The sequence below is a fragment of the Shewanella sp. KT0246 genome (assembly GCF_019654955.1).
Classification (GTDB): Bacteria; Pseudomonadota; Gammaproteobacteria; order Enterobacterales; family Shewanellaceae; genus Shewanella; species Shewanella goraebulensis.
In genome coordinates, this window is record NZ_BPEV01000023.1 from 1 (window position 1) to 90,181 (window position 90,181).

Here is a 90,181-nt window from a genome sequence, read left to right on the forward strand (position 1 = left end):
AAACATATAATGACACCAGATTATTACAGGAAACGGACTCTTCATGGGCTTATCAAAATCATTCCAATTAGTTCTGTTTGTGATTTTTGGACTTCTTCTTTATCGGATTTATGATCTAGAAAATAAGGAAATGCAACTCCAAGGTTCATTGGCTATTCAAAATTATAGTCAGCATCTTAATCAAATGACCGAATGGAATGAAGACGGCGAAGCCTTATATAAAGAATTATCGAAAACATTCACCTTTAAATTTTTTCAATACATTCACTCAAATGACAGTGAGCTCAATTACACTTTTGGCAGTTTAGCGAAAAGTGATGACGAATTTGAAGATAAAATTTTTAAGATAGAATTAAGTGATACCAAGTCTTTCCCTGATGGTCGATTGCAAGTTCGATTAAGCACCCAGTCTGTTATTTCAACTAGTTTTGTTAATTTGGAAAAAGCGGCAACCCTGACGATCTTTGCTTATTTAATCATAATGATAAGTTTCGCTGTTTTAATGGCTATTCACCGCAGAGGAATTAAATATGCCTGTGATTATATTGAGCAAGTTCCCAACTTAAGCTTTCAAGCTGTTGAGACCTCTCGTCTTAGAGGATCTTTAAAACCTATCGGTTTAGCTTTAGAAAAAAGTCGTATGGAATTAAAAACCAGCATCGATAATTTTCATAAAGAAAATAACTTACTCGCAAAAGCAGCCAACCAAGACCCTGTAACAGGCTTTTCCACTCGCCGCCGCTTTAATGAACACATTAAGAAAATTAGCCAATCAGATAAACAACAATTTGGCGTATTGGCGATTATCAAGGCTGCAGAATTATCTAGTATTAATCAATTACAAGGTCGTGAGGCTGGCGATGAATATTTAAGCCAAATAGCAGCATGCATTCGCCGTGCAGCTGCAAAATTCGGTGTTAATGAATATTACCGCGTATCTAGCAGTGACTTTGCCCTTTTCATTCAAGACATCACGGTCAAAGAAGCCGAAAAATTTTTAATACTTTTAAAAGGCTATTTAGATGAATACGCTCAAACAATTGAACCAGACAGTATTGCCCATAGTGGCATGGTGCCATTTGAAAGTAACAGTGACACCCATGCATTATTAACATTGGCAGATACCGCTGTAAGTATCGCCCAAACCTCTGGCCCAAATCGTTATCATATTCTCGAAAAATTCTCTGGTAATGAACAATTAGGGGACGATCACTGGAAAGTCACTATCAATGAATTAATTAACCGCAAAGGGCTTAAATTTTTTCAGCAGCCTATTCTACCGTGCAACAATCATGTGGATGTATATCGTGAGCTCTATGCGCGTTTCTTTAATACAGAAGGCTCAAACCTACCCACAGCTAGTGTAATAGCAATGTCGGAACGTCACGGATTAAACGTTGATTTAGACAAAATGATTGTTGTTCACACATTGCAGTTACTCAATGCAAATCCAAGCTTAACCGGCAATTTTGGTGTCAACATAAGCGCATCTTCAGCTCTGCAAGAAGTCTTTGTTTCATGGCTTAGAGATATTTTGTCTAGCCACCGCACTACTTCTGCAAGACTTATATTTGAAGTAAATGAATCTGGAATGCAAAAAAACGTCACCGCAAGTCGCCGTTTTGTTCATGAAATGCATAAAGTAGGGGCTAAAGTTGCCATACAGCAGTTTGGTTTAGGTTTTTCCTCGTTTAAATTTTTCCGCGAAGTTAAACCTGATGTCATAAAACTAGACAGCAGCTACAGTGAAGGGATTGACCAAGACAATAACAACAAGTTCTTTGTCAGAATGATTGTTGATATTTCACGTCGTATTGGCATAAAAGTCATCGCTACCGGTGTTGAAAGACAAGATGAAAAACTCACATTGGAGAAAATGTTGGTGGATGGACTCCAAGGTTATTATATTGCTAGACCTGAAATTATCGCTAAAACAGATAAATAAATAATCAATGTAAGATCAATCTTCCAAAATAGGGTTATTATTTACATAACCCTTTTTTTTATCCGTTGTTTCTCAAGCCTAAACCTTAGATAATATAGCTAATCTCAAATAGAAAAGTGTAGTAATGACAGACTATCTCTTGCTGTTAATCGGCACAGTACTGGTTAACAATTTCGTTTTAGTAAAATTTCTTGGCTTATGCCCTTTTATGGGGGTATCTAGCAAACTTGCCTCCGCTATCGGAATGTCGATGGCTACCACGTTTGTATTGACCCTTGCGTCTATTTTAAGTTACCTCACTAACGAGTTTATACTCCAGCCTTTCAATTTAACTTACTTGCGGACAATGAGCTTTATTCTTGTTATTGCAGTAGTCGTACAATTCACTGAAATGCTAGTACAAAAAACCAGTGCTTCTTTGCACAGAGCATTAGGCATCTATCTGCCTTTGATCACCACAAACTGTGCCGTGTTAGGTGTCGCGTTATTAAACGTCAATGAAGACCACAACTTTATTCAATCTGCGGTATATGGCTTCGGCGCTGCTGTAGGTTTTTCTTTAGTATTAGTATTGTTCTCCGCTATGCGTGAAAGACTCGCCGCAGCTGATGTACCAGTACCTTTTAAAGGTGGCGCCATTGCGATGATAACTGCCGGTTTAATGTCTTTAGCCTTCATGGGCTTTGCGGGGCTGGTTAAATAGTCATGTCGAGTATTGCAATTGCTGTCATAGTGCTGACAATCCTAGCACTCATTTTTGGCTTAATTCTTGGCTACGCTTCAATTAAATTTAAAGTTGAAGGCAACCCTATTATTGATCAAGTCGAAGCATTATTACCTCAAACTCAATGCGGTCAATGTGGTTATCCTGGTTGCAGACCATACGCTGAAGCTATTGCTAATGGCGATAATATTAATAAATGTCCACCTGGTGGCACAGCCACAATGGAAAAGCTTGCAGGCCTGATGGGCGTTGACCCTGAGCCATTAAATGAAGTCGCGCAGGAGAGCGTTAAAAAAGTCGCCTACATTCGTGAAGATGAATGTATCGGTTGTACTAAATGTATTCAAGCATGCCCTGTCGATGCCATTTTAGGTGCCGGCAAACTCATGCACACCGTTATTACCAAGGACTGTACAGGTTGTGACTTATGCGTAGAGCCATGTCCAGTTGACTGTATCGATATGATCCCTGTAGCGCAAAATCTTAAAAATTGGGATTGGAAATTGGCCAGTATTCCTGTGACAGTCGTAGAAGATAAAAAAGTCACAATTAACGTGAGCAAAAAAGATATTGAAGTAAAAGAGGATTCTCAGTGCTAACTTTATTAGAACAAATTGATAAAGGGACTTTATGGCACTCTCCTGGAGGGATCCATCCGCCGCAATTAAAATCATTATCAAATCAGACATCGACGGCCCATATTGCGCCTGCCAAGCAATATCGTATTCCGTTACCACAAGTAGGTGACTGCGCAAGGCTGAGTATTAACGTCGGAGATAAAGTCGCTAAAGGCCAGAAGTTAACTGATGGCGAAGGCTTTATGTATTTACCAGTGCACTCACCTGTTTCAGGGGTAGTGAATGAAATCAGTTTACAAGCAAGTAACCACGCATCTGGTTTACCTACCCTGACCTGCGTTATTGATAATGACGAATTAGATGCGCAAATTGAGTATCAAACATCAACTTTAGAAGAGTTATCTAATCAGCAAATATTAGAAAAAATAAAACAAGCGGGTATTGCTGGCATGGGCGGAGCAACCTTTCCAAGCCACATTAAACTGAATCCTGCCAGTGAAATTGATTTAGTCATTATCAATGGCGTTGAATGTGAGCCTTACATCACATCTGATGATGTATTAATGCGTGAAAATGCATTAGAAATCTTTAAAGGCATTCAGGTCATTAATCAATTGCTTACACCGCAACGCATAATTGTCGCCATTGAAGACAATAAACCAGAAGCTTGCGCATCAATGCAGCAATGTTTAAATCAGTTTGATGACTTACAAAACATTGTAAAAATTACTGTTATTCCGACCAAATACCCTTCTGGCGGTGAAAAACAGCTAATACAAATCATTACTGGACGTGAAGTACCAACGGGTAGTATTCCAGCTCAGCAAGGCATTGTCGTGCACAATGTAGGCACGGCTTATGCTATTCAAGATGCTGTGCTGCAGGGTAAACCGCTTATAGAACGTTTAGTAACATTAACGGGCGAACAAATAAAACAACCAGGCAATTATTGGTTGCCTATAGGCACCAGCGTTGAACACGCCCTGTCTCAAGTTGGCTTTTCTGCCGATGATAATCAGAAAGTCATCATCGGTGGCCCTATGATGGGTTATGCCCTGCCAGATAATAATGTACCAGTATTAAAAGGCACTAACTGCATTCTTGCACCTAGTGCTCATGAAATAGCGCCTGAAGTTGATGAGAAAGCATGTATACGATGTGGTGAATGTGCGGTTGCTTGCCCTGCCTTGTTATTGCCTCAGCAATTATTTTGGCATGCAAAAGCTGAAGAATACGACAAAGCAGCTAGCTTTAACTTAAAGGACTGCATTGAATGTGGTTGTTGTAGTTTTGTCTGCCCAAGTGACATTCCACTAGTAGAGTATTACAGAATAGCGAAGTCCGCGTTAAAGAATGAAGCAGAAGAGAAACAACAAGCTGAACAAGCCAAAGTACGTTTCGAAGCACGCTTAAAACGTTTAGATGATGAAAAACGTGCACGCGAAGAAAAATCCAAATTAGCAGCAGAAAAACGTAAAGCCGCAGCCAATGCTAGTAGCAATAAAAATACCGTTGCTGAAGCCATGGCACGTGTTGCAGCCAAAAAACAAGCAGCCGAGCAAGCTAAACAACAAGAACCTGCAAACGGAAAATCAGCAGCTGTTAAAGCTGCCATTGAGCGTGCAAAAGCTAAAAAGCTTGCCAATCAATCAAGCGAAACTGCTGATTCTGTTGAAGACAAGTCGACGTCTGACAATCAAGTTCAACCAGCTGCAAATGATAAAAAAGCTCAAATAGCCGCTGCTGTTGCACGGGCAAAAGCTAAGAAATTAGCTCAGAAAAATACTGATTCAAATATCAATGAAAATGTTGGTAACTCTACTGAGGCTGATATTGATACAAGCTCCGATGCTCCTAGCACTGAACCCGTTGATGATAAAAAGGCGAAAATTGCCGCTGCTGTAGCACGGGCTAAAGCTAAGAAATTAGCTCAGAAAAATACTGATTCAAATATCAATGAAAATGTTAGTAACACTGTTGCTGATGCGAATATTAATACAAGCACTGATGCTCCTAGCACTGAACCCGTTGATGATAAAAAGGCGAAAATTGCCGCTGCTGTTGCGCGCGCGAAAGCTAAGAAATTAGCACAACAGAATGCTGAGACTGATTTAGAAAGCGAAAATGCAACAATCATTGCTCCTGTTGATGAAAAAAAAGCTAAAATCGCTGCCGCTGTCGCTCGAGCTAAAGCGAAAAAATTAGCTCAGCTAAATGCTGAAAACGAAACAGTTGCTGAAATAGCACAAGACAATCTAGTAGAAAATAATCTAGTTAAAGAAAGCCAAGCGACAAAAACAATAGAAACACCTGACATCACTCAATCAGTTGATGACAAGAAAGCAAGAATTGCTGCAGCTGTTGCCAAAGCAAAAGCGAAAAAATTGGCAAATCAACAAAAGTTGAGTGAAAAGGAATAATCATGGCATTTAAAATTGCATCATCTCCACATGTCAGCACTAGCTTACAAACTAATAAAGTTATGCAACGTGTCGCTTTATGCCTTATTCCTGGTATTTTAGCGCAAGTCTACTTTTTTGGTATGGGTACTTTAGTTCAAATACTCATCGCAGTAGTTACGTGTTTAGTCGCTGAAGCTGCAATTATGAAGCTTCGCAATAAATCGATTAAAAATGCCTTATCTGATAACAGCGCCCTCGTCACTGGATTATTAATTGCAGTTGCCATTCCCCCACTTACCCCTTGGTGGATGACAGTCATTGGTTGCAGCTTTGCTATCGTGATCGTAAAACACTTATATGGCGGTTTGGGCAACAATATATTTAATCCCGCCATGGCGGCTTATGTTTTATTGCTAGTATCATTCCCACTGCAAATGACTAACTGGGTTGCTCCTATTGAGCTAGCCGCTAATCATGTTGGCATAGTGGCAGCTTTTGCCCATATTTTTGAATTTAGTTCTGCTGGTTTAGATCATTTCAGAATCGCTATTGATGGTCACACCATGGCGACTCCGCTTGATACTTTTAAAACAGATTTATCCATGGGAATGACCAGTAGCGAGAGCTTACAGCGAAATGTATTTGATGGCATGACCGGTGTTGGGTGGTTATGGGTGAATTTAGCCTACCTTGCTGGCGGCTTAATTATGCTTAAACTCAAGGTGATCCGCTGGCATATCAGTACCGGTATATTACTGGCCATATTTGTCTGCGCCGGTATCGGTTTCTTACTCAACCCAGATACTCATGCCAGTCCTATGTTGCACTTATTTTCTGGTGGCACCATGTTGTGCGCATTCTTTATCGCAACCGATCCTGTCACAGCGGCGACCAGTACCCGTGGAAGGTTATTATTCGGTGCGATTATCGGTGTGCTCATTTTTGTGATTAGAACTTACGGTGGTTACCCTGATGCTGTCGCTTTTGCAGTGTTACTGGCCAATATGTGCGCGCCATTTATTGATTATTATATCCGCCCACGTTCATACGGTCATCGTGCGGGTAATTAAGCCCAAAAGTATTGGTTTCAAACAGGATTAAACATGTTCAATATTATTACTAGAAACGGCCTCATTCTCGCCCTGTTTGCACTGTGTTGCACTGGCTTGGTCGCTTCAGTGAACTTTTTTACTCAAGATCGCATTATCGAGCAACAACGAAAGCAACTCGCAGGAGTATTAGAACAAATCATTCCCACTGATTTGCATGATAATGAATTAACCGAAGACTGCATTCTTGTCACCAATAAAGAGTTTTTGGGGACAGATGAAGCCCTACCTGTATATATTGCAAAAATGCAGCAACAACCTGTTGCTATTGCGATTGAAGCGATTGCACCAGATGGATACAACGGCGATATAAAAATTATTTTGGGTGTCAATAATGATAATGAGTTATTGGGTGTGAGAACGTTAACCCATCAAGAAACACCGGGCTTGGGTGATAAAATTGAATTACGCAAATCAGATTGGGTATTAGGTTTTAGCGGATTATCATTTGATGTAGACGCTAAACCTTTCGCCGTAAAAAAAGACGGTGGAGATATCGATCAGTTTACAGGTGCAACCATCACCCCACGCGCCTATGTTAAAGCGATTAATAATGCGCTTACTTTTGTCAGCCAAAACCGTGAAACGCTTTATAACACCGTTAACCATTGTGGACGTGAACATGACTAATTATCGCGAAATTGCATGGCAAGGACTTTGGAAAAATAACCCTGGCTTAGTACAACTCCTTGGTTTGTGCCCACTTCTTGCCGTAACGGCAACAGTAACTAATGCCTTAGGTTTAGGTTTAGCGACCTTAATTGTCTTGGTTGGTTCCAATGTATTGGTTTCTTTAGTACGTGAATTTGTACCAAAAGAAATTCGAATTCCCGTTTTTGTCATGATCATTGCAGCCCTAGTGACGTGCGTACAATTACTCATTAACGCCTATGCTTACGGACTGTATTTATCATTAGGTATCTTTTTGCCACTTATCGTGACTAACTGTGTCATTATTGGCCGAGCTGAAGCATTTGCATCACGCAATAATGTCACCAGCGCTGCCTATGACGGATTAATGATGGGTATCGGTTTTACTGCTGTTCTAGTTGTTTTAGGCGGCATGCGTGAATTACTGGGTCAAGGCACATTATTTGATGGTGCCGAGTTGTTACTCGGTGATTGGGCAAGTTCGCTAACGATTCAAGTATTCAATGTCGACACCCCCTTCTTACTCGCCATGTTACCCCCAGGTGCATTTATAGCGATGGGGTTACTTATTGCGCTTAAGAATGTAATCGATACAAAAATTGAACAACGTAAACCTCAGCAAGCGGTAGAAACTATTGCCCGCGCTAGGATCACCAAAGTTAGCTAATGTTTAATTTAAAAAATAACGAATAAATAAAATGAATAAACAAAAACGCTATGAAATGCTGACAAGGCTTAGGGATAATAACCCTAAGCCGGAAACAGAACTTAACTTTGCATCGCCGTTCGAGCTACTCGTTGCAGTGACACTATCAGCACAAGCAACCGATGTCAGTGTTAACAAAGCGACCGACAAGTTGTTTCCTGTAGCCAATACACCTCAACAGATATTTGATTTAGGTGTTGAAGGACTTAAAACCTACATTAAAACCATAGGTTTATATAACAACAAAGCCATTAACGTCATTAAAGCCTGTGAAATGCTGATTAACCTTCATGATGGCGAAGTCCCAGAAAATAGAGAAGCATTAGAAGCATTACCTGGAGTTGGTCGCAAAACCGCAAATGTGGTATTAAATACCGCGTTTGGCTGGCCAACTATTGCAGTCGATACCCATATTTTCAGAATGGCAAACCGCACTAAGTTTGCAATGGGTAAAAATGTCGATCAAGTTGAAGAAAAAATGCTTAAAGTGACACCTGCTGAATTTAAAGTGGATGTACATCATTGGTTTATTTTACACGGACGCTATACCTGTATTGCTCGAAAACCGCGTTGTGGTAGCTGCATCATTGAAGACTTGTGCGAGTTTAAGGATAAAATAGACTAGTTTTATATCGAACTTAATTTGTACCATAAAAGCGCCTTTGAATCAGCAGCTACTCCCAGTAGTCTTCAGAGGCGTTTACCCCTCGTTAGGTAAACCCTCCTAAATAAAAATCTTTAGTCTATCTTCAATAAAACTTGACCAATTACAAAACTTCGTGTGTAAATTAGTTATTGTTTATTTAGGCAGCAATTAACTAAAACTGTAATTATTTCAAACTAAATACCAACTTTAAATGGCATTAACCGAACACTGAGGTTAACTAATGACACTTCTCAAACTATCAAAAAGCAACCTACCAACTATTGGGTCATTATTAATTTTAGCATTATCCCCTAAGTCAGTTATCAGTAATGAGCTTGAGAATACGGTTAATCAACTTTGTTCGACTTGCCACAGGGTGAGTAATCTTGAGCGAAGTTCTGGTTACAGTAAACAAGATTGGAATTCTCTTGTTAGTTACATGGTCGATGTTGATGCTTCAAACAAAGAATTAAATCAAATTAGTGAATATCTCGCTGAAAAATACCCTATCAACGATAAACGTGCATCAAAGGTCATTGAAGGCGATATGAAGCTGCAGTTTAAATACTGGCAGGTTCCTACATTGGGTCAAAGAGCGCGAGATCCTGTTCAAGGCAAAGATGGGATTATATGGTGGGTAGGACAATGGGGTAATATTCTAGGTCGACTTGATCCAATAAGCGGCGATTTGAAAGAGTATACGCTACCAGATGGTACCTACCCTCACAGTGTCTCGTTAGATAAAGATCTCAGACCATGGTTTTTGGGTAATAAGAACGGAACAGTTGGTTATTTAGATCTGAACACTGAAACATTCAAAGTGTTCAAGATGCCAGATAAAAATGCGCGAGATCCTCACACTGGTGTGTTCGATAATAAAGGTTTATTTTGGTTTACATTACAACACAGTAATATGATAGGTAAGTTAGACCCAAGCACTGGTGATATTCAATTAGTCTCTTTACCCACGCCAAACTCTCGCCCCTATGGGATTAAACTGGACTCAAATGGCACACCTTGGGTGTCATGCAATGGCTCTAACTGTCTCATTAAAGTTAATAAACAAACTATGGCATTAGATGAAATTACGCTACCAGGAAAGGAAACTCATACTCGCCGTCTCGCCATTACATCTGATGACATGGTGTATTATGTAAATTCTGGCATGGGTAAATTAGGTAAGTACAATCCAAAAACAGGCGAAATTTCGGAGTGGAATACTCCAAGTGGAAAAGATAGCCACCCTTATGCTATCGAATATGCTGACGGCGCAATTTGGTTTAATGAGTCAGCTAAAAGACCAGAAACCTTAGTGAGATTTAATTTAAAAACACAGAAGATGCAGAGCTGGCAAATTCCAAGTAAAGAAGGCGTTTATTCAGGGCTAATTAGACATATGAGAATGGGCAAAAACGGCTTAATTATTCATCAAACGGCTACTAATCAATTAGCTGAAGTAACTTGGTCAAAATAACAGTTTTGATTATGGAACAGGCAGTTTTTAATGACTAAAATTAAGACACAAAAAAACCGCGTTAAGCGGTTTTTTTATGGCTATTTGGTCAACGTTATTAAAACAAAGATACAAAAAAAGCACTGAAACAAATTGCGATCACGACTGAGGTACCAAGAGCCATTTTTAATTCTGTTGTCATTGTTATAGTCTCCAAATGAATACAATTTAATTTTAGCGAGTATCGATAATTTTCCCAGTGTTAAGCCACAATTATGTGAACTGAAACCATAATTTTCTAGTTAAAATCAATTTTTTAACTGTAATAGAAATTTGCTATGCTAACAAAAATTACCCTAGTAATAATTAAAGAGCACCTTATGTCGCAATTACTTCATACAATGATCCGTGTTGGAAACCTTGACCGCAGCATTGAGTTTTATACTCAAGTGATGGGAATGAAATTACTCAGAAAATCTGAGAATGCCGAATATAAATATACCCTCGCCTTTGTTGGCTTTGGCGAAGAATCTACAGGTCAAGCTGTGATCGAATTAACTTATAATTGGGGCACTGATAGCTATGATTTAGGTAATGGCTTTGGTCACCTTGCTATTGGTGAAGAAGATATTTATCAGCGTTGTGATGCCATTGCCGCTGCTGGCGGTAAAGTTACACGCGCACCTGGCCCTGTTGCTGGCGGTAGTACTGAAATCGCTTTTGTTGAAGATCCTGACGGCTATAAAATCGAACTAATCCAAAAGAAAGCCATGAGCGAAGGCTTAGGTTAATTAGCTTTTAATGAATAAAACACAATAAAAAAGCCAGCATACGCTGGCTTTTTTGCTCTAAAGCTCGATTAGAACTTCATTGTTACACCAGCAAAGTAAGTACGACCGATTGTGTCGTAAACTTCTGGTACTGTACCACCGTCACTACCGTTAGAAACTCTTGATGGCTCTTCATCAGTTAAGTTCTTAACACCAGCACTTAGCATCCAGCTATCATTGATAAAGTAACTAGCTGAAACGTTGTGATAAAGAATTGAATCTACTTTATTGCCAGCACTTAAGTCATCCATTTCACCGATATAACGGTTGAAGTACATTACACTCCAATCGTCTTGACCTGCTTTAATACTAAAGTTGTTACGAACTTGGGCGTACGCGCCGAAGTTACCGTCGATAGTATTAGTGTAGTCAATGCCATCTTGTTCAAAGTTCAACAAGTAAGTCGTATCGTTGCTGATAGTCCAATCTAAGTTAAGCGCATCGAAAGTATAAGCTAAGTTGAAATCAATACCGCTTGTATCTTGATAACCTACGTTAGTTAACGAGTTTGTTAGGTTAGATAAATCGCCATTCGGTCCGATATTAAATAATTCACAAGTTGCTTGGTCGCCACCATAACATGCATCAAGACCTGCTTGAGTATCTAGACGTGTAATTGCGTTTTTAACTTTAAAGCGCCAGTAATCAAGAGTTAATGACATTCCATCTACGTAGCTAGGTGAGTAAACTAAACCAGCTGTGTAAGACTCTGACTCTTCTGGTTGTAGATCTTCGTCAGATGTGTAGTTAACCAAGATTTGTGGATCTTGCTCATTACCCCAAGGATCATTTAAGTAATCGAATGAACCTGAATTACCACCGTATAGCTCACTAACACTTGGTGCACGGAAACCAGTCGCAGCTACAGTTCGAATCATTAAGTCATCTGTTGCTTCGTACGTTAAACCAATTTTCCAAGTTGATGCATTACCGAATGTAGAGTAATCATCAAAACGTAATGCGAATTCACCGGTTAGTTTTTCAGTAAACGGTACACTCACTTCTTGGAAAATAGAGATAACGCTGTAATCACCATCCGTTGGATCCTGCTGTGCGGCTGTACTATCGCCGGCAACAACAATTGGGTCAGGATTGTAGTAACCACTTTCGTAGCGGTATTCAGCACCGATTGCAAAAGCAACTGCACCAGCATCTAAGTCAAACAATTCACCAGTTAGACCTGCTGAGAAAACATGTTGTTCGTTACCACCATCAGCCTCTTCAGTGTAAGCAACGCTATCTAGTAACGCTTGGTCAGTCATAGGCTGACCAGTTAACCAAGGATCTTGATCTGCATAAATTGCATCTGTCATGATTGATGCATTAATCGAGTTTTCAACGGCTGTTTTAGCTTTGTTTTTACCGTAAGTGTATGAAATATCCCAATCCATACCAGTATTAACATCAACATAACCAGCTAAACCAGCAGATACACGTAGAGTGTCAGTATCTTGAGTATAAACACGTGGGCCGACGTCATTCATACGTTTTCTGTAATTAACTTGGCCTTTATCATCTGCAGTGATACCTGCATCAATCATATTTTGATCAAGTTCGAAACATGTTGCTGGATCATCACCTGCTTCACATACATCAAGAGTTAAGTTGGCAGGTTGTGGTGCTAATTGCTGATTAGACTTACGTTTGGTATAAAGAATATCACCTGTAAGGATTAAGTCATTGCCCAGCTCTTGGGTCATATTAGCGAATAAACTGTAACGCTTACTTGGCGTTTGATAAAAACTATCTTGAGTGTAGTCATATCCTTCACCGCGCTCTACCCAGTTACCATTTTCATCTTTAACCATTCCGCCTAAAGAACCATCTGGGATGAATGAGCTATCACCTGGAGTTGTCCAGTCACGGTCTGATTGCACAACACCTTTACGTTCAGAGTAAGCTGCACCAATGGTGTAGTTACCACGTTCAGTGTTAAAACCATATAGAGCACTGATTTCGCCGTTTTCACCGTCGCTCTTATCAGTCATGCCGCCTTGAACGTCTACTTGGAAACCTTCAAAGTCTTTCTTAGTGATAATGTTCACAACACCAGCAATCGCATCCGAACCATATACTGCTGAAGCGCCATCTTTTAGAATTTCTACTCGTGCAATCATTGCAACTGGGATAGCGTTTAAATCCACAGCACTATCAGCACCAGAGCCGGAGTTAACCATACGACGGCCGTTAAGCAATACTAATGTACGTTGTGAACCCATACCACGAAGGTCAACCTGAGCCACACCGTCAGAACCGTTGTTGGTACTTGAACCAACTGCAGCACCAGCCATAGATGTTTGAGCTTGTAGTAATTCATCTACCGTTGTAAAACCTTCTGAACGAATCGCAGCAGCATCAATAACAGTCACTGGCGAAGCAGTTTCCATGTCTTGACGTTGAATACGGGAGCCTGTAACTGCAATTCTTTCTACATTTGCAGATTCTTCTTCAGCATAAGCGCTTACTGAAACAGCTGAAGCAGCAGAAACTGAGGCTAATAACGCCACATTTATGCTGTTTGATATTTTAGATCTTTTAATCATTTGTTGCTCCCTGGTGATATCTTTTCTTATTCTGTTTACGCAATTAAATAAGTATTTAAATTTGCGTTGGACTAGATACTGAATAACCAGAGATATTTCGTCAAACCACTAACTTGTAACTTTTGAGTCGTTTTTTGTTAATAACTATGCGGTAGGTTTGTAAAGCAAATTAAGTGACGGGTGTCTCAAAACATTATTACTTTAGTATTTCAGTTGAATAAACTAGAGAAACACCTTTAAAGCAGAATTATTATCTAGGTCACAAATAACATTTTTAAAACTTACCCAAAGCTAAAAGTGTGATATGGATCACACAAATATATTGAACCTTGATGATGTTAATCCAAATTTCTTCAGTTTTGATTCAGGTTTTAAGCTTTTCACCATTTGAAACACTGAAACCTAGGCCTGCACTGAGACAGAGTGATTTGGCCTTTATTGATGTTTAATTGGTCAATTAAAATAGCAACAATGAACGGTGATTATTTTACGGTAGTTGTTTTATTTGCCTGGCTTTATAAAGCACATTAACCAATAAATTTTCACATAGCTTGAACAAGTAAGCTCTCGATTACAAAATACTAACATCTGACCTTTTTTAGGAACTTTCTTAATAAAGATTAATTAGACTGAAATGTTAATATTCTGGTTAACCTTACTTTGAATAGTTATTCATTTTATTTAGGCAATAAAAAAGGAAAGACTACGCTTTCCTTATTCATATCATTAACAATTTATTCTGCGGGTTTCATAATATCAAAGTGTTGATAGGCCCTATCTGTTGCAATACGCCCTCTTGGAGTCCGCTGTATAAACCCTTGTTGAATTAGAAAAGGCTCTAAAACATCTTCAATAGTTTCTCTATCCTCACCAATGGCAGCAGCTAAGTTATCTAACCCAACTGGCCCGCCCATAAATTTATCAATAATCGCCAGTAACAGTTTTCTATCTAAGTAATCAAAACCTTCTAGGTCGACATCTAATAAATCCAATGCCTTTTGTGCGACGTCTTCGGTCACAAAGCCATCATGCTTCACTTCAGCGTAATCTCGAACACGTCTAAGAAGACGGTTGGCTATTCTTGGAGTGCCTCGCGAACGTTTTGCAATTTCAAACGCTCCTGCTTCATCAATAGGTAATTCCATCACTTTAGCTGAGCGTTTGACAATAGTGCAAAGGTCTTTGACGTTATAAAACTCTAAGCGCAGAGGTATACCAAATCTTGCTCGTAGTGGTGATGTTAACGCACCAGCGCGAGTGGTAGCACCAATCAAAGAGAATGGCGGCAAGTCGAGCTTAATAGAACGCGCTGCAGGCCCTTCACCAATCATGATATCTAACTGGTAATCTTCCATAGCAGGATAAAGAATCTCTTCAACCACAGGACTCAGTCGATGAATTTCATCAATAAAAAGTACATCACCGTGTTCAAGGTTCGTTAATAACGCTGCTAAATCCCCTGCTTTTTCAAGTACGGGCCCAGATGTGGATTTAATGTTTACGCCCATTTCATTAGCCACAATCATGGCTAATGTTGTTTTACCGAGTCCTGGAGGGCCAAAAATTAGCATATGATCGAGTGCTTCTTCACGCTTTAGCGCTGCCTCAATAAACACCTTCAACTGAGCACGAGTATCATCCTGCCCAGTATAATCCTCCAACATTTTAGGGCGCATGGCTCTATCAATATGAACTTCTTGTTCAAATTCTTGTGGTTGGATTAAACGATCCGCTTCTATCATTGTGGCCTCTTTATAACATCGACTTCAATGAGGCTTTAATTAACACCTCACTTGTCATTCCTTCGCTATAAGCACTTAAAACAGCTTTACTTGCTTGAGCAGGTTTATAACCTAATGCAATTAACGCAGCAATGGCGTCTTCTTCTGCGTTATTTTCAACAGCAGCCGGCTTATAATTACTTTGTAGAGCAAACTCACGCTCAGAACCTACTGAGGCTTCTAGTAAACTTTTCAACTTATCACGCATTTCAACGACTAAGCGCTCAGCAGTTTTTTTACCAACGCCAGGCAATTTGACGAGAGTCACTATGTCATCACGCTCGACACAATTCACAAACTCGCTGGCAGTCATACCCGATAAAATGGTTAACGCAAGTTTAGGGCCCACACCGTTAGTTTTGATTAGAAGACGAAACAGTGCTCGTTCTTGCTTGGTGATAAACCCATAAAGTAGCTGCGCATCCTCACGCACCACAAAGTGGGTATAGAGCATTGCTGATTGATTGAGTTCTGGGAGCTCATAAAAACTGGTCATAGGCACTTGTAGCTCGTAACCAACACCGTTTACATCTAAAACAATTTCAGGTGCTTGTTTTTCAACAACCAACCCGCTTAATCTTCCTATCATTTATATCGTCCATATGTGCGGCTTTGGGCTTTTCCGCCCATCGCAATTAAACTTTGGAAAGTATGATTATGACAAACTGCGACACCTAAAGCATCGGCAGCATCGGCTTGCGGTGCTGCTGGTAATTTAAATATTTGTTGGATCATATGCTGAACTTGGGTCTTCTGCGCGCGACCTGTACCAACTACTGCGCTTTTGATTTGGGTTGCACTATATTCAGCTACAGGTAACCCCGCATTCATCGCAGCAACGATTGCTACGCCTCTCGCTTGCCCTAATTTAAGCGCAGAATCCGCATTTTTTGCCATAAAAACCCGTTCAATGGCAAATTGGTCAGGTTGATACTGCTTGATGATTTCAGTAACGCCATCAAAAACCTGTTTCAATCTAGTAGGTAAATCATCTGCTGACGTGCGTATACAGCCACTTCCAAGGTATCTTTGTTGTCTACCTTGACATTGAATAACACCATAACCTGTGATCCGCGAACCTGGGTCAATCCCCAAAATGATCGTCATCGATTTACGCTTCCTTGGAACAATTATTCAAGGCTTTCCATCACTTCATCTGAAATTTCAGCATTATGATAAACTTCTTGAACATCATCATGATCTTCAAGGTTATCAATCAAACGCATAAACTTAGCAGCAGTATCGGCATCTAACTCTGCTTTAGTGCCTGCAATCATAGTAACTTCTGCATTTATTGCTTCAAAACCGCCGGCATCCAGTGCATCTTTTACAGTACCGAAAGCATCTGGTGTGGTAAACACATCAAATGCGCCATTTTCATGAGTAATAACATCTTCTGCGCCCGCTTCAAGCGCAGCATCCATTAGTTCGTCTTCATCAACGTCAGCATTGTAAGAAATTACACCCGATTTGGTGAACATATAAGCCACTGAGCCATCTGTACCTAAATTGCCACCTGACTTACTGAAAGCATTACGTACACCTGATACGGTACGGTTTTTATTATCTGTCATGGTTTCAACCATCACCGCGGTTCCGCCTGGGCCATAACCTTCATAAATAATGGTGTCTAATTGCTGGCCATCAAGCTCACCAGCGCCGCGTTTAACAGCACGTTCTACCGTGTCGCGGGTCATGTTATTTGATAATGCTTTATCAATTGCGGCACGTAAACGTGGATTTGCATCAGGGTCTGAACCACCTTCACGGGCAGAAACCGTTAGCTCGCGAATAAATTTACTGAATAGCTTACCTCGTTTTGCATCTTGAGCAGCTTTACGATGTTTAATGTTGTCCCATTTACTGTGGCCAGCCATGGCAACTCCTTGGATATGTATTTCAGTTTTTTAGGCTACATAAAAACAGACCGAGGCAAAAGCCTCGGTTTGTGGATTAACGCTTAATGTACAAACCAATTAAGTTTGTAAGTTGACTAATTAACATTACTCGTCAGCGGCAGGCTTTTCTTGCTCAATAACGCTAATCCCCAAATCAACTAATTGTTGAGGGTTAGCAAAACCTGGTGCATTCGTTAATGGACAAGCTGCCGTCGTCGTTTTCGGGAATGCCATCACATCACGAATAGAGCTAGCACCTGTCATCAACATGATAATACGGTCTAAACCGAATGCTAAACCTGCGTGTGGCGGTGTACCGTAACGTAATGCTTCTAATAAGAAGCCAAACTTCTCGTTTGCTTCTTTATCATCAATACCAAGAATACGGAATACAGCACTTTGCATATCGGCATTATGGATACGAACAGAACCACCACCTAACTCACAGCCGTTTAATACCATGTCGTAAGCATCTGAGATTGCCGCGCCAGGATTTGCTTCAAGTTCTTCAGCGGTTACACCACGAGGAGCCGTAAATGGATGATGAACTGCGTGGTATCCACCGTTGATTTTCTCAAACATTGGGAAGTCTACGACCCACATTGGGCGCCACTCACCTTCAAGTAATTCGAAATCTTCGCCAGCTTTTAGACGCAATGCTCCCATCGCTTCAGCAACGACATTTGCTTTGTCAGCGCCAAATAAGATGATGTCACCAGTTTGTGCATTAGTACGTGCAACTATTTGATTAACGATATCTTCGTTTAAGAATTTAAGTACTGGAGATTGTATACCTTCAATACCTGCACTTAAATCATTAATCTTCATCCACGCTAAGCCTTTAGCGCCGTATATGCCAGCGTACTTAGTGTAGTTATCAATTTGCTTACGAGACAGTGATGCACCTGTTGGGATGCGAAGCGCAGCAACACGACCTTCTTCATCGTTAGCAGGACCACTAAACACTGCAAATTCAACATCTTTCACCAAATCCGCAACGTCCACTAACTCAAGTGGATTACGTAAATCAGGTTTGTCTGAACCATAACGCGCCATCGCTTCTGCATATGACATACGAGGAAACTCGCCTAATTCAACATTCATTAAATCGCTGAACAAGCCACGAACCATAGTCTCAGTTTTTTCCATTACCTGCTCAGCAGACATGAAAGAAGTTTCGATATCAATTTGAGTAAATTCTGGTTGGCGATCTGCACGCAAATCTTCATCACGGAAACATTTAACGATTTGGTAATAGCGATCAAAACCAGACATCATCAATAACTGTTTAAACAGCTGTGGAGATTGTGGCAAAGCAAAGAATTGACCTTTATAAGTACGACTTGGTACTAAATAATCACGAGCACCTTCTGGAGTCGCTTTAGTCAAAATAGGTGTTTCGATATCTAAGAACCCACTATCGTCTAAGAAACGACGCACAGCGCTAGTAACTTTCGAGCGGAATACTAAACGGTCAGCCATTTCAGGACGACGTAAGTCAAGGTAGCGATATTTTAACCGCTGCTCTTCACTGTTGTTTTGATGATTGTCCATGCTTAAAGGCAGTGGCGCAGAAGCATTGATAATGGTTAGGCCTTGGCCTAATACTTCAATTTCGCCAGTTTTCATTTGTGCATTGATTTGACTGTCAGGTCTTGCACGTACTAAACCTTTAACTTGTACGCAGAACTCACCACGTAAGCTGCTCGCTATTTTGAAAACGTCTTCCAAGTCTGGATCGTAAACAACTTGAACAATCCCTTCTCTGTCACGAAGATCTAAAAATATAACACCACCTAAATCGCGGCTACGGTTAACCCAACCGACTAAGGTGACTTCTTGACCAAGATGAGACTTATTAACGTCTCCACAATAATGACTGCGCATTTAACTCTACCCTTTGTTCGGAAATAGGTGTCTAAAAAACAATTTATTTTGGCATTATATTAAAATAATGCAGGCAACTATAGCACTTATAATACGTCAAAAACGTGATTATTAAACGTGTGCTACATTTTTGCATGGAAGTATCAATTAGTTTACTGCAATTGAACAGACTTTAGGGAAAGTTCCCTTTGTAACCGAGTAAAAAAACAGCAAATACTATGATTTATTGTATTTAACTGCTTAAAACCTATTAGTTAGTTAAAAGCTGTGCTTATCACCGCCTTGCTTTTTGACCTTATACATTTTCTTATCTGCAGTTTGCAGTAAAGCAATAGCGTCATCTCCATCATCAGGGTACACGGCAATGCCTATACTAGCTGATGCGGTTAAAGTGATTCCATCGACTAAAAAAGGATCAGATAAGACCTTGATGATATTGTCAGCAACTTTAGCTGCGCACTCAGCGCTTTCGACTTTATTTAGCAAGATAACAAACTCATCACCACCAAAACGCGAAACCGTATCAGATTTACGTACAACCGACTTTAATGCCGAAGCTATGTGTATCAGCAAACTATCACCGATATGATGTCCGTATTGATCGTTTACATTTTTAAATTTATCTAAATCAATAAACAATAGAGCAAATTTAACTTGTTCACGTTCATGGGCCTTGACTGCACACGCCAATCTGTCATCCAGTAAACCACGGTTTGGTAATTGAGTAACTGGATCATGCTCTGCAACAAATTTAATTTTTTGCTCTGCATTTTTTCTAAGTGCTATTTCTAATTTAAGACGTTTGTTAGCTAAAAAGACCGCAAAGGTAATCACGCTAATAAACAGTAGACCCAGTAAAACAATGTTGAACCATTTTTGATATTTATCAGCTTCTGAACGTAGGTCTACTGCAACCCATTTTTGGTACATTTGTTGCTGTTTCGTCTCATCGATAGTTTCGATTGCTCGATTAAGTAATGGAATTAACTCTTTTAGTTTTGGATAAACCCCAATATGACTTCTTTGTTCAGTTAAATCAGCTACTAATGCCATTTTCAAATCAGGAAACTCACCTTCATTTAATGCATAGGCAAGCGTGACGACTTGTTCAATGAACAAATCAACATTACCAGATGAAACGGCTTTTAATCCGTGTTGTGTGCTGTCAACTAGAACAATTTCAAGCCCAGGGAATTGTTGTTGCAACAGATTTATTAAGTTATAACCCTTAACCACTGCAATCCGTTTACCATTATACTGGCTTAAATTAAATAACGGTTGTTGAGTTAAACTAGTGGCAATCGCCCACGGTGATGGCCAATAACCTTCTGTAAACTCGAGTGCAGGTTCGCGATTTTTATTCTTCGCCATGCTGCCTACTAAATGAATACTACCGTTTTTTAAATCTTTATTGAGCCTGTCCCAGTTCTGATAAGCAACAGGGATGATATCAATATCTAATTGGTCAGTGATTATTTCGATGACTTCTTTATTAATGCCAGAAAACTCACCTAATTCATTTTGATATTCCATTGGCGCCCATTGTGTTAAGTAACCCAACTTGATCGCACCTAAAGAATCTATGTATTTCTTCTCTTTATTACTGATGTAAATTTGCTTATCTACTATAGAGAATGTTCTATCAGCCTTATTTAATAACCACTTCTGTTCAAGTTTAGCCATTTCAAAGTCACTGATTAATTTAAAACCATTTGCAATACGTTCAGCCAGTTCAGCGTCTTCAACCCTTGTCAGGTTATAGATTTGGGTATTGAAATCTAAGTCATTAAATTGGTAGAAGTCGGACCAAGACTTGTGATGCAACAAGTAATGTGCTGTATAGGCACTGGATGCAACAAAACCAGCAATGTCGCCATCACGACTTGCCTTAATCAATTGCTCAACAGATTCGTAATATCGAATTTGCGCGTTAGGAAGGACTTTTCTTAATTCGATAATGTATGGTGATGTTGCGAATAAACCTATACGTTGACCATCAAGTTCGCTGATGTCTTTAATTTCTTTGTTATAGCTAAAAAAGCGACTTTTAACTGAGTAGAAATGATTCGCTCGATTAAGTCCTGTATTAATTTCATCACTTTCAGGGTATCCAATATGCACATCAGCATGGCCATCTTTAATAAGCTCAATACTGCCATTCATATCACTGGGTATAAAGTCAATTGCGATTCCTGTTTTCTCAGACCAAAGGTGCCATAAATCGACAAATAATCCATGTGGGAAGCCATCTAAACCAATATCAACAAAAGGCTCGACTTTCATTTGCATAGCGATAAGTATGCCGTTTGATTCACGGCGATATCCAAACCAACGTTTTTCAACTTCATCAATATGACTCGTGGAGATTTGTTTGAAGCCTTCATTAATCAACGGCAACCAAGATTTATTGGAGATTAATACGGCGGGTGCTAAATCTATTTCATTGATCAAAATTCGTGATGATATATGAAAGTTATTAGCTAACTCGAAGTTAATCGGAATTCCTTGGTTATAACCTTGAATCGTCGCGAATGCGTACAGCTCTCCAGCAACAACTGCATCATATAAAGCTTTTTTAGTTTTAAAGTTTTTGAATGTCAGGCTGGGTTCTATTGCCAGTAAGTCATCTTTGTGGGACGTACCTTCAATAATGCCAATTTTAAATGGCCTAATATCCTCAACAGTTTTTTTGTCTGCGATGTCTTTATGAAGATATAAATAAGAATTAAGTGAGGAAACTTTTTCGCCATATGAAAATTGTTGTTGTCTTTCGTCGGTAATCGCCATTCCAATATGAATGTCGACATCACTATCAGCTAATTTTTGTAAAGATTCTTTCCACTGCATAGGCTTAAAATGCACTTTAATGCCTGTTACAGAGGACCATTCACGCCATATATCAACCATTACTCCTGCAGCGTTACCATTGTCATCAACAAATTGATAAGGATAAGCATCCTCACTCATTGAAATAGTCATCGATTGGGGCATCGATGATACAGTGGTTATTGTATTGATCTCATCTGCCACCACAGGCAACGTCATCAAAATAAACAGTAAATAAGTAAAAATAGTGCTAATTAACTTCAAGCCCGTTCCTTTGTGCTAAGTTTTGAATGAAAAATCATTCTATTAGTCGTTATTTGTTTAATTTGTTCTTAACTACACACCTTTAAACAGTTGTCACTTTGTTAACTGGACATAGGTTTGTTTGTAAATGATTTTAATTTTTTGTTTATCATACCGATTTATATCGGCCATTTAACCAACTAGATTAAATTTTTACCCTAATTTAAGTAAATAAACAAAATAAAACAAAAAATACCAATAGGATACTTGCTGCTATTTGCTAGGATTGGCTAAAATGAAGCTATTATTTTTTCAAGTTACCTCAGATGAACTCTCAACTAGATACAATATACGCAGCAGCAACTGACAAAATATCCGATTTTCAGTTCGATAATCGTGTTGCAGGTGTATTTAATGACATGATTAGACGGTCGGTGCCAGGTTACACCCAAATCATTAATACTATTGGTGACTTCGCTGACCGCTATGTTACACCTAAATCTAATGTTTACGACTTAGGTAGCTCTTTAGGCTCAGCAACACTAAGCATTCGTCGTCAAATAGAGCAGCGTCAATGCAGAATTATTGCTGTCGATAATAGTGAGTCAATGGTATCTCGTTGCCAAGAGAATTTATCTGCCTATGTCAGCGATACGGAAGTAGAACTAATTTGTGGTGACATTCGAGATATCGACATTACCAATGCCTCAATGGTCGTGCTTAATTTCACGCTACAATTTCTTCCCGTAACCGATAGAGACGAATTAATTGCTAAAATTTATCAAGGTTTACTCCCTGGCGGCATATTAGTGATATCAGAAAAATTACGGTTTGAAGACAATGTGATTCAGACCTTATTAGATGAACAGCATTTAGATTTCAAACGCGCAAATGGATACAGCGAATTAGAGATTAGCCAAAAACGCAGTGCACTTGAAAATGTTATGCGTCCAGATAGTTTATCCATGCACCAACAACGCTTCACTGACAATGGTTTTAGCCATTCAACAGTGTGGTTTCAATGTTTTAATTTTGCATCAATGGTGGCCATCAAGTGATTAGTTTTAGTTCCTTTTACCAACAAATTGCCGACTCTAGCTTACAACATTGGCTTGAAGAACTTCCTGCAATTCTTGGGAAATGGCAAAGAGAGCACAAACATGGCAACTTGCCAAAATGGGAAAAAGTACTTAATAAACTGCATTACCCAGCTCCGACCCATATTGACTTGTTTAATGGTGTGAAAATTGGTGACGGAAGTCAGCTAACCGCTGGTCAAACTGAAAAGTTACAAAACCTATTAGGCTTATTCCAACCTTGGCGTAAAGGCCCTTTTTATATCCATGGTATTGAAATTGATACAGAGTGGCGCAGTGATTGGAAGTGGGACCGTGTAAAAGAACACATTTCACCTCTGGACAACCGCACTGTATTAGATGTGGGTTGTGGCAGTGGCTATCATATGTGGCGAATGCTAGGTGCTGGCGCAAAACGTGTTGTAGGTATTGACCCTTCACCATTATTTTTATGCCAATTTGAAGCGGTTAAACGTTTAGCAGGTAATGAGCAACCGGTGCATTTATTGCCTTTGGGTATTGAAGAATTACCGCCATTAGATGCATTCGACACTGTGTTTTCAATGGGCGTGCTATATCATCGACGCTCCCCTATTGATCATATTCTACAATTACGTGACCAACTTAGAATGGGCGGCGAACTTGTATTAGAAACCTTGGTCATAGATGGTGACGAAAATGCGGTTCTAGTGCCTGAAGATCGCTATGGAAAAATGAACAATGTTTGGTTCTTGCCATCAGTAGACGCGCTCATGTTATGGTTGAAAAAATGCGATTTCACCGATATTCGCTGTGTAGATGTCGATATCACCTCAATGGCAGAACAAAGGTCAACTCAATGGATGAAGAATGAATCATTAGTTGATTATCTTGACCCAAATGATGTTAGTTTAACGGTCGAAGGTTATCCGGCTCCAAAGCGTGCAACTATTATTGCCATAAAAAACCAACCAAATCACGACCTAGTTTGATGTTGTAACCCTATAAAATAGCCCATTAAAGCAATAAATTAGAAAGATTAGCTTAGATTATAAAAACAGGAATTGTCATGTTAAAGCAGGTAATTATTTTATCCGTCACCGCCGCGTTAATATCAGGCTGTGCATCAACTGAGAAAGTTACTCCAGTTGGAAGTGAAGAACTGAGTGCTAATCTTGCCACTTCACAAACAGCGATTATCGATGCGATAAACGCTCAATGTGAAAGTTCTTCATCTGAAATGCAAAACCTAAGCGCTGAAGTAAACGATTTAAAATTACAAATCACTGACGCATTAGCCAAGCAATCCAAAAAAATGAATGACGATGCGGCTGCTCTCGCTCAATTAAGTGAGCCGCCACAATGTCCTGAATCTGTTGTTTCAGACAAAATTGTTTTAGGCGAAGTTGAGCATGTATTTGTTGACGAGCTTAAAGCCTCTTTTGAAACGCGTATTGATACGGGTGCAGAGTCTTCTTCATTAGATGCTAGAAATATCGTGTTGTTTGAACGAAACGGTGTTCAATGGGTACGATTTGATGTCATGACCAATGGAGCAGATCAGCCTGGTAACACCTTTGAGCATAAAGTTGAGCGTTTTGTTCGCATCAAACAAGACTCGGATATGCCAGATGACCGCCGTCCAGTCATCCACGCACATTTAAAAATTGGTCAGTATGCTGCTGAAACTGACTTGAACTTAACAGATCGTAGCCACTTAGAGTTCCCGTTATTACTTGGTCGTAAATTTATGAAAGACATTGCTGTTGTAGATGTTGGCCAAATATACGTTCATGGCAAAAAACCACAAACAGAATCGACTAAAGAAGCTAAATAGGAATTCAAATGCATTCTCGTAAGCCGTTTTTTATCTTTGTTGCCCTACTTTTCATTTCAGGGATAACTGCGAGTATTTACCGCAGTATTGAACATAACGTTCCATTTTTTCCAGGCGAGCAAGTTCAAAGCTGGTCCGTTGAAGCTAAAGTCATGTTTAATGGCATTAATAAACCTGCTGAAGCCTCACTTTCACTACCTCAAGACCCAGCCTTTGATGTGTTGGCCGAAAACGCAACATCTGCGGGGTATGGTTTAAATATATCTGAAGGTGATGATCGACGAGCTGTTTGGTCAATTCGTGAAGCTTCTGGTGGTCAGTCTTTATACTATCGCGTAACTCTGGTACCTACTGGTCAACTTAAAGTCGATGCCGATGAAGAGCCTGCGACCCCAGAACCATACTTATGGCAAGTGACCGAGCGCGGTGCAGCTGAACAAATCATTAATCAAGTTTGGGAACGAAGTGCCAGTAACATTTCTTACGCCCAACAGCTAATGGATGTGATTAACAACAGCAATCAATCACAAAACTTGGCTTTATTACTTTCAGTTAATTCTCGTACTCAACTATTTTTGCAAATGCTGCAATCTAAAGGTGTACCAGCAAAGCAAGTTAGTGGCTTGATGCTAGAAGATCAACGTCGCCGACAACAGCTCAATCCGTACGTACAAGTTTATCAAGACGGTGAATGGATCTTATTTGATGTTGAGAACAACAAACAAGGTCGCCCAGACAACTTAGTACTATGGCAACACAATGGTATGTCAGTACTTGACGTTATTGGCGGTAGTAATTCACAAGTCAATTTCTCAATGTTACAAGAAACGCGTTCTGCATTAGCCACATCAATCGATATGATGATGAATACAGATTCGCTGGACTTTTCTCTGTATCAATTACCGCTTGAAGAGCAAAGCACGTTTAAAGGGATTTTGTTGATTCCTATCGGTGTCTTAGTCGTGGTTTTTTTGCGCGTTATTATCGGCATTAAAACTTCAGGTACCTTCATGCCAGTGCTTATTGCACTGGCATTTATTCAAACTACCTTACTGACAGGTTTGATTGGATTCTTACTCATTGTCGCGTTTGGCTTAATGATCCGTTCCTATTTATCACAACTCAATCTCTTGCTCATATCCCGAATATCCGCGGTGATTATTGTGGTGATATTTATTATTGGGTTATTTACTTTAATTTCATACAAGCTTGGTTTGAGCGAAGGACTAACTATTACATTCTTCCCAATGATCATTCTTGCGTGGACCATCGAGCGGATGTCTATCTTATGGGAAGAAGAAGGGCCTAAATCAGTATTTATGTCTGGTGGCGGTAGCTTATTTGTGGCGACATTAGCTTATTTAGCAATGAGCAACTCTTGGATCCAACATTGGGTGTTTAACTTCTTAGGTATTCATTTAGTCATTCTGGCATTGGTATTGGTAATGGGTCAGTACACTGGTTACCGCCTAACAGAACTAAAACGCTTTAAGCCTTTGGCTGAGGAAAAGTAATGAAAAATTACGCTTGGCCTTGGGAATTACGCCGAAACGGCGTTTTGAATATGAATAAGCGCAATATCGATTACATTGGCAAGTATAATCAACGTAAATTTTATAAGCGCGTCGATGATAAGCTCATTACTAAGCAATTAGCTTTAGCCAATGATATTGCAGTACCAGACTTAATCGGTGTTGTTGAAGAACAACATAAAATTAATGAAATACCGCAAATGGTACTGGGCAGAACAGGTTTTGTTATTAAGCCGGCTAAAGGTTCTGGTGGTAAAGGTATTTTAGTCATAACACACGTTGAAAACGGCCGTTATTACAAACCAAATGGCGATGAAGTCACACCAAATGAAGTATATCGTCATGTCTCGAATATCTTAAGTGGCCTATTTTCACTTGGTGGTATTCCTGATGTCGGCTTAGTCGAAGGCTTAATCGAATTTGATCCTGTGTTCGATGGCTTTAGTTACGAAGGTGTACCAGACATTCGCCTTATCGTATTTAAAGGCTATCCGGTCATGGGGATGCTTCGCTGCTCCACTGCTGCATCTGATGGTAAAGCGAACTTACACCAAGGTGCTGTTGGTGTTGGCTTGGATATAGCGACGGGTAAAAGCTTATATGCAGTTCAATTTGATAAGCCTGTGTTAACTCATCCAGATACCAATTATGAACTGTCACAAATCCAAGTGCCTAACTGGGATGTGCTATTACATACTGCATCAAGTGCCTATGAAATGTGTGAGTTAGGTTATTTGGGCACTGATATGGTATTGGACAAAGTACGCGGCCCGCTACTATTAGAGCTGAATGCTAGACCAGGATTGGCGATTCAAACAGCTAATGGTAAAGGGATTTTAGGTAGACTAAAACATGTAGAAGGTCTTAAAGGACCGACGTTATCAGTGGAAGAGCGCGTCGCATATGCAAAAAAACATTTTTGTAGTAATCCTAACTTTTAGTTTATTGGCAACTGCTCCGGCAGTTGCCAACCCGCTAAACCTTTTCATTCAACAATGTCTGCGTTATCAGCCGTCTCTGGTTGAATTAGATTTAAATCAGCCTGTTGCTAAACAGGCTGTTCAATTTGAACAACTCACCTTAGGTTTCAACAATTTTAATGACCGATTAAATTATTATCGTGACTTAGCCGCTAACAGCCAACGCGAAAGCATTTTGATGTGTCAGCTGCATTTAGCCGATGAGCTTCAAGTTTTACTGAAAGACCCTACACTTGAACATTTCATTGATAACCTGTCACAAGCACAGCCACCCTATTCGTCTTTAGCTGCAAAACTTAAATCAATTCAAAGTAGGCAGTTAGACATTACCTCTAAATCCAAACTGCATAATGCTCAAGCCACTATAAGAAGAAACCTTAGCAATAATCATGTCGAATTAGTATTTAACGACAAAAAATGTCAGTTAACATCTCCTGCATTCGAGCATTCTCAGGAAGATACGACCCGTAATAATGACAATCATGATAACAACAACTCAGTCAACACCACTGCAAAATATAACCTCGATGTTAGCCTTGCTAAATATCTTATTTTACAACCAAATGAGCAATGTCGAAAAAGTGCTTGGCTTGCTTATCAATCGCGAGCCAAATACAAAAATGCAGTCTCGTTAGACATCATCAAGCAAATTAAACAACCAACTGCAGCGCAACATCTCGACACTCACTTTTTAGATAGTGATGCTCTAATTAATTATTTGCAGCAAATCACTACCAATATCAACATTGCACCGTGGAATATTGGGCAACATCTTGCGAGTTTACCTCACGAAAAATACACAGGTTTCACCTCAGCAAATGACATAATCGCGCAAGCGTTCCAACAATTAGAAGAGGTTGGAATTCGTTTTGAAATTTTATCTGTAGCTGCAATAACTCAGCAACAAGATCGCTTTGAACAAAAACGCGAAGAAACTCAGCTGTCATCAGAAAAAACGATTAATCAACTTGCCGAAAACCAAATCTATCGGGTGTGGCATCAACAACGTTTACTCGGCGAACTGTTTGTAACACCAGCAATGAAAACTTCTGCACACATTATTCGTTACCCCGTAATCGGGCATCAATTTGCACAAGCCAGTATCAGTTACGTAAAAAAAATCTCTAACCGAAGGCAAGCCAATCAATTAATCGATGCAGTAACAGAAACTATCGCAGGTTTAGCTCGAGGAAATAAATTTTATTTAAATAACAAACAGGGTCTGGCAGACAATCACTCACTAGGACAGCTTTGGTTAGCACAATATTTACGTCAACACCTCAAGTTAGACCTATCAGAGCGAGAACAAGCCGCAATTGATTATCGACAGCAATTACGTGTTTTTCGCTCTAAAGTGATTTTGGACTTCTATCTTAATGAACATATTAACCAACAGCCGCTAGCAATATCGTTTGAGCAAAGTTTTAATCAAGAGTGGCAAGGTGCTCAAGAACTAGCATTTAGCTTTAATGGCATTGCTAATGAGGGGATAGACTATTATTTACCTCTCTGGCATCAAAGCCTTGTTAGGATCATTTTTGAAGCAAGTAAACCTACAGTAACAAAACGTCAAGTTTTTGATATTTTTGTAGTTAATGAAGAAAATTTAACCCTAAATGAGCAAATGATCATTATACTTACCCCACCCAATGATCCATCATCAATCATCAGGAGAGCCTTCAATGTTGGCCATTCGCAAATTTAAATCCTTATCGTGCCTTGTAGGTTCAAGCATCGTCGGCTTGTCACTTGTGGTCGCTTCAACGGGAAGTTTCGCTGAAACAAAACCATCCTCAGCAACGCTAACACATCAACAAGTTCGAAGTGCGATTCAGCTAAACCTTGAACAAAATATGTATACTCTCCCACCGCGCATTCAGGGCCATTACGGCCTAAGAATGTACCGTATGACAGGTGATGAAAAATACACTAATGCTGCACTTATCGATTTAATTACTATTACTGAACGCCAAAATTACTTTGCTTGCAATATTGATACACCTAAATTTATTGAACAGCAAGCAGAGCAAGCTATCAGTGTATTGGGTAAAGGGCCTCGTGCTAAAGCACGCAAGAAAGCGTTAAAACCTTTTCCTGAGTTTATTTTTTATAGCGATATTTTATTACGGTACGCCAGCCGGATTAATGAGTTAGGTTTTAATGGTCCATGCCATCAACAGATGGTCGAGGCTCTAAAGGCTTACGATCTAACACCAGGATTAACTGACCCTAAAATGATTAAATCTTGGGCTGCTCAACTAATTAATTATGCTTATTGGGCAGAACAGCTTGAAGTTGGAAGCTATGTTGAAGATTACAAAAAAGCCTTTATTGCAGCTTACCCAAATGACAAAGACAGTGAACTAGACAAAAAACAGTTCCAAAATAAACTATATGGCATGACGCACTTTATTTTCGCCGCAAGTGGTTATTACCAAAAAGAAGTTAGTGCGAAAGAATTTAAATGGATCTTAGATTACTTTGATAACAACATCGACCGTATTCTAAAAGATGCAACTGACGACATTATTTCTGAAGTGGGCATCAGCTTTTATTTAACTGGTTTACGTGATCACCCTGTGATTAAAAAAACCCAAAACCATATAGCAGCTTCGTTTGATCCAGAATATCAGATCATTCCATCGCCTAGAGGTAACCCTGATATGGTAATGGGTGAGCACCGAAATGTATTAGCTATGATGTTATTAGACTGGCCAGAAAAACTTCACAAAGGCCCTTATCTTGCAGACATTAAAGCCACTAAAAAATACTTACCTGTGCAAGTTGCACCTATAAAAACTGATAAAAACTGACAAAAACTAAGGGCGTAATTATCAATACGCCCTATTTCTTATTGATAAAAATTGGGGCGGCTAAATTGTTTAACATTATTGTGTTGTTTCTTCGCCCATAATTAACTCCTGCATCGACAGTTAAGAACAATATCATTCGAGAATAATATGAGCAGAGCAAAGTCAACATTAGAACAATGGCGTATCCTTCAATCTGTTGTTGATTTTGGTGGATACGCACAAGCAGCAGATCAGCTCAATAAAAGCCAATCATCACTTAATCATGCAGTGGCAAAACTACAAAGTCAGTTAGGTATCCAATTACTCGAAGTTAAAGGCCGCAAAGCTTACCTTACTGAACAAGGAGAAGTATTACTGCGCCGTTCACGTCATTTAACACAAACAGTCGATGAACTTGAACAATTAGCCAGTAACTTAGGTGAAGGTTGGGAACCCAATTTAACTATTGCCCGCGAAATTATTTACCCTATGGACTTTTTAGTCGATGCATTGAAAGCATTTTTACCCCATAGCCGTGGGACTCGAGTCACTATCATCGATTCGGTAATTTCAGGAACTCATGAGCTAATTTTAAATAGCACGGCTGATATTGCCATATGTGCTATTCCCGCAAAAGGTCATATTGCAGAACCTATTTGTGAGTCAGAGTTATTTCTAGTTTGCTCTCCAGATCATCCTTTAGCTTTGCAAAAGGTTATTGCTGATGATCAAGTTCTTGCGCAATACTTACAGGTGGTAATCAAAGACACTGCGATTAATAAAGCCTCTGATACTGGTTGGCTCAAAGCAGAGCAACGCTGGACGGTTTCAAATTTCCACGAAGCGATAAATATACTAAAAACAGGCATTGGTTTTTGTTGGGCACCAGCCTACTTAGTTAAAGATAATATAGTATCAGGAGAGCTAAAACGGTTAGTGTTAAAAGGCAGTAAGAGTCGTAAAATACAACTATCTTTACTGATCCCAAATCGCGATAAACAAGGGCCTGCATCTAAACTACTAGAATCTTTGATACTACTTCAACATGATATAAATCAGAGTCTTGATTAAAATTAAACAAATAAAATTTGGCAAGGTTTAGGTGACGTTATACAGCAATATTGATTGGTGTGTATGCTTGTTCTGACTGTAAATCCGATACGTTAATGTTGGCATTATTGATTGTTGTTTCAGTATCGCTATTTTGGTCGTTCGTTTGGTCAAATGGATAAGTGGGCGTAAAGTCTTGCTGACCAAACAATTCTAAGTGTTGAGCTAAATCATTAATTTGTTTTGAATCTTCACTACTTATTATCTTCTCTTGCCGCTCAGCAGTTAATTCTTTTTTCGCTTCATTCATTTTTTGAACCGCTTCATTAGCCACTTGAATATCGGCAATTGAAGGTTGAACTGGTGCCATGGCTGCTGCATAAACCTTTTGCATCTTGTTATAGGTTGCTTGGGCATTACCTTCAATCACACCAACATCGATATTAACCTTACCTTCAACAGCATAGCGTTTACCGTCGGGGCCTTTTTCGTAAGTATATTGAGGAGTGTGAGCAAAACTTCCACCTACGGCGGCGTGGGCCTGTTCATGTGTTTTAACTTCAGAGTCTCTTGCAGAAAGCTCCTTAATCACTTGGGCATCAAGTTGAACTTGTTGCTCCACTTCTTGCTTAACCGCTTCTTGTTTTTGTTCTGTTTGTGCTTTGTTTTCAGCTTCATTTTCAGCGCTGTTTTCAGCATTATCATCAACCTTAGCATTTTGTACTTCCGTTTCTTTATTACCAATCCCTTCAAAGCCTGACACAGGCTTACCAACTAAATTATTTTCATCAATATTCTTAGAAAGCTTAACATCTTGATTAAAAACATTTATTGCTTTATCAGTTTCTTCCTGAGTTCCACCAGCTGATAAGCCCAGCACTGATATAGCGCCACTTTTCATATTAAATTGCGAAGCGGATGGGTTAAGCGATTCAGGAGTCATTGACTGCTGAACTGACATGTTTGAACTTGGATTAGTCTCCGATGTAATGTCGGCAAAATGAGTTGCAGAGTTATTGGCTAGAGGGTGATTTACTAGAGAGCCAGTTGCTAGAGAGCTCTTTGTTAAAGAACCATTTGTTGGGAAGGTACTTGTTAGTGTGTTCGCGGCCGGTACAGAGCTATTAGTAACAGAATTATTAGCAACGCTATTAGCACCATGACCTACAACCGTACCTCGAGTTGAGCGAACGCTTTGACTTGAGGTTAGGTTTGTTGCTTGTATAGAGGTTTGACTCTGAATATTCATAATTATCGATTAAACGGATAAATCGATAATAGTGCCGACATTTTCAGATGTAACATCAATGACTTCTGCAGAAGCTTGCGCTTGAGTCACCGCTTGCTCAGCATCAATCAAAGCAGATACTTTATCTGTTGGCTGCGTTGTTTGAGAACTTAAGGTTACAGTATCTTGTTCCGCTTTAATTGGAGCAGCTGTTGCTGGCTCTGGAGCAGCAACAGCTGTCGTTGCTTGCGCTAAATCGTTTTGGGCACTTTGTAAACCTTGTATTCCTGAGGTCATTGCTGATGGTACTTGCATGTCATCAATCCTTTTAAAATCAAACCTAAAACAATATAAAAATGAATTTAGTTCATATTATTATCGTTAAGTGTTCTTTATTAAGTGTTTAATTATCATTCAAGACTTACGGTTTGTACAGCAATAGGATACTTGTTATGCGCATTGTTATAACAAGTGCTAAAATCAAACACTAATACCAAGTTCTAAAACCATGCGCTCTCCCAGTCTTTCCAAACAGGATTCAAACCAATTCGTTGCATTTTTTCAATAACTTGACTAACACTTCGATCGTCACTGATTTCAAATTGATCCAGCTGCGCATTGGGATTTTGATAACCTCCTGGTTCAGTCGAACTACCAGCACTAATATTTGTCACCCCAAGTGGTAGCAAATTGTCTCTGAACTCAGGAGTTTCTCGAGTAGACAAACTAATTTCTAACTGCGCATTGAACAATCTAAATGCACAAATCAGTTGCACTAAACCTTCGTCGGTGAGCTCAACTTTCGGCGTTATCCCACCAGTACAAGGCCTTAACCTAGGTAACGAGATACTATAGCGCGTTCGCCAATAATGCTTCTCTAAATACCCAAGATGATATCCCATCACTAGTGCATCTAACCGCCAGTCATCCAGCCCAAGTAACACCCCTAAACCAATTTTATCAACACCCGCGGCAGCGACTCGATCAGGAGTTGCTAAACGATATAAAAAATCTTGTTTTTTTCCGCGAGTATGGTGCTTACGATACGTTTGAGGTTGATAGGTTTCTTGATATACCATCACGGCATCAAGACCCAGCTCCACTAACGTTCGATACTCTGATTCAGTTAACGGCTGTACTTCAATTGCAACATAGCTAAATTGTTGCTTTACGATGGGTAAAACATGTTTAAAGTACTCAATACCTACTTTGGTTTCATGTTCACCCGACACCAGCAAAATTGAATCAAAACCTCGCTGCTTAATAATACTCATCTCAGCTAATAATTCTGCATCAGACAGTGTTTTTCGCTTGAGCTTATTACTCATCGAGAAACCACAATAATCACACTCATTAGCACACAAGTTAGACAGATAAAGTGGCAAATATAATCCAATATTGGCACCAAAACGCTGCCGAGTCAGCTGATAAGCTTTTTGCGCCATTTGTTCAAGATATGGTTGTGCCGCTGGCGATAATAAAGCCATTAAACTATCGATGTTACCTTGCGAATGTGAAATCGCACGCTCCACATCTACAGCAGTGGTTGAATATAAGCGCATAGACAATTCATCAAGGTTTAACTGTTTAAATTGTTCAGTAAAACTCATTACTATCCTGACCTTAAAACTTTAAAAAGTTCGTTAGCGGACTAGTGTGTTCAGCTTGTTTTGAAACATTGCCGAGCCCTGCTAAATACGCTTGCCTTCCTGCTTTGACCGCATTGTTAAAACACTCCGCCATAGAAATAGGATCTGTACTACTGGCAATCGCGGTATTTACTAAAACGGCATCAGCTCCCATTTCCATCGCTCTACACGCATGCGAAGGTGCGCCTATACCAGCATCAACCACAACTGGTATATTCGCTTGCTCAATAATAATTTCTAAAAAGGGCTCTGTAGCCAAACCTTGATTGCTCCCAATAGGGCTACCTAATGGCATAACAGCGGCGCAGCCCACCTCTTCCAGTCGATAACATAAAACAGGGTCAGCATGTACATATGGCAATACAGTAAAACCTTTATTGCATAGTATTTCAGCGGCTTTTAACGTTTCTACGGCATCTGGCATTAAGTATTTAGGATCTGGATGTATTTCTAGTTTGATCAGCTTTGTAGCTAACATTTCACTGGCAAGTTCAGCTGCAAAAATGGCTTCTTTTGCATTACGTGCTCCTGCAGTATTTGGTAATAACTTAACTCCCATTTGCTGCAATGGCGTCAGTAAGTCATCAAAATCTTTACTGTGATCGATCCGCTTCATCGCTAGCGTCACTAATTGGGACTGAGACGCCGCTATCGCCGCTAACATTGTTTTAGAGTCGGTAAATTTCCCTGTTCCAGTAAACAAACGTGATTCGAATTCTTGATTAGCAATTGATAACATCTTATCCCCCTGCTACTGCTGAAAATACGTCAATTTTGTCACTTTGTTGACATTCAATCTGCGCCCAACGACTACGAGGAACAACTTGGTCATTCAAAACTAGTGCCAATGACTTCGGATTTAAATCTTTTAACTCAACTAACTGCAGCAAGCTTGCGTTGCTATGTAGTTTTTCAGCTGAACCATTAAATTCTATTGTGATCATAATTTTTCCTAACGTACTTAAAAGGCTGAAAACTGCTTAATTTAATGCGCAAATACAACAATTTGGATCTTGTGACATACCGACATGGCGCCACTGCAGATTTTTAGCATCGAATAAATGCAGGCGGCCTTTCAAATCTCGCTTTTGTATTTCATCGCTTTTTAACCAATTTAGGCCCAGTAAAGCTTGCATTGATGCAACGGACAATAATGCTGAGGTTAGCACTCCAGCTTGAGCGCATGACTGATTTACGGCTGAATCTTCTGGATAAAGACATTGATAACAACCCGCTTTGTGCTCAGTATTGTTAGACGGTAGGATGTCAGATCCAGAGCTATTTTTGTCATGAGTGGCGACAAGCTCCCCGTAAGAAACAGCCTGAGTAAAATCGAGACAAAATAACTGCCCATTTGCACCGCTGACGGCACCACTTATCAGCGCTTTTTTAGCACGGACTGCAATCCGGTTTATCAATAAGCGAGAAGTAAAATTATCAGTGCAATCAAAGACTATATCTGCATCGTTTAATATCGCGTCATCTTGAGCCATAAACCTTTGACATAGCGGTGTTATGACACAATCAGCATAAGCTAGAGAGAGTTTATGGGCGGCAACATCAACTTTTTTAAAACCGATATCTTCATTTTGAAATAACAATTGTCTTGGCAAATTTGATAACTCGACAATATCGTCATCCATCAAGATAATCTTGCCGACGCCAGCAGCAGCAAGTTGGTGAGCTACAGCATGACCTAAGCCGCCAATACCAATAATGACCACAGTGCTGTTCATCAATTTAAGCTGACCATCCTCCCCCATATCTGGCAGTAATACATGGCTTGAATAACGCATATACTGAACATCAGATAATTTATTCATGACTAGCCTCGCACTGTAAACTTAAATCATCACTTTGCCACTGACTCAACAAACGTTTATATGCTGATGTTGGATAGGCAGCTTCAGTGACCGCTCTTACCACTGCGACGCTATCGACTTTGCTGGCTTTTATCTGATCGAGAACCTGCTCATCTATGCCACCAATCGCCACTGTTGGATAAACTGATTTAAGCAGAGCTGAGTAACGGGCTAATTTTTTTAAACCTTGGGGCGCCGATGGCATTACCTTAGTGGTCGTTGGAAAAATATGGCCAAGAGCGATATAGGAAGGTTTTAATTGGTGGGCAAGTAAGATCTCAAAAACGCTGTGACTCGATAAACCAATCGCAATCCCCGCTTCATTAATTACATCTAGCGGCGCCAATTCTGCGTCTTCTTGCCCTAAATGAATACCAAAAGCACCATGTTTTAACGCAAGCTGCCAATGATCGTTAATAAACACTTGGGCTTGATAATCACGCCCTAAAATAATCGCTTGTTGAATTAGCGTCTCTATATGCTCATCTAATGTATCACCAGTTTGTTTTATTCTAAGCTGAACTGTTGTGCATTTAGCTTTAAGTAACGCTTCAAGCAATGCAATATCTTCAACAACGGGATAAACACCAATTTCTTGCTCTAATTTCGCAAAAGCCTTATTTGAACCATGACTTGAGCCAATAGTTTGATCTGCTGAGTTCGTTAGATTCTTATTCGAATCAATTGCGTAATAATGACTAACACGAGGATATAGACCAATATCCTCTGGCCAACCGGTTTTAGCTAAAGGGCCAGCGCCTTTGCCAAATTGCACACTATCTAATAAGCCTTTTGACACGTATGCTTTCGCCATCACAATTGCATCGTGAAGCACGTAGTCATGTGCCATAAAACAAGCAATAGCAGAAGATAATGTACAACCACTTCCGTGATTATTATTAGTTCCAATACGTTTTGATGATAGCCAAAAGCTTTGATATTGATGTGATTCGCTGACACCTAAAACCTGCTGACAAACAAATAAGTCACTGGCTGTATCTCCTTGCCATTGCTGGGCATCACCGCCTTTTGCAAGAAGATTACATTTTAAATCTATATTTAGAAACGAAGCAGCATCATAAAAACTCGCTTTACCTAAATCGATTTTTACAGCTGATTTTGGTACTAACCTAAACAACTCTTGAGCATTGGGCGTCAATAAAGTGATCAAACCTTTAAAAGCGCTGAAATCCAGTTCAGCTTGTCGATTTAAACCATCTCCACAACTGGCAACCATTACAGGATCGACAATCACAGGCACGATTTTGTTGGCAATATCTTTGCTTCTAAACGATTTGAGCCACTTAGCAATAACATTCAGCTGTTGTTGATTGGCAATCAGTCCAATTTTTATTGCTGCAGGTGTTAAATCAGCTTCAAGCACATTTAACTGAGCGATTAACATGGCATCTGATACTGGTTCAACCAAGTTCACTTCCACAGAGTTTTGGGCAGTCAGTGTAGTAATAACACTGCAGCCAAAACAGCCTAAGTCGTTCATCGTTGCTAAATCTGTTTGAATGCCTGCGCCGCCACCACTGTCTGAACCCGCAATGGTCCAGACAATAGGTTTCTTAATATTTTGCATCAGTTGAGACATACTTAGCCCTCAACGTCTTCAAGTTCAGGGGTCTTGTTTGCCGTTGTAGCATCTTGTGCAGTTTTAGCGGTCTTCTGATTATCAGTAACAGAATGATATATTGCTGAACCTGTCGCTTTGAACTCGGCTGATTTTTGCGCCATTGCCGCATTTACATCAAGCTCGATACTACTCTCTTTCGTTGCTTGGAACTCATTTGCGTCAACAATCGAAATTGTCTGCTCAACACCTGTCGAAAATGCCTGCTTTTCTTGTTTAGCGGCATACTCACGAACTTCCTGTGTAATTTTCATTGAACAAAATTTAGGGCCACACATTGAGCAAAAATGGGCTACTTTGGCAGATTCTTGCGGCAATGATTCATCATGATATGCACGGGCGGTATCGGGGTCTAAACCAAGGTTATATTGATCTTCCCAGCGGAATTCAAAACGAGCTTTTGACAATGCGTTATCACGTATTTGTGCAGCTGGATGGCCTTTTGCGACATCTGCGGCATGGGCTGCAATTTTATAGGCAATTAACCCCTGTTTAACATCTTCTTTGTTTGGTAAGCCAAGATGTTCTTTAGGGGTGACATAGCACAGCATTGCGACACCATACCAGGCCATTTGGGCTGCACCTATGCCAGAGGTAAAGTGATCATAACCAGGTGCGATATCCGTTGTTTGTGGCCCTAAGGTATAAAAAGGTGCTTCATCGCAGTGGGCTAACTGCTTTTCCATATTGACTTTAATGAGTTGCATTGGCACATGACCAGGTCCTTCGATAATGGTTTGCACATCGTATTCCCATGCCACTTTTACCAACTCACCTAAGGTCTCAAGTTCTGCAAATTGTGCTTCGTCATTGGCATCTGCAATGCTACCTGGACGCATTCCGTCACCAAGCGACAAAGATACATCATAAGCCGCGCAGATTTCACAGATCTCTTTAAAATTTTCATACAAAAAACTTTCTTTGTGGTGACTCAAACACCACTTAGCCATTATGGAACCGCCACGAGAAACAATACCCGTTAAGCGTTTTGCCGTCATTGGGACATAACGCAGTAACACCCCAGCATGAATAGTGAAATAATCAACGCCTTGTTCAGCCTGCTCAATCAAGGTATCGCGAAACACTTCCCAATTAAGGTCTTCAGCAACACCATTCACTTTTTCTAACGCTTGATAAATTGGCACAGTACCAATTGGTACTGGTGAATTCCTGATTATCCATTCACGAGTTTCATGGATATAACGACCTGTAGAGAGATCCATTACCGTATCGGCGCCCCACCGCGTTGACCACACCAGCTTTTCAACTTCTTCTTCTATCGATGAAGTCACGGCTGAGTTACCGATATTGGCATTCACTTTAACTAAAAAGTTACGTCCAATAATCATAGGTTCAGCTTCTGGATGATTGATGTTGAGCGGAATAATCGCACGGCCGCGAGCCACTTCGTCACGGACAAACTCTGCGGTAATTGGCTGCCCGATCACTGCGCCAAATGCTTCTCCAGTAGCTTTTTGAGTTAGTATTTCATCTGTTACTTGCTCTCTTGCCATATTTTCACGTATGGCAATATATTCCATTTCAGGCGTGATGATCCCCTGGCGAGCATAGTGCATTTGGGTTACACACTTCCCTGTTTTAGCGCGTCTTGGCGGTACTAATGCTTCAAATCGTAAATGATCTAAACCATCATCAGCTAAACGTTGCTGGGTAAAGTCTGAGCTCACTCCTGCAAGTTGCTCTGTATCTTCACGTTCATCAATCCAACTTTCGCGGAATTTGTTTAAGCCTAAGCGGACGTTAATTTCAGCATCGGGATCAGAATATGCCCCAGCGCAATCGTAAACCTTAATGGGTGGATTACTCTGGGTAACAGGAGCGTCATCAGTGCCACCTAAAATAGTGTTTGTTTGATGAATTTGGCGCATACCCACGAATAAATCTTCGCGGGAACCGGTAAGATAAATTTTTTCAGAATTTGGATGTTGTAGCGGCTTTAATGTATCAATAAAAGTTTGGGCTTGTTCACGGGTTTGGCGACGATTTGACATTAGCAACCTCAAAATTAATTAAAAAGAGTTGCTTGCCTGGAGAGGTTTGTTGATGACGAGCGAGTTATAAATAACCCTGTAATTTGCTTTAATAAAGTTTCAAATAAACCTCTCGTGTGAAGCCTATATAACTTTACGCAATGTAAAACTCTAGATGCTGACGGCATAAATTTAATGTTCGTCAAAACACACCAAATAATTTTACACTTTCAAAAAATCTGAAAACAGAAAGAAGAAATAGCAAATTAACTGCTTGTTTCCTTCGCAGGTTTTAACCTGATCAGGTTCAACGGATCCCGAATAAACGGTCTCAGCCATAAGGCACTCCGACAAGATGTGTGCAGTATACTCAGCATACGAATTAAATTACAAGTGAATTACATTCAATTTTAACAATACAGAAATGATATTAATTCATCCCCCAAACCTCTGATAAAATTGAAATTGATTTGAATATGAAACAATAAAAAGACTAATCAATGAATTTATACCTAAGTAAAACACCATAAAAATAAACTCATTTATAAAGCACCAACAAGTGGCGTACAAAAATTACGGTAGTTGTACTTTCGATAACCTATTTTGAATTGCTCTATTTAGCGCCTTTTTCATTCGCGCACTATCACAGGGTTCAGCAAACCCTAAACCTTCTGCATGAGGGTTAATTTGTGTCGGCAGTGGCACAATCCGATAGCAAGTATCACCATGTTTCATTATACGATTAGGGTCTAAGCGATGGTCGAGAGTTGTGGCTTGTCGCTTGTCTTCTATTTCTATGATTTCAATATTAAACATTTCAGGCGTCAGCTCACTCAAACTGGCTCCATCACCAGAGGTGGCTCTGCGCGCTTGTTGAGAAACCAACGTTTGTAACGCTTGCTGGTTTAAGTTTTGCAAAACATTACTTGTCGCTGAATTCAAAACATTAAATTGTGAGTCACTTAATTCATTTTTATTGAACAGGTGCGAATGGGCAGCCTCATCCTTCGGCTCCTGCAGATACATGCTGTCGACACTGCTCCAATTAAATTCAGTATCTAGTTTACTGGGAGCAGTATTTATCGTTTTATCATTTATAGGTTCGACATTTGATAGTTCGTCTACAGTGACTTTTTCGATTATAACTTCTTCAATAGGAGCTGCAGGTAATGGTGCTTGCTCAATAACTTGTTCTAATGCTACTGGCTTCACTTCAGTATCTAGCGGTATATTTTCTAGTGCCTTTATTGCCGCTATTGTAGTGGCAGAGTCGGAATTGACTTCAGCTGACGGCTCTGATGTTTCTGCAGGAGCCTTTTGTGGAGTCTGCTCTGGGGTGATTTTATGTTTAGTTGCTTGAGAAATTGCCGCTAACTGTTCTGCAGAAATGAAATAAGCATTTATTTCATTATTCTCTAATTGTGATTGTATTGAACTGTCTATTTTGTCTTCTTGTCTAGCTTTAGCTATTTCGACAAACACATCAACGGTTTGCTCAGCCAATAACAATAGTAATAAGAAACCAGCGACATGAATGATGGTCACAAATATCACGCTTGGTGACAGTATCTGTTTTAATCTTGTGGCTAAATAGTGGTTTTCAGCAAGTGCAGTTGTCTCCCTAGCAGAATCAATTGACTCGGCACGCAAACTTGGAATGGATAGAGTAATATCTGCACAGTTAAGGTTTTTGAGGTTTGAAAATGCTAGTTCTGATTGTTCAAAATCGATATCTTTAGCTTGTGTCTGTCTTTCAGCTGAAATAAATGGCGTTACATTGTCTGCATCAATATTCTCAAGAAACAGATCGTGTTCCAACAATTTATTATTTGTTGCTGTTTTTAAATCTGCTTCATGCTTATCGATCATTTAGCGCATCCTATCGCTCGAAAACATACTCATTTCAATAAATTGTAATTGATTGGTTTTTTAACCACCTAGAATCTAATCATCATGGTTTGAATAACATCTGATTCACAATTACAGAAATAGTTCACTTTGGCATCTATTTTACTTACACCTCAACGTTTAACAGCTAACATTTTGAATGTATTAGTAAAACAAATTAAGCTTACACGTGTACGCTAAAATCATAGTATTTTATTATTTAAGCTGTTACTCTAATTTCCACATTGCTTAACTAGGTTGTATGCAAAGATGTCTCTTGAGTTAAATGCAGATCAAAAAATTGAAGCTAGCCCGCACTACCAGTCAGATTATTGCGCGACTGAAGAGTTAGCTAATAGCGTTACCCATGGTATTGGCGTGTTTGCAGGTCTTATCGCAATGGTTGCTATGCTAGTGAAAGGCTCATCGCATTTAAATGCCACTGAAATGTTTGGTATTGGAATTTATGGTCTCAGCATTGTTTTATTATTTCTCGCATCAACCCTATACCACTCAAGCACTACGCAGTTATGGCGAAAACGTTTCAAAATGGCCGATCATTGTGCCATCTACACCTTAATTGCAGGTACCTACACTCCGTTAATGCTTATTAGTCTAGATGGCGAACAAGCCAATATTGTACTCGCTGCCATTTGGTTGCTCGCATTAGGTGGTATTGTATTTAAAACCCTGTTTATAGGTCGATTTAAAGCTTTCAGTGTCATTCTTTATTTAATCATGGGTTGGTTGTGCGTTACTGTGATGAGTGATCTTATTCAAGGCATGTCCAACTTAGGATTTAATTTGTTACTATTAGGTGGTGCTTTCTACAGCATTGGAGTCATTTTCTATGTGAGTAAGCGTATTCCTTATAATCATGCTATTTGGCATTTGTTTGTTCTATCTGGTGCGCTGTCTCATTTTCTGTGTATCTATTTAACGGTGATTTAGTAGTTTAATCACTGTCTCCAAATTTTATAGCTCGTAATGATTCCTATCAGCACAATGATGCTTTATGCTGATGTTTTATTTGTGATGCTTTATACATGAACGAGCTGTCTTCGAAACAAAAAATTTGGTTTATCGTCAACATGATCCCCGAAGGAAATGTTCTCGCCTACGGCAAGGTTGCCGATCTTGCAGGTCTTCCAGGCCGCGCACGTTATGTATCTAAAGCATTAAAGGACGCCCCATCTCATCTTAACCTTCCTTGGCATAGAGTCATTAACAGCCTAGGGAAAATATCCTTTAAACTCAATACGATTAGTTTCCAAAATCAGCAAGAGCGTCTAAGATCAGAAGGAATTGAAGTGAACAAAGGTAAGATTTCACTGTCAAAATTTGAATGGAAGCCTGATATGGCAACATTGGTTCTCTCTTTACCTTTTTAACTCCAGACATAGGTACTATTTTGGTTAAACTATTTTCTGAAATTTCGAATCATATTACTTTTAGCAAAAAGCCTTGTTCAATTATCGCCCTTCTGGCGACAATATACGTTCAACCATTCAATTTAGCTTATGCGCAAACCACAGAAGATATTCAATCAGAAACTACTAACGAGGTTAGCTCAGCTGTTACAGAATTAGATTCTACGAAATTGGCTTCTACCAATAAGACTTCTGCTATGAGTAACATTGAAGTTGAAAACAAAAGCGACTTCCTAACACCTCTAGCTCCACATGATGCCGAATATAATGTTTATTACGGCAGCATCCATTTAGGTAAAGCGCGCTATCAATTACCTTTATCAGATAACGGTTTCTATCAATACCGATTCGATAGTGATGTCAGCTTATTGATGCTATCTGATGTGCGTAACATCAGTAGTGAGTTCCAATTAGTCGAGGGAAAACTTAAACCTATTCGTTATATGAGTAAACGCACTGGCACAGGAAGTGACTATAACGAACAAACCGTATTTGCAGAAGGCCAAGGTGTTATTCACACCATATATAAAGATGAGCGAGCTAAACTAGACTATGCAAACGATATTTTCGACCCATTAATGGTACAACTGCAATTTAGAATGGATATGTACAATCCACCAGAGAAACTGCAATACAAGATGGTGAAAGATAAAGAACTCGATGATTATGAATTTAAAGTTGTAGGTAAAGAGCGAGTGACTATCGAGAGTGGTTCATACGAAACCATTAAGATTGAAGTAGTAAGAACCAGTAAAAAACGCCAAACTTTTTTTTGGATGGCGCCAGACTTAGGCTTCTTACCCATTAGACTTAGTCACTTCTCAAAAGGCAGTAAGCAACTAGATATTAAATTGGATAATTATCAGTTTTTAGACACACCTAAAACCGTAACAGCTGTGCCAGAAATGGCATCAAAAAAATAACAAGCGTTTGAAATTGATTTACGAACAGCGTTTGAATATGGTTATAGCGTTCATAATAATAAAATGACAATCTACCAATATCTCCTTATTGGAGACTGTCATTTATCTTTATGTTCAATCTATAACAAATGAATTTTTCTATTATCTATGCTTGATTACTCGCTTGAAGTTCACCTTTCCTGAAAAGCTTCCAGTCACCTGGTTTTAATATGTTCCACTCTTCATTTTTAGTAAGAGGCCTAGTCGCAATAACAGTAACAACGTCATTTGGCGTGGTTTCTTTATTAAAGTCGATAACCACATCTGTATCGATTAGTTTTGCTTTCCCAAAGGGTGCACGGCGGGTGATATAGCAAAGGTTATTGCTACAATATGTCATCAAGTCCACACCATCGCTTAGGATCATATTAAACACACCAAGCGTTCTAATCTCATCAGCTAGACCTGCAATAAACGCAAATACAGCGTTCATATTTTCCGGTTGTTTAGGACCAAATTCAACTAACACCTGTTCCATTATCCAGCAGAAAGCCAACTCACTGTCAGTGTCACCAACAGGTTGGAAACGGTTAACGACAAACTTTTCTTGATAATCAGATAACTGACCATTGTGGGCATATGTCCAATACTTACCCCATAATTCCCGTGTGAAAGGATGGGTATTTTCAAGTGACACACAACCTCGATTAGCCTGACGAATATGGCTTACGACTATCTCACTTTTGATAGGGTAAGATTTAATCAGTTTGGCAATATGTGACTCACTGCTTGGACAAGCATCTTTAAAAGTACGACTACCCTTGCCTTCGTAGAAAGTAATTCCCCAGCCATCGACATGAGGACCAGTCACACCGCCTCTTTCAGCTAAACCTGTGAAACTAAACACAATATCAGTTGGAACGTTAGCGCTCATCGCTAATAACTCACACATGGGGAAACGCCTTAAAAAGTTTTATAAGTCATAATTTTATCTAATAACTATTGTACCTAGTGCAAAACATTTTTGGGATATTTTATTGTAGAAAATATTTTAAACAATTGTTTGAAAAAACTTGTAATCGTGGTCAGTAACGTTTAATTTTATGTGATACAGGTCTGACCACACTCAGTTCTGTGAATAGGATCATTAATTTGTAAGTGCTCATTTTTGAATGCTTTAAGGAGAAAGACATTGACTACCCTGACTTGGATCATCGCCATGATCGCAGTGCTCGGCGCAGCCACTTATATGCGAGTGTCGTTACTCACGGCTACCGTAGCTGCTGCAGTCGTCATGCTGATTGGCAGCGTATTAGATATTGTTGGTAGCGTGGCATGGATTGTATTTTTAGTCTTAGCACTACCGCTAAATGTAAAATCATTCCGCCAAAACTTCATTTCCCGTCCATTGCTTAAAGTATATCAAGGCATCATGCCTGAAATGTCTTCAACAGAAAAAGAAGCCATTGAAGCTGGTACGACTTGGTGGGAAGCTGATTTGTTTGCGGGTAACCCAAACTGGAACAAATTACACAACTACCCTAAAGGTCGTTTGACTGCTGAAGAGCAAGCTTTCCTTGATGGCCCTGTTGAAACAGTGTGTAAAATGCTTAACCAACATCAAGTGTCACATGAACTTGCTGATTTACCACCAGAAGTTTGGCAATACCTAAAAGATGAAGGTTTCTTTGCCATGATCATCAAGAAAAAATACGGTGGTCTTGAATATTCAGCTTATGCCCAATCTCGTGTGCTTCAGAAGCTTGCTGGCTTAAGTAGTGAATTAGCATCAACTGTTGGTGTACCAAATTCTTTAGGTCCTGGTGAACTACTTCAGCACTACGGCACCCCAGAACAACAAGATCATTACCTACCTCGCCTAGCAAAAGGCTTAGAAGTACCTTGTTTTGCATTAACTAGCCCTGAAGCTGGTAGTGATGCAGGTGCAATCCCTGATTTTGGTGTTGTGTGTAAAGGTGAATTTGAAGGCGAAGAAGTGTTAGGTATGAAACTAACATGGAACAAGCGCTACATTACCTTAGCCCCTGTTGCTACTGTATTAGGTTTAGCGTTCAAATTACGCGATCCTGATGGCCTACTTGGCGATACTGAAGATTTAGGTATTACTTGTGCGCTTATCCCAACCGACATCCCAGGTGTTGAAACTGGTCGTCGTCATTTCCCGCTTAACTGTATGTTCCAAAATGGTCCAACACGGGGTAATGAAGTCTTTGTCCCATTAAGCTTCATCATTGGCGGCCCAGAAATGGCTGGTCAAGGCTGGCGTATGCTGGTTGAGTGTTTGTCAGTGGGTCGTGGTATCACCCTGCCTTCTAACTCTGCTGGCGGCATTAAAACGGCAGCACTAGCAACAGGTGCTTATGCACGCATTCGTCGTCAATTTAAGCTACCTATCGGTAAACTTGAAGGCATTGAAGAGCCAATGGCACGAATTGGCGGTAACGCTTATCTAATGGACGCTGTGAGCTCGCTTACCACTGTTGGTATAGGTTTAGGTGAAAAACCTTCGGTTATCTCTGCAATCGTTAAATATCATTTAACCGATAGAATGCAGAAATGTGTTATCGATGCGATGGATATCCACGGTGGTAAAGGTGTGTGTCTTGGCCCGAATAACTATTTAGGTCGCGGTTACCAAGCTGCACCGATTGCGATTACCGTTGAAGGGGCAAACATTTTGACCCGCTCAATGATCATTTATGGTCAAGGCGCTATTCGTTGTCATCCATATGTACTTGCCGAAATGGAATCAGCTTTTGATACCACTTCTGGTAAAGGCTTAAGTAACTTTGATAATGCGATATTCGGCCATATCGGTTTCGCTATGTCTAACTTTGTAAGAAGCTTTTGGATGGGTGTAACATCTAGCCACTTCTCAAAATCACCTTATAACGATAAAACAAAACGTTATTACCAACAGATGAATCGCTTCAGTGCTAACTTAGCCTTGTTATCAGATTTAGCGATGGCAACACTGGGTGGCAACCTGAAACGTAAAGAACGTATTTCGGCTCGTTTAGGCGATTTATTAAGCCAGTTATACCTCGCGTCAGCAACGCTTAAACGTTATGAAGATGAAGGTCGTTTAACTGAGGATTTACCGTTAGTCCAATGGGCTGTTGAAGATTCACTTTATAAACTACAAACATCACTTGATGATTTACTAGATAACTTCCCTATGGGTCTTGGTTTCGCCTTACGCGCTGTCATCTTCCCGTTTGGTCGCCCTCTTAAACGTCCAAGTGATGTACTAGACCATAAAGTATCAAAAATTATGCAAACTCCGTGTGCTAGCCGTGACCGCTTAGGTCAAGGTCAATTCTGGACTCCTTCAGAGCACAACGTGGTGGGTATTCAAGAACAAACCTTACTGGATATTCTGGCTTCAGAGCCATTATATGACAAGGTATGTAAAGCTGCAGGTAAACGTCTGCCATTTATGTGGTTAGACAAAGTTGCTGCGGAAGGTAAAGCACTTGGCGTGTTAAGCGATGCTGAAGTTGCATTACTCGAAAGAGCTGAAGTTGGGCGTCTGAAATCAATTAATGTTGATGATTTCGACTCAGAAGAACTTGAAGCAAAAGCTGCTGTAATAGCAAAACAAATTCAAGCAGCTTGATAGATTTCACAATCTAACTTCAAAGGGAAAGCAATTGCTTTCCCTTTTTTTATCTCCAAATGTCCCCTATTACACAAACCCTGCTATCGATTAACTTCCTATGAGTAATTGGAACATTGTTTTTCTTAAATATGGATATTGTTGTTAAATGCCAGCAAATTAGCGCTAGTTTAATTGTAATTTGTTAAGACAGTGACGATGAGTTAGTTTAGATTATAAACTGGTCACTTTACCTTCAAGGAAGAAAATGAAAATTTTGCCAAATCTAACTATTATTGCAATTTTAGCCTCAAGTAGCGTGAATGCTAAGCCGATTATAGTTACTCAAGATAATTTCCCCCAAGCTTATACCAACCTGCGTTTTGCTGCGATTATTGACAAAGCTGGCGGCTTAAATAAATTCATAAAGATGCCAGTTCCAAGTAGTGTTCCAACTGAGCAGTTCGTTGTAAGAATGAATAGAGATACTGCATATTCAACTTCTGTTTTCGATTTATCTAGCAGAAAAGTTTACGTCACAATCCCGAAAACAGATAAGTACGTAACCATTCAAGTCGTCGATGAAAATCATGAAACCCAGCGGATGATATATGGCTCAGGCAGGCACTTGTTAACCGCTAAGACAGATCATGCATTTGTCATAGTTCGTACTCTTGATAGTGAGTTACGTGACAATATTGTGGTAGAAGCACCACAACCAAAACCATTCAAAACAAAAAACTGGGATAAACAATCACTCCAAAAAACAGAAGAAGCTGGCAATGCCGATTTCAGTGATGGTTATTACCAAGCCAGTGCTTTTAGTAATGTTGAAAGCGGTCAAACTCCATACATGAACTATGTTGGTGTTGCAGGCGGCTGGGGCGGCGCAATGGTCATGGATAACATTTATCAAACCAGCCCCTATTTTGACGCTAATGGTTGCTACGAAACGACATTCGTCAATCCGGAAGCAACTTACTTTTGGTCAGCTACTGTATATAACGGTGACGGATATATGTTTAATGACGTTGCCAATATATCAAGTGAAATGAAGCCAAAGAAAAATGCTGATGGAACTTATACTTTACGTTTTGGTTGCAAAGGCCAGCCAAACAACATTCCAGTGTTAGAAGGAAATACCACAGGCAAATTTAATGTCTTGATGCGCCATTATGGCCCTAGTGAAATGGTGAGTAATGGCGAATACGGTTACAACATGACGCAGTTTATTCGAAAGTCTGATTAATGTTAAATACGCTATCAGGAGATTGATTATTGCGAAATGAATTGAGGCAAAGTAAAGATTATTTTAATCGCTTTGCCCAATTCCCATTATGCTGAGCTTCACAACGTGTTTCGCTATCAAACACGACTTGTTTTGTTTGCAGCTTAATGCCCTGCTGCTGTAATTTATGAATTATCAAATTTTGAATATAAACATCTTCTTTGTGTAATACTAAACCTGTCAGTTGAGAATCATTTTCAAAAATACATACAACTTTTAATGAGGTCGGAAATGCACTGAATTTAACCGTATGGGTTAGCCACTCAAAGCCTTGATATTGATCAAGTAACATATCGCAAACTTCTGTCAATGTTTCTGTAATTTGTCTGTCTAATTTTTTATCTGTTTTTTTCATTCATTCATGACTTAGTGTTAACTACAGCCAGTTCCCCGCCATTATCATATTATTTTCGTATGTTTCTGAGTAAATTACTAAAGAAACATAAGACCCAAGATGCTCTTTATACCGACTCACTAAATAAAAACATCTACATAACTAGCAATAAAAAAGCCAGTTAAAACTAACTGGCTTTATTTAGCTTGCTAAAGATTAATCGTTAGAAAGCTCTTTCTCGAGCTGTTTAGTAATAGCATCTGGAGAGCTGCTATTGCGAGCAAAAAGACTGTATGCCACCGGTATCACTAATAATGTAAAGAATGTCGCTAGCAATATACCTGACAATACCACAACACCTATAACAAAGCGGGTTTCAGCCCCAGCGCCACTCGACATCACAAGCGGGATAGCCCCTGCTGCTGTAGTAATACCCGTCATTAATATTGGACGTAAGCGCTGTGAGGATGCCTGAATAACGGCTTCATCAAAGGCAATACCTTTGTCACGAAGTTGGTTGGCAAATTCAACAATCAAAATACCGTTTTTGGCCGCAAGTCCCACCAGCATGATGATGCCGATTTGACTGTAAATATTGATACTTTGATCAGTAAACCATAAGCCGATTAAGGCGCCAAGTGTGGCCAATGGCACTGTAAGCATAATCACCATTGGATGCACATAGCTTTCAAACTGAGCTGCCAAAACCAAGAATACAATGCCTAAAGCCAAAACAAATACAAAGTACATTGAATTACCCGAACTCTGATAATCCAATGACTGCCCTTTGTAACTGATCACTGCTTCAGCAGGTAAATAAGTATCGGCAATATCATTAAGATAATCTAACGCTTCACCTAAACTGTAACCATCCGCTAAGTTAGCTTCAACGGTAATAGCGCGCATTCGGTTATAACGATTTAATGAACTCGCATCAGCGTATTCTTCAACAGTAACCAAATTTGATAATGGCACCAACTCGTTGGTTCTATCAGAACGAACATAGATGTTTTCAAGATCGGTCGCCGTGTTTTGGTTATCACGATTACCCTCAATTATCACATCGTATTCTTCACCATCACGCATGAACGTGGTAACTAATCGCGAACCCAACATCGACTCTAACGTTCGGCCAATATGCGAAATCGACACACCTAAATCAGCCGCACGGTCTTTATCAATAGCAACTCTTAACTGAGGTTTGGTTTCTTTATAATCATGATCAAGACCTGCGAGCATTTCGTTCTCACCTGCTTTTTCAAGCATGATATCTCGCCAATTGGCTAACTCTTCATAGCTAGGTCCGCCTAATACAAACTGCACAGGTTTACCTACACCACGACCAAATGCTTGCCGCATAATTGGGAACGCTCTAACGCCAGCTAAATCTGATATTCTTGTTCGAATATCAGTAATAATTTCATTTGCTGGACGACGTTCAGCCCAATCTTCTAATACAATAATCGCCATACCATTAGAAAAGTCTGCTGCAGTACCAAAACCACGAGGAGCACGTATTAATAGGCGTTTAATGTCACCTGCTTCAACTAAAGGCATTAAGCGGCCTTCAATTTCATCCATGTACTTTTCTATGTATTCAAAGCTTGCACCTTGTGGGCCATTAACCACCAAAAACATCGAACCACGGTCTTCCTGTGGCGCAAATTCCTGTGGCACCTTATTCAATAAATAGCCGCTGAAAGCAAACGCAGCCACCACAATAATACCAATGAGATAAGGCTGCTTAATCGCGCTATTAAGATTTGATTGATAGATTTTGGTAACAAAATCCATCATCGCATCCACTTTACGAACTAACCAAGAAGATTCACCTGCTGGTTTGAGCAGTTTCGAGCACATCATTGGGCTTAAGGTTAATGCTACAAGGCTTGAGAACATCACTGCTGCACTCATAGTGACAGCAAACTCTTTAAATAATTTACCTAAATCACCATCAAGGAAACTAATCGGCATAAACACTGCGATAAGGACTAGAGTTGTAGCCACAACAGCAAACGCCACCTCACGTCCACCCAGATATGCCGCTTTTAATGGCGAATCCCCTTGCTCAATTCGACGATGAATATTTTCTAGCATTACAATTGCATCATCAACCACCATACCAATGGCCAAAATCATCGCCAGTAGGGTTAGCAAGTTAATGGTATACCCTAAGGTATATAAAACGATAAACGTTCCCATAAGTGATACAGGAACCGTTAATGCCGGAATTAACATTGCACGCACACTACCTAAGAAAAGGTAAATGACAATAATCACTAACACCATGGCAATAAACAGCGTTTGATATACTTCTTTAATCGAGGCTTCAATAAATACCGAGCTATCGTAAGAGCGTTTAATCTCCATTCCCGCAGGTAATGTAGGATTTATTTCATCCACTAATGCATTGGCGGCGCGAGCAACTTCCAAGGTATTAGAGGTAGATTGCTTTGATACACCCAAACCAATCATCGACTCAGTATTACCGCGAAACATAATTCGTTCTTCTTCAGAACCAATTTGAACCTTAGCAACATCACCTAGCCTAACTAAATAGCCATCATCTCCTTGGGTAATAACAAGGTTAGCGAAATCTTGCTCAGTTCTAAAACTTCTATCGACACGTACTGTGAAGTGACGCTCTTTGGATTCAATGGAGCCCGCTGGCAGTTCAACATTTTCAGAACGTAGCGCAGACTCAACATCCGCAACGGTTAAGTTACGAGAAGCGAGTGCTTGGCGGTCAATCCAAATACGCATGGCATAAACTTTACCACCACCTAAACGTATATTGGCCACACCATCGACTACAGAAAAGCGATCGGTTAAATAACGGCGTGCGTAATCAGTTAATTGCAATGTCGTCATTTGATCTGAGACTAGATTCAGCCACATAATCACTTCATCACCGCCATTGGCTTTTTCAACCTCTGGTGGATCTGCTTCTTCTGGTAAATTATCCATTAGTCCAGAAATTCTATCGCGCACATCATTGGCAGCAGCTTCGATATCTCGGCCGACATCAAACTCTAATGTGACAGACGAGCGACCATCACGGCTTCGCGAACTGACATGTTTAATGCCTTCAACGCCACTTATTCTATCTTCAATTAATTGGGTAATACGACTTTCAACAACCGAGGCACTAGCGCCGCGATAACGGGTATCGATAGACACCACTGGAGGGTCAATGTTTGGATATTCACGTAATGGTAGTTTTTCAAAAGAAACTAAACCAAGGATGATAATCAAAATACTGATAACAGAAGCTAATACCGGCCTTTTTACCGAGATATCAGTTAAAATCATGCGGCATTCTCCGAACCTGCCACATTGGCAAAATTAAAGGCCTCAGCAGCTTCTGTTTTGACTTTATCACCCGGTCTTACTTTTAGTAGGCCGCGAATAATCACAGGCGTACCAATTTCAACACCATCGATGATTTCAACCCAGCCACGGTTTCGAATACCTAAAGTGACTGAATGTTGCTCAACCACATTTTCATCATTGACTGTATATACAAAATGTTTTGATTGAATTGGGATGATTGCAGATTCAGGTAATAACAAGGTTTCACGATTTTGTTTAATCAATTTAACTTTCATCAACATACCTGGCAGCAAAGCAGCGTCGGCATTATCTATAATTGCTCTGACAATCACAGCACGAGTCGATGGATTCACGCGGCTATCAATTGATGTCACAACACCTCTAAAAATCCGGTCTGGAAACGCTATGGCTTTTGACTCTACACTTTTACCTAATTGAAGCTCTTGGATAAAACGCTCGGGTACAGAAAAGTCGAGTTTAATCTTACTCACATCATCTAGTGTGGTGATTTGAGTACCTGGAGAGACTAACGAACCGACACTCACTTGTTTAAGACCCAAACGGCCAGAGAATGGAGCGTGAATCGCTCTGTCTTCTAATGCTGCTTTGGCTTGTTCAAGCTCCGCGCGGGTTGTATCAATGAGGGTTTGCAGTCGATCTCTTTCGAGTTCTGCAACCGTTTTACTGGTCACTAGACTTCTAATTCTGTCTAATTCGCGTAAGTGATCTTTTACTTTAACTTCGGCAACTCTTACTTTAGCAACTTGTTCTCGGTTACGAAGTTGCACCAGTAAGTCGCCCTTGTTGACGATGTCACCATCATCAAAGTTAATTGAAGCCACTTGCTCAGTGACTTTCGGAGTAATAGTTATAGACTCAAACGCTTTATTGGTACCAATCGCTTCGACTTCATCACGCACTGGTAACATGGCAACCTTGGCCACGACAACATTTGGAATCGGTTTAACACGCTCTTTAGTATTACTAGGAGACAGAGTCGATTGATAACCGAACCAAGCAAGACCTAATGCAACGAGTAATATTATAATTTTTTTCATCGGAATTCCGTTCGTCAAACTCATATACAAAATGTTAAAAGGATTGAAGCAAACGTTAGTTTACCCAGCAGCAAGCTGGTATCAAGGCGTTTTACCTTTCCTTACAAAATACACATTTCATTAACACGCGCATTTTTACGAATCAAACTGAATTGCAGTTCACATTTTGTTATTTATTCCCACCTTAATGATGTAAAACAAACAATATCACTATATAACCATCTAAAATCAGCATAAAAAAAAGAGACACATAAATGTGTCTCTTTGTAATAACCTGCTGCTTTTTAGAGCAAGTACAAATACTTTGGCGGTTTTAGATTAGCGAACTTTACGGTCCGCTTTCATCGCTTCGTTCAAAACACGATAAAGTTCAGTCACCACTTCATTATCTAATGGGTCACCCGCAGCATTCTTAATAAAGATTTTGGTTTGAGAGTTATCGTCGTTTTCTTCCAATTCAACACGATAATTACCACGCTCTAACGGTAACTTGTCTTCGCCCCACAACGAGCTCCAAAATCCGCCACTTTCTTCAAGAACAATATAATAAAGTCCCTTAGCGCTATTCATATCAACAATGTCAAAGCCAAGCTCTGGCATCACAATACGTAAACGATCCCAGGTTTTGGTAAAGTCAGCTTCAGCTACCCAGTAAGCACCAGTTTCTTCAGTTTCTGCAACTAAATCAACATCGATACCTAAACTTTGTTCGATTCGATCCGCTTTGATTTGCTTATCACGGGTAACACTCATGTAAGCAATGGTATTATTGAGCATATCAATAGTATATCGACGTTGGTCTTCACCACTTAAAAAGATTTCTTGTTCTTCACCGTCATATGATTCTTCATGCTCAACCAGATCAATACTCATACTACCTGAGCGGCCATGTGGGCTAACATCAACGTCATAGCGGTAGCGCTGACGTAGTAAATAAACTTTATCAGCACCAAACCAACTGGTCTCGATCACATCTCTGTTTTCAATCCAACCAGTCTCTAGTACACCTGATTCATAATCTTCTTTCTCGACTGCGACATCGTACTTAGCAAGGAAGCCTTTGAGATTGTCAAAAACTTCTTGTTTGAGATCGGTTGTACTAGGAATAGACTCAACGATAATTTTAATGTTATCGCTACCCTCTTCAACACGAGTACCTTCAGACATTGGGAGTACAAGCAAAGGTGGACGTATATCTAAACGTTTGCCAATAAGTTCTTTATTAACGTCTTCACCAGCACTTGGAATATCGTATTCACGGCTATATGTGGGTTCAGTTAATCCTTCAGGGATTGTCAGCAACGGAACGGATTTAGCATTTACAAAATCTTCATTGCCATTGGCAACTCGACGATCTGTAGGTGTACTACACGCTGTAACGGCAGCAATTAATAAAATTGGGGTGACTTGCTTCAACATTTATCGGTTTACCTCTATCTGGGCTTGTTTCATCGCTTCTAACAACAGACCATGAAACTGCTCAGAAAGTTCAGTTAAAGGTAAACGAATATGTCCTTGGCTGATTAAACCCATTTGGTGAGCGGCCCATTTCACTGGAATTGGGTTGGCTTCACAGAATAGATGTTCATACAGACCTTTCATCGGCAGGTTAATGCTTTCTGATAGTGCATGATCTCCAGCTAACGCTGCTTCACACATAGCTTTGAATGATTTAGGGACGATATTATTAGCAACAGATATAACACCGTCTCCACCTAATAATAAAAAGTCTCGGGCTGTCGCATCATCACCGCTGTACAATTTAAAGTCACTGCCACACAATTCGCGTAATTTCGCTACACGGGTCAAATCACCGGTGGCTTCTTTTACACCAACAATATTACTAACAGAAACTAATTCAGCTACTGTTTCAGGTAACATATCAACTGATGTACGGCCAGGTACATTGTAAAGAATTTGCGGTATGTCAGTACAAGCAGCAACGGCTTTGTAATGAGCAATTAAACCTTTTGGTGTTGGCTTATTGTAATAAGGGGTAACGCCGAGCATACCGACAATGCCAGAATCAGCCATAGATTGGGTCAGTTCAATGGCTTCAGCTGTTGCATTAGCGCCATTTCCGCCGATAACAGGAATTCTACCTGCAGCAAACTTAACGGTTTGTGCAACAACTTGTGCATGTTCTTTCATTGGTAGAGTCGCTGACTCTCCAGTGGTACCAACGGCTACAATCGCATCTGTGCCTTGGTCAATATGAAATTCTACGAGTCTTTCAAGACTACTGTAATCTACTGTGCCATCACTATTCATTGGTGTGATTAAGGCAACGATGCTTCCGTTTATCATCTAAATTCCCCAAGGTTTCAGGATTCGCTATGTTACTTATGCCTACTACTAATGACAAGCATTAACGGGGCTCTCAAATGCATTTATACAAAACTGGCAAAATATCGTGTTATTTGAACACTATTTTTATATTTTTATATTGAACAACTCATGCAGAAATAAACTTTATTTCCTTATAAATCAATAGTTATTATAAATTAATGCTCAAACAATACTCTTTTCAATCAGTTTATAGCCTAATAAAGACATACTTATGTGGTTTAGTTCTAGTTATGGTAGCATTACGTCCCGCAAAAAAACTTTGCGTTAGCTCGCTAGTTTACGCTCTATGATATCGAAAAAGTGAGGAAAATCCATGACCAACTATCTGGTCGTTACTGCTATGGGCTCTGATCGCCCAGGTTTAGTAAGTCGCCTAGCCCGTTTAGCCAGTGAATGTGATTGTGACATAGTCGATAGCCGTATGGCTTTATTCGGAAATGAATTCACCCTGATCATGATGATCTCAGGATCTTGGGCTGCAATAACTAAGATAGAAACCCTATTACCTAGCTTAAGTGTTGAACTTGAGTTACTTACGGTAATGAAGCGCACCTCAAAGCATACACCTAAGAATTTTGTATCTCGAATCGAAGTCAGTGTAAACGGACAAGATCAACGAGGTACGATGAAGCGTATTACTGAGTTTTTAGCAGATCGCTCATTAGATTTAGCAGCGGTACGTTCTCATGCCGATGATGATAATTTAACTCAAACCATTTTGTTTACGATTAACGTGCCTGAAAAAGTTGATCTATTAAAGCTTGAGAAAAGTATTCAAGAACTCGCAAATGAGCTTTCTTTAGATTGTTCCATCAATCACATGCAGGCCAGTGAAAAGTAAAAATAACAAATAAGGACTTTACATGAATACCCTAACAGTTGGTGATTTAGCACCGCAATTCTCTCTACAAAACCAATTTGACGAAACGATTGCGTTAACTGACGCTTTAAAAAAGGGTCCAGTATTAGTGTATTTCTACCCTAAAGCATCCACTCCAGGTTGTACTGTTCAGGCTCAAGGGCTTCGTGACAGTAAAGCAGAGCTAGCAAACCACAAAGTAACGGTATTAGGTCTAAGTCCAGATCCAGTGGCTAAATTACTTAAATTTAATGATAAGCAGGAACTAAACTTCTCATTGCTTAGCGATGAAGACCACGCCATTGCCGATGCATTCGGTGTATGGGGCGAGAAAAAGTTTATGGGTAAAATTTATGATGGTATCCACCGTTTGAGCTTCTTAATCGGGCAAGACGGTAAAGTTGCTCACGTATTTGATAAATTCAAAACTAAAAATCATCATGAAGTCGTGTTATCTGTGATTGCTGAACAAAAATAAAACGAATTAAAGTAAACAAGTACAAGTACAAGTACAAGTACAAGTACAAACGAATAAAATAACTTGATGATTAAAAAGGCTTCGTTAATACGAAGCCTTTTTTGTTTCTATATGCCAGTAGCTGAAATAACCTTTACTTGGGCTCGTTTTCTTCAAGCTCGGAAGTTGCAGTTGTTTGAGCTTCTTCTTGTTCAATTGTTGCCTGTTTAGAATCTTCATCAGCAGCTGACTCTCGCTCAGCGACTTCTTTTAAATTACGCTGAATCACGTCTTGCTCTTGTGCTTCTGCAGGCAGCAAACTAATCAGCTCAATTCCCACTGGCAATTCCCTATCAGCACCAGAGATAATTTTCACTTTTTGATCTTTGGTGAGATAAATCAGCGGCATGGCAGTTTCACCATAACGCTCTTTGAAATCCTGTAGGGTAAAGTTATCCGTAATATTGGTAACTTTTATTACCGCACCTTTCGCCATATAACTGGCAATACGCGCGTAAGAAACAGACTCACCAAATAAGCATAACCGTTTTAAATAAGATTCAGACAATTGATGCCTTGCACTTCCGCCTTCTGCATTGTTTAAACCATAAACTTTTTGAGTACCCAATAAGTCTTGAAAATGAAAACTGACCAAGGGGTTTAATTGTCGATATGGCGATAATATTAATACGCGGCCAATGCCACTTAAGTCCATAAAGTTTTCGGCATGTTCAGAAGCTGGATTACCAAAATAAACAGGAATGTTAGCCATACGTGCTTGGCGAATATTGTCCCAGTTATTATCAGCAAGCATCACCTTTACATTTTTCTCGGTTAGAACTTTAGCAAGTTCGCGAGAAAATTTAGATGCGCCAAATAATAACAAACCCTGTGACGAATCAGCCTTAACACCAAGAAACTTTGCCCACGGCCCGGCTGTTAAACTTTGAATTACCACGGTGCCAATAATAATTAAAAACACCAATGGCACAATTGAACTTGCCCCATTAACGCCGATGGCTTCAAGCTTAATTGCAAATAAAGATGAAATAGCAGCTGCGACAATACCGCGTGGGGCAACCCAGCTTAAAAACCATTTATCTGACCTTGATAAACTGGTGCCGATACCTGATATCCAAATGCTTAATGGTCTTGCCACCAGCATTACAACCATTAGTACTCCAACACCGCCCCAGCCAAGATCTAACATAGCAGTTGAGTTTAATCGCGCAGCTAATAAGATAAAAAGCGCAGAGATTAACAATACCGTTAGGGTTTCTTTGAATTCTAAAATATCAGCAATATCAACCCCGCGCATATTAGCAAGCCATATCCCCATAACAGTTACCGTTAATAAACCTGACTCTTCTTGAATTAAATTAGAACCAACAAACATGCCTAACATAATGGTCAACACAGCGGTATTTTTAAGATAATGAGGAAATACTGTCGTTCTCAACGCAATACCAATTAAATATCCTGCAATAGCGCCTAAGCCAAAACCGAGCAACAAGGTCATACCTAGTGCTGATAAGACATGTGTCGTAGGATCGGCCGCAGCAGCTACCGCAATATATTCATACACTAAAACGGCCAGTATCGCGCCAATAGGGTCGATGACAATACCTTCCCAACGTAAGATGCTAGCAAGGTTCGATTTAGGTCTTACAGTCCGTAACATAGGGACAATTACGGTTGGACCAGTTACCACAACTAAAGCGCCAAATAAGAGCGCCATCGGCCATTCAAAGCCTAATAACCAATGCGCTGCTGGTGCAATACAAGCCCAAGTGATAAATGCACCAAAAGTGACTAAATTTGTCACCATACGTCCATGGTCTTTGATTTCTTTGAAATTAAGGGTCAGCGCACCTTCAAATAAGATAACCGCCACACCTAATGAAATAATGGGAAATAACAAATCACCAAAAATTGCATCAGGATTTAAAATATCTAACCCAGGTCCGAGCAGTAAACCACATAACAATAGCGGCAAAATTGCGGGTAAACGCAACTTCCACCCTACCCACTGACACAATAGAGACAAGACGCCAATTAACGCTAGCATGCCTGTGATGTGTTCGACCATGTGTATATCCTTATAAAAGCGCTATTTGTTTTAGTCGTTTTTTTAAATGTCTATCTTTAATAAAATACTAAATACTGAAGTAGAGCAAGTGATATTAATACAATAGACGCAATTAATTAAAATTTTATTAACATCATAAGATGTTGATTTGAAATACGTAAAAGTGATGAACTAAACAAGGAGTTGAATTTTAGACACAAAAAAGCCCTTGTCATATGACAAGGGCTGATCTGTTTGGCGGAGCGGACGGGACTCGAACCCGCGACCCCCGGCGTGACAGGCCGGTATTCTAACCAACTGAACTACCGCTCCTAAACTGTGTTATCTGTTAAAACAGATGAACAAAATCTAAGTAACTTAACTGGCGGAGCGGACGGGACTCGAACCCGCGACCCCCGGCGTGACAGGCCGGTATTCTAACCAACTGAACTACCGCTCCACTTAAGTTGCGAAGAATAATAGAGATGTCGTCAAAAACCGTCAACCATTTTTTTCACCTTTTTGACTGTTTAGCTAAAAAATGTTCAACCAAGCTTAATTCATGTACTTTTTGTGCGTAAAAGAGTCAAGATTCTAAAGCGACAAACTAAAATTAAAATAATGAGATGGCAGTTTTGAGTTTTACTTAGTGATTAATTAACAAGCGTTGGGCCGAATGTTCCCATTTTTAGCAGGTATTGAAGAAAAAGTTTAATTGAAATCAGAAGTAATGGAGTCACTACTGCAACCCCATATTTCGATATAGGTGTGTTTTATCAGCTATTTTTCATCTGGCATGGTTAAATCTAAATCATCGATAGTAGATTCTTGACTCTCTTCTCCAGCCCCCTCTTGCTCCAGTCGCAGTTTGGTTGCTGCTAACGCTTTATTTAGCGCCTGTTTTTTACGCCAAATAATTAAGCCTAAAATACCGATCACCAACAAGGTGCCATTTACCACTAAAATCCAGAATATAGCCTTCTTTTTTGCAGCCGCTTCTTCTTTTGCTGCTTGAATTGCCGCTCGCTGAGCTAATTCTTCCGCCGTGGGTGGCGGCGCAGGTGGCTCAATTAAATTGAAAAACTGCTCAGGCAAATCAAGTACAATTTCGCGACCTTCTATTGTGGTCGAAACTGCAGACCCTTTAATTCGGTAGCTGCCAAAATCAGTGACCGCAGGAATCGCGAGTAAGGTTTCTTTAAATTGAACCTCATTTAAACTTACTGGAAGTTTAAGACCTGCAGGCCCGACGATATCAAAGTGAAAATGAGTCTGTTCAAGTTGTAACACTTCATCATCAACAACCAGCTGAATATGCCATACCCCGTTTAACTTATCTTCAGGCTCGATAATATCGACTGCTATCGGTTTTTCCGAGAGATAAAAGGGATAACTAACCTCTCGCTGAAATATATTATTTCTTGCTTCAACCGTTAACGTATAATTTCCCCAAGGTTGATTGAGGTTTTTCTTACCCGTAAAGATGCCATCATCAGGGACTTCATCAAGCCCTTCACCGTTATCTTTATAAGACCCCACAATGATAGTACCAGTAGTAAAATTAGCGTCGGTATTCTTATGATGACTGGCAAATTTAACAGTCCACTCAATCATGTAATCAAGACCCGGCAACCTAACAGTTAAACCGTCTCCGAGTAACCGTGAAGTGACCTTAAGGCGTTCACCTTGAAATAAAGGTTGAGGAATTGGTTCGACATCAATTTCAAGTTTAGAAACTTTCTGAATGCTGGAGTTAGGCGCTAGATTGCCTAAAAGCTGCCAAGGACCAGGCATAGGCTTGGGGATTTTTATCATGTCACCCGTTAAGCCATCAACCCACTTAACAGATTCAGGGTGCCTATCTGAATACCATTTAGAACCGTCGGGTAAAATGACAATTACGGGGGCTGAGCCGTATTCTCGTTGAACAAGTAATGTAAGCTCATCAACCATATGATCAATTCTGAATCTATTTTTAAGTTCAGTGGCTTGGGTATATGGCACAGCAAAAACAGATTGGGGCAGCAGGCCACCAACCAATATTAACAATGACAATAAATAGGGGCTAAATCCTTTCATTAATTAGCGCATTACCTTAAGTATTAGGCTTCGCCTCTCCAGAGGCATTTTCCTGATTTTTGGACCAAATCCAATCGTTGGTCATGTGATACTAATTCATCGGCCGTAGCTGAGATCACTTTAAGATTAAACGCATTTTGTTCCACTAATTGAATACCGCCACCTTCTTGACCTGCCTTTTCGTTGGACAAATTAAACTTAATTTGACCACCTGTCATAATCAAATAGACATCGGCAAGAATTTCAGCATCCAATAACGCGCCGTGATAAGTACGGCGTGACAAGTCGATACCATAACGACGACACAATGCATCAAGGTTGTTCTTTTGCCCAGGGTGCAAATGCTTGGCAACGACTAATGAATCAAGAATGCCACAGATGTCAGCTGTCTTTGGACCTACTGGCTGTAAATGAGCAAACTCATGGTCCATAAAGCTAATATCGAACGGTGCGTTGTGTGCGACAATTTCAGCACCATCAATGAAATCAATAAATTCTTGGGCTATTTGATGAAAGCGTGGTTCTTTAGCGACTCTCTCATCGGTGATCCCATGAACTTCAATCGCTTCAGGGTCAATTAACTGACCTGGATTAATGTATTGATGATAAGTACGACCAGTCAATTTACGGTCTATCACTTCTACACAACCAATTTCAATAATGCGATGGCCAATATATACAGGCCCACCCGCTTGGTTCATACCAGTTGTTTCTGTATCTAAAATAACCTGGCGGCTTGCGCTAGAAATAATATTCATAGGTAACTCAATTAATTGTTATATGTTTAGGTATAATTGCCGACATTAATATGTATTGCATGGTAACAATTTGATGTCAGAACTAAAACAAATCAAAATATATACTGATGGCTCATGTCTGGGTAACCCAGGTCCCGGCGGATACGGTATTGTAATGAAATATAAGCTGCAAACCAAAGAAATGTCTGACGGATTTAAATTAACCACCAATAATCGCATGGAATTATTGGCGCCAATCATAGCATTAGAAGCCCTATATGAGCCGTGCAAAGTTATTTTAACAAGCGATAGCCAATATATGCGTCAAGGCATCACTCAATGGATCCATGGATGGAAGAAAAAAGGTTGGATTACATCAACGAAAACTCCAGTTAAGAACGTCGATTTGTGGAAACGGTTAGATGCCGTGAGCCAATTACATGACATGGACTGGCGCTGGGTTAAAGGACACGCAGGTCATGCAGAGAACGAACGCTGTGATGATTTAGCAAGATGGGCAGCTGAAGCTAAACCAGAGCAAGAAGATGTAAACTATAATCCCGAATAAAATTTTGTATATTCTAGATTCTTAACTTTACAATCTTGATTTTAAACTATTGATTTTTAAAATATGTCTTAAGAAATGCGCCTTAAATTAACATTCTTAAGGCTCGTTAGGTTGAGACGGCTGCGAACAAGGCAAGGTAGAGTGACCTGATCTGCCCGCTGTAGATGCTGGTGCCCATTGTGGTGCTCTCGCCTTTTTCTTTTCTCTAATTGGCGTAAGCGGTGATTCCATTTTACGTGCCACAATCAAATAAACACTGCCAATTCCTGGTAACCAACGCTCAATTCGATTTTGCCACCATGTCCCTTGGTTTATATCCCCAATTAATGGATGATAGATAAAGCGTTCATCTTGAAGTATTTGATAACCTAACAACCCTAGCCAATCTTTTACCCTAGCAGGCATAAAAAACTGTCCTGACCAGGGAATTTTAGTTTGATATTTGGGTAATAACTTCCCCATAAACGCAGTACTTACTGGGTTAAAACCGCAGATAAAGATATACCCACCGCTTATCATGACGCGATCGACTTCTCTCAATAAACGATATGGGTCTTGTTCAAACTCGATAAGAAAACTCATTAACACCGCATCCATAGAACCACTATTGAGTGGTAAATGATGCGGATCAGCTATAATTGAAGCGCCTTCACCATCATGAATTGAAAAGTGTCGTGAAATGTTGCAATGAAGACTAGATATTTGGTGGCTTAATGGCCCAAGTTTTAATAGATGATAACCGAAAATCCTTGGCCACCAACAGGCTAACTTCTGTTCAACAGCCACTTGAATTTCATCGCCACAGGGTAATTGTTGCCAATCGTGCAGTTTCTCATTTATCGACATGAACAATTTACCCTCAAGGTTTTTGCGACTCATTTGAGTATAACGATTTTTATATTAAAGTCGTTAAGCTATCTCAATAATATTATTGTAATGAGATCAATGAGTAAATTTAGTCACTGTTTACATTTAGTGACGCTGCGAAGGCAAGAGCTATCCATTTAGTTACAGAACAATAAGTAATGTTGAGCGACGCAGTCACTCTCTACTAGTATCATTTTTAAAATAGTTCAGTTCTAACATACTTAGTCGCTTTACAAAAAAGTGCTAATTAAATAATTAATGTAAAGCATTCTGGCAATGAATAGTTATAGATGACAAGGTACTTCCTTTTTTAATCATCAGGGATTGGTGTCTTAAAGATAATCCGTTAATCTGTAGATTCTTATTTTATCAAGGTGCTTCCATGCTTTCAGTTATTACGATCCCGGCTTTCAATGACAATTATATTTGGTTATTTCATCAAGCTGACTCAAATAAAGCTTATGTTGTTGATCCGGGCTGCGCAAAAAGTGTATTAAGTTATTTGCAGGGTGCTGAAGCTCAAGGAAACAAATTGGATTTAGTCGGTATTTTAATTACTCACCATCATGCGGATCACACAGGTGGTATCGCAGAGCTTCAAAAAGCCTATCAAAACCAACTCAATGTTTATGGGCCAAGTAAAGAAAACATCGATGGATTAACTGAGTTAATTGACCACGAACAATCACTATTACTCCCTTTTATTGCTAATCCAGTGAATGTAATTGAAGTACCAGGCCATACATTAGGCCATATTGCATACAGTATCGAAGATGCCCTGTTTTGTGGAGATACACTTTTCAGCGGAGGTTGTGGTCGTTTATTTGAAGGCAGCCCAGAACAAATGTCGGCGTCGTTATCAAAATTATCATTACTAGATAAAGATACAAAAGTATACTGTGCTCATGAATACACCCAAGCTAATTTAGCCTTCGCTATGGCGGTTGAGCCTAATAACCCTCAATTGCAACAGTATAATCAGTCTGTTCTAGATGCCAGAATGAACAATATTTCAACAATCCCTACAACTATTGCAACAGAGTTAGCAATAAACCCGTTTTTAAGAAGTCACTGTACGGAAATCAAACAATCCATTTCGCAGCAGTTTAATGTGAACAATCCTACAGATATACAGACATTTACCTTGCTAAGACAGTGGAAAAACAATTTTTAAAAATTAGAACAAGGCTAAGCAAACGCAACTTAGCCAAGACAACAAGCGGGTTTTGCTCTACAATGCCGCTTCAATTTTGACCAATACTTTAGGCTTACAATCTTGTTAAGCCTGTTTGCAAGACTTAGGAATATCGTTTTCGATGCACAAATCTTTATATATTTTTGTTGGTAGCGTGGCCTTTTTAACCGGCTGTCAAACACTAACAACTAAACCTACGCCAGAGCCTATTGCTATTCAAAAGCCGGCAGAGCCTGCAGAGCCTATCGTTAAAGTTGAAAAACCAGTTGAAATTACCGATGTATGGCAACGTATCAGTCTACAAATGGAAATGCCTATTGATGACCAGAAACTGGTCAATCAATATCGTGACTGGTATCTCGCAAATCCAAGACACTTAGAAATCGTGTCAAAGCGCGCTGAACCTTACCTTCATTACATTGTTGAAGAATTAGAAAAGCGTGATATGCCTATCGAAATTGCTTTATTGCCAATTGTAGAAAGCTCATTCGATCCTTCAGCTTACTCTGCCAGTGCAGCTTCAGGGCTTTGGCAATTAACCTCGCCTATTTCTAATTACTTCGGTGTAAAAAGTGACTGGTGGTATGACGGACGCCGTGACGTCCCAGCTGCAACTATCGCGGCACTAGATTTCCTAGAATATTTATATGACCGCACAGGTAACAATTGGTTGTATGCCATTGCGGCTTACAATACCGGTGAAGGCCGTGTAAATAACGCAGTACGTCGTAATAAAGCGGCTGGTAAAAGTACTGATTTTTGGTCGTTATCACTGCCAAGAGAAACTCAGCGTTATGTACCACAGTTAATAGCTTTATCTGATGTAATTAAAAATGCCGACAAATACGGTATTAATTTAACACCAATTAGCAACGAACCGCATATTGCGATTGTTGATATTCAAAGCCAAATGGATTTAAAACTAGCTGCTGATTTAGCTGACATGAACATTAACGAGCTTAAAAGCTTAAACCCTGGTCTTGATCGCTGGGCAACATCTCCTGATGGCCCCCACACACTGGTTGTGCCTTATGACAAAAAGGATGCTTTTGAGCAAAAGTTAGCTCAACTTGATCCTAAGTCAAAGCTAAACTGGCATCGTTATAAAATTCAGTCCGGCGACACTGTCAGCCACATAGCAAAGCGCTTCGATACTTCTGCATCGTTTATTCGCTCTAGTAATAATCTAAAGAATAACAATATTCGCGCAGGTCGATACTTGATTATTCCAGTACCACCAGAAGGTGCTGACTTAACTACCGATCAACTGCTAGCCCAGAACCAGTTAACACCAAAAGCTGTGACTTATACGGTTAAATCTGGCGATTCATTGTGGAATATTGCACGTAAATATGATGTTTCTGTAGATGCATTAATTCGCTGGAATCGATTACCGAAAAATGGAGCATTAAGTATTGGTAAAGTATTGACCATTGGTAGTGCTACAACAAACAGTGGCAACGAGCGCACAGTAAATTATAAGGTTCGCTCTGGCGACTCTTTAGCCCGTATTGCTGATAAGTTTAATGTTTCAGTAGATGATTTAATTAAATGGAATAAGTTGCATAACACTAAGTATATTCAACCTGGCCAAATGCTAAGGTTAGTTGTCGATGTCAGTAAAGTAAATGCATAAACCATCATTTATTGCAGGCGAAGTCTTGTAAAATAAAGACATAAAAAAGGCCAGTTAATCACTGGCCTTTTTATTGCAAATTTTTATTGCAAACGAGTCGTCGAAGCACATCTTATGTAAAGGTAACTATCTAAGTAATTAACTTTACTTACTTTAGTTACTTAACGATTAATGGAGTAGAGTTAGCATTAATCAATGGCATACTACTTCCATCAACTTTACCAGCGAATTTCACTTCAAAACGGTAACCAGGACCAGAAACCTTTTCCATAATGGCAACAGGTACACTGAAACGCGTTTTAATGGTTTGTGCAGGGGCTAAAGTCACATCTCTTAATGCTTGGGTATACATCATGTCCTGCGACGATGACCATACTTTCTGTCCTTTTGGATCATACAGCCACAAGTCAGCCGTCATTCCTGAATTAAACCTCAAGCTAACACTGTGACTTTGACTATTGGTCGCGGTGTACATCAAAGACATCGCTTTAGTTGGATCGGTATATTCCTTAGCTTCTAAAAAGCCAACAAGCACAGTTTCAGCCATAGTTGATACTCCAGCGCCTAAGGTAATCGATTTGACTTCCTTAGCGGGTTTTATGACAGCTGCATCTTTACTACCTTCAGCAGTCACATCGGTACTTGTCGCACTACAACCTACTAAAAGTAAACTTAAGCAACCTATAAAACGTTTCATTAAAACCCTCCTAATTTTTTGAACAAGCTATCTTTCAGCTTATCTGTTTCACCTTTTAACTTGGCATCAAATAACGCGCTAGTATCAATACCAAATTTAGGGTCTTGCATACTGCCTTTAATCGTTAGTGGAATATCCACCCCAGCCAATGGATCATTCTCGCCTCCTTGACCTGAAAGCGAACCAACAACCGAGGTTGTCAATTTGTAGTCAACAGTTTGAGAATCAATATTGGCGCTGCCATTACCAGCTAAACGAATTAAAGGTGAAGCCATTGCTAAATCAGGATTAGTAAACATTGAATTTTTCAATGAATAACTACCTGTTAAACTAGTGAAATCAGTCTTAAGCTCTTCTTCATTCTGGGCAGATAAATCGCCTTTTAACTTATCTTGAGCGCTACGGATCATCTGCGGAATATTCACCCCATAAAGTGAGCCGTCTGCAATAGTAAAATCCCCATTTGCTAATAGATTTTTCTTTAAGTTATCAGGAATGAGACTTTTACCAGAACCTTTGATATTGAAATTTGCTGAACCAGAAATCAAATCGATATCTGCAGCATCTTTCAATAACGGGCGAAATTGTACTCCCGATAGTGATTTTTCAAAGTTATAACTTGCAACTTTTTGGCGTCCATCAAGTTTTGCTTTTGCAGTTATGCTGCCTTCATATAAATTTGCAGAAAAATCACTCAAATTAGCAATACCGTCTTTTACCGTCGCCTTCATTTCCCAGTCTTGAGTCAATAAATTAGCAACTTTTATTGATTTAACCGTCATGCCTAAAGTTAAATCTATGGTTTTCAATGCAGATAAATCAGGCTCTTGAGCAGGTTCAGTTGAAGCTACTTTTTCTGACGAAGCATCGTCTGCCTTCTCACTCGCTGGTGGCATTATTTTATCTAGATCAATATCACCGAAATCCATTTGAACATTAATCTTAGGGATTTTACTGCTGTAATTAACCTTAACTTCACCAGTAGCATTAATATTCATCGCGGACAGTTTACTGATTGCCACTTGTACGCTTTGTGAATCTAACCCAAGATTAATATCAGTGACTAACTGGGTGGTTAATTTCTTATTAGGAATGCTCTCACCATCTACGTCAGTATTAATGGTAAAACCTGCTATAGACACTTTAGTCAAATCTTTATTAACGGTAAGTTTGCCTTCACCATTACTGCTAACTGTCATATCTGGCATTTGGGCAGAAAAGTCATAAGCAAAATCTGCTGCATTCCCTAATGAAAACTCACCAAGTGTTAAACTATTTAATACAAATACCTGCTTGGTATCGTTCATTTCATCGATGAGATTAATCGTGGTGTTGGTAACCGATACACCACCAATTTGTAGGCTTTGAAGCTGTATATTACTGCTCGAAGGCTCTTTACTGCTCGAAGACTCTGCAGAAGCTTTCGGTTGTTCTGTTACTGCCGCTTTTTCGCCACTTAACCCATCTAAACTTGTCGAGCCATCCTTTTTCGTAACCATATTCAACGTTAAGCCATCTAAAGAAAGCATGGCGATTTGAACTTCTTGACTCAATAAAGGCATCAGTTCTACATTGGCAACGGCTTCATTGATTTCAACAAACGTAGCCGGAGAAAAGTTTTCTGGATTGGATAGTGAAATACCACCTAGGTTTATCCCTATTGATGGGAAGAAGCTCCAACTTAAATCATTTTCAATAACAAATTCGCGCCCAGTTTGTTTTGTAACTGCATCTACTATTTGTGGTTTAAAACTATTGAGATCAAAAAATACCGTTAAATACACGACCAGTATTAATACTAAACCGGCAACGATACCTAATAGCCATTTAAGTGCCTTCATGTTTGCATCCTTGTAAGCAAATTGAATTTCAATTTTAAGTTACTTATGTTGTTAATATTAGTTTAGCTTAATACCGTTAAATCTAAAGGTTTTTTCGCTATAGCTATGCCGTTTTCATCAGCATATACCATCATACTGGGTTTTATTGTGACACCTTCTATTTCAATATCGACATTGACTAAGCCGACCTCTTTTTTCACAGTTTTAATCGGGTTACTTGCTAATGCTTGTACCCCTATATCAATGGTTTTAAGCGTGCCAACATCACGCACAGCACCATAAATAATAATTCCTTCCCAATGATTGGATGCTGCTGATTCTGCAATCATGTCACCTAATAGTGCTCGGCGAAAAACGCCCCCCCCATCGACCACAAGCACTTTACCTCTTCCAGGCTTAGCTAGGGTTGATTTCACTTTAGAGTTATCTTCAAAACATTTAACTGTGACGACTTCGCCATAGAAAATAGTTCTACCACCATAGCTATTCCAATTTGATTGAACTAAAGTCAGTTCATCTTCGTAATAATCAAATAAGTCAGGTAATAAATCTAACATCTCACTCTCCATGTACTAAAATGAATAGAATTTAACATTAATATAAACGGGTATAGCTATTGAAACAATTCATAAATCTGAATAGACTGTCGCTTATACTCTATTGTTCATGGATGAAAACACTGCAATACCAACATTGCTTTTAATTAACTAACCTCTTTAAGTAGTTTTCTATATGACAGATATTAATTTACAAAATGTTATTAATGCTTTCGATGAATTAGATTTCGAAAACCGCACCACAAAAAACCTTGAGAATGCCCGCAATAGAGTTCAAATGAAGACATACTTATCCTCATTGGATTATAGCTTGCGTCGTTTAAAGATCTTAGAAGAAGTGGTATCTGAGATAGTAGAAGAAAAGCAAATTGAGTTAGTAAAACAAGAACATATCCAAACCTACAAAGCAAAAATCATCCAGTTATCAAGAGAATATAAAATATCATACCAAGATGTTTTAAACATCATGGTAAAATTAAAACAATAATATTCTTCCAGATTAAAGCAGACATTATTTATTTCTGGCATCATGAATAATTCCTTACCAGTGTTTTAGCATACTTTGGGTTCTGTGTTATTAACTAGAAGCCAGTCGTATTATTAAATTCTATCTAGATGGATATCTAAGTGTGGATATTTAAGTGTAATTATCGTTAGTTTTCTTTTGATAGAAATGACAAATAGTACTAGAAATGCAAAATAGTTCTAATGATATTGGTTGTTCATTTACCCTTCTATATTTAAAAATCTATCTATTCTTCTATTTTAAACACTAAGTGAGGAGCTGAGAATTAAAAAATAATGCCATTGATTAATAATACCAATCAATGGCGGCATTAATCACACTTTAAAATTACCGACAATCTTTCCTAATTGATTCGAACCATCAGCTATCTGAATACTGCTTTGAGAAAGTTGCTCATTATGTGTTTTATTTTCAAGCGACATATCGTTAATTCGAGTGATGTTCATATTCAACTCTGATATAACGGCACTTTGCTCTTCAGTGGCTCCTGCAATTTGAATATTCATCTGAGAAATATCGCCAATTGCCGTTTTTATTGAATTGAGTGCAACTTCTACTTTTTGAGTCTCACCGACAGTTTCATCGGATTGAATAATCGCTCGCTCAACCGACTGGTTAACATTTTCAATAGCTTCTCTAATTGCATCAATAATACCGTTAATTTCTCTGGTAGAATCTTGAGTGCGGCTTGCAAGGGTCCTCACTTCATCAGCAACAACCGCAAAACCTCGCCCAGCCTCACCAGCACGCGCAGCTTCAATTGCCGCATTTAAGGCCAGTAAATTAGTTTGTTCTGCAATGCCAACAATTACATCTAAAATTTGCCCTATTTGGCTAGAACTAACTTTTAATCCTTTGGCGACTGATCCAGTTTGTTGTAACTCTGTCGACAAATCACCAATCTTAACAATAGCATTATCAACAATTGCAGCGGTGTTATCAGCTTCACTGTCAGCAACATTGGCACTGTTAGCTGCAGTTTGCGCATTTGATGCTACTTCAGCTGCTGTCATCGACATTTCATTGATTGCTGTTGCAACGTTTTCTGTTTCCATTTGAACGCTAGAAGAGATGTCATTGGCTTTTGAAGAAATAGATGACAAATCACTAGCCAGAGTATGGCTTTCTGAAACAGAAACTGCCACCGAAGACACCAACTGCTGGATTTTATTGGTAAAGATATTAAAGTTTTGCGCTATCAAATTAAGTTCATCTTGACCATCTTCTGACAGCCTTAGAGTCAAATCACCTTCGCCTTTGGCAATATTTTCAAAAGCAGTAATCGTTTGTTGCATTGGCTCTGCAATACTTCGCGTAATCACAATTAAGAGAATAATAATCGGAACCCATATTACCAATAACAGCAATAAATATTGCATCACAAAAGTCGACTGTTGCGCTTGAATGTCATCAATATAAATACCAGTTCCTACAACCCAGCCCCATGGTTGGAAGCGCTCTACGACACTCATCTTAGGACTTGGTGAGTCTTGATTTGGTTTATTCCACATATAATTAACTGTGGCATTCTTAGATTGATTGGTTCGTTCAATCATTAACTGAAAAAGAGGTACTTTTTCAGGATCTCTCATGGATAAAACATTGGTATCTATTAATTTTTTAGCAAAAGCATGTTGGACCATGACGCCTTCTAAATTAATGGTAAAGAAGTATTCATTGCCAGAATATCGAAGTTCATTCAAAGCCGATATTGCAGCAGACTTGGCTTCATCCTCAGTTATTAGACCTTCTTGAGATTGTTGATGAAACTGAGATATAACGGAGCCGGCAACACCAACTAAAGAGGTAAGTTTTGCTTCTTTTTCTTGAACTAAAACATTATCAATTCGATTAAAAGCAAAGAAAAACATTAATATTGTTGCTAATGCTGCCACGATAATCATTGCCAGCAACCGATTTGCAATGCTAGTTTTGCGTAAAAATAGATAAACAGAATTCATGAGTATCACCATTTAATTGCAATTTAAGTTCACTCCGTACTCGTTATGTCGTATAAGCTATAAATTACTTAAAATACAATTGATAAGCTCTACAACCAACTGAAAAAGTGATTAATAGAAGCGAGAAACGATCTCAGCTTTAAAACACTGTAATGCATTTAGAAGCCACAAATCTCTCACTACGACTATTGTATTATCGACCACAGACGACAAATGTTGAACACTATTCGAGCAACCACAAGAATTAATTTGATATTATATTGATTGAAATCAGTTTTAAAAGTGACATGACGCACTGTCACATTGCCGCATTAATTTATTTAAGGTCTCTATCTTTTCATTAATTAGCTTTAACTTCATACCTATTGAAACAATAATGAATGTTATAAAAGGAGGTTCAAGAAGCTTTAACAAATAAAATTACCAACTCACTCCAGATTAGCATCATGACTTTAAGAGATATTCACAAACCGTGATCTAATAGCAACTGATTTATCTTGATCATTCAAGTAAAAATTAACTGTTATAAACATAAATCAAACGGGAAGTAACCGTTTAAAGTAGAGTAAAAATCAAAAACTATTTTACATACACGTTTTGAAACTATTAGTTACTTTCAACTGAGTCTCGTTGTTTAATCTCAAAATCAAGTACATGTCGTAAACTTGATAAACTAGTCGAATCTATCTTATTCATATCTCCAGAAGTTAATAAATCAACAGATGACTCAGCCATAGCAATGATTGGTTGTTTAACCGTCGTAATATGTGGCCAAATAGTAGTAGCGATTGGCGTGTCATCGTAACCAGCAACACTCAAATCTTTTGGCACATTTAAGCCTAAAGAATTGGCTACTGAAATCACTGCTGCAGCCATATCATCATTACTGGCAAAAATAGCACTAGGTTTGTTAACTCTATCGAGTAATGCCTTAGCAGCTGACAATCCTGATTTATAACAGAATTGACCATACTCTATAAACTCTGGAGGAACTGGTAATTTTTTTGAACGCATAGCATCTAAAAATCCTTGATATCGTAACCTACAGGGACCTTTTTCTTGGTCGCCTACGATAAAACCAATATCTTTATGGCCGCTATTGATTAGCAAGTTTGTCATGTCATATGCAGCTTGATAATCATCCATGCAGACAAACGGAGATAACGTTAACTCTATATCTGGGGAAACACGAATATAAGGGACATTAAGCGAAGCTAGCTCCTTTAAAATAGAGATGTTATTACACAGTGGAGGCAATAAGATAACCCCATCCACACGCGTTTCTTCTATTAAATCACGAGTAATTTTTAGTTTATTTTCTTGGGTGCCTTCGCAATCATCAACGACTAAATGATAACCCTTCTTACGACAGCTTTTTAAAGCCGACAATATGAATTGACTGGCATAGTCACCGTCACTCGAATTCTCATACAACAGCCCAATAAAATAGGATTTTGAACTAGCTAACCTTCTTGCTGAAATATTTGGTCGATAATTCAGCTCTGAGGCCGCTTTCTTAACCTTAGTCCGGGTTTTATCACTTACCTTTTCATCATTATTGAGTACACGCGAAACGGTCATTTTAGAGACACCCGCCAATTTAGCTACATCTTGAATGGTTGTCTTTAATCTAGTACTCATATTAGTCGTTGCGCTCATCATAACTCATTAAGAATTGAAAATATTACAGACAAAGACTGTAACAAAAATAAAATAAAATAAAACTCAGAAACAATTTAAAAGAAACTCAAGATGATCCAAGGTATATCGTATATTGTTACCAAACAGGTTTAGCAAAAATATAAATAAAATCATTAACCAAAGCGTATATCACACATATGTTAACAAAAATGATAACCTCGGTATGTAACAACAAGTTTTAGGTTAACGATAACAATCATTAACTATTTCACCGTGCTTAAAGCTAATGTAATTAAAAGATTCCCTCTAAATGAAGCTGTTCATTATCGTGTGAATCCTTAAGTCCAGTACTCGGTAAACACTCTTACTAAGCTAAAACTAAAGTTGTTTAAGCATCCACACATCACAACCGCCATGAATAGTGCCATCTAATGGTTGACTTAGATGCTTAAAGCCCACTTTTTCATATAATCTTATCGCTGCAGACATGCTGGTTAATGTATCTAAATAACATTGCTTGAAGCCTGCTTTAGTTGCAAAATCCAAGCATTCTTGAGTTAATCGATTACCTAAGCCCAATCCTCGGCTTTGTGGAAGTAAAAACAGTTTACGCAATTCACAGGTATCTCTAGCATTATTAAATGGAGCAATACCTGCACCTCCTACAATTTCACCATCTACAAAAGCAACAAGGTAAATACTTTTCTGCTCAGGAAAATAATGCTGACTCATTTGTTCAACTTCCGCATCTGAGGGACCAAAGCCCTCGCCTACGGCACCAAACTCTTTACCAACTGCCTTTATGATGTTCGCAACGGCAGTATCTTGATCTGCACTTATAGGTTTTATGATTATATTCATCAATTTATTATATTTTTTTGCTTACTCGTATTTTTAGATTATCAGTAATTTTTTAATTTTAAAATAATTAATAAACCCACTTACTTAACCGGTTAATTAGCTAAATAATTTATCTAAATGTACGTTTTAACCCAGGCAATATGTTGTTGGAACAGTCTAGACATTTCTGGTGTCACAATGTCAGAAACTAATTTTCCAACCAGAATATCATTAGCAATGGCCTCAATTTCATAACTAAACCCAATGGTACTTCGGCAATCAGCAAATGAATCTTTATGGTCATCGAGTTCATAAAGATGACATTCACTGGCACGCCAAAAATCAGGGATAGTGATATAGCCTTTGTCGCCAATTATATAAGCCGAGTTTTGTAGTTTACTTCTAAAGGAAGTCCCTAAAACTGCCGTCATTTCAGAGTAATTGAATATAAAATTGGCTTCGTCTTCTACGCCATTGGGAGCAAGATGTGAACTTACATAAATAGATTCGGGGGATTGTTCAGTAAATAAATGTGCTAAAGCGATTGGATATATTCCCATATCAAAAACACATCCTCCGGCAAGAACAGTTGAATATTCTCGAGAATCCGGTGCATAAACTAGAGGGTAACCAAAATCAGCTTTAACTTGCAAAAGAGTGCCAATTCGACCAGCTTTAAGCCATTTTTTTGCTTGGATAATAGCTGGTAAAAAGTATGTCCACATGCCTTCTATAAGATAGACCTGCTGTTGCTCTGCTATTTCAAACAGCAAATGTGACTCTTCAACTGATACTGTAATTGGCTTTTCACACAACACGGACTTACCGGCAAGCATTGCCGCTTTAGCTTGCTCAAAGTGAAAGTTATGTGGTGTAGCAATATATACCACATCAATTTTGTCATCATTGTACAAACTCTCATAGTCGCCATAGGCAACCTTCGCATCGTATTGCTCAGCAAACTCTACAGCTCGTTTTTTATCACGTGCAGCCACTGCATAAAAATTGCAATTACTGACCACAGCCATATCGCTAGCAAATTGATGAGCAATCCGCCCTGCTCCGATGATGCCCCAATTAAGTGTTTTCATTTAAAATCCTTTTCATCGATATTAAAGCATCAATGTTGACGATGATATTTACACATAATTTAGTCGAAAAAGAAACCGAGCAAACTTTGAGTATAAAGTTTATACGATATAAGACTTGTTTAGCCTTTAATACTAATAATGTTAAAGATAGAAGTGAAAATCATGAATTACTATGACAATAAATTGGACAAGACTTAAGTATTGATTAACAATTTTATGGAGGTTAATGTAAGGTAAGAAGTTTTTAAGCAGGAAAATAACCCATATTGTTCAATATATTGAACAATAATAAGTTAATTTAAAACTGTTTATTATGCAGCTACAACAAGTTGTGCTTTTCTGAGCGGATTAAGTCTATTGTGCATCACTTTTATTGTTTCAAACTGCTGAAGGGTTTTATTTTCAGATAGTGGGCACTCTTTTGATAACACCATCACTAACGCAGCTTGTAAGCTATTTTCCACCACCATAACCAATACGCGAGTACCATTGGCATTAAGGTTAAATAACTTACCTACTTCGCAATAAACACATTCTTGGCTAATTTCAAAAAACCAAGATTTTGGCATTTGAGGTTTTAATAAAAAGTGCGCAGCTGTTGCATTTAATGCTGTTTGAACAACTGCAGCATCAGACATGTTAATAATTTTAGGAAGACTTTCAAGTAACTGTATATAGAATTTGGCGTGCTCGACACTAAATTCTGATGTTATTAACGCATCAGGAATGAGGGTTTTAGTTTTGTATGGGGTTAAGAACTCCATCTCGGAACCTAATGAAATACTTAATTGCTTATAGCTTTCATTATATTCCCACTGCCAGTCCTTATTTGGCATTAATAACATTTTTAGTACCTAATTATAAGAATACAATGTGATAATAGTTTATATTTCAGACAATATCAAAAGATAATTAAAAAAATTTGATATAAAGATCATAAAGTTATAGCGATCGAAAGATCGTGAATACGATCGCTATAACTTTTTTAGATCCAATTAATAGATCGTTTGTGCATTATTTAAACTAGTCAGATCTTATTTTGCTTTATAAGCTTTAACAATATCGTTAATTAAGCCTGGGCCTTGATAAATAAAGCCAGTATATATCTGAACTAATTGAGAACCTGCATCAAATTTAGCCAATGCATCTTCTGCACTATTAATTCCACCAACACCAATAATTGGGATCTCACCGTTTAAATATTCAGCTAATTGTTTGATCACTTTAGTAGAAAGATCCGTTAATGGCTTACCACTCAACCCGCCCATCTCATTGGCATTATCTAAACCAACTACGGCATCACGACTTAAAGTTGTATTGGTTGCGATAGCGCCATCGAATTTACTCTTTAATAATGACTCAGCAATTTTTTCAATCTCTTCAGTCGTTAAATCTGGAGCAATTTTAAGCGCTACTGGAACATACTTATTATACTTTTCAGCTAACTCGGCTTGTTTAGCTTTTAACGAGCTTAATAAATCATCTAAAAGCTCACCGTATTGCATTGTACGAAGACCAGGAGTATTCGGAGATGAAATATTAACCGCAATATAATCTGCATGTTGATATACTTTTTCCATACAGATTAAATAATCATTCTTGCCTTCATCGACAGGTGTATCTTTATTTTTACCAATATTAACACCAACAATAATATCGGTTTTCTTTGCCATTAAATTTCTGACTAAATTATCAACACCTTTGTTATTAAAACCCATGCGATTGATAATTGCTTTTGCAGGTTTTAATCTAAATAAACGCGGTTGTTCATTACCTGGTTGTGGGCGTGGTGTTACAGTTCCTACTTCAATGTGTCCGAAGCCCATAGCATGAAACGCGTCAATTGACTCACCATCTTTATCTAACCCAGCAGCAAGGCCTACAGGGTTATTAAACGTAATTCCCATGCAAGTTACTGGCGCCGCACTAACATTTTGACTGTAAAATAGGTTTAAAGGGTTGTTTCCAGTGTTTTTTAAACTTCCAATAGCGATGTTATGCGCTACTTCTGGATCCATTTGAAACATTACTTTTTGTGCAACTTTGTAAAAAAACATGCTTTCTCCTAAACCTAAAAAAAGCCCCGGCTATTTGCCAGGGCTTGTTAACTTATTATAATTAATTATCTTGGGCCTTCGCAATGAAGGATCAATAAATTAAGTTCTCGCAACGCCACTGAGAATTTCGCAAAGTCATGACTTTGAGAGACTTTAAAGTCTGCTAACAAGTGGAACCAACGCTCCAATAATTTCTCATTATTGTCTATCCATTGCTGAATAATCGAATCGGCATCACAGGTATCAGTACAAGCACGAAGCACTGTTGAGCTTAACGCTCGCTGCTGCCAATCTAACTCTTCTCTGAACGCTGCACGAGCAAGTGCTTGCCAATGGTTCGATACTGGTTGATTACTAATTTGTTCTAAGAACCAATGTAATTCAACTTTTGCACCTAATCTGAAGTAAGTTTCAGCAACTAATTGCACTGATTTTCCTTCAAGTTGAGCAATTTGAGCAATATCTAACGCTGAAAATAAAGTACTCATCTTAGCAACAACTTGTGCTAATGGCTTCGGTACATTTTGCTCAGTTAGTGATTTTATTTCACTTGAAATTGCAATCACTTCAGCAGCAATCATATATTGATCAACATTGGTCTTAAGCTCTTCAAATACTGGTTTGAAGAACGCCACTGTTTGCTCAATATTCTCACCTTTACTACGGTGGCGAATGAACCAGCGACACGCTCGGCGCATATTACGACGCAATTGATGCAGCATTTCGCTTTGTACATCAGCAGATACCACACCATTCAATTCAGTAATGGCTTGAGTTAAATCAGCTAAGCCAAAAACTTCGCGGGCCATAGTGTAGCAAATTGCAGCTTCGGCGACTGTGGCACCTGTCTCATCTTGCATACGTTGAACAAAATTAAAGCCCATATCATTAACCAATTCATTGGCTAATGAAGTAGCGATAATTTCACCACGTAGCGGATGAGCAATCATTTTGTCTGCGTATTTATCTTGTAATTGCTGCGGGAAATATGCCGTTAGCAATTTACTTAAGAAAGTGTCTTCAGTAATTTCAGCAGTAACTAATTGCTCTTTTAACACCATTTTACCATAGGCGACTAGCACAGATAGTTCAGGTCTGGTTAGCGGTCGGTTGTTAGCTAAACGCTCTGCTAATTCATCATCTGTCGGCAAGAATTCTAATGCTCTGTCTAACTTGCCATCTTTTTCAAGATACTGAATATAACGGATATGCTCTTTAAGTTGAGAAATACCATGTGCTTGCGTCACCGAGATAGTACGCGTTTGATCATTACAATCTTGCAGTACAATTTCACCCACTTCGTCAGTCATTTCTTCAAGTAGACGGTTACGTTGTTTAATGGTTAACTCGCCATCAGCCACTAAAGTGTTCAACAAAATTTTGATGTTAACTTCGTTATCAGAGCAATCTACCCCGCCAACGTTATCAACAAAGTCGGTATTAACACGGCCGCCATTAGCTGCAAATTCAATACGACCTAATTGGGTAGCACCTAAGTTACCACCTTCACCAATAATTTTAGCGTTTAACTCGTTACCATTAACACGAATAGCATCGTTAGCTCGATCGCCAACTTCTGCATGGCTCTCTGAAGTCGCTTTTACGTAAGTACCAATACCGCCATTCCAAATTAAATCAACGCGCATTTTAAGCAATGCTTGCATCAGTTGATTTGGTGTCATGGTGTCTAAATCAGTTTCAAGCATCGCTTTGATTTCTTTAGTCAACTTAAGTGACTTAGCAGAGCGATTGAAAATCACCCCGCCTTTAGACATCAATTTAGTGTTGTAATCTTCCCAGCTCGAACGCGGTAAGTTAAATAAACGCTCACGTTCTACATAACTCTTTTCAACGTCAGGATTTGGGTCTACAAAAATGTGCATATGGTTGAATGCAGCGACGAGCTTAGTATGACGTGATAACAACATACCGTTACCAAATACGTCGCCCGCCATGTCGCCAACCGCTAAACAAGTAAAGTCTGTGGTTTGGCAATCAATACCTTCTTCACGGAAATGGCGTTTAACTGACTCCCATGCACCTTTTGCGGTAATGCCCATTTTTTTATGGTCATAACCATTACTACCACCCGATGCAAACGCATCACCTAACCAGAAGTCATACTCGATGGCTATTTCGTTGGCGATATCTGAGAATGTAGCTGTGCCTTTATCAGCTGCTACCACTAGGTAGGCATCGTCTTCATCGTGACGAACCACATCTTTAGGAGGTACCACTTTACCTTCGATAATGTTGTCACTAATGTCGAGTAAACCGCGAATAAATAAACGGTAACAAGCTTGCCCTTCATTGAAGAATGCTTCTCGGCCACCATCTGTTGGCAGTTGCTTACAAACAAAACCACCTTTTGCACCTACTGGCACAATGACGGTGTTTTTAACTTGCTGTGCTTTAACAAGACCCAGTACTTCAGTACGGAAATCTTCACGTCTATCAGACCAACGCAAACCACCACGGGCAACTTTACCACCACGTAAATGCACACCTTCAACTCTTGGAGAGTAAACGAAGATTTCAAATTTCGGCAATGGACGCGGCATTTCCGGAATATCTTCAGGTAAAAACTTAAACGAAATGTAAGGCTTGTTCTCGTTTGTAGGTAATGTCTGATAGAAGTTAGTACGCAGTGTTGCGTTAATTAAATCTAGGTAACGACGGATAATGCGGTCATCATCAAGACTAGATACATCTTCAAGACGTAAATCCACCTGCTCTAAAAACTTACTTAATGTACGTGTTTTTAACTTAGGATTGAACTTACGAATAAACATTTTAACTAATAAATCAGCAATTTGCGGGTAACGGTTAAATGTTTCTTCAATGTAAGATTGGCTGAATGTCGCATCAATTTGGCGCATATACTTAGCGTAAGCACGTAAAATTGATACTTCACGACCTGTCAAACTGGTCGCTAAAATCATTCTGTTAAAACCATCATCTTCAAGCTCTTTATCCCAAACTTGAGATAAAGCATTTTGGAATCTATCTTGACTATCGGCCAAGTTATCAATAGCAGCGCCTTGCACTGTCATTAAGAAATCTAAGATCCAGAATGTATGACCATCAGCCGTTTTAACTTCGTAAGGTCGTTCGTTAATAACGCGTAAACCAAAGTTTTCAAGCATTGGTAATACATCAGAAAGATGGATAGGTTCATCTTTATGAAATAGCTTTAAGCGTACATTATTATCATTCAGCGCTGTCTCTTGCGGCTGATAGAAAAGCATGCCTAATTTGTGCTCATCATTTAATGCTTCAAGATGTTGAATATCAACAACTGCAGAGCTGGGTAGCACATCTTCTTTATAGCTTGGTGAAAATGCAGTTAAATAGCGTTTTGTAAGACCCGTACCTGACTGCTCACCTAACGCATTGTTAAGTGAACTGTGTAATTTATCTTCCCATGAGCGAGCCGCTTCAATTAGGTTTTTCTCAATAGCAGCCACATCGACGTCCATATTATTGTTATCAACTTTAATGATGTAATGCGTTCGCGCTAAAGTTGATTCTGAGAAGTAAGTGGTAAACTCTACATCTTCATTACTGTTAAAATGCTGAGCTAAAATGCGCTGAGTATCTTGGCGTAATTTAGTGTTGTATCTATCTTTTGATACATACACTAAGCAAGATAAGAAACGGCCAAAGCCGTCTTTTCGAACAAACAATTTAAGTTTGTCACGATCTTGCATTTGCAGTACACCACGCGCGATATGCGCCAGCTGATCTTCTTTTGCTTGAATTAGCTCATCGCGCGGAAGATTTTCAAGAATGTTCATCAAGGCTTTGTAATCATGAGAGCGCGGTGTTAGACCCGACTGCTCCATAACACGTTCAACTTTTCCTGCCAGAAGTGGTATTTCTCTTGGGCTACGGTTATACAAGTTTGATGCATACAAACCTAAGAAACGATCTTCACCAATCACATTTCCCGCTTTATCAAATCGTTTAATACCAACATAATCTACGTAAGCTGGGCGATGAACACGGCTCTTAGTAGAACTCTTAGTCAATACGAGTAGGCTTTCATCCAGTGCTTCTTTACGGGCAGATGCTGAAAATGTTGATAGTAATAATCCGCGATCAGATTGTTGATTGCGTGAACGTGTCATCAAACCAAGGCTTGACTCTAAATCAGGAACCAGTTCCACATCCCCTTCGACACGTTTAAGCTCGTAAGAACGATAACCTAACAGAGTAAAGTGATGATTATTCAGGTAAGTCAAGAAGTTAGTAGCTTCTTCCATTTCAGCTTTTGTGCCAGGAAATGGTTGCTTAGGTAATTTCTTAATTGAGTCAGATAACTTATCCGACATTTGTTGCCAGTCATCGACTGATGAAACAACATCAGCAAATACTGACTCTAGCTCTTTGCCAATGGCTTTGATATCCGCTTCACTGCTTTGACGGTCAATTTCAATTAAAAACACTGCAACGTTTTCAGTTGCTTCTGGTGCATCTTTAATAAAAGAAACTTCTTTAACCAATTCCTCATCACGGACTAATGCTAATGGTGTATGTAGCACCATGTGCGCCGTGATCCCCATGCGATTTAATGCCATAGTCACTGAATCAACCAAGAAAGGCATATCTGGCTGAATAATTTCAATAATACTATGGGTAGACTGCCAGCCATGTTTCGACTGACTTGGGTTAAACACACGGATGTGGCTGTTGGTTTTAGCAGATTTGTTGAGCGCATTCCAAAGGCTTAATACCGCACCATAAAGGTCGCTGTCATTACGAGCATTTAAGTCGTCTTTTGACATGTGGGCATATATACAATTGGCAAATTGCTCAACTTGTTTAGCTTGAGAATTAGGGATTTTTTTATGAATTAAATTGACTACATTTTCTAGTAGTACTGAAGGCATTGCATCTTTAAAGGCCATGTTGCAGTTTCCTTAAGCGTTTATGGCAGCGCTTTTATCATTATATTGGATGCTTCGGCTTGTTGATTCAGTCTAAAACTGAGATCTGGAGCAAAGTTTATTACTAATTAACTGCTATATCGAGCACTATTTTAGTGGTAGATCCTCTAAAATCCTTGTTAACACAAGAATTATAGACACTATTTGACCAATCAAGCGTTTAGACAGACTAACTATGCAAAAAAAAGAGGAGCCTAAGCTCCTCTTGTTGATTCTAAACCGTCTGTTTACTTGGGTTTGCGCCAGAAAACTGCAGATAATGCAGGTAAAATAATTATCGCACCCAACATATTTACTAAAAACATGAAAGTTAACAAAATACCCATGTCCATTTGGAACTTAAGTGCTGAGAAGAACCAAGTACTCACACCAATAGCCAAAGTGAGGCCAGTAAATATCACCGCACTGCCTCGTTCGACTAATGCTTCAAAGTAAGCTTGCTGAACAGCCATACCTTGTGTAAGTTTGCCGGACATCGTCGATAAAATATAAATACCATAATCGACACCAATACCGACACCTAGTGCAATAACAGGTAATGTGCTAACTGCAAGTCCAATATCTAGCCAAGTCATTAACGCTTGAGCCAAGGTCGACACCACATATAACGGCACGATGACAGCAACTGTCGCTTTGATTGAGCGGAAACTAATAAGACACAATACAAACACGGCGCCATAAACATAAATCATCATTGGCAATTGCGCTTCACTTACCGCTTCATTGGTAGCAGCCATTACGCCAACAGGGCCAGATGCAAGTTTAAATTGCAATGTATCAGTGTTTAATTGCTCAGCCACTTGCTTCACTTTAGCAACTACAACCTCAATCGTTTCAGCCTTATGGTCTTTTAAAAATAAGAACACTGGCATGACTGAACAGTTACCATTAAGTAAACCTGAAGTCGTTGGTACTTGACCCACAGCTTGCACTAAACTTGCTGTAGTGCGTGGAAGTACTTGCCACTTAGGATTACCTTCGTTAAAACCTGCGTTAACACGCTTAGAGACTGACGCTAAACTCGCTGTAGACTCGACACCAGGCGTATTACCAACCATCCACTCAAATTGATCAATTTCATTTAGAATTTCATGATAAGTACATGCTTCAGGTGTCGCTTCAACAATTACAGTCATATAATCAGTCGTAATTGAATAATTATCTGTGATGTGAAAAGTATCTTGATTGTAACGCGAGTCTAAATGCAGTGCTGGTGCACCACCTTGTAAATCACCGATTTTCATATTGCTAGCTTGCTGGAAGCCAAAACCATATAAAATCGCCGTACAGGTTAATACAATCACCGCATACTTTGGAGTTGCAAAACGTGAAAGGCTACGCCATAAATTCTCAATTTTGGCTTTCTTAACTGGATCTTCTTTAGTTGGTTTAATCGTTGTATACGAAATAACCAAAGGTAATAAAATCAAGTTAGTTAGAATAATAACCGCGACACCAAGAGATGCAGAAATAGCCAGCTCTCGAATAATACCAATATCGATTGCCAGTAAAGTTAAGAACCCGACCGTATCAGATAACAATGCAACACCACCGGGTACCAGCAAACTACGAAACGCAGATGCAGAAGCTGCTTTAGTATTTTGACCATCGAGTACACGGCGTCTTACTGCATTAATCATTTGTACGCCATGACTTACCCCAATCGCAAACACTAAAAATGGTACAAGAATCGACATTGGATCTAGCCCGAAGCCTACAACCGTCAATAAACCTAACTGCCACGTTACCGCAACCAAGCTACATACAAGCGGTAAAATGGTAAGAATAAGTGATTTTGAAAACAGGTAAACCATCACCGCAGTAATTAATATTGCGATTAAAAAGAACAGTAATACGCCTTGCGCGCCTTCTGCTACATCACCGGCCATCTTAGCAAAACCGATAATATGAATTTTGATGGTATCTGTTTCGTACTTGCCGCGTAATTGCTGTTCTAATTGCTTAGCAAATTGAATGGTATTAAGTGGCTTAGTCGTTATATCTTTTTCAGCCCCTTCAGATTCTGCCATTTCTTCATCAGTTTTTGCCACGAAATCCATTAACTGAGCTGTTAACATGGCTGAAGAATAATCATTAGACACTAATCGACCGACGATACCCGCTTTCTCAACGTTATCGCGGACAACATTGAGTCCATAGTTATCATTGCGAAAATCAGCAGGGATAACCGGGCCGCCGGCAAAGCCATCTTCGACCACTTCTGTGAAACGTGTTGAAGGAGAATATAACGACTTAACTTGCGAGCGTTCTACACCAGGAATGAAAAACAGTTCATCATGAACTTTTTTAAGCGTATCAAAGTACTCAGGATTAAATATATTTCCGCTGGTATCTTCAACAGACACCATGATCCTATTTGCACCACCAAAGTCTTTTTGATGCTTAGTATAGGTTTTCATGTATTCATGATTTAGCGGTATATTTTTGCTGAAAGCCGCGTCCATTTGTAATTGGCTAGCTTGGTAACCAAGAAAAACAGTGATAAGCACGAATGATAAAATCACCCACATGCGGTTTCTAAAAAGATGGGTTTCAAATCCATTGACCAGTTTTTCTAACATCTTATCGGCCCTATTATTGTTGTTTTATTTTTATGCAAACTTATTGATTATTAGGTTCAATTCAAACAGTAACAGATCCAAATTAAAATGTTACTTGCCCCCGAAATTGAACACTCTCGTCCTGAGAAACCTATTCCGACTCTACTTGAGCTGAAATAACCCTTTAGAACCTGCAAACCAAACCTGTCCTTGGTTATCACTTTCTATTGCTACAATATTCTCACCCTGTCTACGAGCGACAATAGTTGCATTATCTGAACTATCAAGTTCAATAACAACACCAGCATTACCGACGAGGTATAATGTACCTGTGTCAGTGACGAAAGCATTATTGATAGATGACTTTACTGGTAATTCAACTTCTTGCCATTGACTGAACTGTTTATCTGTTTTGAACACGTGACCACGCAGTCCCATCACATAAACAGCATCATTAACTTCAATAGCATTAAACATTGAGCCTTCATAATTGAAAGCTTGTGCGCTAAAAGTCTGACCGTTATCAGAAGATGTTGCGACTAAACCTAATTCACCGACCATCAATAATTGACTGTCAGATAACTGAATGACACGGTTAAAATGAGGTAGTAAAGCAGCACGCTCCGATAAATATAATGCTTCATCCTCCGCTTTTAAATCTGCTAAATATGAAACATCTTCTGGAAATAGTAATTCTTCATGGAACTCTTGCACCCAATTTTTACCACCATCTATGGTGCGGTAAAATAAGCCGTATGCTCCGACAGCAATACCATCTTTTTCGTTGAAGAATAAGATGTCCATTAATGGTTTTTCGACTTCAGTTGACTGAAATTGAACTTGCCAAGTTATGCCACCATCACTTGTATGAATAATAGTAGCATCATGGCCTACAGCCCAACCTTGATTCTCATTCAAAAAGAACACTTTGGTGAGTTGAGAAATAACGGGAGAATTAATTTGCGTCCAATCTTGCTGCTGGTTAATTAATACGTGACCACGTTCGCCAACGGCAACTAGATTATCGCCTGCTTTAGCAATATCGAGAACCAAAGATGATTCAGCGAGTGGTTGTATTTGAACAGAAAGTGGATCGAATTGAGCATGGACTGGCGCAGTAGAAATAAAATAGCCTAAGCTGAGTGCGACAACATGGCGAAGTGTGCGAAACGACATACAAACTTCCTTAAAAATAATAGGGGCGCAATGCGCCCCTGATAGGTCTTAGCGAATACCTGCACGACGCAGTGCGTCAGGTGTGAAATTAGCTTCAGAAAGCTTGGCATCAAAGTCGTACATGCGGCCTTCGTTATCTAATCCCATAGCTAAATAACGACGAGATTGTAAATCATGGAAAATTTCTAACGTGCTCCAATGAGTAGGAACTTCATAGTAATTAATCGAGTGTGCTGTACCTACGCGGTAAAGTTCATCACGGTTATCATACATATCTGTTAGAGAAACCTGCCAAGAATCTTCATCGATATAGAAAACACGGGTTTTATAAATATGGCGCATGCCATCTTTAAGTGTCGCTTTAACTTCCCATACACGATGCTTTTCCCAACGAGCAAATTCAGGATTGATATGACCCGGTTTTAAAATTTGATCATATGAAAGTGAATCTGAATGTAACTTGTAATCGTTATATGGAATATAAAGCTCTTTCTTTCCAACTAGTTCCCAGTTGTATCGAACAGGTGACCCGTTAAACATATCGAAATCATCTGTCGTTCTTAGACCATCAGATACTGTACCAGGAGTATCGAAAGCTACATTTGGTGCTTTACGAACACGGCGTTGTCCAGTGTTGTAGGTCCAAGCTTGACGAGGTAACGCTTCTTGATCCATTGTTTCTTTAACAAGTAATGCAGTACCAGCAAGACGAGCTGGCTGACGTACAACTTGCTTGAAGAAGAACAAGGTATTAGATTCTTTTAACTGATCTAAGGTCACTTCTGGTCGACTGTAACTAAAACGAATTTCCTCAGCGGTTTCAATAAGCGTATAAGAACCGCCTGCTGTTGGAGCCGCTTGGCTACGTGCGGTTTTAATATCAACACCGCGATAGCGAAGAATATGGTTCCAAATAACTTCTAAACCATTATTAGGAATAGGAAATGGCACACTAATAGATGCACCACTTACACCATTACCATTTGCCACAAGCTCAGCATTTAATGCATTTGCTTTAGTCGCATCATATACATATTGCGGCAGAGAAGCTGTACGACGAGATTCATAAACATTCATTTTGTATGTATCTGGATACAGTTCAAAAAGCTTGTTTTGACCCGGCGTTAAAAATTCAGCGTACTGAGCTTTATTTGCATTAGTAATGGTAAATAAAATCTTATCTGAAGGAAATGGATCTGGGTGATGCATGCCCTTTTCATAACCAGCTACAGGAGAGGTAATCCCATTATCCCAAGCTGGAATTGAACCGTCAGCGTTACCCGCTTTAACAGCTCCAATGGGTGTAAGTTCATTACCCAATTTAGCTGCTTCAGCTTCAGATACTTTCGCCATCGCTGCAGGTGCGCTAAACGCCATAATTACTGCAGCCGATAATATCGTCAGTTTCTTCATTATTATTATCCTTCTAGATAGAATACTTGACGTTGAACGAGACGTAATCTCGGTCTGTCATTGCATTAGTTGTTCCTACACCACCGAAGAAGCTGTTGTAAGAAATATCTGCACCCCAGCGGCTGCGATAATCAAAATTTACGCCGACTGCTACTGATTTACGACCTTCGGTAAATAAGAACATTGGATCAGGTGTAATACCATCAACGTCATGTGAGAAAATCACACGTGGTGACATATTCACACCAGCAAAGATATTATTGTAGTCAGCTTTGGCAACTAAGCGATAACCCCAAGCAAAATCTGTTGGGAATGGATTAGTTTCAGGACCATCATGAAGTGCTTCGATGATGCCTGGCATATCTGGGTTACCACCTGAACGAGCCGTTCCTGGTCCGTTTAAGCGTAACTCGTCAAAACCTGGCATATCATGGATCCACACACCACCAATCTCAGCAAGCATAGTCAGATTATCTGTTCCTAATGTAGGGCCAAATAAATGCGTGAAAGTTGCCTGTGCTTGAGTAGTATCAGATAAAATAAATCCATCGATTGACTCGCCAGGTTTAACGCCTTCAATTTGAGAAATACCATCTAAATCAGGACGAAGTCCTGCTTCTGCTAATTGCTGAGGCATACCGGCAAACAATAACTCTACGTCATCAATTTGTAATGGCTCATCGATTCGATGAGAGATTTCACCCGCTACAGATGTGTCACCCACCAAAGTGTTAAAACTAAAACCATATAATTGGATATCTTCAGGGTAAACAATTTGTGCTTTAGTGAAGGTTTCCATACTAAGAAGTAATTCACGGTCAATTTCACCGCCACTTGCAGCTAAACGGCCGTAGTCACGAGCAACTGCTTCATCGGTGAAGTTAGACGCGGTACCACTAATAAGTGGACGACGGCTATGATAGTTCATGTAGTACAGACCAAATTCAGTTTCACCTAAAGACGGTGCGTAATAACCTAATTTGATACCATACTGACCATCATCACTTGGTTTTTCTTCATCTTGAACTAACGCCACTTTGGTAGCGTAAGGCACCATGTAAGCGGCATAAGCTGGATCAAAATTGGCTGCAGCTGCTGCTCCATATAGCGATGCATACTCAGACATTAAAAACTCAAGATTAATATCCGGGTTGGCATTAAAACCTAGTTGAGCATTTTGAGCATAACCACCAAAACCTGCGAAGTCATTGGTAGCAAAATTTGAGCCCGGAGTAGGCACCCAAATAGGCTCCCAGTCATATTGATAAAATGCTTCAACAGATAAGTTTTCAGTGACGCCTAAAGAAGCCCAAACCATACCTTGTGGACGGAATGCTTCTTTAAGTTCAGCACCAGGTGCATTCAAAATATTCAAATCAACAGAGTTAATTACACCAATACCATGCGGGATTAATGTACTTTCCCCCCATGAAACTACTTGGTTACCCACGCGGACAGATAGCGGGTTTTTACCGTCATTTAAATCGAAGTTACCGTAAACGAATGCATCTAATAAACGAACGTCCTTACATTGCACTTCTGATGCGCGGTCATCTTCACACGGATCAAATTCATTACCTGTAAGTGGGTCATTGAAGTCGTAATCGCCATCGTTTAATTTGCGATCGTAGAAATACATTCCACGCACAAATAAACCAAAGTTCTTATATTCTAAAGACAATTCATGTAAGCCTTTAAAAATTTCAGAAGTAGTATCACCTTGTGAGTAAAGTAAATTACTTAAGTCGTTGTTACTTGAATAAGAACCAGGTTGGCTCCAAATTTGAGAAGTGGTGTATTTTGGTGTTTGCCCAAAAGGCGCACCAAAAGCAGAATAACCAGACCAATCAAATTGTGGTTGGTTAACTTTACCGATTTGTCCTTCCCAATCACGCTCAGACACGCGCCAGCTTGCGCCAACAGTCCAAGTCGAGTCAAAGGTGCCTCGTACTTCACCCCAATCAAATGAAACAGCATTAGCGCTACTGCTCATCCCTAAAGTCAATGCCGACACCACCCCCAAAGCGAGTGCCGACTTGTTAAAGCGTCTTTTAACAATATTCATTTTTGCTTCTCTCCGTAACCTGCCGGATTCGTTGTTATAGGATTTGAACCAACATTTTGTTAGCCTGCAGGCAACACCATTGTTACAGCAATTAACATCATTGGGCAAGTTCAAAAAACATTAAATTTGTTAACGAATTGGTGTAGTTAGGAGAAATTTACTAAGAATAATCGAACGCTTATTTGAATTAGATCACACAAAATGACTACAGAGGAAGAAAAAAAGAATAAAAAATCTATATTTCAGTGACTTGCAAAAAACCAAGTGGAGCTAAATTACCATTTAACAATCAATTGACCGTTT

At 39.4% G+C, this 90,181-nt stretch carries 69 protein-coding genes, 2 tRNA genes and 1 riboswitch; of the genes, 29 read left to right on the forward strand and 42 right to left on the reverse strand.

Features of this window, described 5'->3' with window-relative positions:
* Positions 1 to 43: 43 nt before the first annotated feature.
* From K5Q58_RS12610 to gloA, 10 genes are all read left to right on the forward strand, one after another.
* Positions 44 to 1,945, forward strand: a complete 1,902-nt coding sequence (locus tag K5Q58_RS12610; protein ID WP_220754286.1) for an EAL domain-containing protein — start codon at positions 44 to 46, stop codon at positions 1,943 to 1,945.
* 124 nt (positions 1,946 to 2,069) lie between these two features.
* On the forward strand, positions 2,070 to 2,648 hold the full coding sequence (rsxA, locus tag K5Q58_RS12615) for an electron transport complex subunit RsxA (RefSeq protein ID WP_220754287.1): 579 nt from the start codon (positions 2,070 to 2,072) through the stop codon (positions 2,646 to 2,648).
* 2 nt (positions 2,649 to 2,650) lie between these two features.
* On the forward strand, positions 2,651 to 3,268 hold the full coding sequence (gene rsxB / locus K5Q58_RS12620) for an electron transport complex subunit RsxB (RefSeq protein ID WP_220754288.1): 618 nt from the start codon (positions 2,651 to 2,653) through the stop codon (positions 3,266 to 3,268).
* Positions 3,262 to 5,667: an electron transport complex subunit RsxC gene (gene rsxC / locus K5Q58_RS12625; protein ID WP_220754289.1), complete on the forward strand. Its 2,406-nt coding sequence runs from the start codon at positions 3,262 to 3,264 to the stop codon at positions 5,665 to 5,667. Before rsxB ends, rsxC begins: the two co-directional genes overlap by 7 nt.
* Before the next feature lie 2 nt (positions 5,668 to 5,669).
* Positions 5,670 to 6,719: an electron transport complex subunit RsxD gene (gene rsxD, locus K5Q58_RS12630; RefSeq protein ID WP_220754290.1), complete on the forward strand. Its 1,050-nt coding sequence runs from the start codon at positions 5,670 to 5,672 to the stop codon at positions 6,717 to 6,719.
* 33 nt (positions 6,720 to 6,752) lie between these two features.
* Complete coding sequence (gene rsxG, locus K5Q58_RS12635; RefSeq protein ID WP_220754291.1) at positions 6,753 to 7,388, forward strand: electron transport complex subunit RsxG; 636 nt, start codon at positions 6,753 to 6,755, stop codon at positions 7,386 to 7,388.
* Positions 7,381 to 8,076: an electron transport complex subunit E gene (locus tag K5Q58_RS12640; RefSeq protein ID WP_220754292.1), complete on the forward strand. Its 696-nt coding sequence runs from the start codon at positions 7,381 to 7,383 to the stop codon at positions 8,074 to 8,076. The genes rsxG and K5Q58_RS12640 overlap by 8 nt, the downstream gene beginning before the upstream one ends.
* A 31-nt stretch (positions 8,077 to 8,107) precedes the next feature.
* Complete coding sequence (gene nth / locus K5Q58_RS12645) at positions 8,108 to 8,740, forward strand: endonuclease III (protein WP_220754293.1); 633 nt, start codon at positions 8,108 to 8,110, stop codon at positions 8,738 to 8,740.
* Between the two features lie 262 nt (positions 8,741 to 9,002).
* Positions 9,003 to 10,235: a cytochrome C gene (locus K5Q58_RS12650; RefSeq protein WP_220754294.1), complete on the forward strand. Its 1,233-nt coding sequence runs from the start codon at positions 9,003 to 9,005 to the stop codon at positions 10,233 to 10,235.
* A 359-nt stretch (positions 10,236 to 10,594) separates the two neighbouring features.
* Positions 10,595 to 11,005 carry a lactoylglutathione lyase gene (gene gloA, locus K5Q58_RS12655; RefSeq protein ID WP_220754295.1) on the forward strand — a complete coding sequence of 137 codons (411 nt, stop codon included), beginning with the start codon at positions 10,595 to 10,597 and terminating at the stop codon, positions 11,003 to 11,005.
* Positions 11,006 to 11,073: 68 nt separating this feature from the next.
* On the opposite strand, the gene K5Q58_RS12660 is transcribed toward gloA, so the two are convergent.
* The 7 genes from K5Q58_RS12660 to K5Q58_RS12690 all read right to left on the reverse strand — a co-directional run bounded on the left by K5Q58_RS12660 (position 11,074) and on the right by K5Q58_RS12690 (position 22,243).
* A complete protein-coding gene (locus tag K5Q58_RS12660) occupies positions 11,074 to 13,587 on the reverse strand; it encodes a TonB-dependent receptor (RefSeq protein WP_220754296.1) in 2,514 nt (837 codons plus the stop codon).
* A 734-nt stretch (positions 13,588 to 14,321) separates the two neighbouring features.
* Positions 14,322 to 15,329, reverse strand: a complete 1,008-nt coding sequence (gene ruvB / locus K5Q58_RS12665; RefSeq protein WP_220754297.1) for a Holliday junction branch migration DNA helicase RuvB — start codon at positions 15,327 to 15,329, stop codon at positions 14,322 to 14,324.
* 10 nt (positions 15,330 to 15,339) lie between these two features.
* Positions 15,340 to 15,957, reverse strand: a complete 618-nt coding sequence (gene ruvA / locus K5Q58_RS12670) for a Holliday junction branch migration protein RuvA (protein ID WP_220754298.1) — start codon at positions 15,955 to 15,957, stop codon at positions 15,340 to 15,342.
* Positions 15,954 to 16,475, reverse strand: a complete 522-nt coding sequence (gene ruvC / locus K5Q58_RS12675) for a crossover junction endodeoxyribonuclease RuvC (RefSeq protein WP_102526060.1) — start codon at positions 16,473 to 16,475, stop codon at positions 15,954 to 15,956. Before ruvC ends, ruvA begins: the two co-directional genes overlap by 4 nt.
* A gap of 23 nt (positions 16,476 to 16,498) precedes the next feature.
* Positions 16,499 to 17,245, reverse strand: a complete 747-nt coding sequence (locus tag K5Q58_RS12680; protein ID WP_220754299.1) for a YebC/PmpR family DNA-binding transcriptional regulator — start codon at positions 17,243 to 17,245, stop codon at positions 16,499 to 16,501.
* A 126-nt stretch (positions 17,246 to 17,371) separates the two neighbouring features.
* The gene (gene aspS, locus K5Q58_RS12685) at positions 17,372 to 19,153 is read right to left on the reverse strand and encodes an aspartate--tRNA ligase (protein ID WP_220754300.1); all 1,782 of its coding nucleotides are present in this window, start codon (positions 19,151 to 19,153) and stop codon (positions 17,372 to 17,374) included.
* Between the two features lie 258 nt (positions 19,154 to 19,411).
* On the reverse strand, positions 19,412 to 22,243 hold the full coding sequence (locus K5Q58_RS12690) for a diguanylate cyclase domain-containing protein (protein ID WP_220754301.1): 2,832 nt from the start codon (positions 22,241 to 22,243) through the stop codon (positions 19,412 to 19,414).
* Between the two features lie 305 nt (positions 22,244 to 22,548).
* Between K5Q58_RS12690 and cmoA the strand changes: the two genes are divergently transcribed.
* From cmoA to K5Q58_RS12730, 8 genes are all read left to right on the forward strand, one after another.
* Positions 22,549 to 23,280, forward strand: coding sequence for a carboxy-S-adenosyl-L-methionine synthase CmoA (cmoA, locus tag K5Q58_RS12695; protein WP_220754302.1), 732 nt, complete (start codon positions 22,549 to 22,551; stop codon positions 23,278 to 23,280).
* Positions 23,277 to 24,269 carry a tRNA 5-methoxyuridine(34)/uridine 5-oxyacetic acid(34) synthase CmoB gene (gene cmoB, locus K5Q58_RS12700; RefSeq protein ID WP_220754303.1) on the forward strand — a complete coding sequence of 331 codons (993 nt, stop codon included), beginning with the start codon at positions 23,277 to 23,279 and terminating at the stop codon, positions 24,267 to 24,269. Before cmoA ends, cmoB begins: the two co-directional genes overlap by 4 nt.
* Before the next feature lie 77 nt (positions 24,270 to 24,346).
* On the forward strand, positions 24,347 to 25,114 hold the full coding sequence (locus tag K5Q58_RS12705) for an ATP-dependent zinc protease (protein WP_220754304.1): 768 nt from the start codon (positions 24,347 to 24,349) through the stop codon (positions 25,112 to 25,114).
* Between the two features lie 8 nt (positions 25,115 to 25,122).
* Positions 25,123 to 26,628, forward strand: coding sequence for an inactive transglutaminase family protein (locus tag K5Q58_RS12710; protein ID WP_220754305.1), 1,506 nt, complete (start codon positions 25,123 to 25,125; stop codon positions 26,626 to 26,628).
* Positions 26,628 to 27,587, forward strand: coding sequence for an alpha-L-glutamate ligase-like protein (locus K5Q58_RS12715; protein WP_220754306.1), 960 nt, complete (start codon positions 26,628 to 26,630; stop codon positions 27,585 to 27,587). Before K5Q58_RS12710 ends, K5Q58_RS12715 begins: the two co-directional genes overlap by 1 nt.
* Positions 27,550 to 29,331 carry a hypothetical protein gene (locus tag K5Q58_RS12720; protein ID WP_220754307.1) on the forward strand — a complete coding sequence of 594 codons (1,782 nt, stop codon included), beginning with the start codon at positions 27,550 to 27,552 and terminating at the stop codon, positions 29,329 to 29,331. Before K5Q58_RS12715 ends, K5Q58_RS12720 begins: the two co-directional genes overlap by 38 nt.
* Positions 29,309 to 30,439, forward strand: a complete 1,131-nt coding sequence (locus K5Q58_RS12725; protein ID WP_220754308.1) for a DUF3541 domain-containing protein — start codon at positions 29,309 to 29,311, stop codon at positions 30,437 to 30,439. The genes K5Q58_RS12720 and K5Q58_RS12725 overlap by 23 nt, the downstream gene beginning before the upstream one ends.
* Positions 30,440 to 30,586: 147 nt before the next feature.
* Positions 30,587 to 31,489 (forward strand): LysR family transcriptional regulator, encoded by a 903-nt coding sequence (locus K5Q58_RS12730; protein ID WP_220754309.1) that lies wholly within the window; start codon positions 30,587 to 30,589, stop codon positions 31,487 to 31,489.
* A gap of 37 nt (positions 31,490 to 31,526) precedes the next feature.
* Here the strand turns inward: K5Q58_RS12730 and K5Q58_RS12735 are convergent, their stop codons facing one another.
* The 9 genes from K5Q58_RS12735 to K5Q58_RS12775 all read right to left on the reverse strand — a co-directional run bounded on the left by K5Q58_RS12735 (position 31,527) and on the right by K5Q58_RS12775 (position 41,706).
* Entirely contained in the window at positions 31,527 to 32,717 is a 1,191-nt protein-coding gene (locus tag K5Q58_RS12735; protein WP_220754310.1) for a putative metalloprotease CJM1_0395 family protein, read from the reverse strand.
* A gap of 9 nt (positions 32,718 to 32,726) precedes the next feature.
* Entirely contained in the window at positions 32,727 to 33,011 is a 285-nt protein-coding gene (locus K5Q58_RS12740; RefSeq protein WP_220754311.1) for a chemotaxis protein, read from the reverse strand.
* Positions 33,012 to 33,196: 185 nt separating this feature from the next.
* A complete protein-coding gene (thiH, locus tag K5Q58_RS12745) occupies positions 33,197 to 34,306 on the reverse strand; it encodes a 2-iminoacetate synthase ThiH (RefSeq protein WP_220754312.1) in 1,110 nt (369 codons plus the stop codon).
* Positions 34,307 to 34,319: 13 nt separating this feature from the next.
* Entirely contained in the window at positions 34,320 to 35,084 is a 765-nt protein-coding gene (locus K5Q58_RS12750; RefSeq protein WP_220754313.1) for a thiazole synthase, read from the reverse strand.
* A gap of 1 nt (position 35,085) precedes the next feature.
* Positions 35,086 to 35,289, reverse strand: coding sequence for a sulfur carrier protein ThiS (thiS, locus tag K5Q58_RS12755; RefSeq protein ID WP_220754314.1), 204 nt, complete (start codon positions 35,287 to 35,289; stop codon positions 35,086 to 35,088).
* A 36-nt stretch (positions 35,290 to 35,325) separates the two neighbouring features.
* Positions 35,326 to 36,168, reverse strand: coding sequence for a HesA/MoeB/ThiF family protein (locus K5Q58_RS12760; RefSeq protein ID WP_220754315.1), 843 nt, complete (start codon positions 36,166 to 36,168; stop codon positions 35,326 to 35,328).
* Complete coding sequence (gene thiE / locus K5Q58_RS12765; protein ID WP_259651336.1) at positions 36,161 to 37,807, reverse strand: thiamine phosphate synthase; 1,647 nt, start codon at positions 37,805 to 37,807, stop codon at positions 36,161 to 36,163. Before thiE ends, K5Q58_RS12760 begins: the two co-directional genes overlap by 8 nt.
* Positions 37,808 to 37,809: 2 nt before the next feature.
* The gene (thiC, locus tag K5Q58_RS12770) at positions 37,810 to 39,858 is read right to left on the reverse strand and encodes a phosphomethylpyrimidine synthase ThiC (RefSeq protein ID WP_220754316.1); all 2,049 of its coding nucleotides are present in this window, start codon (positions 39,856 to 39,858) and stop codon (positions 37,810 to 37,812) included.
* A 240-nt stretch (positions 39,859 to 40,098) separates the two neighbouring features.
* Positions 40,099 to 40,197: riboswitch (TPP riboswitch) on the reverse strand.
* A gap of 213 nt (positions 40,198 to 40,410) precedes the next feature.
* Positions 40,411 to 41,706 carry a hypothetical protein gene (locus K5Q58_RS12775; RefSeq protein WP_220754317.1) on the reverse strand — a complete coding sequence of 432 codons (1,296 nt, stop codon included), beginning with the start codon at positions 41,704 to 41,706 and terminating at the stop codon, positions 40,411 to 40,413.
* Between the two features lie 288 nt (positions 41,707 to 41,994).
* Here K5Q58_RS12775 and K5Q58_RS12780 point away from each other — a divergent pair, with 288 nt between their 5' ends.
* From K5Q58_RS12780 to K5Q58_RS12790, 3 genes are all read left to right on the forward strand, one after another.
* A complete protein-coding gene (locus tag K5Q58_RS12780) occupies positions 41,995 to 42,675 on the forward strand; it encodes a hemolysin III family protein (RefSeq protein ID WP_220754318.1) in 681 nt (226 codons plus the stop codon).
* Between the two features lie 95 nt (positions 42,676 to 42,770).
* On the forward strand, positions 42,771 to 43,115 hold the full coding sequence (locus K5Q58_RS12785) for an MGMT family protein (RefSeq protein ID WP_220754319.1): 345 nt from the start codon (positions 42,771 to 42,773) through the stop codon (positions 43,113 to 43,115).
* 236 nt (positions 43,116 to 43,351) lie between these two features.
* Entirely contained in the window at positions 43,352 to 44,077 is a 726-nt protein-coding gene (locus K5Q58_RS12790; protein WP_220754352.1) for a DUF3108 domain-containing protein, read from the forward strand.
* 145 nt (positions 44,078 to 44,222) lie between these two features.
* On the opposite strand, the gene K5Q58_RS12795 is transcribed toward K5Q58_RS12790, so the two are convergent.
* On the reverse strand, positions 44,223 to 45,008 hold the full coding sequence (locus K5Q58_RS12795; RefSeq protein WP_220754320.1) for a class II glutamine amidotransferase: 786 nt from the start codon (positions 45,006 to 45,008) through the stop codon (positions 44,223 to 44,225).
* Between the two features lie 240 nt (positions 45,009 to 45,248).
* On the opposite strand from K5Q58_RS12795, the gene fadE reads away from it, so the two are divergent.
* Complete coding sequence (fadE, locus tag K5Q58_RS12800; protein WP_220754321.1) at positions 45,249 to 47,696, forward strand: acyl-CoA dehydrogenase FadE; 2,448 nt, start codon at positions 45,249 to 45,251, stop codon at positions 47,694 to 47,696.
* Between the two features lie 247 nt (positions 47,697 to 47,943).
* The gene (locus K5Q58_RS12805) at positions 47,944 to 48,924 is read left to right on the forward strand and encodes a DUF1214 domain-containing protein (protein ID WP_220754322.1); all 981 of its coding nucleotides are present in this window, start codon (positions 47,944 to 47,946) and stop codon (positions 48,922 to 48,924) included.
* A gap of 58 nt (positions 48,925 to 48,982) precedes the next feature.
* On the opposite strand, the gene K5Q58_RS12810 is transcribed toward K5Q58_RS12805, so the two are convergent.
* The 5 genes from K5Q58_RS12810 to dapA all read right to left on the reverse strand — a co-directional run bounded on the left by K5Q58_RS12810 (position 48,983) and on the right by dapA (position 55,995).
* Positions 48,983 to 49,318, reverse strand: coding sequence for a Fis family transcriptional regulator (locus K5Q58_RS12810; RefSeq protein WP_220754323.1), 336 nt, complete (start codon positions 49,316 to 49,318; stop codon positions 48,983 to 48,985).
* Between the two features lie 195 nt (positions 49,319 to 49,513).
* Positions 49,514 to 52,609: an efflux RND transporter permease subunit gene (locus tag K5Q58_RS12815; protein WP_220754324.1), complete on the reverse strand. Its 3,096-nt coding sequence runs from the start codon at positions 52,607 to 52,609 to the stop codon at positions 49,514 to 49,516.
* Complete coding sequence (locus K5Q58_RS12820; protein ID WP_220754325.1) at positions 52,606 to 53,688, reverse strand: efflux RND transporter periplasmic adaptor subunit; 1,083 nt, start codon at positions 53,686 to 53,688, stop codon at positions 52,606 to 52,608. Before K5Q58_RS12820 ends, K5Q58_RS12815 begins: the two co-directional genes overlap by 4 nt.
* Positions 53,689 to 54,006: 318 nt before the next feature.
* On the reverse strand, positions 54,007 to 55,107 hold the full coding sequence (bamC, locus tag K5Q58_RS12825) for an outer membrane protein assembly factor BamC (protein WP_220754326.1): 1,101 nt from the start codon (positions 55,105 to 55,107) through the stop codon (positions 54,007 to 54,009).
* Positions 55,108 to 55,995 carry a 4-hydroxy-tetrahydrodipicolinate synthase gene (gene dapA / locus K5Q58_RS12830; RefSeq protein ID WP_220754327.1) on the reverse strand — a complete coding sequence of 296 codons (888 nt, stop codon included), beginning with the start codon at positions 55,993 to 55,995 and terminating at the stop codon, positions 55,108 to 55,110. It lies immediately after the preceding gene.
* Positions 55,996 to 56,350: 355 nt separating this feature from the next.
* Between dapA and K5Q58_RS12835 the strand changes: the two genes are divergently transcribed.
* Positions 56,351 to 56,878: a glycine cleavage system protein R gene (locus tag K5Q58_RS12835; RefSeq protein WP_220754328.1), complete on the forward strand. Its 528-nt coding sequence runs from the start codon at positions 56,351 to 56,353 to the stop codon at positions 56,876 to 56,878.
* Positions 56,879 to 56,900: 22 nt separating this feature from the next.
* On the forward strand, positions 56,901 to 57,374 hold the full coding sequence (gene bcp, locus K5Q58_RS12840; protein ID WP_220754329.1) for a thioredoxin-dependent thiol peroxidase: 474 nt from the start codon (positions 56,901 to 56,903) through the stop codon (positions 57,372 to 57,374).
* Positions 57,375 to 57,507: 133 nt separating this feature from the next.
* On the opposite strand, the gene K5Q58_RS12845 is transcribed toward bcp, so the two are convergent.
* From K5Q58_RS12845 to dnaQ, 5 genes are all read right to left on the reverse strand, one after another.
* A complete protein-coding gene (locus tag K5Q58_RS12845; protein WP_220754330.1) occupies positions 57,508 to 59,442 on the reverse strand; it encodes a sodium:proton antiporter in 1,935 nt (644 codons plus the stop codon).
* A gap of 235 nt (positions 59,443 to 59,677) precedes the next feature.
* A tRNA-Asp gene (locus K5Q58_RS12850) sits at positions 59,678 to 59,754 on the reverse strand.
* 50 nt (positions 59,755 to 59,804) lie between these two features.
* Positions 59,805 to 59,881, reverse strand: a tRNA-Asp gene (locus K5Q58_RS12855).
* 320 nt (positions 59,882 to 60,201) lie between these two features.
* A complete protein-coding gene (locus tag K5Q58_RS12860; RefSeq protein ID WP_220754331.1) occupies positions 60,202 to 61,500 on the reverse strand; it encodes a TIGR03503 family protein in 1,299 nt (432 codons plus the stop codon).
* A gap of 23 nt (positions 61,501 to 61,523) precedes the next feature.
* Complete coding sequence (gene dnaQ / locus K5Q58_RS12865; RefSeq protein WP_220754332.1) at positions 61,524 to 62,258, reverse strand: DNA polymerase III subunit epsilon; 735 nt, start codon at positions 62,256 to 62,258, stop codon at positions 61,524 to 61,526.
* Positions 62,259 to 62,331: 73 nt separating this feature from the next.
* Here dnaQ and rnhA point away from each other — a divergent pair, with 73 nt between their 5' ends.
* Positions 62,332 to 62,805, forward strand: coding sequence for a ribonuclease HI (gene rnhA, locus K5Q58_RS12870; protein WP_220754333.1), 474 nt, complete (start codon positions 62,332 to 62,334; stop codon positions 62,803 to 62,805).
* A gap of 96 nt (positions 62,806 to 62,901) precedes the next feature.
* Here the strand turns inward: rnhA and K5Q58_RS12875 are convergent, their stop codons facing one another.
* Positions 62,902 to 63,651, reverse strand: coding sequence for a class I SAM-dependent methyltransferase (locus K5Q58_RS12875; protein ID WP_220754334.1), 750 nt, complete (start codon positions 63,649 to 63,651; stop codon positions 62,902 to 62,904).
* 403 nt (positions 63,652 to 64,054) lie between these two features.
* Here K5Q58_RS12875 and gloB point away from each other — a divergent pair, with 403 nt between their 5' ends.
* Positions 64,055 to 64,846, forward strand: coding sequence for a hydroxyacylglutathione hydrolase (gene gloB, locus K5Q58_RS12880; protein WP_220754335.1), 792 nt, complete (start codon positions 64,055 to 64,057; stop codon positions 64,844 to 64,846).
* A gap of 142 nt (positions 64,847 to 64,988) precedes the next feature.
* A complete protein-coding gene (locus tag K5Q58_RS12885) occupies positions 64,989 to 66,503 on the forward strand; it encodes a LysM peptidoglycan-binding domain-containing protein (RefSeq protein ID WP_220754336.1) in 1,515 nt (504 codons plus the stop codon).
* A gap of 157 nt (positions 66,504 to 66,660) precedes the next feature.
* Here the strand turns inward: K5Q58_RS12885 and K5Q58_RS12890 are convergent, their stop codons facing one another.
* The 3 genes from K5Q58_RS12890 to K5Q58_RS12900 all read right to left on the reverse strand — a co-directional run bounded on the left by K5Q58_RS12890 (position 66,661) and on the right by K5Q58_RS12900 (position 69,598).
* Positions 66,661 to 67,200: a BsuPI-related putative proteinase inhibitor gene (locus K5Q58_RS12890; RefSeq protein ID WP_220754337.1), complete on the reverse strand. Its 540-nt coding sequence runs from the start codon at positions 67,198 to 67,200 to the stop codon at positions 66,661 to 66,663.
* Positions 67,200 to 69,041, reverse strand: a complete 1,842-nt coding sequence (locus K5Q58_RS12895; RefSeq protein WP_220754338.1) for an AsmA family protein — start codon at positions 69,039 to 69,041, stop codon at positions 67,200 to 67,202. Before K5Q58_RS12895 ends, K5Q58_RS12890 begins: the two co-directional genes overlap by 1 nt.
* A gap of 62 nt (positions 69,042 to 69,103) precedes the next feature.
* The gene (locus K5Q58_RS12900) at positions 69,104 to 69,598 is read right to left on the reverse strand and encodes a putative 4-hydroxy-4-methyl-2-oxoglutarate aldolase (RefSeq protein WP_220754339.1); all 495 of its coding nucleotides are present in this window, start codon (positions 69,596 to 69,598) and stop codon (positions 69,104 to 69,106) included.
* A gap of 175 nt (positions 69,599 to 69,773) precedes the next feature.
* Between K5Q58_RS12900 and K5Q58_RS12905 the strand changes: the two genes are divergently transcribed.
* Positions 69,774 to 70,085 (forward strand): hypothetical protein, encoded by a 312-nt coding sequence (locus tag K5Q58_RS12905; RefSeq protein ID WP_220754340.1) that lies wholly within the window; start codon positions 69,774 to 69,776, stop codon positions 70,083 to 70,085.
* A 353-nt stretch (positions 70,086 to 70,438) separates the two neighbouring features.
* Here K5Q58_RS12905 and K5Q58_RS12910 read toward each other — a convergent pair whose 3' ends face one another.
* The 11 genes from K5Q58_RS12910 to K5Q58_RS12960 form a co-directional block, all read right to left on the reverse strand.
* On the reverse strand, positions 70,439 to 72,085 hold the full coding sequence (locus K5Q58_RS12910) for a methyl-accepting chemotaxis protein (RefSeq protein WP_220754341.1): 1,647 nt from the start codon (positions 72,083 to 72,085) through the stop codon (positions 70,439 to 70,441).
* 606 nt (positions 72,086 to 72,691) lie between these two features.
* Positions 72,692 to 73,744 (reverse strand): LacI family DNA-binding transcriptional regulator, encoded by a 1,053-nt coding sequence (locus tag K5Q58_RS12915; RefSeq protein ID WP_259651338.1) that lies wholly within the window; start codon positions 73,742 to 73,744, stop codon positions 72,692 to 72,694.
* Between the two features lie 360 nt (positions 73,745 to 74,104).
* Positions 74,105 to 74,587, reverse strand: coding sequence for a GNAT family N-acetyltransferase (locus K5Q58_RS12920; RefSeq protein ID WP_220754342.1), 483 nt, complete (start codon positions 74,585 to 74,587; stop codon positions 74,105 to 74,107).
* A gap of 113 nt (positions 74,588 to 74,700) precedes the next feature.
* Positions 74,701 to 75,657 carry a Gfo/Idh/MocA family protein gene (locus tag K5Q58_RS12925; protein WP_220754343.1) on the reverse strand — a complete coding sequence of 319 codons (957 nt, stop codon included), beginning with the start codon at positions 75,655 to 75,657 and terminating at the stop codon, positions 74,701 to 74,703.
* A 311-nt stretch (positions 75,658 to 75,968) separates the two neighbouring features.
* On the reverse strand, positions 75,969 to 76,502 hold the full coding sequence (locus tag K5Q58_RS12930; RefSeq protein ID WP_220754344.1) for a cell division protein ZapC: 534 nt from the start codon (positions 76,500 to 76,502) through the stop codon (positions 75,969 to 75,971).
* Between the two features lie 189 nt (positions 76,503 to 76,691).
* On the reverse strand, positions 76,692 to 77,714 hold the full coding sequence (gene pyrD, locus K5Q58_RS12935; protein ID WP_220754345.1) for a quinone-dependent dihydroorotate dehydrogenase: 1,023 nt from the start codon (positions 77,712 to 77,714) through the stop codon (positions 76,692 to 76,694).
* Positions 77,715 to 77,779: 65 nt separating this feature from the next.
* Complete coding sequence (locus tag K5Q58_RS12940; RefSeq protein WP_220754346.1) at positions 77,780 to 82,624, reverse strand: NAD-glutamate dehydrogenase; 4,845 nt, start codon at positions 82,622 to 82,624, stop codon at positions 77,780 to 77,782.
* Between the two features lie 266 nt (positions 82,625 to 82,890).
* Positions 82,891 to 85,245: an RND family transporter gene (locus K5Q58_RS12945; protein WP_220754347.1), complete on the reverse strand. Its 2,355-nt coding sequence runs from the start codon at positions 85,243 to 85,245 to the stop codon at positions 82,891 to 82,893.
* Positions 85,246 to 85,386: 141 nt separating this feature from the next.
* Positions 85,387 to 86,400 (reverse strand): YCF48-related protein, encoded by a 1,014-nt coding sequence (locus K5Q58_RS12950; protein ID WP_220754348.1) that lies wholly within the window; start codon positions 86,398 to 86,400, stop codon positions 85,387 to 85,389.
* A gap of 48 nt (positions 86,401 to 86,448) precedes the next feature.
* Positions 86,449 to 87,813: a DUF1329 domain-containing protein gene (locus tag K5Q58_RS12955; protein WP_220754349.1), complete on the reverse strand. Its 1,365-nt coding sequence runs from the start codon at positions 87,811 to 87,813 to the stop codon at positions 86,449 to 86,451.
* 13 nt (positions 87,814 to 87,826) lie between these two features.
* Entirely contained in the window at positions 87,827 to 89,878 is a 2,052-nt protein-coding gene (locus K5Q58_RS12960; protein ID WP_220754350.1) for a DUF1302 domain-containing protein, read from the reverse strand.
* Between the last annotated feature and the right edge of the window lie 303 nt (positions 89,879 to 90,181).

Excerpts from the sequence above, each read along its gene's own strand:
- K5Q58_RS12610 (WP_220754286.1), top strand. The coding sequence starts at position 44 with ATGGGCTTATCAAAATCATTCCAATTAGTTCTGTTTGTGATTTTTGGA.
- rsxA (WP_220754287.1), top strand. The coding sequence starts at position 2,070 with ATGACAGACTATCTCTTGCTGTTAATCGGCACAGTACTGGTTAACAAT.
- rsxB (WP_220754288.1), top strand. The coding sequence starts at position 2,651 with ATGTCGAGTATTGCAATTGCTGTCATAGTGCTGACAATCCTAGCACTC.
- rsxD (WP_220754290.1), top strand. The coding sequence starts at position 5,670 with ATGGCATTTAAAATTGCATCATCTCCACATGTCAGCACTAGCTTACAA.
- rsxG (WP_220754291.1), top strand. The coding sequence starts at position 6,753 with ATGTTCAATATTATTACTAGAAACGGCCTCATTCTCGCCCTGTTTGCA.
- K5Q58_RS12640 (WP_220754292.1), top strand. The coding sequence starts at position 7,381 with ATGACTAATTATCGCGAAATTGCATGGCAAGGACTTTGGAAAAATAAC.
- nth (WP_220754293.1), top strand. The coding sequence starts at position 8,108 with ATGAATAAACAAAAACGCTATGAAATGCTGACAAGGCTTAGGGATAAT.
- K5Q58_RS12650 (WP_220754294.1), top strand. The coding sequence starts at position 9,003 with ATGACACTTCTCAAACTATCAAAAAGCAACCTACCAACTATTGGGTCA.
- gloA (WP_220754295.1), top strand. The coding sequence starts at position 10,595 with ATGTCGCAATTACTTCATACAATGATCCGTGTTGGAAACCTTGACCGC.
- K5Q58_RS12660 (WP_220754296.1), bottom strand. The coding sequence starts at position 13,587 with ATGATTAAAAGATCTAAAATATCAAACAGCATAAATGTGGCGTTATTA.
- ruvB (WP_220754297.1), bottom strand. The coding sequence starts at position 15,329 with ATGATAGAAGCGGATCGTTTAATCCAACCACAAGAATTTGAACAAGAA.
- ruvA (WP_220754298.1), bottom strand. The coding sequence starts at position 15,957 with ATGATAGGAAGATTAAGCGGGTTGGTTGTTGAAAAACAAGCACCTGAA.
- ruvC (WP_102526060.1), bottom strand. The coding sequence starts at position 16,475 with ATGACGATCATTTTGGGGATTGACCCAGGTTCGCGGATCACAGGTTAT.
- K5Q58_RS12680 (WP_220754299.1), bottom strand. The coding sequence starts at position 17,245 with ATGGCTGGCCACAGTAAATGGGACAACATTAAACATCGTAAAGCTGCT.
- aspS (WP_220754300.1), bottom strand. The coding sequence starts at position 19,153 with ATGCGCAGTCATTATTGTGGAGACGTTAATAAGTCTCATCTTGGTCAA.
- cmoA (WP_220754302.1), top strand. The coding sequence starts at position 22,549 with ATGAACTCTCAACTAGATACAATATACGCAGCAGCAACTGACAAAATA.
- K5Q58_RS12705 (WP_220754304.1), top strand. The coding sequence starts at position 24,347 with ATGTTAAAGCAGGTAATTATTTTATCCGTCACCGCCGCGTTAATATCA.
- K5Q58_RS12710 (WP_220754305.1), top strand. The coding sequence starts at position 25,123 with ATGCATTCTCGTAAGCCGTTTTTTATCTTTGTTGCCCTACTTTTCATT.
- K5Q58_RS12715 (WP_220754306.1), top strand. The coding sequence starts at position 26,628 with ATGAAAAATTACGCTTGGCCTTGGGAATTACGCCGAAACGGCGTTTTG.
- K5Q58_RS12720 (WP_220754307.1), top strand. The coding sequence starts at position 27,550 with ATGCAAAAAAACATTTTTGTAGTAATCCTAACTTTTAGTTTATTGGCA.
- K5Q58_RS12725 (WP_220754308.1), top strand. The coding sequence starts at position 29,309 with ATGTTGGCCATTCGCAAATTTAAATCCTTATCGTGCCTTGTAGGTTCA.
- K5Q58_RS12730 (WP_220754309.1), top strand. The coding sequence starts at position 30,587 with ATGAGCAGAGCAAAGTCAACATTAGAACAATGGCGTATCCTTCAATCT.
- K5Q58_RS12735 (WP_220754310.1), bottom strand. The coding sequence starts at position 32,717 with ATGAATATTCAGAGTCAAACCTCTATACAAGCAACAAACCTAACCTCA.
- K5Q58_RS12740 (WP_220754311.1), bottom strand. The coding sequence starts at position 33,011 with ATGCAAGTACCATCAGCAATGACCTCAGGAATACAAGGTTTACAAAGT.
- thiH (WP_220754312.1), bottom strand. The coding sequence starts at position 34,306 with ATGAGTTTTACTGAACAATTTAAACAGTTAAACCTTGATGAATTGTCT.
- K5Q58_RS12750 (WP_220754313.1), bottom strand. The coding sequence starts at position 35,084 with ATGTTATCAATTGCTAATCAAGAATTCGAATCACGTTTGTTTACTGGA.
- thiS (WP_220754314.1), bottom strand. The coding sequence starts at position 35,289 with ATGATCACAATAGAATTTAATGGTTCAGCTGAAAAACTACATAGCAAC.
- K5Q58_RS12760 (WP_220754315.1), bottom strand. The coding sequence starts at position 36,168 with ATGAATAAATTATCTGATGTTCAGTATATGCGTTATTCAAGCCATGTA.
- thiE (WP_259651336.1), bottom strand. The coding sequence starts at position 37,807 with ATGTCTCAACTGATGCAAAATATTAAGAAACCTATTGTCTGGACCATT.
- thiC (WP_220754316.1), bottom strand. The coding sequence starts at position 39,858 with ATGTCAAATCGTCGCCAAACCCGTGAACAAGCCCAAACTTTTATTGAT.
- K5Q58_RS12775 (WP_220754317.1), bottom strand. The coding sequence starts at position 41,706 with ATGATCGATAAGCATGAAGCAGATTTAAAAACAGCAACAAATAATAAA.
- K5Q58_RS12780 (WP_220754318.1), top strand. The coding sequence starts at position 41,995 with ATGTCTCTTGAGTTAAATGCAGATCAAAAAATTGAAGCTAGCCCGCAC.
- K5Q58_RS12785 (WP_220754319.1), top strand. The coding sequence starts at position 42,771 with ATGAACGAGCTGTCTTCGAAACAAAAAATTTGGTTTATCGTCAACATG.
- K5Q58_RS12790 (WP_220754352.1), top strand. The coding sequence starts at position 43,352 with ATGAGTAACATTGAAGTTGAAAACAAAAGCGACTTCCTAACACCTCTA.
- K5Q58_RS12795 (WP_220754320.1), bottom strand. The coding sequence starts at position 45,008 with ATGTGTGAGTTATTAGCGATGAGCGCTAACGTTCCAACTGATATTGTG.
- K5Q58_RS12805 (WP_220754322.1), top strand. The coding sequence starts at position 47,944 with ATGAAAATTTTGCCAAATCTAACTATTATTGCAATTTTAGCCTCAAGT.
- K5Q58_RS12810 (WP_220754323.1), bottom strand. The coding sequence starts at position 49,318 with ATGAAAAAAACAGATAAAAAATTAGACAGACAAATTACAGAAACATTG.
- K5Q58_RS12815 (WP_220754324.1), bottom strand. The coding sequence starts at position 52,609 with ATGATTTTAACTGATATCTCGGTAAAAAGGCCGGTATTAGCTTCTGTT.
- K5Q58_RS12820 (WP_220754325.1), bottom strand. The coding sequence starts at position 53,688 with ATGAAAAAAATTATAATATTACTCGTTGCATTAGGTCTTGCTTGGTTC.
- bamC (WP_220754326.1), bottom strand. The coding sequence starts at position 55,107 with ATGTTGAAGCAAGTCACCCCAATTTTATTAATTGCTGCCGTTACAGCG.
- dapA (WP_220754327.1), bottom strand. The coding sequence starts at position 55,995 with ATGATAAACGGAAGCATCGTTGCCTTAATCACACCAATGAATAGTGAT.
- K5Q58_RS12835 (WP_220754328.1), top strand. The coding sequence starts at position 56,351 with ATGACCAACTATCTGGTCGTTACTGCTATGGGCTCTGATCGCCCAGGT.
- bcp (WP_220754329.1), top strand. The coding sequence starts at position 56,901 with ATGAATACCCTAACAGTTGGTGATTTAGCACCGCAATTCTCTCTACAA.
- K5Q58_RS12845 (WP_220754330.1), bottom strand. The coding sequence starts at position 59,442 with ATGGTCGAACACATCACAGGCATGCTAGCGTTAATTGGCGTCTTGTCT.
- K5Q58_RS12860 (WP_220754331.1), bottom strand. The coding sequence starts at position 61,500 with ATGAAAGGATTTAGCCCCTATTTATTGTCATTGTTAATATTGGTTGGT.
- dnaQ (WP_220754332.1), bottom strand. The coding sequence starts at position 62,258 with ATGAATATTATTTCTAGCGCAAGCCGCCAGGTTATTTTAGATACAGAA.
- rnhA (WP_220754333.1), top strand. The coding sequence starts at position 62,332 with ATGTCAGAACTAAAACAAATCAAAATATATACTGATGGCTCATGTCTG.
- K5Q58_RS12875 (WP_220754334.1), bottom strand. The coding sequence starts at position 63,651 with ATGTCGATAAATGAGAAACTGCACGATTGGCAACAATTACCCTGTGGC.
- gloB (WP_220754335.1), top strand. The coding sequence starts at position 64,055 with ATGCTTTCAGTTATTACGATCCCGGCTTTCAATGACAATTATATTTGG.
- K5Q58_RS12885 (WP_220754336.1), top strand. The coding sequence starts at position 64,989 with ATGCACAAATCTTTATATATTTTTGTTGGTAGCGTGGCCTTTTTAACC.
- K5Q58_RS12890 (WP_220754337.1), bottom strand. The coding sequence starts at position 67,200 with ATGAAACGTTTTATAGGTTGCTTAAGTTTACTTTTAGTAGGTTGTAGT.
- K5Q58_RS12895 (WP_220754338.1), bottom strand. The coding sequence starts at position 69,041 with ATGAAGGCACTTAAATGGCTATTAGGTATCGTTGCCGGTTTAGTATTA.
- K5Q58_RS12900 (WP_220754339.1), bottom strand. The coding sequence starts at position 69,598 with ATGTTAGATTTATTACCTGACTTATTTGATTATTACGAAGATGAACTG.
- K5Q58_RS12905 (WP_220754340.1), top strand. The coding sequence starts at position 69,774 with ATGACAGATATTAATTTACAAAATGTTATTAATGCTTTCGATGAATTA.
- K5Q58_RS12910 (WP_220754341.1), bottom strand. The coding sequence starts at position 72,085 with ATGAATTCTGTTTATCTATTTTTACGCAAAACTAGCATTGCAAATCGG.
- K5Q58_RS12915 (WP_259651338.1), bottom strand. The coding sequence starts at position 73,744 with ATGAGCGCAACGACTAATATGAGTACTAGATTAAAGACAACCATTCAA.
- K5Q58_RS12920 (WP_220754342.1), bottom strand. The coding sequence starts at position 74,587 with ATGAATATAATCATAAAACCTATAAGTGCAGATCAAGATACTGCCGTT.
- K5Q58_RS12925 (WP_220754343.1), bottom strand. The coding sequence starts at position 75,657 with ATGAAAACACTTAATTGGGGCATCATCGGAGCAGGGCGGATTGCTCAT.
- K5Q58_RS12930 (WP_220754344.1), bottom strand. The coding sequence starts at position 76,502 with ATGTTATTAATGCCAAATAAGGACTGGCAGTGGGAATATAATGAAAGC.
- pyrD (WP_220754345.1), bottom strand. The coding sequence starts at position 77,714 with ATGTTTTTTTACAAAGTTGCACAAAAAGTAATGTTTCAAATGGATCCA.
- K5Q58_RS12940 (WP_220754346.1), bottom strand. The coding sequence starts at position 82,624 with ATGGCCTTTAAAGATGCAATGCCTTCAGTACTACTAGAAAATGTAGTC.
- K5Q58_RS12945 (WP_220754347.1), bottom strand. The coding sequence starts at position 85,245 with ATGTTAGAAAAACTGGTCAATGGATTTGAAACCCATCTTTTTAGAAAC.
- K5Q58_RS12950 (WP_220754348.1), bottom strand. The coding sequence starts at position 86,400 with ATGTCGTTTCGCACACTTCGCCATGTTGTCGCACTCAGCTTAGGCTAT.
- K5Q58_RS12955 (WP_220754349.1), bottom strand. The coding sequence starts at position 87,813 with ATGAAGAAACTGACGATATTATCGGCTGCAGTAATTATGGCGTTTAGC.
- K5Q58_RS12960 (WP_220754350.1), bottom strand. The coding sequence starts at position 89,878 with ATGAATATTGTTAAAAGACGCTTTAACAAGTCGGCACTCGCTTTGGGG.